The organism is Pseudomonas sp. AC016 (genome assembly GCF_979253365.1).
The window spans coordinates 1,725,298-1,838,361 of sequence record NZ_CEEDCC010000001.1 but is presented as its reverse complement, the minus strand read 5'-3'; the positions used below and the strand labels follow the sequence as shown (position 1 = coordinate 1,838,361).

Genomic DNA, 113,064 nt, shown 5'->3' with positions numbered 1-113,064 from the left:
TCTCGGCCAGGCTTTTGCTGTCGGCAGGACTGGACGCGAGAATTTCGTTGGTTCTGGCAAAGTCCGCACCGAACCAGACCCGCAACCCCTCGGCCAGCCCGTGTACCTCGCCATGCCCGGGCACGGCCGACAGCGGCACGCTGTTGAGGTAATCCCGGACCACATGCTGGCGCGCCTCCAGCGTCTGCGCGCCCGGCTGGTAGGCCCGGACACTGGCAGAGATCATCTGCCGGATCTTCTCCGAGCCCGACTGCGTCAGTCCGTCCGGCGAGTGACGGTACTTTTCCAGCTGCGTGGCCAGCGTACTGCCGCCTGCCGACTGACCGGGCAGTGACAGCATTCTCGCGACCTGCGACCACGCCGCCTTGGCAAAGCGCGGCCAGTCCACTGCCGGGTTGGCCTGCGGCTGCTGCGGGTCGAGCAGGTCGCGGTTTTCGATGAACAGCAGACTGTGCACCACCACTGGAGGAATGTCGGCGAAGGCTGGGTAAAACTGTTGTGGATAGCGGAACTCATACAGTGGCGCGCCCCGACAGTCGGTGATCGACAGCCCCGCCTGAATCTTTTCCTGATAGGGCACAAAGAAACCGCGCTGGCTGTAACGCATCAACTCGGGGGAAAAGCGCGCCTGTCGGGTGATCACGTAATCGCGCTTCAGCAGACGCGGCAGGAAGTCGTCCAGCGAGGAATACCCCAGACGTTTGTCGAAAGGCCCGTCACCCGGGTACACGACATCCGTGCTCGGTCCAGGCTGCACCGAGTAACTGAGGTTGGCGGCAAAACGGCTGAACTCCCGGGCCTGAAGCCTGGAACTGCGGCTCTCGACCGCCACCGCTGCACCCAGCGCTACACCTCCCAATGCCACGACCACCCAGAACACCCGCCATCCGTAACGTTTACGAGGGGGATGCTTCGGCGCGCGTGGGTCATCCTGACGGTCAGCGGAAATCACATCTTGCCTGCTATCGGAATGCCTGAATACGCCCATAGTCGATGGCCCGTCACCCTGTTAACGCACCTGAGACAAGCTTAGACGCTGGGCGGGATTGCAGGAGAAATTGTCAGGAGGAATTTAGAGAGCGTTGCAGGCGTTAAGGGGTAGTCAGCCAGATTCGAGTCAGTGGAAATCAGAAACGGTCGATGTGCGGTATATATATAAAGCTTGCGAGTTATTAATGTGTAGGATGTTTCCGTAAAGTTGTTTCTGGTATTGACCTTCAGCGACTCAACTGATTACGTCCAGGCAGTCAGTGGCAATGATGCCTGACATAAATTAACGGATTAAAGTTGAGGATTTAAGATGGATAATAATAAAAGCGCTACAGGCCGCCTGCTCTTGTCTGGACTGTTTCTGGCGATGTCCTGCCATGCATTTGCACAGGGCGAAAGCGGTGTTGAGGGTGTTGCGCCGGATGCTCAGCAGGAAACGCCGACACTGCGTGCGGAAACTCCAGGCGTGGTCGTACTCTCCGACAAGATTCACGAGATTACCCAGACACTGGAGAGTACTTCGGCGGTCCATCAGTACAGCTTTACTGCGATTCGCGGTCAGAATGTTTTGTTGGCAACGCCCGGCAGTCAATACGACAAACTCTGGAAAGTTGAATATCAAGTTGATGGCGGCGAATGGAAGCGTAAGCCCTATGCAGGCGCTTATAAGATATCTGACTTGAACCCCGGTTCTCAGGTCAACGTCCGCGTCCTTGCCGTTGAAGGGGGCGTATTTGAAAACGCGGAATACAGGATCGTGTTTGGGTCGTTTCCTCACATGAATTACGACCTGCTCGACGAGCAAGGCATTTTGCCGATTTCAGCTTTTCAGGAGAACGTGGAAGCATTTCTTGCGACTCAGGCGTTCAAAGAGGTAACGCTGGAGGCGACGTTTACGGACAGTAAGGCGTATCCGTTGGAGGGCGGTCTGCTAGACCTTTCACTCGCTACGGGTATTGGGGAGGGCGCTGGTAAAACGTTTTCATCCGATAATAACGGAAAAATATCACAGTTGATAGAGTTGGGGCGCTGTGAAGGAGGCTGGCTGGCAAAAGATATCTATGAGCACACCGGTAAAACCCGGCTTACGTGGAGTACGCGCTACCAGAAGAGAAACTATAGTGCTAGAAATATTTTGGCGGGGCGACTGGAAGACAAACCTCATACATTTACGCTAGGACATTTGTGTAAACGCTGGCTAACCAATTTGCACACAAGGCCGTAAAATTTAGAATGGGCGTCTCCTCCTCGCCGTGGAGCGCCCTTTTTTGGGACGCCTAAGCGTAGGTGTCTATCAGGGAATCACGGTTCTTCTTATCATGCTCCTTCACTTGGTTCATCCATCCTTCCGTTATGTCGATTGGGCATGAGAATACCTTCCCGAGGTCGACAATATCCTGAAAGTTTAAAAGGGTAAGGTTGGTTTTCCCCGAAAAATTTTTCGGGTCGTGGTCAACGAGGCTCATGATAAGCTTCGCACCTTGTCTGACCGAGCTTTTGAAGTCGACGTCGGAGTTGATGGCTCTGGTCAACCACTTCAAGTCGTCATCGCTCAGACTTTTTCCGGAGTCCAGTATTTTGATCTCCGCGTCGTCGCCAAGAGTGAAGCTGAAGCTTTTCTCTGCCAAATCGGGCCTTGTATCTGAAACCTGCGCTTTAAAGAGATTAAAAAATGCGTATTGGTTGCCTAGTTCATTACAAACCTCGAGCTCTGTAAAAATTAAATATCGATCTTTCGTCATCTCGCGCATTTCATTTTTTACGGTGTCATCGCTATATCTGAAGAACTTCCCCTTCCATGGCTCTTCCTCTCTCGTGTAAAACTCTTTTGCAAAAGCTTCTTTCTTTTGCTGATCCGTCAGTACGTCGGATGGTGCCGGTTCGTTCGCCTGAGGCACACGGTCAGGCGCTGGCATGTAAGGTTTCAATGGCATTACAATAGCGCTGTTGATATTCATGTCTCGCTCCTTGTTGAATGGATGACGCTTCCTTGATAACGGCAGTGAATTAAAAACCTTGGCCTGATAACCCTGTAGGGCATTTCCGAGAGTGCGCTGTGGTGTGACCGTTTTCTCAAGTTAAGCGTGACTATCTATCAATGATTGCTTTTTGAGTTTTTTGACGGCAAAGCACCCTTTCTCGGATACCTAAGCGTAGGTATCGATCAGGGAATCACGGTTCTTCTTATCATGCTCCTTCACTTGGTTCATCCATCCTTCAGTCATGTCGATTGGGTCTGAAAGCACCTTCCCGAGGTCGACAATATCCTGAAAGTTTAAAAGGGTAAGGTTGGTTTTCCCCGAAAAATTTTTCGGGTCGTGGTCAACGAGGCTCATGATAAGCTTCGCACCTTGTCTGACCGAGCTTTTGAAGTCGACGTCGGAGTTGATGGCTCTGGTCAACCACTTCAAGTCGTCATCGCTCAGACTTTTTCCGGAGTCCAGTATTTTGATCTCCGCGTCGTCGCCAAGAGTGAAGCTGAAGCTTTTTTCTGCCAGGTCAGGCCGCGCATCTAAAATCTGTTCTTTGAAGTAGCAAAAAAATGAATATTGGTTGCTGAGTTCGATGCTAGCCTCCATGCTCGCAAAAGTTAAATACTGCTCTTTCGTCATCTCGCGCAGTTCGTTTTTTATTGTGTTGTCCCCGCAATTGACAAATTGTCCCTTCCAAGGCTCTTCCTCCTTGGTGTAAAACTCTTTTGCAAAAGCTTCTTTCTTTTGCTGATCCGTCATTACGTCGGATGGCACCTGTTTGGTCGTCTGAGGTATACGGTCAGGCGCAGGCAGGTAAGGTGTCATGGTCATTGGAATAGCGCTGTTGATATTCATGTCTCGCTCCTTGCTGAATGGATGACGCTTCCTTGATAACGGCACTGAATTCAAAACCTTGGCCTGATAACCCTGTAGGGCATTTCCGAGAGTGCGCTGTGGTGTGACCGTTTTCTCAAGTTAAGCGTGCTATCTATCAATGGTCGCTCTACGAGCTTCTCGCTTTCGGAGAGCGTTTTGGAACTCCTACGCGTAGGTATCGATCAGGGAGTCCCGGTTTTTCTCGTCATGTTCCTTTACTTGTTTCATCCATCCTTCCATCAGGCTGTGTGGGTCGGTAAGTGCCTTCCCGAGATCAATAATGTGCTGAAAGTTCAAAAGACTGAGGTTGGTTTTTCCTGAGAAATTTTTGGGGTCGTGGTCAATGATGCTCATTATGAGCTTCGCGCCTTGTCTGACCGAGCTTTTTAAGTCGACGTCGGAATTTATGACTCTGGTCAACCAATTCAAGTCGTCATCGCTCAGACTTTTTTCGGAGTCCAGTATTTTGATCTCCGCGTCGTCGCCAAGGGTAAAACTAAAGTTTTTATCTGCCAAATCAGGTCGCATATCTGAAATCTGATCTTTTAATTTATAAAAAAATAATATTGCTTGCTGAATTCATTGCTGGCTTCCAGTTCCGCAAAGCCTAAATAGTTATCCTTCGTCATCTCGCGCAGTTCGCTTTTTATTATGTCATCCCCGTAATAAAAAAACTTTCCCTTCCAAGGCTTTTCCTCCTTTGTGTAAAACTCTTTCGCCAAGGCTTCTTTTTTTTTCTGATCCGTCAGTACGTCGGACAGCGCCGGTTCGGTCGTCTGAATCGCACGGTCAGGCGCTTGCATGTAAAATTTCAATGGCATTGCAATAGTGCTGTTGATATTCATGTCTCGCTCCTTGCTGAATGGATGACGCTTCCTTGATAACGGCAGTGAATTCAAAACCTTGGCCTGATAACCCTGTAGGGCATTTCCGAGAGTGCGCTGTGGTGTGACCGTTTTCTCAAGTTAAGCGTGCTACCTAGCAATGGTTGCTCTACGAGCTTCTCGCTTGCGGAGAACGTTTTGGAACTCCTACGCATAGGTATCGATCAGGGAATCACGGTTCTTCTTATCATGCTCCTTCACTTGGTTCATCCATCCTTCCGTTATGTCGATTGGGTGTGAAAGCACCTTCCCGAGGTCGACAATATCCTGAAAATTTAAAAGGGTGAGGTTCGTTTTTCCTGAGAAGTTTTTGGGGTCGTGGTCAACCAGGATCATGATAAGCCTCGCACCTTCTCTTACCGAAATTTTAAAGTCGCCGTCTGAATTAATGGCTCTGGTTAACCATTGCAAATCATCGTCGTTCAGTTTTTTTTCCGGATCCAGTATTTTGATCTCCGCGTCATCGCCTAGGGTAAAGCTGAAGTTCTTTTCTACCAGGTCAGGTCGTGTTTCTAGAACCTGTTCTTTAAAGTGATGAAAAAATGCGTATTGGTTGCCCAGCTCTCTGCTAGCCGATAAGCTCATGGACATTAAATAAATTTCCTTTGCATAATGCTGCAATGATACGAGTACACCGTTCTGCATATAGTCGTGAGATATTTTGTTCCAAGGCTCTTCCTCCTTTGTGTAAAACTCTTTCGCCAGGGCTTCTTTTTTTTGCTGATCCGTCAGTACGTCGGATGGTGCCGGTTCGGTCGTCTGAGGCACACGGTCAGGCGCAGGCAGGTAAGGTTTCATGGTCATTGGAGTGGCGCTGTTGATATTCATGTCTCGCTCCTTGCTGAATGGATGACGCTTCCTTGATAACGGCAGTAAATTTAAAACCTTGGCCTGAGAACCCTGTAGGGCATTTCCGAGAGTGCGCTGTGGTGTGACCGTTTTCTCAAGTTAAGCGTGCTATCTATCAATGATTGCTTTACGAGCTTCTCGCTTGCGGAGAGCGTTTTGGAACTCCTACGCGTAGGTGTCTATCAAAGAGTTCCCGTTTTTCTCATCCTGTTCTTTTACTTGCTTCATCCATCCTTCAGTCATGTCGATTGGATGTGAGAGTACTTTGCCGAGATCGATAATGTGCTGAAAGTTCAAAAGGCTGAGATTGGTTTTTCCTGAAAAATTTTTGGGGTCGTGGTCAACAAGGCTCATGATAAGCTTCGCACCTTGTCTGACCGAGCTTTTGAAGTCGACGTCGGAGTTGATGGCTCTGGTCAACCATTTCAAGTCGTCATCGCTCAGACTTTTTCCGGAGTCCAGTATTTTGATCTCCGCGTCGTCGCCAAGAGTGAAGCTGAAGTTTTTCTCTGCCAAGTCAGGCCGCGTATCTAAGATCTGTTCTTTGAAGTAGCAAAAAAATGAATATTGGTTGCTGAGTTCAATGCTAGCCTCCATGCTCGCAAAAGTTAAATACTGCTCTTTAGTCATCTCGCGCATTTCGTTTTTTACGGTGTCATCGCTATATCTGACGAGCCTTCCCTTCCAAGGTTCTTCCTCCCTCGTGTAAAACTCTTTTGCAAAAGCTTCTTTCTTTTGCTGATCCGTCATTACGTCGGATGGCACCTGTTCGGTCGTCTGAGGTACACGATCAGGCGCAGGCAGGTAAGGTTTCATGGTCATTGGAATAGCGCTGTTGATATTCATGTCTCGCTCCTTGCTGAATGGATGACGCTTCCTTGATAACGGCAGTGAATTCAAAACCTTGGCCTGATAACCCTGTAGGGCATTTCCGAAACGATTTTTCGTTGTGAAGCCTTTCTCAATTCAAACGTGAACATCCACCTGTGCGCCCTCCACGACCTCGCGTTTAGGGGCATTACGTTCGATCTGGTAGATGATGGTGTCCATGAAGTTGCCGATGGTGTTGCGGCTGAATACCTGGCCGTAATCGATAACCTTGCTGAAGCTTTCAAGATTGAGTGTGTGCTCGGTGCCGAATTTTTCCGGGTAATGGTCCAGCAGCGTCATGATGCTCTTGGCATTGTTGACCAGCGCATCCTTGAGCGGCTGACGCTTGTTAAGCTCCTCGGTAAGGTAAGTATGCTCAGAGGGCGTCAATACACCGTCCGGGTCGGTTACCTTGATGTGCTCATCGAAGCCGAGTGTGAATCCGTAGTGTTTTTTGGCAAGCTCCGGGTTCAGGTAGGAAAGCTGCTGCTTGAAATCGTGAAAGTCGTCGAACATTCTGCAGGCGGATTCTTGAAACCTCCCGATTTCCTCCTTCAGAAATTCTTGTCGGCTAAATTCGAAAAATTCACTGGAAATATGCGTGAGGTAGTTGTCCATATCGCCTTGGGCGTGTTCGGTCAGCCAAGGCGCTTTTTCGTAATGGTAAAACTCCTCATTCGGATCGCGGACAGCTTTGAATGGCAGCATCAGATTTTCTGGGGGAATCGACAGGGCGACGATATCCCGACTAATATTTCCTACCTCCCTATTCTGGAACGGTCTTTCAGACGTTAGTGTGCTTACATAGCTTGTCACGGTATTGATATTCAAGGCATTGCCCTCCCATTGAGTTCATACCGGATAACGGCCATGTGCAGAAAAACTTGGCCTGATAAAGCAGTAGGAAACTTCCGAGAGGGCTGTCGAGTGTGAGGCTGTTCTCAGGTGGGTAACAGGCGGGGCGCTTTGTCGAAGCGTTTGTTCAGCTCGAGTCCGTTGGCCATGAGCATCATCAGTCCCAACCCGATCACTGCGGTGGTCACTTGCATCGGCCAGGTGTCACCCGCCAGGGCATTGGCCATGTCGGCCAGCGGCGCCAACAGTACGCCCAGGCAGAAGACTTCCAGTGAGTAGCGGCCCATGCGGCAGGTCTGGCGGGCGGGCCAGTTGTCGAGCCAGGTACTGGTGGTGGGCAGCAGGCGGGCAACCACGTAGACCAGCGCCAGGAAGTGCAGCAGGCGAACCGGTGCGAGGTCGGTCTTGCTGATGGGGTAGAAGGCTTCCAGTTGCAGCGTCGACACCAGTGCTGTGTGCAGGCCCGGCCATTTTTCGCTGAAGGTCAGTGCGCCTGCGATCAGCACATAAACGGCAGATACGATGAATAACGGTTGCCGATGCAACGGGCGGCGTTCGTTGGCGACATGCGTTTCAGCCCGCAGCGCACAGGCGCCACCGAGCACGAACAGCAGTTGCCAGGCGACCGGATTGAAGTACCAGACACCGCCGCCTTCGTAAGCGCGCAGGTTCCAGCCCAATAACGGCACCATCATGTAGAGCGCAATCGACAGTCCTACCGCCAGTTCCAGCTTGCGCAGCATCAACGGCAGAATAAGGGGCAGGGTCAGCAGCAGGACGATGTAGAGCGGCAACGGGTCGGTCAGGTTGGGTTTGAAGCGCAGCAGGAGTTCATCGGCCAGCGCTTGCTGTGGGTTGCCGACGAAATACTCGAGGCCCATCTGCTGCACCATGTCGCGTGTTTCGACGTGGTTGTTGGCGACGAAAACAATGCCCATCAGCAAGGTCAGCAAAAAGATGTGTACCACATACAACACCCAAGTGCGCCTCAGGATCCGCACGCCTGCAACCAGCAGGCCTTCGCGTCGGGCAATACGCCCGTAGGCCAGGATGGCCGCATAGCCCGCGAGAAACACAAAGATTTCGGCCGCGTCGCTGAAGCCGAAGTTACGCACGGTCAGTTGGGCCAGAGGGTTGTCCGGCACGTGATCCCAGAAGATGAAGATCAGCGCCAGGCCTCGAAAGAAGTCGATTCGATGATCGCGTCCGTTAGTCATAACGGTGGACTCTTGAAAGTTGCTAATAAGATGAGCCGCACAGGGCTGAGGTTCCGCGCCGCCAGTCTGTCTCTCTCGGCGGCGCGGCAGGGTGGCGTTAAATCATGGCAATTGCAAAATCAGGCTATTACAGAATGTCTCCAGATGCAGTCCTACGCCACTTCATCGGCCGGTTCGAAACTGTCGGCGCGGGCCATCCGCCACATCCTTGAATAGAAGCTGTCGTCTTGCACGCCGTTCAGCAACTGCCCCGGTTGCAGGAAGACGTGAGTTTGCGAGAACAGTTTGATTTCTGTGGCTGACATGCGTCGTACCAGGTGTTTGGCTTCCAGCTGCGATGGGTTATCGAGGCCTGCGGCCGCAAGCATTTCGGCCAGCCCCTTGAGGGTGTTGCGATGGAAGTTGTACACCCGCTCGGCCTTGTCCGGCACCACCAGCGCCCGCTGACGTAGCGCGTCCTGAGTCGCAACGCCGGTCGGGCATTTGTTGGTGTGGCAACTTTGTGACTGGATGCAACCGATGGCGAACATGAAGCCGCGTGCGGAGTTCGCCCAGTCGGCGCCAATTGCCAACACGCTGGCAATGTCGAAAGCACTGACGATCTTGCCGCTGGCACCCAGACGAATCTGGCTGCGCAGGTTCAGGCCAACCAGCGTGTTATGCACGAACAGCAGTGCCTCACGCATCGGTGTGCCCATGTGATCGGTGAATTCGACTGGCGCGGCACCGGTCCCGCCCTCGGTACCGTCGACGACGATGAAGTCCGGGTAGATTCCGGTGTCGAGCATGGCCTTGGCGATGCCCATGAATTCCCATGGATGACCCAGACAGAACTTGAAGCCGACCGGCTTGCCGCCCGACAACTCACGCAACTGTGCAATGAACTGCATCAGCTCGAAAGGTGTGGAGAACGCGCTGTGTCGGGACGGCGAAATGCAGTCCTCGCCCATCGGAATGCCGCGGGTATCGGCGATTTCCTGAGTCACTTTATGTTTGGGCAGGATGCCGCCATGACCGGGTTTCGCGCCCTGGCTCATCTTGATTTCGATCATGCGCACCTGCGGGTTAGTAGCCTGTGCTGCGAACTTCTCGGGGTCGAAGCGGCCATCCGCCGTGCGACAACCGAAATAGCCGCTGCCCAGTTCCCAGGTCAGGTCGCCGCCGTGCTCGCGGTGATAAGGGCTGATGCTGCCTTCGCCGGTGTCGTGGGCGAAGTTGCCCAGTTTGGCACCCTTGTTGAGCGCACGGATGGCGTTGGCGCTGAGCGAGCCGAAGCTCATGGCCGAGATATTGAAGATCGATGCCGAATAGGGCTGCGAGCACTGAGGACCGCCGATCGACACACGGAAGCTGTTGGGGTCGCTCAACGGAGCAGGGCGCATGGAGTGGCCGATGAATTCGAAACCGGTCTGATACACATCGATCAGTGTGCCGAAGGGCTTGTCCGCCGATTCGTTCTTGGCGCGCGAGTACACCAGCGAGCGCTGGGCCCGCGAGAAGGGCAAGGCGTCGCTGTCGGACTCGAGCAGGTACTGGCGGATTTCGGGACGTATCGCTTCAACGGCGTAGCGGATGTTACCCAGGATCGGGTAATTGCGACGAACTGAGTGCCGTGACTGCAGCAGGTCGATGATGCCCACGACGCTCAGGACGGCGGTCAGCAGCGTGAACGGCCACAGCCACTCGTGGTGCCAGAGCGGCAGGCTGAACAGCGTGAAAAGTACGCATCCGACGAAAACGGCATAACGACTGAGTAGCGAGAGGCTCATACGACATCCTTGGACTAATGGCGGTTTTCTGCGCTGGGCGCCCCGTCTTCGCCTGCCTGTGACGACTTGCAGGACTGCGGGGCTGCCGGAGTGTCTGCGCCCACGGCCTGCTCGCACGAGCGGGTCGAACAGGGCGCACCCTTGGAATGTAGCGGATTGCCGCTACCGGTGTGAGCAGTAAATGACCTGCCGGTGATGGCTTTTGCCTGTGCCGCAGCTTTCGTTCAGCTTTCCAGCACTCGGGGTTTGAGATGCCGCAGGCGTGCGGTGGCGGCATACACCTCTTCACGACCTTCCAGGCTGGTCCAGCGTGGAGCTGGATAAGGGCCTGTTCCTTCATGTTGAGCGCTACGAAACCGAGCTCGTCTGCCTTGTGCATGAAGCGGTTGTGGGGTCAGGCGGAGTGCTGGCCCTGATCACATCCTGCAAGGCGTTCTGCAGCATCGAGACGTAACCACCAGCATCGGAGGGTTGCACAGGACGTCAGTCCTGTTGACGTACCCAGCAAGCAATCGCAGTGAAACACGGGCCTTGATCAAGCCCGCCGATGCAGCCTATCGACAGGAATCATTATCATCTAGAAAGAGCATTATGTTACTGTGTAACACTTAAATTACCTGCTGCCTGGAGGCATCCATGAAACCCGACATCCATCCCGCATACCGTACCGTGCTGTTCCACGACACTGCAGCCGACGCCTACTTTCTGATCGGTTCCACCGTCGACACAGAGCGCACGCAGCAGCACACCGATGGCAATACGTACCCCTACGTCGCTCTCGACGTGTCCAGTGCATCGCACCCGATGTACACCGGCCAGCAACGCAAGACCACCAGCGAAGGCCGGATCGCAGGCTTCAACAAGCGTTTTGCCACCTTTGGTTCCGGCAGCAAGAAAGACGCTTCGGCAGGTCAATGATCCATCACCCGTCCCGGTCAGGGGCCATCCGCTCAGGATTGCCCTCGACCGGGATTTTTTTTGCCGGGAATGCGGGTTGCGACCACTCGTCCTCTGGACTATTGGCGGGAATTGCTTTTATCTTCGCGGCCTGAAAAACAGGAGTACCCGCTTTGAAAAAGTCAGTGGCCATCATTTTCGGTGGGCAATCCAGCGAGCACGAAGTTTCGTTGCAGTCCGCGCGCAACGTGATCAACGCAATTGATCGTGAAAGCTACGCGCTGACCCTGATCGGCGTCGACAAACTGGGCAACTGGTTGCGGTTCGACGAAGGCGATTACCTGCTCAACGCGGGCGACCCGGCAAAGATCAGCCTGAGCACTGCCGGCAAGCGTCTGGCACTTCTGCCGGGAAGCACCGACGGGCAGTTCGTCGAGGTTGAATCCGGTGAGCAACTGGCGCGTATCGACGTGGTGTTTCCGCTGATTCATGGCGCTTTTGGCGAAGATGGTTCGCTGCAAGGCCTGCTGCGCCTGTTGGCGATTCCGTTTGTAGGCCCTGACGTGCTCGGCTCGGCTGCCTGCATGGACAAGGACGTGACCAAGCGTCTGCTGCGCGATGCCGGGATTGCCGTCGCGCCGTTCGTGGTGCTGACCCGCGGTCAGACGATTCAGTTTGCTGAGGTAGCCGGTCAGTTGGGTCTGCCGATGTTCGTCAAACCGGCCAGCCAGGGCTCTTCGGTCGGTGTCAGCAAGGTCATGGACCAAGCCGGTTTCGAGGCCGCGCTGGCGCTGGGCTTCCAGTTCGATCACAAACTGTTGATCGAGCAGGGCATCGTGGGTCGTGAAGTGGAATGTGCGGTGCTGGGCAACCGCGACCCGCAGGTCAGCGTGTGCGGTGAAGTGGTCGCCAACGACGAGTTCTATGCCTACGACACCAAGTACCTCAACGGCGATCAGGCACGCATCGCGATTCCGGCAGAGCTGGCCGTCGATCTGAGCGACGAGGTGCGCAATGTCGCGCTGACCGCTTACAAGGTGCTTGGTTGCGCGGGGCTTTCCCGGGTCGATTTCTTCGTTACCGAGGCGCGCGACATCATCATCAACGAGGTCAACACCATTCCAGGTTTCACCTCCATCAGCATGTACCCCAAGTTGTGGCAGGCCAGCGGTCTTTCCTACGCCGGGCTGATCGATCGCCTGATCACGCTGGCCCTGGAACGCGCCGACGAGTCGCGACTGCTGAAGACGGATATCTTTGCATGAAGATCATTACTATCGCGGCAGCCTTGCTGATCGCCCCGGATGGCAAGACCCTGCTGGTGCGCAAGCGCGGCACCCAGGCGTTCATGCGGCCGGGCGGCAAGATCGAGCCAGGCGAAGCTGCAGCCGTGGCATTGGCCAGAGAACTGGAGGAAGAGCTGGGGTTGATCATTGATCCGCAACAGGCCGCGTTCCTCGGCGAGTTCACTGCGCCTGCCGCCAATGAGCCTGGCTTCGAGGTCCATTGCCATTTATTCGAGGTGATGACCGATGCGCCGGCCATACCTGCTGCCGAGATCGAGGAAGTGATCTGGGTCGGCACGCAGACTGACGTGGAGCTGCATCTGGCGCCGCTGACCCGCGACCTGATTCTGCCGCTCTACAGGCAGCGCCAGGCCCAGGTCGTCTGAGTTGCAGGCAAGGTGTCAGCGAACCGCGCTGACACCATCCAGCGTCGAGAATGACGTGTCCTTGGCGGTCAGCAGAAAATCGCGCATGTAGGGCGCGTCCAGCATGTCTGCGCGAATACCGGCATAAAGCGTTGCGAACAATCCCTTCTCCCCCAGCCGCTTGCCTTTGACGTAGCCGCGCGAGCTGTACTCGTGCAGCGCCCAGTGCGGCATGCCGCATACGCCACGGCCGCTGGCGACCAGTTGCATCATCATCACGGTCAGTTCCGACGTCCTCACTTGCGCGGGCTCGATGTCGGCTGGCTCCAGAAAGCGCGTGAAGATATCCAGCCGGTCGCGCTCCACTGGGTAAGTGATCAACGTTTCAGTCAGCAGGTCGTCAGGGACCACGTAGGGGCGGCTCGCCAGTGCGTGCTGATTGGCCACCGCGAGCATTGCTTCGTAGGTGAACAGCGGCACGTAAGTGATGCCGGGCAACTCCAGCGGGTCCGAAGTCACCACCAGATCCAGATCGCCACGGGCGAGCGCTGGCAGCGGGGCGAACGAGAAACCCGAGGACAGATCCAACTCCACCTCCGGCCAGGCATCACGGAACTGGTCGATGGTCGGCATCAGCCACTGAAAACAGCTGTGGCATTCGATGGCCATGTGCAGGCGACCCGCCGTGCCGCCCGCCAGCCGCGCGATGTCCCGCTCGGCAGCGCGAAGCTGAGGCAGCAGCGAGTCGGCCAGTTGCAACAGGCGCAGACCGGCACTGGTGAACCGAACGGGTTTGGTCTTGCGCACGAACAGCGGCATGGCCATGCGCTCTTCCAGTTCCTTGAACTGGTGCGAGAGCGCCGACTGGGTCAGATGCAGACGTTCCGCCGCCTCTACGAGGCTGTCGGCTTCACGCAAGGCGTGGAGGGTTTTGAGGTGGCGTATCTCAAGCACGGTCAGTGCTCCATGAATAGTATTTGTGATCAACACGAAAAAAATGAGTTTGTCTCATGATGCTTCGGCTGTCGACAATGGCGCCATCTTTTATGGAGGACGCCTCATGGCTCTGGCACACACACCTGACTCCCTGCGCATCGGCGCCGACCGTGAATTGCAACAGGCTCTGCAGGCGTGCTGGCAGCGTGATGAATCCTGTTCACACACGCCAGTCCAGTGGCTGGCCGAGCAGTTTTCTTCGCTGATTCCCCACCTGATTCAGGACCAGCGTTTCCAGCCGGACTGGGAACTGCTGCTCAAGGATGCCCATGACGCCGAAGCACAGGGGCACAAACCCTCTGTGATCGGCCCGCTGACGTATCTGTGGTTCGCTCAGGCAGAACAGGGCTTCGACAAGCTCGACCTGCTGGAACGACTGCTGCCTGCCTATGGCGAGATTTTCGGTCGACTGGCTGCCAGAGGCGTCGAGTGGGTGCAGATCGATGAGCCGATCCTGACCCTGGACCTGCCGCTGGAGTGGCGCAACGCGTTCGAGCGCGCGTACCACATCCTTCAGTACTCGCCGCTGAAGAAGCTGGTCGCGACCTACCGTGGTGACCTGAAGGACAACCTTGGCGTAGCGGCCTTGTTGCCGGTCACCGGCCTTCACATCGACAGCGTCAGCGTGCCTGAGCAACTGGCGCCCGTGTTCGATCGTCTGCCCATCTACAAGGTCCTGTCTCTTGGCAGCGCCAGCGATCAGCTCGAACTTGTTCAGGAGGCGCGCGCCCGTTTTGGTGACAACCTGCTGCTCGCCTGTGCCTGATCAGGTTCTGTTCAGGTCCGTAAACGACCGTTGAGCACCCTTCATCAAATTGTCACGTAACTGTGGCAGCGCGCTTTGCAAAACATCATCAGACTCGTTGCCTACTGGGGATCTGTTTTTTGGTGTTTTTCATGCGGGTTTTAATATTTCTGGCCGCGCTTTTGTGCGGCCTGCAGTCCTTTGCGGCTGATCGATGTGATGTCAATGTTCCTGTGCACGTGGCCGACCTCAAGGAAGTCCGGATTGCCTACCAGAGTATCGGCAGTGAATCCGACCCTGCCTTGCTGCTGGTCATGGGTTTGGGCGGGCAACTGATTCACTGGCCTGATGAAGTCGTGGTTGCGCTCTGTCAGCAGGGTTACCGCGTAATTCGTTACGACAACCGTGATGTCGGTCTGTCGACCTGGGTGCAACAGCCTGCCGATGCCAACCTCACGTATGAAGTGCTGCGCTACAAGCTGGGCCTGCCGGTGTCCGCGCCTTATTCGCTGACCGACATGGCCGATGACGCGCTGGGTCTGATGGATGCGTTGCAGATTCGTCAGTTCCACGTGCTCGGTGCCAGCATGGGTGGGATGATTGCCCAGCATCTGGCAGATCTTGCCCCTTCGCGGGTCGAGAGTATGACGTTGATCATGACCAGTTCTGGCGCCCAGGGGCTGCCGATGCCGAGCCCCGCGCTGATGCAGCTTCTGGCCCGCCGTGGTGCGCCGAATCGCGAGGTGGCTATCGAACAACAGGCCGATCTGCTGGCTGCGCTGGGCAGTCCGGAGGTCAAGGACGATCGTGCGCAACTGCTGCATCAGGCAGCGGTGTCCTATGACCGGGCGTTCAACCCGGAAGGGGTCAAGCGTCAGATCATGGCGATTCTGGCCGAGCCCAGCCGGGTGGAACTGCTCAACCGGCTGCGCTTGCCAGTGCTGGTCGTACACGGCACGGCCGACCCGCTGTTGCCGGTGATGCACGGTGTGCATGTCGCGGCGCATATTCAAGGCAGTCAGCTACGTTTGATTCCGGGACTTGCTCACCGTTTTCAGGAAGCGTTCAAGGCCCCGTTGCTCGGTGCAGTGCTGCCTTACCTGAAGGCGCAGCACGAAGATGGTCGCAGCCTGGCGCAGTTGTAAAACCCGGCACGGTTGAAAGGGATGGGCAGAGGTGTATCGTGTGGCTTTTGCCGATTGAGCGAGGGCCAGCATGAGCACTGTACTGAAAATCGATTTCGTTTCCGACGTTTCCTGCCCCTGGTGCGTCATCGGCCTGCGGGCGCTGGACAAGGCGCTGGCTGAACTGGGCGATGAAGTACAGGCGCAGATCCATTTCCAGCCGTTCGAGCTGAACCCGAACATGCCGGCCGAAGGGCAGGACATCAAGGAACACATCGCCGAAAAGTACGGTTCGACACCGGAACAGATCGAAGGCATTCACGACACCATCCGTGAGCGCGGCGCCGAGCAGGGCTTTGTCTTTGCTCAGGGCGAACGGCGTATCTACAACACGTTCGACGCCCACCGCCTGCTGCACTGGGCCGAGCTTGAAGGCAGGCAGCATGCCTTGAAAGACGCGCTGTTCGAAGCGTATTTCAGCGATCTGAAAGACCCTTCCAATCACCAGACCCTGGCGGATGTAGCTCAGAGAGTGGGCCTTGACCGCGTGCGTGCCCAGGCCGTTCTGGACAACAACGAATACGCCAACGAAGTACGCGAGACCGAACAGCTCTGGACCTCTCGCGGCGTCAGCTCGGTGCCGACCATCGTGTTCAACGACCAATACGCCGTCTCGGGCGGTCAGCCGGTTGACGTGTTCGTCAGCGCAATCCGGCAGATTCTCAGCGAGGCGAAGTGAGGTAAAGCCTTACGCCGTCACCCATGAACCCTGATCCACACCGTCACCAGCAGCGTCGCAGCGATCAGCCAGGCGACGGCGGCCAGCGCCAGTGAGGCTTCCAGGCGCAGGCGGTCGACCAGCAGGTAGAGCGCCGCGAGGTAGACGAAGTAAGGGATGATCGACCACATGCCGAACAGGATCGTGGTTTTCAGATCGTCCAGCGAGCGGCCCTTGCCGACGATGTAGTGGGCGATGAGTGCGAAGGTCGGAAACAGCGGCACCAGGCCCGCAATGTAGTAATTGCGGGTCTTGGCCAGTGCCGCGAGTATCACCACCACCGCGCCGCCCAACAGGGCCTTGAGTACCAGATCCAATGGATTCTCCTGCTTGAAAGGCGTCATCGCGCCGCTATGGAAAGGGCTCAGAGCCCGTATTTCTTGACCTTGTCGAACAGCGTGGTCTTGGCCATGCCCAGTTCCTGACTGGCCTGGCTGAGATTGCCGCCGCTGCGTTGCAGGGCCTCGCTGAGCAGGTTGCGCTCAAAGGCCTCCACCGCTTCGGCAAAGCCCAGGCTCTGATTCTCGATCACGGTGCCGGTCTGTTTGAAGGCCGGCAAACCCAGCGAAAAGCGTTCGGCAACGTTGCGCAACTCCCGCACATTGCCCGGCCAGTCATGGCTCATCAGGCTGGACACGGTCTGGCGGTCCAGCTCCGGCGGCTCGCGGTCGAAGCGCAGCGAGGACAGCTGCAGAAAGTGCTCGAACAGTTGCAGAATGTCTTCACGGCGTTCGCGTAGCGGTGGAAGCTCAAGCGTCACGACGTTCAGGCGGTAATACAGGTCGCTGCGAAACTGGTTGGTCCGGCCCAGCGCATTCAGATCGGACTTGGTGGCGGCAATGACCCGGCAATCCACCGCCACACTCTGGTTTGAACCCAGACGTTCCAGCGTGCGCTCCTGCAGGACCCGCAACAGTTTGATCTGCAGGTTGACTGGCATGCTTTCCACTTCATCGAGAAACAGCGTGCCGTTGTCGGCGTGCTCGATCTTGCCGATCCGGCGTTTGCCTGCGCCGGTAAAGGCGTTGGCCTCATGGCCAAAAATTTCCGACTCGAACAGGCTTTCCGCCAGTCCTCCGCAATTGAGCGCCACGAACTGACTGGCTTTGCGCCTGCTGAAATCATGCAGGCAGCGGGCGACCAGTTCCTTGCCGGTGCCGGTCTCACCTTCGATCAGCACGTTGGCCGAGGTATCAGCCACGTTGGCAATCAGGGCGCGCAGGTTCTGCATGGCCGGTGAGCGGCCGATGATCTTGCCTTCCAGTGAATCGCGTTCGGCCAGTTGCCTGCGCAGCGACCACACTTCCCGCGCCAGTCCGCGTTGCTCCAGTGCGCGGCGCGTGACGTCCACCAGACGCTCGGGCGAGAAGGGCTTTTCCATGAAGTCATAAGCACCGTCGCGCATGGCGTTGACGGCCATCGAAATGTCGCCATGCCCGGTAATCAGCACCACGGGCAAACTGCTGTCACGCGCCTTGAGGCGGGTCAGCAATTCCAGCCCGTCGATGCCTGGCAAGCGGATATCGCTGATGACGATACCCGCAAAATTATCGCCAATGCGCAGCAAGGCTTCCTCGGCGCTCGAAACGCCTTCGCTGACGATATCTTCCAGCGCCAGTGCCTGCTGACAACCCAGCAGCACGTGCGGATCGTCTTCAACGATCAGGACGGTCAGGTCGTTGTTGATGTTCATGGGTGTTGCCTCATGTCGGCTCGCCCTGGCGAGGTTCGGTTGGAGCGCTTTCGATGAATGGCAGGCAGAGGACAAAGCAGGTGCCGCCATCGCCCGGATGCTCGGCACTCAGACTGCCGCCCGCCGCAGCCGCCAGACTTGCCGACAGGGTCAGGCCAAGCCCGAGGCCTTGCTCGCCGGGTTTGGTGGTAAAGAAGGGTTCGAAGAGATGTTTGCGCGCTTCCATGTCGATTCCGTGGCCGTTGTCGCGCACCAGCAGGCGATAGCGACCCTCGGCAATCGCCCCTTCGATCCACAGTTCCGGGCTGGGCTGTGCATGCATGGCGTCGAGCGCATTGCCGATCAGGTTGACGAGGATCTGTTCCAGACGGGTCTGGTCGATGGCGAGCGTGGCATCGGCAAAACCCTGGTGCAGCCGCAGCGCGGATTGTTCGATCCGTACGGCAAGTAACTGCAGCGCGGCGTCCAGAGCCTTGCACAGTTGAGCCTGGCCCTTGTCGTCGCCGCGTCGGGCGAAGGCGCGCAGACTGGCGGTGATGCGACCCATGCGGTCCACCAGATCGTTGATGGTGCGCAGGTTGGCGCTTGCAGTTTCCAGCGCGCCGCGCTCCAGAAAGCGCACCGTGTTACCGGACAGCGTACGCAACGCCGCCAGCGGCTGGTTCAACTCATGGGCGATACTGGTAGACATCTGGCCGATGGCGGCGAGTTTGCCGGCCTGCACCAGTTCATCCTGGGCTTTGCGCAGTGTGTCCTCGGCCTGTCGTCGCTCACGAATCTGCGCCTTCAAGCGTTCGTTGCTGGCGCGCAGGTGCTCGGTGCGCTCGGCAATCTTGCGCTCCAACTCATTGTTGGCGGCTTCCAGCGCCTCGCGTGCGGCCAGTCGAGTCGCGATCACCTTGCGGCGTTCGTTCCAGGCAATCAGCAAAAACGTCACCAGCGCACAGGCCACGGCCACTAGCATGCCCTGGCTGGCGGCTTCCCGGCGCAGGTCTTCAAGCGGGGTGAGCAGCGTCAGGTGCCAGGGGCTATCGTTCAATGGCCGTGTCTGCGCCAGATAACTGACCTGCGTGTGCTCGCGGTCAACCGTGGCGTTGGCAGGAAAGGTGAGCTTTTCGACGCTTTCGGACAGTGACTCGCGTTCCAATGGCACCAGTTCGTTCAGCGGCCACCAGTAATATTGCAGGCTGCGCGCCAGTCGTTCCTTGATGTCCGGTGTCAGCGGACGCACCGATTTCAATCGGCGGGCCGGATCGCTCGACAGGATGATGATGCCGTTTTCATCGCTGACGAAGGCTTCCAGGCGTGCCCGCTGCCAGCGTTCTTCAAGCGCTTCGAGTCGGACCTTGATCACCGCGACACCGATTATCCGGCCTTTCTCTTCCAGACCGTGGGCCAGGTAATAGCCGGATTCGCCGGTGGTGGTGCCGATTCCGTAGAAGCGTCCGGGCAGGCCGCGCACTGCATCCTGGAAGTAGGCACGAAAGGACAGGTCTTCGCCCTGATAACTGTCGCTGTCGCGCCAGTTGCTGGTAGCCAGAACGCGGCCGGTGGTGTCGAGCACGTAGATAGCGCGGCTGCGACTGCGGCGGTTCAGGCCTTCAAGGTAGCGATTGACCTCTTGCTGCAGTTCGGGACTTGGCTCGTTAAGCAACTGCGAAACGCTGGATTCCAGTTCCAGAACGCTGGGGAGGTAGGTGTATTTGCTGATCTCGCTTTCGACGGTGCGAGCATGCAGTTCCAACTGACGTTCGCCGCTTTCGCTCAGGCTCTTGATACCGTTGTTTTCGCTGACCAGATACGCAGCGTAGCCGAGCCCGATCATCAGCACGAAGATCAGGGGCGGGAGGAACAGCTGGCGAATCAGGCGGGGTTTCACGGCGAGTGATGGCGGCGCGGCGCGATAAAGAGTGGGGTCGCATTTCATCACAGTCGTCCTGAGCCGAACAGCGGCCCGTGTACCACGGGCCGCTGTCAGCCTAATGCTTAGTGCTGGAGGATCTTGGCGAGGAATTGCTGGGCGCGTTCGGAACGTGCAGACACGTCACCGAAGAACTCTTCCTTGGCGCAGTCTTCGACGATCTGTCCCTTGTCCATGAAGATCACGCGATTGGCGACCTTGCGGGCGAAGCCCATTTCGTGGGTCACGCACATCATGGTCATGCCTTCGTGAGCCAGTTGCACCATCACGTCGAGCACTTCGTTGACCATTTCCGGGTCGAGTGCCGAAGTCGGTTCATCGAACAGCATGACCACCGGGTCCATCGCCAGCGCACGAGCAATCGCCACACGCTGCTGCTGACCACCGGAAAGCTGGCCCGGGTGCTTGTGGGCATGCTCGGACAGGCCGACACGGTCCAGTAGTTTCAGGCCTTTTTCAGTCGCTTCGGCCTTGCTGCGGCCCAGCACCTTGATCTGGGCGATGGTCAGGTTTTCGACGATGGTCAGGTGCGGGAACAGCTCGAAGTGCTGGAACACCATGCCGACGCGCGAGCGCAGTTTCGGCAGGTTGGTTCTGGAGTCGGAGATCGACGTGCCATCGACCACGATGTCGCCTTTCTGGAATGGCTCCAGAGCGTTCACGCACTTGATCAGGGTCGATTTGCCGGAACCGGAAGGACCGCAGACCACGACCACTTCGCCCTTGCTGACCTCGGTGCTGCAATCGGTCAGTACCTGGAAGTCCCCATACCACTTGTTGACGTTCTTGATGGAAATCATACGGCGAACCTTTTTTGCAAACGCTTCACCAGCAACGAGGCGGCAAAGCTGATCGTGAAATACACCAGACCGGCAATGATCAGGAACTCGTTGGCGCGACCGATGATGTCGCCGCTGGCACGCGAGGCGTTGAGGAAGTCCACAAGGCCGACGGTGTAAACCAGAGAGGTGTCCTGAAACAGAATGATGCTCTGTTGCAGCAGCAGGGGCGTCATCTTGCGAAACGCCTGAGGCAGGATGATCAGGCGCATCATCTGGCCGTAGTTCATGCCCAGCGCCTGGGCCGCGCCCATTTGTCCCTTGGAAATGGATTGCACACCGGCACGCACGATTTCGCAGAAGTAGGCGGCCTCGAACATCATGAATGCGACGACGCAGGAGGTGAACGCACCGATTGGCGTGTCCTCACCGGTGATCCAGCGCAGCACGAACGGCACCGCCAGGTAGAACCAGGTGATCACCAGCAGCAGCGGGATTGAGCGAAAGTAGTTCACGTAAGCGCCTGCCACATTGGCCAGCAGCTTGTTCGAAGACAGACGCATCAAGGCCAGCACAGTGCCGAGCAGCAGACCGCCGACCACACCCATCGCCATCAGCTTCAGGGTCATGACCATGCCGTTCCACAGGCCCGGCAGGGCTGGAACGATTCCAGTGAAGTCCATCATTTACCTCCCACGGAAATCAGGCCGGGCACGGCGACTTTCTTCTCGATCACACGCATCAACAGCATCAGGCTCATGTTCAGCGTGAAGTAGATGAGGGTGGCCAGCGTGAAGGCTTCGAACAGGTTCGCGGAAAACTCGGCGGTCTGCTTGGTCTGCGCGAGCAGTTCCATCAGGCCGATCAGCGAGGCCACCGAAGAGTTCTTGAACACGTTCAGGAATTCGGAGGTAAGTGGCGGAATGATGATGCGGTAGGCTTGAGGCAGCAGCACGTTCCAGTAGATCTGCGGCAGCTTGAAGCCCATGGCGCGGGCGGCTGATTCCTGGCCCTTTGGCAGCGCCTGGATGCCGGTACGGACCTGTTCGCAGACCCGTGCAGCAGTAAACAGGCCCAGACAGACCACAACGCTCAGAAATGCCGAGGTGGTGGGGTTGAGGTCTTGCTTGTACCACTCCTGCAGGTTTTCAGGCAGCAGATCGGGTACCAGGAAGTACCAGATGAACAGCTGCACCAGCAGTGGCACATTACGGAAGATTTCCACGTAGGTCGTGGCAATACCTGATACCAGGCGGTTCGGTACAGTGCGCATGACGCCCAGTATCGAACCCAGTATCAAGGCGATGATCCAGGCGACGACTGCAATGGCGATAGTCCAGCCCAGACCGGATATGAACCAGTCCAGATAGGTTTCGCTGCCGACGCCGGTGGACTTGAAGAACACGCCCCAGTCCCAGTTGTAATTCATCAGGGTCTCCCCCTCTTGTTCTATTGCTATCGAGATGCACGCAGTGTCGGTTCCCGAGCGGGTGATTCAGCCCGCTCGGGGTGCAGTCAGTTCAGCGAGGCTGAACCGGTTGCTCAGGCTTTCTTTTCTTCGAGTGCTTTAGCGGTTTCGGCTGCCTGGTCGGTCGGATTCTTGATCAGCTCTTTGATTTTTTCGCTCATCGGGAATTCGAGGTTCAGGCCTTTTGGCGGGACCGGGGACTGGAACCACTTGTTGTAGATGGTGTTGATTTCGCCCGACTTGTAGGTTGCAACGATGGCGTCGTCCACGGCCTTCTTGAAAGGAGCATCTCCTTTGCGAACCATGCAGCCGTAGATTTCGTAGGACTGTGCGGTACCGGTCACTGCCCAGTCATCCGGCTTCTTGGCCTTGGCCATTTCGCCTGCCAGCAGGGCGTCGTCCATCATGAACGCGACGGCGCGGCCCGATTCCAGCATCTGGAAGGACTCACCGTGGTCCTTGGCGGAGATAACGTTCATGCCCATCTGCTTGTCGGCGTTCATGGCCTTCAGGATGCGCTCGGACGTGGTGCCGGCGGTGGTCACGACGTTCTTGCCTTTCAGGTCATCGAAGTCCTTGTAGCTGGAGTCTTTCTTGGACAGCAGACGGGTGCCGACCTCGAAGATGCCGACCGAGAAATCAACCTGCTGCTGACGCTCGACGTTGTTGGTGGTCGAGCCACATTCCACGTCGACGGTGCCGTTCTGAACCAGCGGGATTCGGGTCTGGGACGTCACCAGGTTGTACTTGACCTTCAGGTCAGGCATGTCCAGTTCTTTCTTGATGCCTTCGACGATCTTCAGCTGGATGTCGTGGGAGTAGCCCATCGGCACGCCGGAAGCGTCAGCAATGTAGGAGAACGGGATGGAGGCGTCGCGGTGGCCAAGGGTGATGGTGCCGGACTCTTTGATCTTCTTCAGAGTGCCAGTCAGTTCTGCTGCGAAAACCGGAGTGCTGATCAGAGTGGCAGCGATTGCTGCGCCCAGCAGATGGGGAACGATGCGCATCGATGAATCCTCGATTTCATTTTTATTGATAGGACGCCTTGAGGGACATCCACTTCTTTGACGATGGCTTCAACGGCGTCCATGGTAGACACACGCTAATGTCGAAGCGGTCGATGCAAAGTGTAGAGCATGAGTCGTGCCAGGCTTTCGAGGATGGTCAACTGACTGAAATTAAAGGGTTTTTATCTGGAGGCAATGTGTTGAACGGCAGACGTTCGTCCGGGAAGCCGAATTTCGCAGCAATGGCTGTTCGGAAAACCGAATGAGTAGGGAAGGGGGCGGGTGAGTGACGGTTGGAAAGGTGTTGCGCGTAACAACAGGCGCACCGTTAGTATCGGATACGCGGTTGCAGCAAAGAACCGAACCGTATGAGGCGTCACTTGGCGGCTAGTCCGACGCGATAGCCGCCTTACACAGGGTTTTCAGTTGCGTGGTCTCACTAGAGGCGGGCGTTACACCCGATCAGGCCGCTTCGATCGCCGCCTTGTTGCGCGCAACCGTTTCCAGATAATTGCTCACCGCTGCCTGTTCTTCCGGCGTAGTGAACAGACCCAGCTTGGTACGGCGCCACAGGATGTCATCGATACTGGTGGCCCATTCCTGATCGCACAGGTAATCAACTTCTCGGGCATACAAGCCGCCACCCAGATGTTGACCCATGTCTTCAAGACTCTGCACACCTTCCAGCAGGCGCCAGCTGCGGCTGCCGTAGGTGATCGCCCAACGCTTGGCGATCGGCGTCGGCAACCAGGTGTGACGACGGGTCAGTTCGCTGGCCAGCGCTTCGGGCGTCGTCATGTCTTCCCCACCCGGCAGTGCAGATGTGGCGGTCCAGCTTGGCTTCATCTGCTTGAAGAACGGTGCCAGTTGCGCCATGGCCGATTCGGCGAGTTTGCGGTAGGTGGTCAGCTTGCCGCCGAACACCGACAGGATCGGCGCCTCGTCGGCACCACCGGACAGCGAAAGGGTGTAGTCACGGGTAATCGCAGACGGGTTGTCGGATTCGTCGTTGCACAGCGGGCGGACACCGGAGTATGTGTGCAGCACGTCGGCACGGGTCAGTTGCTTCTTGAAGTGATCGTTGGCCACTTTCAGCACGTAGTCCATCTCGCCGTCGGTGATCTCCACCTTGTTCGGATCGCCCTGATACTCACGGTCGGTGGTGCCGACAATGGTGAAGTGATCCATATACGGTATGGTGAACACGATGCGCTTGTCTTCGTTCTGCAGAATGAACGCATGTTCGCCCTCGTACAGCTTCGGCACGATCAGGTGGCTGCCCTGGATCAGGCGAATACCGTAGGCCGATTCAAGCTTCAGGTCTTCACGGATGAACTTGGCCACCCACGGACCGGCCGCGTTGACCAGCGCCTTGGCATGAATTGAAAACAGGCTGCCGTCGCTGCGTTCCAGATGCAGATGCCACAGACCTTTGATGCGACGGGCACTGACACAGCGCGTCTGGGTGTGGATGTGCGCACCGTTCTCACGAGCTGCCATGGCGTTTAGCACCACCAGGCGGGCGTCGTCTACCCAGCAGTCGGAGTATTCGAAACCACGGGTGATGCTGGAATTCAATGGGCTGTCGGCGCCGAAACGAATCGTGCGCGAAGCAGGCAACTTCTCACGCTTGCCCAAGTGATCGTAAAGGAACATGCCAGCACGAATCATCCACGCCGGGCGCAGGTGCGGACGGTGCGGGAGTACAAAACGCATGGGCTTGACGATGTGCGGTGCCTTGGCCAGCAGCACTTCGCGCTCTGCCAGTGCTTCACGTACCAGACGGAATTCGTAGTGTTCCAGATAGCGCAGCCCACCGTGGATCAGCTTGCTGCTGGCCGACGAGGTGTGGCTGGCGAGGTCGTCTTTTTCGCACAGGAAGACCGACAGGCCACGCCCGGAGGCGTCTGCCGCAATACCGACGCCATTGATGCCACCACCGATTACGGCGATGTCGTAGACCTCGGAAAGAGGGGCGGCGGATGTCGCGTGGGTCTGGGGCATTGTTGGCCTCCTGAAGGATGCTTGAGCTGTGCTCGAAAGGCGAATCTGAACATTAATGTTCACTTTCGAAAATCATAGCTCAATAAAAATCCCCTCGCCAGCGACGATTGATTGAAATTACTGATGACGAACGTAAAAAAGAACAAATATGAACATTGTAGGACGGGATGAGTGGCGGTCATGGATCGGCGATCATCGCTGCGAGCGGCGGGGTAGAGGGTTCGCGAAACAGTCACCCAAGGGCGAAAAGGTGACTTGAGGTATGCGCTCGGCTCACTGAGCGACACTGATCGTTCCGCACGCTCCGCGTGGGAATGCCTCTAAGGACGCTCCGCGTCACAAATCGCACAGACTGAGGATTCAGTGAGCCGAGCGCATGATGTGGATAACGCTGGAGCTTGGGCACGCATCTGCGCCACATTCAAGAGCGGACGCGGAGCATCCTGGGAACGATCATCATCGTATTCCTCCAGGAGGACTTGTGTATAACGATGAGCGCGGAGCGATGGGCACGATCAGTCATCGTGATCAAACCACCTCAAGCCGAATCTTGTGCTGGTTCAGCAGCTGCTGCAGCGCTGGCACAGGTGGCTCATCAGTGACCAGGCAGTCGATCAGGGTGATCGGCCCGAGCCTGACCATCGCGTTGCGTCCGAACTTGCTGGAGTCGGCTGCCAGCAACACCTTGCGTGCATTGGCGATGATCGCCTGCGACACGCGGACTTCCTGATAATCGAAATCCAGCAGACTGCCGTCCTCGTCGATACCGCTGATGCCGACCAGCGCGAAATCGACCTTGAACTGCGAGATGAAGTCGACACTGGCCTGACCCACCACGCCGCCGTCACGGCGCACATTGCCGCCTGCCAGCAGCACTTCGAAATCATCCTTGGCGCTCAGGATCGATGCGACATGCAGGTTGTTGGTGATGATTTTCAGGTTGTTGTGATTGAGCAGGGCACGAGCGATGGATTCGGTGGTGGTACCGATATTGATGAACAGCGAGGCGTTGTCGGGGATTTGTGCTGCGATGGCTTCAGCAATCCGCTGTTTTTCATCGCGCATCTGATCCGCACGCATGGCGTAGGCGGTGTTTTCGATGCTGGAGTCATAGGCCGCGCCGCCATGGTAGCGACGCAGCAGGTTCATTTCCGCAAGCTGGTTGATGTCTCGACGGATGGTTTGCGGGGTCACGACGAACAGCGTCGCCATTTCATCGATGCTGACGTAGCCGCGATCACGGACCAGTTCGAGGATCTGTTGTTGGCGGGGAGGCAGGTTCATTGTTTTTCCTTGGGCGCCCACTGCAAATGGCGCCCATCATGCCGCAGGGACATGGGCTCTGTCAGCCGGAAATCCTGCTCCTCGCCAGACCGGCAGGCTTACTCCTCGTTTTCGTGCGGTTCCCAGTCACGGGTACGGGCCACAGCTTTTTTCCAGCCCGCATACAACTTTTCTTTATGCGCTTCTTCGCACAGGGGCTCGAAAACGCGCTCGATCACAGCCTTGTTGCGCAACTCGTCCAGGCTGCTCCAGAAGCCGATGGCCAGACCCGCCAGGAACGCCGCGCCCAGTGCCGTCGTTTCGCGCATCTGCGGACGTTCTACATGAGTACCCAGGATGTCTGCCTGGAACTGCATGAGGAAATTGTTGGCCACCGCGCCGCCGTCCACACGCAGGGATTTGAGGCGTTCGCCGGAATCCTGCTGCATGGCGTCCAGCACGTCACGGGTCTGATAGGCGATGGATTCCAGCGCCGCACGGATGATGTGATCGACTTTCACGCCGCGGGTCAGGCCGAACAGCGCGCCACGTGCATACGGGTCCCAGTAGGGTGCGCCCAGACCGGTAAAGGCTGGCACCAGGTAAACGCCGTTGCTGTCCTTGACCTTGCTCGCGAAGTATTCGGTGTCCAGCGCGTCGTTGATGATCTTCAATTCGTCACGCAGCCACTGCACGGTCGAACCGCCGTTGAACACGGCACCTTCAAGCGCATAAGCCACTTCGCCACGCGGGCCGCAGCCGATGGTGGTGAGCATGCCATGAGCTGATTTCACCGCTTTCTTGCCGGTGTTCATCAGCAGGAAGCAACCGGTGCCGTAGGTGTTTTTCGCCTGACCCGGCTCGACGCACATCTGGCCGAACAGTGCTGCCTGCTGGTCGCCCGCGATGCCGGCAATCGGGATGCCGCTCTTGCTGTGGCCATAGACCTCGGACGAGGCTTTGACCTCGGGCAGGATCTCGCGCGGGATATCCAGCACGTCGAGCATGCGCTGATCCCATTCCAGGGTATGAATGTTGAACAGCATGGTGCGCGAAGCGTTGGTGTAGTCGGTGACGTGAACCTTGCCGCCGGTGAATTTCCAGATCAGCCAGGTATCGATGGTGCCGAACATCAGCTCACCCTTGCGGGCGCGCTCGCGGCTGCCTTCGACGTTGTCCAGGATCCACTTGACCTTGGAGCCGGAGAAGTACGGGTCGATGACCAGACCAGTAGTGTCCTTGATGTATTCCTCAAGGCCGTCGCGCTTGAGCTGCTGGCAGATTTCAGTGCTGCGGCGGCATTGCCAGACGATTGCGTTATAGATCGGGCGGCCAGTGTCACGCTCCCAGATCACGGTGGTTTCGCGCTGGTTGGTGATACCGATGGCGGCAATCTGGTTGTGGTGCAGATCGGCCTGGGCCAGCGCTTTGGTCATGCACGCGGTCTGGGTGGCGAAGATTTCCATCGGGTCGTGCTCGACCCAGCCAGCCTGCGGATAATGCTGGACGAATTCGCTTTGGGCAGTGCTCACCACATTGGCATCGCGGTCGAAGATGATGGCCCGCGAGCTGGTTGTGCCCTGATCAAGGGCAATGATGTAGTTCTTGTTCTGTGTGTCAGTCATGTCGATTGCCTTGCGTTATTGGGGTGGAATTCAAGATGACGCTTGAGCCTTGCCGCGAACCGCGCTGGTGTCTTTTTTGAGGTCTTTTTCGTTTGCAACAGGATCGGCGCCGGGCAGATGGCGCGCAATCAACATGCGGTAGCCGGCGGCGCCGAGGCAGGCACCCAGAATGGGCGCAAAAATCGGAACCAGGAAATAAGGTATGTCACGACCGCCGGTGAATGCTATCTCACCCCAGCCAGCAATGAACGTCATCATTTTCGGGCCGAAGTCGCGAGCAGGATTCATCGCAAACCCGGTCAGCGGACCCATGGCGCTGCCGATCACGGCTACCAGCAGACCGATCAGCAGAGGAGCCAGTGCGCCGCGTGGCAGACCGTTATTATCGTCGCCCAGCGCCATGATCACGCCCATCAGGATGGTGGTGATGACCATCTCGACCAGAAAGGCCTGGCCAACGGAAATGGCAGGGTTGGGATAGGTGGAGAACACCGATGCCAGTTCAAGACTCTGCTCGGTACCACGAATGATGTGGTGCGCATGTTCGAAGTCGAAAAAGAGGCTGACGTACAGAAGGTACACAAGGCCTGCGCCGCAGAACGCACCGGCGATCTGGGAAGCGATGTAAAAAGGCAGTTTTCGTTTTTCGAAACCGGCAAACAGACTCAGCGCGATGCTGACCGCCGGGTTGAGGTGTGCGCCGGAAATACCTGCGCTGAGGTAGATGCCCATGCTGACGGCCATCCCCCAGATGATGCAGATTTCCCAAAGTCCGAAAGAAGCACCCGCGACCTTGAGCGCTGCAACGCATCCGGTCCCGAAAAAAATCATCAGGGCTGTGCCCAGGAATTCAGCAGTACATTGTGCGGAAAGCGTCGGTTGTCGGGTTGCAATGGTCATGAATACCTCATTTTTGTTTTTGTCGCGGCACCGTATGCAGACACGGATGCTCGTTATTGCGGCGTGTCAGGATTCGTCAGAATACTGGTCACTGATGCGAGTTATACCGAAAAACAGCGTTCGTTAATATTCGTAAACGAAAAAATATAGACAATAAAGAACCCTGTCAAAGGTCGGAACTGAACGGTCACTGAAAAATATCACGGTCAGGTCTTAGTTTGTTTCTGCATGTTTTGTAGGAAAAGTCTTGATGGTTTTAAATAGCCATCAAGGTTGCAGCCTTTATGGATCAAGGCGCTTCCCGATAATTTGGCTTAAAGTAGCGCCCACCTTGATCTGTCCGGAGTGATGAATGACCCCCGCGTTGGATTTATTGAAAAAAGTTCGGGCCGAACACCGCGTCCACAGTTATGAACACGATCCCAAGGCGGCATCGTATGGTCTGGAGGCGGCAGAGAAGCTGGGTCTGGAACCGGCCCGCGTATTCAAGACGCTGCTGGCCAGTACCGAAAAGGGCGAGCTGCTGGTCGCGGTGGTGCCGGTCGTCGGAACCCTGGATCTGAAGGCGCTGGCTCACGCCGCTGGCGCCAAGAAGACTGAAATGGCCGACCCGGCCGCAGCGCAACGCTCGACCGGTTATCTGTTGGGCGGTATCAGTCCGCTGGGTCAGAAAAAGCGCCTGCGCACGTTCATCGACGAAACGGCCAGGCCATTCGAGACCATTTTTGTCAGTGCGGGCAGGAGAGGGCTGGAAGTGGAGCTGTCAGCGCAGGTGCTGGCGGCTCACACCAGCGCGACCTTCGCCGCCATCGGTCGTGAGTGAGTCGACGACTCAGCCATTGACCGCATGTGCGGCGACACTGCCGGGCGCTGCAAACAGCACCAGATGATCGGCGGCGACCTGAATGCCGACCTGCTCGCCGGTCAGGTGATCGGCGTGGCTGGGGAATATGGCTTCGAGCTGGCTGCCGGTCGGCAATTGCAGGCGATACAGGGTTGATGCGCCTTGAAAGGTTCGACCGATGACCCGCGCCTTCAGCGCGCTTTGCGGTGCATGAACAATGTCGTCCGGGCGCAACAGCACGTCTACCGCGCTGCCACTGACACCCGGATATGCCCGGTTGCCGCGCAGAACGCCCAGTTCGGTCTGTACCGATTCGTGGTCGATCATCTGACCGCGAATGAAATACCCCTGACCGATGAAGCTGGCGACAAAAGGCGTCTGCGGCTCGTGGTACAGGTTGTAGGGCGTGTCCCACTGCTCCAGTCGGCCTTCCTTGAACACGCCGACGTGATCGCTGACCGCGAACGCTTCTTCCTGATCGTGGGTCACCAGGATTGCGCTGGTGCCACGAGCCTTGAGGATGTCGCGTACCTCGTGACTCAAGCGCCTGCGCAACTCGCCGTCCAGATTGGAAAACGGCTCATCGAGCAGCAACAACTGCGGCTCCGGTGCCAGCGCCCTGGCGAGCGCTACGCGCTGCTGTTGCCCGCCAGACAGTTCGTGCGGATAGCGTCTGCCCAGTCCGGCGAGATTGACCAGTTCCAGGAGCTCAGTCGTCACCTGTTCACGGCGCGGGTGCTTGCGGATGCCGAAGGCGATATTTTCAGCGACACTCAGGTGCGGGAACAGGGCGTAGTCCTGAAACACCATGCCGATACGACGCTTTTCCGGTGCCCGCGTCCAGCCTGGACGGGAGATCACTTCGCCCGCCAGCGTGATTTCGCCCGCATGGATCGGTTCGAAACCGGCAATGGCGCGCAATGTCGTGGTCTTGCCGCAGCCTGAAGAGCCCAGCAGGCAGCCGATTTCACCGGCGTTGAGGTGCAGATTCAGATCCTGCACCACACGCTGGTTGTCATAGCCGCACGCCAGATTGCGCAGGTTCAGCAGCAAGGCCTGAGTCATGCTGGCTGACAGGATGGCGCGACGAGAAATTCCAGCAGCGCCTTCTGCGCATGCAGACGGTTTTCCGCCTGATCCCACGCCACAGAGCGCTGATCGTCCAGCAGATCGACGCTGATTTCCTCACCCCGATGGGCTGGCAGGCAATGCATGAACAGCACGTCTTTATCAGCGAGGTCGAGCAGCGCGCGCGTCACCTGGAACGGTGCAAACAGGGCCATGCGCTTGGCGGTTTCCTCTTCCTGGCCCATCGAGGTCCAGACATCGGTGCTCACCAGATGCGCGCCTTCGACCGCTGCCTTCGGGTCACGAACAATCGTCACGCGATCCCCGGCCAGGGCCATGAATTCGGGATTGGGCTCGTAACCCAGCGGGCAGGCAACGCGCAAATGGAAGTCGAACCGGATCGCCGCTTCTATATAGCTGTTGCACATGTTGTTGCCGTCACCGATCCACGCCACGGTCTTGCCCTTGATCGAGCCACGATGCTCGAGAAAGGTCTGCATGTCGGCCAGCAGCTGGCACGGGTGCAGGTCATCCGACAGACCGTTGATCACCGGCACACGGGAATTGGCCGCGAACTCGACCAGATTGCTGTGGGCATAGGTACGGATCATGACCGCGTCGAGCATGCGGGACATGACCTTGGCGCTGTCGGCAATCGGCTCACCACGGCCCAGTTGCGTGTCGCGATGCGACAAAAAGATGGCCTGGCCGCCCAACTGGATCATGCCGGCTTCAAAGGAAAGACGGGTACGTGTCGAGGATTTTTCAAAAATCATCCCCAGTACCCGGTTCTTCAGGGGTTCAAAAAGCACGCCGCGATTTCGCAGGTCTTTGAGCTCTACGCCACGACGGATCAAGCCCAGCAGTTCGTCTGGGGTGTAATCCATCATCGAGAGAAAGTGCCTGGCGTTCATGATTAACTACCTTTTTTGCAACAGACCGCAGTGTTTCAAAGCCGGGTTTTATCGAGAAAACGGGCGAACACTGCGGCGAAAGCCGCGCGAGGCGACGAATAAGAGAGGCGCGATAGTATAAAAAAATGTCGCGTCTTACCAATAGCATGCTTTATTTTGGATAGCTGTGTGAATCGGGGTGCCGTGCTTCAGGCTTTATATTAAATCCTGCATCGCGCTGAAAACGGACTACTCTGGAGCAGGCCTTTAGCCATCTCTTCGCTTTCCAAAGGCAGCATTTGTACACTGCCCAAAGCGGGATTGGCAATTAGTACCAATCCTGCAACAGTCCGGCAGCGAATGCGACGTGCTTCACGCGCCTTGAATAATGACCGTTTCCTAAACAACGGCCTTAGGTTATAAAGCCTCGTTGGTATCATCATTGATTGGGAGATCGGGAATGGACTCTAAAGAGCGTCAACTAACGGAATTGCTCGGGCTGACTGCCCGTACCTTGACCCACCTCACCGCATCCATGACCTCCATGTCCTTTGAATTGCTGCGTAGCGAAGACGAAGTCACGCGCACCGCCGGACGCCGCATGATTGATCGCATGGCGACCATCAGCTCGGGGCTCGATGAGCACTGGCGTCTGATCGGCGACCTGACTGGCGTGCACTTGGCCCAGGAACAGATCGAAACCGTGACCGAAATCCAGCTGCAGCGCAAGGTTGTCACACCGATCGGCGGTTGACCGACGAAGCATCCGTCGGCCTGATGGCCCCTGATTCATGATGCGAAGCCGAGTGGCGAAGGCCGTCTACACGCACCATAGTGATTGTTCCGCAATCGAACGGATTGCCACGACACCACTATGAGGCTGCGATGACCCGGACCGAACACCACCGTGCCTGTCATCTGTGTGAGGCCATTTGCGGCCTGACCATCGAAACCACGCTTGAGCCTGACGCGACGCGAAGAATCACCTCGATCAAGGGGGATCCGCTCGACAGTTTCAGCCGCGGCCATATTTGCCCCAAGGCCGTCGCGCTGCAGGACATCCAGAATGACCCTGATCGCCTGCGCCAGCCCATGCTGCGTTCAGGCGATCAATGGCAGCCGATTGCCTGGCAGGATGCGTTCGAGCGGGTAGCCGAGCGACTGGCGGCCATTCAGCAGCGCGATGGCCAGAACGCCGTGGCGGTCTATCAGGGCAACCCCAGCGTTCACAACTATGGGTTGATGACCCACAGTAATTACTTTCTCGGTCTGCTCAAGACGCGCAATCGCTTCTCCGCAACGTCTGTGGATCAGTTGCCTCATCACCTGACCAGTTTTCTGATGTACGGCCACGGCATGCTGCTGCCGATTCCGGACATTGATCACACGGATTTCATGCTGATTCTGGGCGGCAATCCGTTGGCTTCGAATGGCAGCATCATGACCGTCCCCGATGTTGAAAAACGTTTGAAAGCCATACAGAAGCGCGGCGGAAAGGTCGTGGTCGTCGACCCGCGACGCAGCGAGACTGCCGCCATTGCCGATCAGCACCTGTTCGTACGCCCCGGTGGCGACGCTGCGTTGCTGTTCGGGGTGCTTCATACCCTGTTCGAAGAAGGGCTGGCCCGCGGCAGCCATTTGCCTGTCGATGGACTCGATCAGGTGCGGGAGGCCATTTCCGATTTCAGTGCCGAGGCCATGAGTCTGCGCTGTGGCATCGACGCGCAACAGATCCGTCAGTTGGCCAGGGATTTCGCCGCCGCCGAGACAGCTGTCTGCTACGGACGCATGGGTGTTTCGACCCAGGCGTTCGGGACCCTGTGCCATTGGCTGGTGCAGCTCATCAACCTGGTAACCGGCAACCTCGACCGTGTCGGTGGGGTGCTCTGCACCCAGCCTGCGGTGGACATCGTGGGCTCTACGTCTGGCGGTCACTTCAATCGCTGGCAGAGCCGCGTGTCCGGTTTGCCTGAATACGGCGGCGAGCTGCCGGTCTCGGCGCTGGCCGAGGAGATGCTGCATGAAGGGGAGGGGCAGGTGCGTGCGCTGGTGACGGTTGCAGGCAACCCAGTGTTGTCGACGCCGAACGGACGCCAACTCGAAAGAGCCCTTGAAGGGCTGGAGTTCATGGTCAGCATCGACCTGTATATCAATGAAACCACTCGCTATGCCGACCTGATTCTGCCGTCTACTTCCGCCCTGGAGAATGACCACTACGACACGACCTTCAATACTCTCGCGGTGCGTAACGTCACCCGCTTCAATCGAGCGATCTTCGACAAGCCCGAAGGCGCACTGCATGACTGGGAAATCTTCGTCGGCCTGGCCAGGGCATTTGCTGCCAAAACGCAAAAAGACCTGAAGTCGACCCTGCCGCCCGCGCAGATGATCGATCATGGCCTGCGCAGCGGGCGTTATGGCGATGCATCGGTTCACAAGCTTTCGCTGGCGACGCTGGACAATCATCCTCACGGTCTTGATCTGGGAGCGCTGCAACCGAACCTCAGCGAGCGCCTGAAGACCGCCAACGGCCATGTTCAGGCAGCGCCCGACGTCATCATGGCCGACCTGGCCCGCTTCAGAGCCGCACCCGTGCCGCAGCCGGACCAACTGTTGTTGATTGGACGTCGCCACGTGCGCAGCAACAATTCCTGGATGCACAATTATCATCGGCTGGTGAAGGGCAAGCCGCGTCATCAGTTACTGATGCATCCCGACGACTTGAGCCGTCGAGGTCTGAACGACGGGCAGCAGGTGCGCGTCAGCTCGCGGGTCGGCATGATCGAGGTCGAGGTCGTGGGCAGTCTGGACATGATGCCTGGCGTGGTCAGCCTGCCTCACGGCTGGGGCCACGCACGTGCCGGTGTGCGCATGGAGATTGCGCAGAATCAGCCCGGTGTCAGCGCCAATGACTTGACCGACGAACGTCAGCTGGATGTGCTGTCGGGCAATGCCGCCTTGAACGGCGTGCCGGTACAAGTCGCTGCCTGTTGAGGTTCAAGACAGAGCGTCTGACTCGGGATTCCGTTACAATGCGCCACCGTGCCGACAACTGAGTCGGGAAAAATTCAGCCGAGGTGCTTCATGGATATCATCGAAACGATCAAAGAGCAGATTGCCAACAACACCATTCTGCTTTACATGAAAGGCGCTCCAAACGCGCCACAGTGTGGCTTTTCGGCCAAGGCTTCCCAGGCGTTGATGGCGTGCGGCGAAAAATTCGCTTACGTCGACATCCTGCAGAACCCCGAAATCCGCGCCAATCTACCCAAGTACGCCAACTGGCCGACCTTCCCACAGCTGTGGGTTGCCGGTGAACTGGTTGGCGGCAGCGACATCATCACCGAGATGATGGCTGACGGCTCGCTTCAAGAGCTGGTCAAGACAGCATCGGCCGCCAAGGCCGAGTAAGACGGTGATTTGATGGATCGGTAGCACTACGCGCCGGTTCATCAAGCCGTTCTACAGACAAGAAAAAGCCCGCTCTCCAATGGAGGCGGGCTTTTTTCGTATCAGCGGATCGACGTATCAGTCGCCCATCTGCGATTGCAGGTAGTTTTCGATACCTACTTTGTCGATCAGACCCAGCTGGGTTTCCAGCCAGTCGATGTGCTCTTCCTTGGGCTCGAGGATGTCTTCCAGCAGCTCACGGCTGCCAAAGTCGCCAACGGTTTCAAAGTGAGCGATGGCGGCTTTCAGATCAGCCAGGCCTTTCTGTTCGATCTTGAGGTCACACTCCAGCATTTCCTTGGTGTGCTCGCCGATCAGGATCTTGCCCAGGTCCTGCAGGTTAGGCAGGCCTTCCAGAAACAGGATGCGCTTGATGACCTTGTCAGCATGCTTCATCGCGTCGATGGACTCGTGATACTCATGCGCACCGAGCTTTTTCAGACCCCAGTCTTCATACATGCGTGCATGCAGAAAGTACTGGTTGATGGCGACCAGCTCGTTTCCGAGGATCTTGTTGAGATGCTGGATGACTGTAATGTCGCCTTTCATGTTCGTGGTCCTGCCGATGGCTTGTGTATATAAGCCGCGAGTGTGAGCCGCACGCGAATGTCTGTCAAACCTAAGTTATTGAATAATAAGTGAATTTAAATAGGAATAAGAATGTTTGAGTTCCGCATCTTGACGCTAAGCGCTTGAATTACAGGCATAAAAAAACCGGACATCAAGTCCGGTTCTTTGAAATTGGGTAATCAGGCCGCGGTAAATTCTGTCGAATAGGCCAGTGCAGCGTGGCTGCTTTGAAGCTCGGTCAGGGTGTCACGTACCACTTCCTTCGCCAGGCAGGCACATTTCCCACATTTACTTGCAACACCCAGCGTCTCGCGAACTTCGCGATAACTGCAGCAGCCCTCCAGAATTGCTTCCCGGATTTGACCGTCAGTAACACCTTGGCAGAGACAAACATACATAAGCTATGGACCATCGCTGGTTTATGGCTGGGTGATCCGGAGCTTAATGGTAATGAGAATGCTTGTCAAAACTGTTTTAGGTTCGATTCAGGTAGGGCGATGAGTGGTAAATCCCGCAAGCTTATCGCCTGGTTTTCTGCACGACAGGCATGAAAAAACCGGCACTGGGCCGGTCTGTTCATTGGCGGGGGGACTCAGTCGTCGAAGTCTTCCCAGCCGCCCATTTCCTTCCAGCGGTTGACGATGCCGCAGAACAGCTCTGCCGTCTTTTCCGTGTCGTAGCGGGCCGAGTGGGCTTCGCGGCCGTCGAAGTCGATACCGGCAGCCTGACAGGCTTTGGCCAGTACGGTCTGACCGTAGGCCAGGCCTGCGAGCGTTGCCGTGTCGAAGCTTGAGAACGGGTGAAACGGGTTGCGTTTCATGTCCAGGCGCGCGACGGCTGCGTTGAGGAAGCCCAGATCGAAGCTGGCGTTGTGGCCGACCAGCACCGCGCGCTTGCAGCCGTTGGCCTTGAGGGCCTTGCGCACGCCGCGGAAGATATCGTTCAGGGCGGTTTCTTCGCTGACTGCCATGCGCAACGGGTGATCGAGCTTGATCCCGGTGAACTCCAGCGCAGCTGCTTCGATGTTGGCGCCTTCGAAGGGCTCTACGCGGAAGAAATGAGTGTGCTCCGGGAACACGAATCCTCTTTCATCCATGCCGATGGTGACTGCCGCAATTTCCAGCAGCGCATCGGTTGCCGAATTGAAGCCGCCGGTTTCTACGTCGATGACGACCGGCAGGTAGCCGCGAAAGCGGGCCGCCATCGGGTGACGCGATCCAACACCGCCACCACCATGACCTTCCGGTTCGTCGTCGAAATGATCTTCACTCACGCGTTTTCCTCCAGGCGCCAGTGCAGTTTTTCACCTGCACGCAGCGGTATTACGGACAACTCGCCAAACGGCAGGCTGGCAGGGGCGGTCCACTCTTCACGCACCAGCGTGATGGTGTCCTGGTTGGCAGGCAGGCCGTAGAACGCCGGACCGTGAAGGCTGGCGAAGCCCTCCAGTTTGTCCAGCGCGTTACGTTGCTCGAAGGCTTCTGCGTACATTTCTATAGCGGCGTAAGCGGTGTAGCAGCCGGCGCAGCCACATGCCGCTTCCTTGGCGTGTTGCGCATGCGGGGCGGAATCGGTGCCCAGAAAGAACTTCCCGTTGCCACTGGTGGCAGCATCCAGCAGGGACGTCTGGTGAGTGTTGCGCTTGAGGATCGGCAGGCAATAGAAGTGCGGGCGAATACCACCGACCAGCATGTGATTGCGGTTATAAAGCAGGTGATGCGCGGTGATGGTCGCCGCGACATTGGCCGATGCTTCGTTGACGAACTGCACGGCCTCGCCGGTGGTTATGTGTTCGAACACCACTTTCAGTGTCGGGAAACGCTCGACGACGCGACGCAGGTGCTCGTCGATAAAGACTTTTTCGCGATCGAATACGTCGATCTCGCCACGTGTGACCTCGCCGTGCACCAGCAGCAGCATGCCGACTTCGGCCATGGCTTCAAGAGCAGGGAAGATCCTGTCGATGCTGGTCACGCCCGAATCGGAGTTGGTCGTGGCACCAGCCGGATACAGCTTGGCGGCGTGGACGAAACCGCTGGCCTTGGCCGTGCGAATGTCTTCGGGCGTCGTCTGGTCGGTGAGATAAAGCACCATCAACGGCTCGAAGCGGCTGCCGGCCGGGCGTGCAGCGAGAATGCGCTGGCGATAGGCATCGGCCTGCTGCGCATTGCGAACAGGCGGCACGAGGTTGGGCATGATGATTGCGCGGCCAAAGGTGCGCGCTACGTCAGCGACGGTATGGGGCAAAACAGCTCCGTCACGGAGATGGATGTGCCAGTCGTCGGGACGCAGAAGGGTCAGGCGGTCAGACATTGGGGATTCCAGGCGGGTCAAACTCGCAGGGAATGCTACCGGAAAAGACTCTCTCAGGCACTCGCTATCAAGTTTTGTAGGAAGTTACCGATAGCCCGACATAGAAACCGTATTTCGTTTCGCGATCATTTCAAGTGGAGCCTCCCGTGCGCCAGCGATATCTAGCCCTGCTCAGCGTGTTCGCCAGCCTTCCAGCGATGGCTATCAATTTCCAGACGCGTCTGGAAAGCATCGAATGGAAAGTCGAAGGCGATCAGTTCGAGTGCCGTCTGACTCAACCCATCACCGACTTCGGTGTGGGTGAGTTCGTGCGCCGCGCGGGTGAGCAGGCCACATTCCGGCTCAAGGCTTCCTACAACATGCTGGGCAACGGTTCCGCCACGCTGCTGGCCGCTGCGGCACCGTGGCAGCCAGGCCGTGGCGATATCAACCTGGGCTCGGTGCGCGTCAGCAACGGCGAAATACCGTTCAACACCTCTCACGCTCAGGCCGGACGTCTTATTAACGGCCTGATGGAAGGGCGCACGCCACTGATTCGTCATTATTCCCGTGACGGCGGACAGATGGAGGTACGTCTGCTGCCGGTCAAGTTCAGCAAGGCCTTCACTGAATATCAGGCCTGCACTGCCAAGCTGCTGCCGATGAATTTCGATCAGGTCAAACAGGCCGAAGTCGGTTTCCCTGGCGGTGGTATCGAACTGGACAAAGCTGCAAAGGCACGGCTCGACAACATGGTCGCCTATCTGAAGGCAGACCCGACGGTCAACCACGTCGAACTGGACGGGCATTCTGACAACAGCGGCAATCGCCTGACCAACCGCGACCTGTCACGTCGTCGCGCACTGGCGGTCATGGATTACCTGAAAGCCCAGGGCATTCCAGAGCAACAGATCACCCTGCGCTTTCATGGCGAGCGCTATCCACTCGCGCCCAACACCAACAACGCCAACCGCGCCCGCAACCGTCGTGTGAACGTGCACCTTGAACGCGTAGCGCCTGAAGAACGACCGGTTCCAGTGGCCTCGGCGAGCGCTGCGCATACCTCCTGAGACACCTCTCCTTTCTGTCGCGAGGCTGACAAAACCTGTCGCCTCGTCGTCAGAAGCTGTCGCGCCCCTGTAAATTTCCTGCTTTGAACGGTAGAATCGTCGGTTTTCCGTACAACGCGGTGGAGTGATGGCATGGCGGACGTAAACAAGGTAGTTCTCGCGTATTCCGGTGGTCTGGATACTTCGGTAATCCTCAAGTGGCTGCAGGACACGTACAACTGCGAAGTGGTGACTTTCACGGCTGACCTGGGTCAGGGCGAGGAAGTCGAGCCTGCACGCGCCAAGGCGCAGGCCATGGGCGTCAAGGAAATCTACATCGACGACCTGCGCGAAGAATTCGTTCGCGACTTCGTGTTCCCGATGTTCCGTGCCAACACTGTCTATGAAGGTGAGTACCTGCTGGGTACTTCCATCGCCCGTCCGCTGATCGCCAAGCGTTTGATCGAAATCGCCAACGAAACCGGCGCTGACGCCATTTCCCACGGCGCAACCGGCAAAGGCAACGACCAGGTGCGTTTCGAACTGGGTGCCTACGCACTCAAGCCAGGCGTGAAAGTGATCGCTCCATGGCGCGAATGGGATCTGCTGTCGCGCGAGAAACTGATGGACTACGCCGAGAAGCATGGCATTCCGATCGAGCGTCACGGCAAGAAGAAGTCTCCGTACTCCATGGATGCCAACCTGCTGCACATCTCCTATGAAGGCGGCGTGCTGGAAGACACCTGGACCGAGCACGAAGAAGACATGTGGCGCTGGACCAAGTCTCCAGAGGACGCGCCGAACGTCGCGACCTATCTGGAACTGACCTACCGCAACGGCGACATCGTCGCGCTGGACGGCGTTGAAATGACCCCGGCGACCGTACTGGCCACTCTGAACCGCATCGGCGGCGAAAACGGTATCGGTCGTCTGGACATCGTGGAAAACCGTTACGTGGGCATGAAGTCCCGTGGCTGCTACGAGACGCCTGGCGGCACCATCATGCTGCGCGCCCACCGTGCGATCGAGTCGATCACCCTGGACCGCGAAGTCGCTCACCTCAAGGATGAGCTGATGGCCAAATACGCCAGCCTGATCTACACCGGCTACTGGTGGAGCCCTGAGCGTCTGATGTTGCAACAGATGATCGATGCGTCCCAGGCTCACGTGAACGGTGTCGTGCGCCTGAAGCTGTACAAGGGCAACGTGATCGTTACCGGCCGCAAGTCCGACGATTCCCTGTTCGACGCCAATATCGCGACGTTTGAAGACGACGCCGGTGCCTACGATCAGGCTGATGCTGCAGGCTTCATCAAGCTCAACGCCCTGCGGATGCGTATCGCCGCAAACAAGGGCCGCAAGCTGTTCTGATGCGGTCTCTCGCTTGAGAATGCAGCCCTTTCGAGGGCTGCATTCTGATATGTCTACCAAACCTTCAGCCGGTGCAGGCGTTCAATGCCTGGCTTCTCCTGCCTTGTGCGATTTCCCACCTTTGGTTCCATTGGACGCTTTTTGTTTACCCCCGCGGCTTTCCGAAAGCACATAAGGCGAGCTCAAAAAGTTGATCAACTCCTTTTTCTTCAGGCTGTAACGATTAAGCAATAGGGAAAGCTTTCTTTCCAATGCCAATTCGTCTGCCAGTCGATCGTCTTTTCTGAAGCGCTCACGTTTTTGCAGTTGCTGGTCGAGTTGTTTTTCGATGTCTCGATACTCTTTTAATTTCGACATGGTCTATGCCTCATAAGTGTTAATTTGAAATCGCTTCCAGTGCCTGACGAATGGGGTCCACTGTCACGTATAGCCTTTCAGTTAACAGCGCCGTTTTCAGGCAGACGAGATATTACTTTTTTGAACAAGCCTGGCAGCAATGCGAAACCTGTCTGAAGTCCGTTGTCCGTTTTGCCTTTTCTGCGATTTGCTGTGCGGTCTGTCAAGCAGTGTCATCAATAGGGTCGTACGGTGTACACGAAGTGCCGGCAGGTTCGTTACAACGCCTGCAGAACAGCACTCCAACAATGGGGAAGTCTGGATTGACTGAGCGGGAGGGAGGATAAAGCGCCTTGCGGTTGAAGTTGATGGTCAGAAAGAACATGACAACCAATGACGACGGAAAGACAATCAAAAACCAGACATAAACGTGTCGGTCCTCATTATTCAAATAGGGCAGTATGGCAGTGGCCGATGCTTCCGATAGCCCGGCAAACAATGCGATGATGCTGATAGGGTTCATGATTCGGGCAAGGTGGGGCATGGACAGTCTCCTGTAAAAAGAGGTGTACGCAAATGGATAATTGCATCATGGCAATCACTTTCTTTTCGGGGATGAGCGATCGGATTTTGCGCCATTCAAATTGATGCACTTCAAGTGTTTTCTACTCGGTTCGGCCCGTCGGGTGCGTTACCTATGTATTGTTATTGCCCACGTCCACTATCACCCGAGAGAGGGTGTTGATAGATTCCCTGACAATGACGGCGTCTCAATCCACAGCGGGCAGGGCCTGTCGCGTGGCCGGCGGCGTCTAGGGAATGTCCGGGTTTCGCTCCTGCCTCAATTCAAGTCGATAGGCTCTACCGATGTTCAAGACCTGGCACAGACTCAAATCAAGAACCTGCGCAATTTCGGACACGGTATAGCCCAAGCTGTAATAGTGCATGACATGACCGGCTACCACGTCGTCAATGTCGATTGCTTCATGTCGCCTTTCACGTTCCCTGTGTTCGACGGGGCGGCTGCAGTTTATTTTCACGCCATGATCAATGGCCAACTTGCGTATGTCTTTTCTGTTCATCCTGAGTGAGTACTGAAGAGAAGAAAAACCAGCGCCTTTGGCGACCAGACTTTTCAACAGTTCCACTTTGGGCATGACGTCTGCTTCAGTCTCTACGACGGGAGGATTGTCAGGCTTCACGCCGCCCGTGGTTTCTGCAGTTTCGTTGTCGGGTATCATCGCGATCACACCGCCGTTGGCAACGAAGGCCTCCACTGCCGCAATCAAGTCGAGACCGGTCGGGTCTTTTGACGTGGAGCGTGAAAATTTCTTGTTCATGGCACATCCTTTTTGAACATGGTTATACACATGACCGCACTCAGCGAGTTACAAGACGCATGTGGGTATCGTCAAGGTGCTGATGTTGCGGGTAGGCCCTATCCATGTCGCTCAGTTGTCTTCAACTTTCAATAAACGAAATTTATATAGGTAGGGTGAAGTGTCATTAATGAAGGATTGTGCGACGTCTGCAGTAGTAGTGCAGGGGCTTCATCATCCTTTTAATGAGTTTGCTCTTAAAAAAGTAACGACTGGTAATAAGATTTGCAAGTGAAAAAGCGGCGCTTTACATGAATCCAATTGGGCATTCAGTCAGTGTCTTACATGCGTTCTGATGCCGTCTGTGAGTTTTGTAGTATTTTTCCTCTTCGATGCTTTTGCTATGGCGTTGAGCAAAAATATAGTATTAGCTTTCTGTCGAATGAGCCATTTTCGATGTGAAAGGCAAGAGAAGTACTAAAGTTTTTGTAAGAAATGGCGATGGCATCTGTTTATGTGATTTACTGTCGGCTATCGGTAAAGGCATGTGACGTTAGAGGAGACGGGTCAGGGAGGCCTGGGTAGAGGTAGTAGGAGTGTGTAGGACGTTTCTGGATTTAATGTAGGCTCTCTCTCTAAACATATATATATACAAAAAGATCATTTTTTTGTGTGATTTTCAACAGAGTCAGGACATTGGCCTGGAGATGAGGGTAGGCCTGGCGGAGCAGGGTTCGAAGAGTAGTGTTTTGTTACATCCAGTCTCACTGCTTTCAACCGAAAGACACTCTGGCTCGGAAGCCGGGAACAGATGCTATCGTCATGCTTGAAATCAACGGCCGTAAAAGGGTTCGGCACGTTGCAAACGCAAGCGTTTTCAGAAGACAACGATCTAAGGAGAAATGCATCTGCCCCTGGATGATGGCACTGCGCTTGTTCGGGGGAATCTTACGGCGACCCGTACGGATTGGTTTTAATTGAAGTGACGCTAAAATCAGTCAGGAATCGATTAATGGTCGGGTTCGCTATACATCCTGTCCGGTACGCAGGTGCTCTATTCCGCTGCTCCGGCTAGTCATACTGTTATCGAATTCCGATAAGGAAGGCTCTGTGAAAAAGATAAGAAAGAGCTCGTTCGTCTCGAGTTTTGTAGGAATATTCCGCAGTAAATGTATGAACGGTCTTTGGGTGTTGGTACTCGGGGGGGAGCGCCATGCAAAGCACTAAACGACTAAGCTATTGTGCTGACTCTGAAAATTCGAATAGCGAAAATTGGACTGCCCATGAATAAAGTGCTGATCGTGGATGATCATCCTGTCATTCGCCTTGCTGTACGCATGCTGATGGAGCGTCATGGCTATGAGGTCATTGCGGAGACAGACAATGGAGTGGACGCACTGCAACTGGCCCGTGAGCATCTGCCTGATATTGTCATCCTCGACATAGGTATCCCCAAACTCGACGGCCTTGAAGTCATCGCTCGGCTGTCTGCCATGACCTTGCCATTCAAGGTACTGATCCTGACGTCACAGGCTCCTGGTCACTTTTCCATGCGTTGCATGCAGGCGGGTGCCGCCGGCTATGTCTGCAAGCAGCAGGATCTGACCGAGTTGTTGAGTGCCATCAAGGCGGTGTTGTCGGGCTACAGCTATTTTCCCAACCAGGCGCTGCACACGGTTCGATCCAGCATGGGTAATGCCAGTGAGTCGGAAATGGTTGATCGCCTGTCCGGGCGCGAAATGATGGTTCTGCAGCAACTGGCGAGAGGCAAGACCAACAAGGAAATTGCCGATGGCATGTTTCTGAGCAACAAGACTGTGAGTACCTACAAGACTCGACTGCTGCTCAAGCTCAATGCGCACTCGCTTGTCGATCTGATTGAACTGGCGCAGCGGAATGGGCTGGTATGAGGTGGTGCAGGGTGGGTATCCAGCCGATAATTCCGGCGGAAATCGAGCGTTGACATCTATCGGGAATTCCCGAAGATAAAGCCTCTCTTCGCGAGGGGCTTTCACGCCGTCACGTTAACCCGGTGGGCTGCCTTGCCCGCTGCGAGCGCTACAGATCGAAATCGTAGTCCGCCAACTGTTTTTGCAGGCGACGTTCTTCCAGAAGATTATCGATGGTGCGCCGTTTGCTCAAATTGGTCTTTGCTGGCTCCACGACCACCTGCTCGACTTCGTCCGTATCAACAGGGACGAAATCATCCTCGACGTCTAATTGCTCTTTGCCAGTACTCATGAAGTGACTCCAGGCTTCGGCTCTATTGGCGCCTCTTATATCGACAAAGCTGTGGCGGGTAAAAAAGATTTTTTCAATCGATTCACTCTCTGGAATCTATCTGGATCAATCGTCAGAGGTTTTGAATTTGTAGTCGCAAAGGTCTTCAATGCGGCAGCTCCCGCAGCGGGGCTTGCGCGCCTGGCATACGTAACGGCCGTGCAGGATGAGCCAGTGGTGCGCATCCAGCAGATAATGCCTGGGCACGAACTTCATCAGCTGCTTTTCGACCTCGACGACGTTCTTGCCGGGCGCGATGCCGGTGCGGTTGCTGACCCGAAAGATGTGGGTGTCTACGGCCATCGCCACCTGACGGAATGCGGTGTTGAGCACCACGTTCGCGGTCTTGCGTCCTACACCGGGCAGCGCTTCAAGGGCTTCGCGGGTCTCGGGGACTTCACCGTTGTGCCGTTCCATGAGCAATCGGCAGGTTTCGATGACGTTTTTGGCCTTGCTGTTATACAGGCCGATGGTCTTGATGTACTCGGACAGTCCCTCGACACCGAGTGCATGAATTGCCTCGGGTGTGTTGGCGACGGGGTACAACCGTGCGGTCGCCTTGTTGACGCTCACGTCGGTTGCCTGTGCCGACAGAATCACCGATATCAGCAGTTCGAACGGCGTGGTGTAGGCCAGCTCGGTTTTGGGGTCCGGATTGTCCTCGTGAAGCCTGCGGAAAATTTCCAGGCGTTTTGCGGCATTCATGGGCGAAGCGTTTCCTTGGGGCAGGTCATGAGGTAAGCACGGGTGTCGGCAGTAATGTGCCACTGTATTGCTCAAGTTGCCAAACCTGAGCATGGCTGTTATTTCAGGTTGATGGGTCCTGAGACCGTGCGAGTGCCTGTTCTGCTGACGCAAGCGCTTGAGCCGCCAGCGTCAAGGCTTGCTCCAGGCTTGCCAGTTGTTCTGGCAGAGCGTGGGCCGCCTGCGCTTTCTTTAGGTTTGCGTGCGCCATCGCCTGTTGGATCTTGGCACGCTTCACTGCACTTGCATCAAGCTTCACGATCGGGCGGGTCGGTTCCACATTCTGTGTCGACAAAAGCTTTTCCAGTGTCCGCTCTGCGGCTTCATATTCGTGCTGTAGCACCACGAGGCGTGCGGCTTGTTCGGCGATAGGCGGGTGACCAAACGCCCTGAGGGATTTATTCAATTGAGCACGGCTCATGGCAACGGCGGCTCGCGCCTTTTTGAGTGCTTCATCGCCCGTACCCGTTTTGGCCGTCTGCACCCGCAGCATTGCGGCTGAGGATGCCTCTGATCCAGACGCAGACTTTTGCGAGCGCGCGAGCCGCTCTGCATGTCGTCGCTCCTGCTCGCGCTGCAACCTTGCATTGCGCGATTCGAATCGCTGACGGGCGTGATCGCGCTTGCGCAAACGAGCCTGTTGCTGCTGCGCATCAAGTGTCACGTCGCCCACAATCGGAATGACAGCCATAGGGATGATCTGCGCCAAAGGCAATGGATGCATGTCAATGCAGTCCACAGGGCAGGGCGCCACGCATAAATCGCAGCCTGTGCATTCGTCGATAATCACCGTGTGCATCAGTTTGGCGGCCCCGACTATGGCATCGACCGGGCAGGCCTGAATGCATTTCGTGCAGCCAATGCATTCGGCTTCGCGGATGAAGGCGACTTGGGCGGGTGCCGATCCGCGTTCGGTGTCCAGCGGTAAAGCCGGAACCGCCAGCAGGCTGGCCAGCTGAGCAATGGTCTCATCACCACCGGGTGGGCATTTATTGATTGCCTCGCCACTGGCGATACCCTGTGCATAAGGCTTGCAACCGGGGTGCCCGCACTTGCCGCACTGTGTCTGCGGAAGAAGGGCGTCAATGTGCTGGATCAGGTTCATGCGCTTGCCGATAGGACCAGGCTGTAGCCAGTAGGGGTCAGGAGATCATTCTTGCGGATATGCAAAAGCCCGGCATCCGTAAACGATCAACGGATACCGGGCTTTGCGGTGTGTTACTTGATGCGCTGGCCGGGCTTGGCGCCGCTGTCCGGGCTGAGCAGGTAGATTTCTTCGCCGCCGGGACCGGCTGCCATCACCATGCCTTCCGAAATGCCGAAGCGCATTTTGCGGGGCTTGAGGTTGGCGATCATCATGGTCAGGCGACCTTCCAGCTCGCTCGGGTTCGGGTAGGCGCTCTTGATGCCGGAGAACACATTGCGCTGCTCATCACCGATATCGAGGGTCAGGCGCAGCAGTTTGTCCGCGCCTTCCACGTGTTCGGCCTTGAGGATCAATGCGACGCGAAGGTCCACTGCCGCGAACGCATCGAAGTCGATTTCCGCGCAAAGAGGATCCTTGGCCAGTTCGCCGTTACCCTGGGGCGCTGTATCAGTCGCGCTCGCAGTCAGATCTTCCTTGGATGCAGCTGTCATGGCCTCCACCTTGACCGGATCGATCCGGGTCATCAGGGCCGAGAACGGGTTGAGCTGATGGTCGACCAGCAGTGTCTTGTGATCATCCCAGGTCAACGGTGCGACGTTGAGGAACGCCTCGGCGTCGGCAGCCAGCTTCGGCAGTACCGGTTTGAGAAAGATCACCAGCTGGCGGAACAGGTTGATGCCCAATGCGCAGACGGCCTGCACTTCGTCCTGCTTGCCTTCCTGCTTGGCCAGCGCCCAGGGCGCCTTTTCTGCAATGTAGGCATTGGCGCGGTCGGCCAGGGCCATGGTCTCGCGCATGGCACGGGCGAAATCGCGGGCTTCGTAAGCATCAGCGATGCTCGGCGCGGCAGCCAGGAAGGCGTCAGTCAGTTCGGGCGCAGCATTGGCAGACACCATGACACCGGCATTGCCCTTGTGAATGAAGCCGGCGCAACGGCTGGCGATGTTCACGACCTTGCCGATCAGGTCCGAATTGACCTTCTGGATGAAGTCTTCAAGGTTGAGGTCCAGGTCATCTACGCCACGGCCCAGTTTCGAGGCGTAGTAATAGCGCAGGTACTCAGGGGACAGGTGATCAAGGTAGGTGCGTGCCTTGATGAATGTGCCACGGGATTTGGACATCTTCTGACCATTGACGGTCAGGTAGCCGTGGACATTGATGGCGGTCGGCTTGCGCAGGCCTGCGCCTTCCAGCATGGCGGGCCAGAACAGGGCGTGGAAATTGACGATGTCCTTGCCGATGAAATGGTACAACTCGGTGGTCGCGTCCTTGGCCCAATAGGCATCGAAGTCCAGATCCGGACGGCGTGCGCACAGGTTCTTGAAGCTGGCCATGTAGCCGATCGGTGCGTCCAGCCAGACATAGAAATATTTGCCCGGCTCGTCAGGAATCTCGAAACCGAAGTACGGCGCATCGCGTGAGATGTCCCACTGTTGCAGGCCGCTGTCCAGCCATTCGGCGATTTTGTTGGCGACGGCGTCCTGCAGTGTTCCGCTGCGTGTCCAGTCTTTGAGCATGGCGTCGAAGGCGGGCAGGTCGAAGAAGAAGTGCTTGGAATCCTTGAGCACGGGCGTCGCGCCGGAAATCGCCGATTTCGGGTCTTTCAGGTCGGTGGGTGCATAGGTGGCACCGCACTTTTCGCAATTGTCGCCGTACTGATCTTCGGTGCCACATTTCGGACAGGTGCCCTTGATGAAGCGGTCGGCCAGGAACATCTTCTTTTCAGGATCGAAGTACTGCGTGATCGAGCGCGTAGCGATATGCCCGGCATCGCGCAGACGGGTGTAGATCATGCTCGACAGCTCGCGGTTTTCGTCCGAGTGCGTCGAGTGGAAGTTATCGAAATCCACCAGAAAGTCGGCGAAATCGGCGCTGTGCTCGGCCTTGACGTTGGCGATCAGCTGTTCAGGCGTGATGCCTTCCTTTTCAGCGCGCAGCATGATTGCCGAGCCGTGGGCATCGTCTGCGCAAACATAGGTGCACTGGTTGCCGCGGTGCTTCTGGAACCGCACCCACATGTCGGTCTGGATGTACTCGAGCATGTGGCCAAGGTGGATGGAACCATTGGCATAGGGCAGGGCGCTGGTAACGAGAATCTTGCGTGGCTCGGACATTGGGCTCGGCTACTTGAATTGGAACGGAGGTCGGCCACTATAAAGGTCTGAGCAATTTTTTTCACCTCGTGCCGCTGTGGGAATGCGCCCGGATGTGCAGCGAAACCATGTCGGCACACGACAGAACAGGTAGGATAGCCGCCTGTTTTAGTCAGTCTTTTTTCGGAGCGAGCCCATGAGCGCTGTCAATCGCGCGACGGTGGAGACGATTCTTCGCCAGTACACCGACCCTTATCTGAATAAGGACCCGCTCAGCGCCGGTTGCGTGCGGGCCATCGACATCGACGGATCGCACGTCACCCTGCGGCTTGAGCTGGGCTATGCCGCTGACCTGTTCAAGAACGGCTGGGCGCATGTGTTGAAGACCGCGATCGAGAATATCGACGGGGTTTCGGCAGCGAAAGTCGAAATCGATACCGTGATCAGCGCCCACAAGGCCCAGAGCCAGATCCCGGGTCTGGCCAATGTGAAGAATATTGTGGCTGTTGCCTCGGGCAAGGGCGGTGTCGGTAAATCCACCACGGCAGCCAATCTGGCGCTGGCGCTGTCTCGCGAGGGTGCGCGGGTGGGCATTCTCGATGCGGACATCTATGGCCCGAGCCAGGGCGTGATGTTCGGCATTCCCGAAGGTACGCGGCCGAAGATCAAGGACCAGAAATGGTTCGTGCCGATTGAGGCGCACGGTATCGAAGTGATGTCGATGGCCTTCCTGACAGACGACAACACGCCGATGGTCTGGCGCGGTCCGATGGTTTCGGGCGCCTTGCTGCAGCTCGTTACCCAGACTGCCTGGAATGATCTGGATTATCTGATTATCGACATGCCGCCAGGCACTGGTGATATCCAGCTGACGCTGGCACAGAAAGTCCCGGTGGCCGGTGCCGTCATCGTTACCACCCCGCAGGACCTCGCCTTGCTGGATGCGCGCAAGGGGGTCGAGATGTTCCGCAAGGTCAATATTCCGGTGTTGGGCGTCGTGGAAAACATGGCCGTGCATATCTGCTCGAATTGCGGACACGCCGAGCATCTGTTCGGTGAAGGCGGTGGCGAGAAGCTGGCGTCGCAGTACGACGTCGAGTTGCTGGCCTCATTGCCGCTGTCGATGTTGATTCGCGAGCAGGCCGATGGTGGCAAGCCGACAGCGATTGCCGAGCCGGAGAGTCAGATTGCGATGGTGTATCAGGAATTGGCTCGCCATGTTGGCGCGCGGATCGTTCTGCAGGAAGCGGCCAGTCCGGCCATGCCGACGATCTCTGTCAGTGACGACTGATCGGTAAGAAAATATCGAGTGTGGGTCGGCTCGTTCGGCCCCATTCGAATCGACAGCCAAGCCTTGGCTTGAATCGCAGGCAATAAAAAACCCCGCTTTTGAGGGCGGGGTTTTTAAGCGAATCAGTACAAGTTAGATAACTTGAACTTCTTCAGCTTGCATGCCTTTCTGACCGCGGGTAGCGATGAAAGAAACCTGTTGGCCTTCTTTCAGGCTTTTGAAGCCGTCGGATTGGATAGCTTTGAAGTGCACGAACAGGTCGTCACCGGATTGTGGAGTGATGAAGCCGAAGCCTTTTTCATCGTTGAACCACTTAACGGTACCAGTTTGGCGATTGGACATAGTATATCTCCTTGGACAAAGTTAACTGCGGCGTAGGAAGAGCCCTGGCCGAGACTGAGTGCAAAGAGCTGGAAAATTCATGGAGATGGTTGGATCGAAATTCAACATCGTGTAGAGATTCTCAGTGACACAAGCAACACAGTGACGCCACCTTAACCCTTTTTGTCGGACGTGCCAATGGTCTATTGATGATTATTTCCATTCGCTTCGAAACGGCGGCTCAGGTCTCGCCAGCTATACATATGTTGCCTTTGAACACGTGGCGCAGGCCCGGTAAGATGCCCAACATCTTTTTCACCTCGCAAATCAGGACATCGCCATGAGCATCAAATCGGACAAGTGGATTCGCCGCATGGCGCAGGAACACGGCATGATCGAGCCCTTCGTCGAGCGTCAGATGCGTGGCGAAGGTGCCAACCGGCTGATCTCCTTTGGTGTGTCGAGCTACGGCTACGATGTGCGTTGCGCCGACGAATTCAAGGTCTTCACCAACATCAATTCGGCCACTGTCGATCCGAAAAACTTCGATGAAAAAAGTTTTGTCGACATCAAGAGTGACGTCTGCATCATTCCGCCCAACTCGTTCGCGCTGGCTCGCACCGTCGAATATTTCCGGATTCCGCGCAACGTCCTGACCATCTGTCTGGGAAAAAGCACCTACGCGCGCTGCGGGATTATCGTCAACGTGACGCCGCTCGAGCCTGAGTGGGAAGGCCACGTGACGCTGGAGTTCTCCAACACCACGACATTGCCGGCGAAGATCTACGCCAACGAAGGCGTGGCACAGATGTTGTTTCTGGAATCGGACGAAGAGTGTGAGGTTTCCTACAAGGACCGTGGCGGCAAGTATCAGGGCCAGCGTGGCGTCACACTGCCACGGACCTGATTTTGCGGTTGTTTCCTGTCCTTGGATGGAATTAATGTTCGTTTTCGCACTCTATTGCCTCACATGCATTCGTTTACAGTTGTAGGCGAAGGCCATTGATCAGGAGTGACCTATGAAGACAACGTTCAAAACCTCTGAACAGGAAACATCTCCTCCGCTCAACGAGATTGGCCTGCTGGCCTGGTCTCTGATGGCTCACACAGAATTGAACATGGTGGGAGGTGGTGTTCCGGGGCAACCGGATCCTGACACTCCGTTCCCGCAACCTACGGAGCCCGGTGAACCTACTTTGCCGGATGAGCCGCCACCTGCGCCTGTAGCCTGATTCCTCAACGCCCGCTGCCTTTCGACAGGCAGCGGGCGTTTTTCGTTTTCAAGCCATTTGACTCGTCTCAGGCCACACGCCAGATCGCGCCGTCTCCGGTCACATAAATGGTCGTGCCGATGGCTGGCTGAATATTGAAGCCCCCTGTGAACTCCCCGAACGCTGGCAGCAGACTGATTCGCTCGCCCAGGTAGAAACACGCCAGCCGCAGGCTCTGGCGCCCCCGTCCGTGCAGCCGGTAGACCGGGTGAACATGCCCGGCCAGAACGTGGTGGGTCGGATGCGGGTCCGGTTCATGCTGCAAGGCGAACGGGCCGAGCAGCAGCGGTTCCGGTACTACATCGATGTTCAGGCTGGATGGCGGATCTCCCGCGCGCCTGTCGTGGTTGCCGCGGATAAGGGTGATCTTCAGCCCTGACCTGCGTTCTCTCCACTCGTGCAGCGTATTGAGCGTACTCAGCGCGTGGGATTCGGGGGCGTGCAGAAAATCGCCAAGAAAGATCAGGTGCTCGCAGCGATACTCATCCAGTAACTGATCCAGACGCCGCAGGTTCTCCTGGGTCGTGCCATGCGGCACAGGCTGGCCGAGCTTGCGGTAGGCCGCCGCTTTGCCAAAGTGGGCGTCGGCGATCAGCAGGGCGTGCTCGGCCGGGTAATAGATGGCCTTGTCTGCCAGCAACCACAACGCTTCGTCTGCCAGTGTGATGGCCATGCAGGGTTTCATCGTTCAGGCTCCGGCCCTGCGGCTTTTTCGAGATCACGCACCATGCGAGCAATGCGGTCGGCCAGTTTTTCCGAGCTGAGGCTTTCGCGAAAGCGCTCCACCAGCAACGGAAACGCCAGCGGGGTGGCGCGCTTGATCGTATGTAGATCGAGCCTGCGGCTGTTGATCTGGCGCAGGGTCTGTTCCAGTCGGACCAGATCCAGCTCCTGGCGCAGCACTTCCTGCTCCGCCTGAGTCAGCAGCATGTTGCCGGCGTCGTACTGTTTGAAGACCTCGAAAAACAGCCCGCTGGAAGCCTGCAGTTGACGGTTGCTCTTGGCCGCGCCGGGATAGCCTGAAAACACCAGCCCCGAGATGCGAGCGATTTCACGAAAACGTCTCAGCGCCAGTTCGCCTGCGTTGAGGCTGGCGATGATGTCAGCCATCAGATCGACTTCCGAAAACAGATCGTCATCAAGCACCTGCGTCCAATCAAGCTCGCTGGCGCTCAGCAGTTCCAGGCCGTAATCATTGACGGCTATCGAAAACGTCAGCGGCTGGTGTCGGCTCAGACGCCAGGCCAGCAGGCTCGCCAGCCCCAGGTGCACGTGGCGCCCGGCGAACGGATAGAGAAACAGATGCCAGCCCTCGCGGGACTTGAGCGTCTCGGCCAGCAGCGTGTCGCGCTGCGGCAATCCGGACCATTGGCGCTGCACTTCAAGCAACGGTTTGACGGCCTGCATCTCGGGGCTTTCAAAGTGGCCATGCGCCGCAGCGTCGAATTTCTCGACCACAGCGTCCGCCAGCTCGCTGGACAGCGGCATACGCCCGCCATTCCAGCGCGGCACGGCGGCTTTCTTGCCGGTGGCGCGTTTTACGTAGGCGGTCATGTTCTCGACCCTGACCAGCTCCAGCAGTCGACCGGCGAACAGAAAGCCATCGCCGGGCTTGAGGCGGGCGATGAAGCCTTCTTCGACGCTGCCAAGCGAACCGCCACCGCCACCTTTCTTCCAGTATTTGAGGTTGATCGTGGCATCGCTGACGATGGTGCCGACGCTCATTCGATGGCGACGTGCGAGTCGCGCATCGGGCACGCGCCAGATGCCGTGTTCGTCCGGCTCGGCGCGGCGGTAGTCGGGGTAGGCGGTGAGTGAGTGGCCGCCATTGCGCACGAAGGCCAGCGCCCACTGCCACTGCTCGTCGTTCAGGTCCCGGTACGCCCAGGCTGTGCGCACTTCCGCCAACAGCTCATCCGGCACAAAGCCTCCGCCCAGCGCCACGCTGACCAGATGCTGCACCAGCACATCCAACGGTTGGTGAGGCGATTCTCTGGGTTCGATCATTCGCGCCGCTACGGCGTCATGGGCGGCGGCCGCTTCCACCAGCTCAAGGCTGTGGGTCGGCACCAGCGTAACGCGTGAAGGGCGGCCAGGTGCGTGACCCGAGCGACCGGCACGTTGCATCAGACGTGCGACGCCCTTGGGGGAACCGATCTGCAGCACGCGCTCCACGGGCAGGAAATCCACACCCAGATCCAGACTGGAGGTGCAGACCACGGCCTTGAGCGAGCCTTCTTTCAATGCCCGCTCTACCCAGTCGCGTACTTCGCGGGCCAATGAGCCATGATGCAGGGCGATCAGTCCTGCCCAGTCCGGGCGCGCTTCGAGCAACGCCTGATACCAGATTTCCGACTGTGCGCGAGTGTTGGTGAACAGCAGGCAACTGGCGCTTTTCTCTACTTCTGCAACTACCTGCGGCAGCATGCGAAGGCCCATGTGCCCGGCCCACGGAAAGCGTTCAATGGACGGTGGCAGGAGCGTATCGACCTGCAGCTGTTTGATGACCTTGCCTTGAACCGTGACGCCGCCTTCGCCCAGCAGCACCTCCTGCGCGTGCTGCTGGTTACCCAGCGTAGCGGAGATGCCCCACACGATCAGTTGCGGATTCCATTGGCGCAAACGAGCCAATGCCAGTTGCAACTGGACGCCGCGCTTGTTGCCGATGAGCTCATGCCACTCGTCCACTACGACCATGCGCAACGTGGAAAGCGTCGGCTGGGCGTCGGCGCGGGTCAGCAGCAGGGTCAGGCTTTCAGGCGTGGTGATCAGGGCTGATGGCAGGCGACGTCCTTGCCTGGCTCGCTCGCTGCTGCTGGTATCGCCGGTGCGCAGGCCCACAGACCAGTTGATGTCCAGCTCGGCCAACGGAGCTTCCAGTGCGCGTGCGGTGTCCGCAGCCAGTGCGCGCATGGGCGTGATCCACATGACGCTCAATGGCGCGGCGGGCGGCTTTTTCTTGCGGGGTTTGTCTTCGGGCGGGGTTTTGGTAGTGGCGAAGCGGTTAAGGGCTGCAAACCACACCGCGTAGGTTTTACCCGAGCCGGTGCTGGCATGCAGCAGGCCGGACTCGCCCTGTTTCACGGCTGCCCAGACTTCCTTTTGAAACGCGAACGCCTTCCAGCCTCGGGCCCGAAACCATCGTTGAGCGAAATCGTTGGGTCTGCTCATGCGATTGAAAATGCTCTGAAGGGCGATAGTTCAGAGACAGCGGGAAAAGGGTAATAGTTTTAAACGGTTATGTATGGCGTGACGCACCTGGACGCGGAGCGTCCTGGGCGGCGTTACCATGCCGAGCGCTCATCGTTATACACAAGTCCGAAAGACGCGCACAACGGCGGGCAAAACGAAAGTGACTGACATGACGCAATCGCGGGCAAGCGCGCTCCTACAAAAAATCGCATTCCTTCAGTGGCTTACAGGTTGTTTGATAAGAGGGGGCAAGACTCGGGTATAACACTGAGCACAAGCATGGGCATGATCGGCGTGCTTGAGATCACGCTGATCGTTCCTACGCTCCGCGTGGGAATGCCGCTCAGGACGCTCCGCGTCCGCTCTCGAATGTGGCGCAGATGTGTGCCCAAGCTCCAGCGTTATCCACGTCATGCGTTCGGCTCACTGAATCCGCAGTCTATGCCATTTGTGACGCGGAGCGTCACGGGATGCATGCCCACGCGGAGCGATGGGCACGATCAGTGTTGAGGCGTACTTGTGTATAACGCTGAGCGTGGGAGCGATCATCGCATCGCAGCGCGTCACCTGCGCAGCTACTTCAGGTTTCCGCTCAGGAACTGCTGCAGCCGCTCGCTCTTCGGGTTGTTCAGCACTTCATCCGGGTGACCGGACTCCTCGATCTGGCCCTGGTGCAGAAACACCACCTGGCTGGCGACCTTGCGGGCGAAGCCCATTTCGTGGGTCACCAGGATCATGGTGCGGCCTTCATCGGCCAGGCCCTGAATCACTTTCAGCACTTCACCGACCAGCTCCGGGTCGAGCGCCGAGGTCGGTTCATCGAACAGCATGATCTCCGGTTCCATCGCCAGCGCACGGGCAATCGCCACGCGCTGTTGCTGGCCGCCGGACAGGAACGCCGGATACTGATCGGCCACGCGCTCAGGCAGGCCGACCTTGTCCAGGTATTTGCGTGCGCGGGCTTCGGCTTCGGCCTTGGGCACGCCCAGCACCCGGCGTGGCGCTATGGTGATGTTTTCCAGCACGGTCATGTGCGCCCACAGGTTGAAATGCTGAAACACCATCGCCAGTCGGGTGCGGATTCGCTGCAATTCGTCCGGGTCGGCAACGCGCATGCCGTCCTTGTCGCTGACCATGCGCACCTGCTGGCCGTCCAGACTCATAGCGCCGTCGTTGGGTTGTTCCAGAAAGTTGATGCACCGCAGGAACGTGCTCTTGCCCGAACCGCTGGCGCCTATCAGGCAGATCACATCACCGCTGCTGGCCTTGAGCGATACGCCTTTGAGCACCTCGTTGTCGCCATAGCGCTTGTGCAGGCCATCGATGGTCAGTTTGTACATGAGAGGTCCTCAAGGAGAAAGTAGGTAGCCGCTGCGGTAGGCCTGCGTGCCCGCGATATGGGCGATGACCATGCCAGCGGTGGCCATTCGGCGCAACGAGCGCGCATACAGCAGGCCGGCGTTGAGCGCATGAATGCTGGTCACGGCGTCGCTGATCGGGTCGATGATTTCGGCGATCAGTTGCCCTGCATCGACGTGCTCGCCCGGTATCGCACAGAACACCAGCAAGCCGCCGACCGGGGTCGCGACCGGTTCGACTGCAGCCAGAGGCGTGGCGGGGTACAGCAGTTCGGGCGGCATCTGCCGTTCGCCGTCGATCAGGCCGAAGTCGATCAGGTAATTGATGATTGCCTGGCAATCGCGGCTCGCCAGTGAATGATTGACGTCGCCTTGCCCGCGCAACTCAAGGGTCACCGAGAAGCTGCCCATCGGGATCGGAAAGCGTTCACCGAAGCGCTGCTGCAATTGCCACCAGACCAGCGTGAAGCATTCGTCGAACGACTGACCGCCAGAGTCGGTGGCCAGCAGACTGGCCTGCGCGCCGAGATAACGCGACAGCGGCTCGACCTTCGGCCAGGCCTCGGGCGTGGTGTACAGGTGCTCGACCGACTCGAAGTCACAGTGCAGGTCCAGCACCATGTCGGCGTCGCAGGCCAGCCGCTGAAGCGTCAGGCGCAACGAGTGCAACTGGGTCGTGGCAGTCTGAGCGTTGAGGGCTGCACGCAGGCTGTCGCGCGCCAGCGTACGGTTCTGAATTGCGTCCTGGGTCAGCCGCGCTTCGATCTCGTCACCCACATGCTGCCCGAGGTCGACGAACCCGCGATTGAAATTCTGTCCGCTCTCCAGTTCATAGCGGCCCAGTGGCGTGTCCATCAACACCTGTTCCAGGCCGATGGGGTTGGCCACCGGCACCACGACGATTTCGCCCAGCAGGCGACCGGCGTTTTCCAGTTCGGCCAGACGCTGCTTCAGGTACCAGGCGACCAGCATGCCGGGCAGTTCGTCAGCGTGCAGTGAAGCCTGAATGTAGACCTTGCCCGCGCCGCTCTGCGGCCCGTAATGAAAACTGTGAACGCAGCGCCCGGTGCCGGGCACCGGCGACAGCAAATCATGGGTGTGATGCTGCATCGGTTCTGTCCTGATTAGTGAGCGGGGCCGAGGAAGGCCAGCCAGCGACGTTCGGCAAGACGGAACAACCCGACCAGAATGAAGGTGACGGTCAGGTACATGACGGCAGCGATTCCGAAGGACTGGAAAGTCATGAAGGTCGCCGAGTTGGCATCCCGTGCGACTTTCAGAATGTCCGGCACCGTGGCAGTGAAGGCCACGGTGGTCGAGTGCAGCATCAGAATCACTTCGTTGCTGTAATAAGGCAGCGAGCGGCGCAGCACCGACGGCATGATCACATAGGCGTACAGCTTCCAGCCGCTCAAACCATAAGCCTTGGCCGCTTCGACCTCGCCGTGGGCCATGCTGCGGATCGCACCGGCAAAAATCTCGGTGGTGTACGCGCAGGTGTTCAGCGTGAACGCCAGGATGGTGCAGTTCATCGCGTCGCGAAAGAACGCATCCAGCAACGGCTGCTCACGCACTGCTGCAATGCTGTAAATGCCGGTGTAGCAGATCAGCAACTGTATATAGAGCGGGGTGCCGCGAAACAGGTAGGTGTAGAACTGCACCGGCCAGCGGACCCAGCGGTTCTTCGACACGCGGGCGATGGACAGCGGAATCGACAGGCAGAAACCGATGGCAATGGACGCGCTGAGCAGCCACATGGTCATGGCCAGGCCGGTCACGTTCACGCCGTCTGTATAAAGGAAGGGTTTCCAGTATTCCTGAAGTAACTCAATCATCGCTGCGCCTCCCGGCTGCCTGCGGCGTAATGCCGTTCAGCCCAGCGCAAGGCGAAATTCGACGCACTGGTGATCGCCAGGTAGATCAGCGCCGCCAGCACCAGAAAGTAGAACAGTTGATAGGTGCTCTTGCCTGCGTCCTGCGAAGCCTTGACCAGATCGGCGAGGCCGATGATCGACACCAGCGCGGTCGCCTTGAGCAGCACTTGCCAGTTGTTGCCGATACCTGGCAGGGCATAACGCATCATTTGCGGAAACACCACATAGCGAAACCGCTGGCCGCGTTTGAGGCCGTAGGCGGTGGCCGCTTCGATCTGACCCCGTGGCACGGACAGAATCGCGCCCCGGAAGGTCTCGGTGAAATATGCGCCGTAAATGAAACCCAGCGTGATGACGCCCGCACTGAACGGGTTGATCTCGATGTATTCCCATTCCATGGCATCGGTCAGGCTGGTCAGCCAGGTTTGCAGGCTGTAGAAAATCAGCAGCATCAACACCAGATCCGGGACGCCGCGAATCAAGGTGGTGTAGACCTGTGCCGGCACGCGCAGCAGCGCTGAGCTCGACAGTTTGGCGCTGGCCCCTATCAGCCCGAGCACGATGCTCAGAAACAGGGACAGTACCGAAAGTTTGATGGTCATCCATGTGCCTTGCAGCAACAGAGGGCCGAAGCCCTTCAGGCTGAAAGCCGAAAGTCCGAGGGTGTGCATCAGTGAGTCGAGCATGGATAAAGCCTTGAGCGGTCACGAACAGAAACGCCCATCGAAGCGGGCGACGAATCATCGCCGAAATCGATGGGCGTCGGGGTGTTATTTACCGCTGTACAGATTCAGGTCGCCGAAGTGCTTCTTCTGGATTTCGGCGTAGGTGCCGTCATCGTGCAAGGCTTTGATGCCTTTATCGAGCAGTGCTTTCAGCTCTTTGTTGCCTTTGGCGATGCCGACGGCAGTCTTGGCTGGCAGCAGTTCGCTGTCGATTGGCTTGCTGACTTCATAGTCGGCGCCAGCTGGCGACTTCAGGAAGCCCAGTTCGGCCTGCAGCATGTCCTGGATGGAGGCGTCCAGACGGCCGGAGGTCAGGTCAGCGTAAACCTGATCCTGGTTGGCGTAGGCCTGGGTTTTCACGCCAGCCTTGTCGAGTACGGCCTTGGCGTAGGCTTCCTGGATGGTGCCTTGCTCGTAGCCTACGGTCTTGCCTTTCAGGCTGGCCGGATCAGCGGTCAGGCCTGCACCTTTCTTGAACACCAGCGAGGTCGGGCCGGAGAACAGTTCGTTGGAGAAGTCGATGACTTTCTCGCGAGCCGGGGTCACGGTCATGGACGAGATCACGCCGTCGAACTTGCGAGCCTTGAGGCCAGGGATCATGCCGTCGAAATCGCTTTCGACCCACTTGCATGTCACTTTCAGCTCTTTGCAGATGGCGTTGCCCAGGTCGATATCGAAGCCCACCAGGCTGCCGTCGGCGGCTTTGGATTCGAACGGTGCGTAAGAAGGATCGACGCCAAAGCGCAGTTCCTTGTACTCCTTGGCCATTGTGTTACCAGCGGCCAGGCACAAAGCCAATGCGGAAAGGGTCAGCCATGCTTTTTTCATTATTCAGTCCTTAAAACCTGATGGGGGTGTTGGGAACACGCGAGGCTTGTTGCTACCGGCGTAGGCCAGATGTTCTAAAAGTAGCAATTTCCGAACCAGAGAGACGAACGTGCGTTTGAAGTGTAAGCGGTTGTCGCTATTTCATATAAATGCATGGCGTTCTGCCTGCTCATCGCGGCTGAGGTCTGCGGGCAGGTCAGTTTTACAGGAAGCGAGTCGCTGAATGCCGGACGGGTGAAGCAGATTCGTAACGAACCGGCTGCACGAGTGGCGACAGAGTGGGTAGGAATGATCATATTTGGTGCGCTTAATTTCGAGCGCACCCTTGAGGTGCGTCAGCTCAACAGGTCTTGCAATGTGGCCAGACTGTCGGCCTCAGCGACCGGTTTGTCTTGCCGCCAGCGCAGCATGCGCGGGAAACGCACGGCAATCCCGCTCTTGTGCCGCTTGGACAGGGCGATGCCTTCAAAGCCCAACTCGAACACCAGCGTCGGGGTCACGCTGGAGACCGGGCCGAATTTCTCGACCGTGGTCTTGCGCACGATGGCATCGACCTTGCGCATCTCTTCATCGGTCAGTCCGGAGTAGGCTTTGGCGAACGGCACGAGCGTGCGTTCGCTCGACTCAGGCGGACCGTCCCACACCGCGAAGGTGTAATCGCTGTACAGGCTGGCACGCCGTCCGTGGCCGCGTTGTGCATAAATCAGCACCGCATCCACGCTGAAAGGGTCGACCTTCCATTTCCACCACACGCCCATGTCCTTGGTGCGCCCGACGCCGTATAGCGAATCACGCGCCTTGAGCATCATGCCCTCGACGCCCAGGCTGCGGGAGGCTTCGCGCTGGTCGGCCAGGTCCAGCCAGTCCTTGCCGGTCAACACCGGAGAGGGCAGGAGCACATCGCTGCGAGCCTCGCCGATCAGGATTTCCAGTTGCGCCCGGCGCTCATGTTGCGGACGGCTGCGCCAGTCGTGGCCTTCCCATTCGAGGAGGTCGTAAGCCAGGATCACGACCGGCACATCGGCGAGAATCTTTTTGCCCAGTGTCTTGCGGCCAATGCGCTGTTGCAGCAAGGCGAACGGTTGAACCGAGGGGCTGGCCTGCGACGCATCGCTGTCCAGCGCAAATTCCGCTTCGCTGTCAGGTGCGGCTTGCGGGGCTTTCCAGACCACGATTTCGCCGTCGATCACGGCCCCGTCGGGCAGACACTGAACCAGGCTGTGCAGTTCGGGGAAGCGATCGGTGACCAGTTCTTCGCCGCGCGACCAGATCCATAGTCGCCCGTCGCGTTTGACGAGCTGCGCTCGAATGCCATCCCACTTCCATTCCACCTGCCAGTTCTCGGCCGGGCCCAGCAGTTCTTCGAACTGGTCGGCAGGCTGCTGCAGCGAGTGGGCGAGAAAGAACGGGTAGGGCTGACCACCACGCTGTGCGTGTTCATCTTCCGATTCGGCCGCGATCAGTTTCAGATAACCCTCGGCGCTCGGCCGGTGGGACAGGTCGGTGTAACCCACCAGACGTTGCGCGACCCGCTTGCTGTCAATGTCTGCCAGCGCCGCGAGGGCGCGTGTGACCAGCAGTTTCGAGACGCCGACCCGGAAGCTGCCGGTGATCAGCTTGATGCAGACCATCAGGCTGCTGCGATCCAGTTGCGACCAGAACGCAGGCAAGCGTTCGGCCAATTCTTCAGGCGGCAGGCCGCGCAGGGGCAAGAGCTTTTCTTCCATCCAGAGCGCCAGGCCTTCGTCGTTGCTGTGCTCGGCCTGTGGCAGCAGCAGTGACAGGGTTTCCGCCAGATCACCTACGGCCTGATAGCTTTCCTCGAACAGCCATTCCGGCAGATTGCCCAGCGTCATGGCCTGTTCGCGCAGGATGCGGGTCGGCACCAGCTGCCGGGGGCGTCCGCCGGACAGGAAATAAACGGCCCAAGCGGCGTCCTGTGGTTCAGCCTGTTCGAAATACTCGCGCATGGCCGCGAGCTTGGCGTTGCTCGAAGTGGTGGCGTCCAGCCGGGTGTAAAGCTCGGCAAAGGCTTTCATGACTGTGCCTCGCCTGTGCTTTCCGGCTCTGCTTGCGCAGGGGTGTTTGAGTCGTCCTCATCGCCGTATTCGGTGGTGAAGCCTTGCGCGTCCAGCCCCAGTTCGCGCAGGTAACGCACCAGTACGCCGACCGAACCGTGGGTGACCATCACCCGTTCCGCGCCGGTCTGTTCGATGGCCCACAACAGGCCTGGCCAGTCGGCATGATCGGACAGCACAAAGCCTCGATCCACGCCGCGCCGACGTCGGGTCCCGCGCAGCATCATCCAGCCGCTGGCGAACGCGTCGCTGTACTCGCCGAAGCGCTTCATCCAACTGCTGCCGCCTGCCGACGGTGGCGCCAGAATCAGTGCCTGGCGCAGCGCCGGGTCGGTCTTTTTGAAATCGCCTGCGTATTGGGTTTCCGGGATTCGAATGCCGCCTTCTCGGTATACCCGGTTCAACGGTTCGACTGCGCCGTGCACCAGAATCGGGCCGATGCTGGAGTCGATGCCGTGCAGGATGCGTTGCGCCTTGCCGAAGGAGTAGGCGAACAGCACGCTCGCCTTGCCCTGCTCGGCATTGGCGCGCCACCATTCATTGATTCCTTCGAAAATCTGCGATTGCGGCGCCCACCGATAGATCGGCAGGCCGAAGGTCGATTCGGTGATGAAGGTGTGGCAACGCACCGGTTCGAAGGCTGCGCACGTGCCATCGGGTTCGACCTTATAGTCGCCCGAGGCAACCCAGACTTCGCCCTCGTATTCCAGCCGCACCTGCGCCGAGCCCAGCACATGACCGGCCGGATGCAGGCTGAGCTTCACGCCGTGATGGGTGATCTGCTCGCCGTATTCGAGGGTCTGCAGATTGATGTCCTGACCCAGACGCGAACGCAGAATCCCCTCGCCACTGGCGGCTGACAGGTAACGCTCGTTGCCGGTGCGGGCGTGGTCGCCATGCGCATGAGTGATCACCGCCCGCTCGACCGGACGCCAGGGATCGATGTAGAAATCACCGGGTGGACAATACAAACCTTCGGGGCGCGCTACGACAAGATCCATGGGACAACCGTATGGATGGGCTTGTTAGCTATGAGCCGGGGCAGGGCGGGAAGTTCGTGGAGTTTTGGGGCGCGCTGATTCACAACTCCGCCTCACCACTGATCGTGCCTATCGTTCCGCGTGGGCATGCCTCCCGGGACGCTCCGCGTCCCAGCGTACGATCAGGGGCGAGGGCGTTACTTGCCGGGCGTCAATGTCAGGCGTTGCTTGCCATAACCCTTTTCATAGTTCGACTGCTGCAGCGGTATCGACATGTACTGCGCCTTGAGCCAGGGCTCGATGCTGTTGGCGTAGTACGGGCTGGCCGGGTTGCCGGACTGGCCGGTGCTGATCAGGCCTGTCATGGGTTCTACCAGGCTGAAGTCCACGATCATGCGCAGGCCCGGTGCCATGCGCGCATCGAAGCCTTTGCCCCATTCGTAGCCGGACACGTTGATGGTCGTGTGGTCGCCGCCTGCCGGAACGGCGCTGCGGTTGTACTCGACACCGCCCATCTGCCTGACCAGCGGATTACTCGTGGTCCAGTTGTCGTGATGCAGCTTGCCCCATTGCCAGGCCTTGTGGTCGCTGCCCAACAGGCTGTCGCCGCTGGTGACGGCTGCGGCCAGGCTGCGCGCCAGAATCGCGGGCTTATCTTCTTTCTGCGGGGTTTTGACGTCGTCCCAATAAGGGCTGTCGTCACGGCCCAGCAGGTGATCGGCCTGCGGCGAGTAAGAGGAACCCGCATTGGCGACCAGTGCCTGCCACGCCGGGCTGGTTTCAGGACCCAGTTCATCCAGGAAGATCTGCTTGGCGCTTTCCTGCAGAAACAGCTCGTACAGTGCGGCATCAGCCGAGGTGGCGCTCAGCTTGCCGTCGAACGCCATCAAGCGCGTATACGCCTCGCGTGCCTTGTTGCGTTCGGCCTCGGGCAGCGCGTCGATGGCCTGTTTCAACGGCTTGGTCATGCCTGGCGCTTCGAACATGGTCTTGAGCTTGGCGGCGAACGTCGTGGTCTGGTCGTACTGCATGGCGACGGTGCTACGCAGGTCCTGTTTGCCGCCGTTGGCCAGTTCGGCGATCCGCTCGGCGCGCTCCGGGTTGCCCCACGAATTGGAAAGCTGCATGCCGTAGCCTTTCGGGATCGTGCGCTGGTTGGCTGTGGCGATCCAGCCCTGACGAGGATCCTGGTCGTAAGGGTGCAGCATCGAATCGGCGAAACCGTCCCAGTCGTACTTGCCTTCCCAGCCCGGCGAAGGCAGCAGGCCCTGGCCTTCACGACGGTTCGGGAAACGCCCCGTGACCTGCCAGCCGATGTTGGAAGCGTCGGCAAACACCATGTTCAGGGTGATCGCCCGAATCTCGCGGCTGGTGTCGAACGCTTTCTCCACGTTGGGCGCGCGGGACAGATCGAAGAAGGCGTCCAGCGTCTTGTCGTCCTTGAAGCTCGGCGTTTGCAGCGCCAGGCTCAGGCCATTGCCGGGCGGTGTGGCGCTGGCGTTGAGCAATGCGCCGTGACGGGTCGCGTAGACCGTTTCGCGAACGGCGCGGTTGCCTTTGACCAGAAACGTCTCATCGTGGGCGATGGCGGGCACCCATTTGCCGTCGGCCATGTAGGAAACACGATTGCCTTCACGCTTGATCTTTTCCAGGAACAGGTCCTGATTGTCGCCCTTGACGTTGCTCATGCTCCACGCCAGCTTGCCGTTGAAGCCGCTGAGCACCAGCGGCAGGCCTGCGATGGAGACGCCGGACACCTGATATTTCGGCGCACGGATCTGCACGAAGCTCCAGGCTGAGTTCAGACCACCCGGAAACTGCATGTCGCTGGCCAATAGGCTTTTGCCGCTGCGGCTGCGCTGCGGCGCGATGGCCCAGTTGCTCGATGCAGCAACACCCAGCATGTTCAGGTCGGAGAGTTGCAGGGCAACCTTGTTCAGGTCGCTCAGGTCATTGACCTGATTGTTGAGGTTCAGGCCCTTGAGCTTGTCAGCCTCGGCGAATGGCAGCTCTTCATCGGGATAGGTGGGCAGCAGCCAGGCCAGTTTGTCAGCCCCTACTTTCTGCGCCAGTACCAGTCCGGACAGCTCTTCCTGCAGGTTCACCGACTGGCTGAAGTTGAGCAGGGCGAAAATCAGCGCCGAGTCTTCGGGTTTCCAGTATTCAGGCTTGTAGCCCGAGTTGGCGACGTCGGCCGGCAGCTTGTCGCGATAGCGGAACAGATAGGCGTTCACGCCGCGTGCATAAACGTCGAAGAAACGCTTGAGGCGTGGCGACGACGCATTATAAAGATCGCTCGCGTTCTGCTTCAGGTTGACTGACCGCATCAGGCGGTCCACTTCCAGCGCGTCAGGCCCCGCCATTTCCGACAGACGGCCCTGCGCCAACAGGCGCATGCCGAGCATCTGGCTGATGCGGTCTCCAGCATGCACATAGCCCAGCGTAAACAGCGCGTCGTGGTAAGTACTGCTTTCAATCAGCGGCATGCCCATGCTGTTGCGCCGCACCGACACATTCTGCGCCAGGCCTTTGAGCGCGAAAGTCCCGGAGGCAGGGAGCAGCGTGTCGTTATCACCACCGCCCAACTGGCAACCCGCCAGGCTCAGGAAACTCACCGCAGCGGCGGCAGCGCCAAAACGAGGCAGAAAATGTAGAAAGGCTGGCGAGGCCATGGGCAAGCTCCTGGAGGGGATATGTACAAAAGCCGCTACGTTAGTGAGCCGTCAGCCGGCACGCAAGCAGGCAGGGCGAGTTATTTCAGGATTTTACAAAGAACCGCGTGCCAGCCTCGCCGGTGGCACGCTCGCAGGGCATCAGGCCTTGGAAGGATTGATCCGTTCGGCCAGCGCGTAAGCCCGTTTTGTCGCATCACGATTGGCGATGCTTTCGAACCAGCGCTTGAGGTGCGGGAAGTCGTTCAGGTCCTGCTGCTGGTAGGTGTGCGGCACGATCCACGGGTAGATTGCCATGTCCGCGATGCTGTAGTCGCTGCCCGCCACGAAGTCACGGTCAGCCAGACGCTTGTCCAGCACGCCATAGAGGCGGGCGGTTTCGTTGACGTAGCGCTCGATGGCGTAGGGGATCTTCTCTTTGGCGAAGCGATTGAAGTGATGATTCTGTCCGGCCATCGGCCCCAGTCCGCCCATCTGCCAGAACAGCCATTGCGAGACTTCCTGACGACCGCGCAGATCGCTCGGAATGAAGCGTCCGGTCTTTTCGGCCAGGTACAGCAGAATGGCGCCTGACTCGAACAGGCTCAGCGGCGCGCCGCCGTCAGCCGGGTCGTGATCGACAATGGCCGGGATGCGATTGTTGGGGGAGATTTTCAGGAAGTCGGGCTCGAACTGCTCGTTCTTGCCAATGTTCACCGGAAACACTTTATAAGCCAGGCCGGACTCTTCCAGAAACAGGCTGATTTTGTGGCCGTTGGGCGTGGTCCAGTAGTGCAGGTCGATCATTGAGCGCTCCTTGTGGGTGACCGTGGTCCTTCGTTTTACGCTTTCGCTGGCGCTCCGTACATATGAAAACGGCCTGCAAGGCAGGCCGTTGGCAGAAAAGCCGGCGTGTTATGCGCCGTGGCATTTCTTGAATTTCTTGTCGCTGCCGCATGGGCAAGGATCGTTGCGACCTACGTCTTTCAACGTGTTACGCACTGGCTCCTGATGGGCATGACCGCAGTTCGGGCCATGGACGTGGCCGTGCTGGTGGTCGTGATGATCATGATCGTGGTTGCAATCAGGACCATGAACATGGGCTTGCTGGTTCATCGGGTTTACTCCGCAATTAAATCGACGCGCATTATCCCGCAAATGGTCGCTGGCTGTATCGCCGTGTTTTTTTCTGGAAATAGTTGTGTTTTTTAAGCATGCTTACATTCGCGGCGTCAAACGTTCGCTTTTATTTCCTCAAGCGGTGTGAGGTAGAGCTTATGAACAGACACGAACGTATCGCCCGAGCCATCGCCCTGAGCGGCAAGAAGAAGGGTGAAATTGCCGCCGCGTGTGGCGTGGCCAATTCGGCTGTCACGCAATGGGTGAGTGGCGAGAGCAAGAGCCTGCGCCCTGAAAACCTCTACGCGCTGGCCAGGGCCACAGGTTTTCGCGCCGAATGGCTGGCGATCGGTGAAGGGCCGGAACGCGATTCGCCCCATGACGCCAACGTCGCGTTGATCGATCAGCCGAAGATGTCCTTCCGCTATCCGGTGATCAGCTGGGTCTCGGCGGGTTCTTGGGAAGAGGCCGTCGAGCCTTACCCGGAAGGTTTTTCCGACCGTTATGAGATTTCCGACTACGACTCCAAGGGACCGGCGTTCTGGCTGGAAGTCAAAGGCGATTCCATGACTGCGCCAACCGGTGTCAGCGTGCCTGAGGGGATGATGATCCTCGTGGACACCGAGGCCGATGTGCAGCCAGGCAGGCTGGTCATTGCCAAGTTGCCGGCCAGTAATGAGGCCACGTTCAAGAAACTGGTCGAAGACGGCGGCGTTCGCTATCTCAAACCGCTGAACCCTGCCTATCGAATGATCGAGTGTGGTGCCGACTGTCGCATAATCGGCGTGGCGGTGCGGATGACCGGCAGGCTCTGAGCCTTGTCCGGCAAGGCTGGCGAGTGTTTTCTAGCCAACGCCGCGTCGATACTTTTCCTACTTGCATCTTGCCGACTTCCTACGGCTGGAATACTGTATATAAATACAGTTATGCCAAGGAGGTTGTCATGGCTAGCGATCTGTATTCAGCAACAAACGCGTCCTTTTCCTACGAGCAGATCGGAAGACGCATTCAGCGCATGGTGGCGTCGCCGGATGTGCAGAAGGTCCAGTTCATCACCGTTAGCCGTCTTGATGGCGAGCCTTCCGAGATCTGGGACACCGTGCTCCAGGAAATCGAAGAAACCGACGGCATTCAAGTCGATCGCCGGGAAGACGGCTCGGTGTGGATTGGCTGGAAACGCTATATCGATGGCTGAAGGTGGCCTGATGCGCCCATCTGAATGGGGCTGAGCTGTCGATCGGTCCCAGGCTGTGCCTATCCTTTGCGTCCTGAGCACTCTGAGTCTGCCGCAGCGTTCTCGGGAAGTTGCCAGACAGGTCCCGCTTCAGATGCTTTATGTTCAGCAAGCTTGACGATTTATTTAAGTATGCTTAAATTTCGATCTCGATCATGAAACTCGGCAGTGCGTGAATCTCATCATCTTTTGTACGGAGTCAGGCTCATGGAGCTCTTGAATGGCTTGGTAGACAGATTCGAATGGCTGGTGGCTGGCCTTGTCGGCGCCATCATTTCCGGCTGGTGGCACAAGGCGAGTCTCATCGACGTGCGCGGCTGGCTGGTGTTTTTGATCACAGGAGTTGCCTGCGCAGTGTTCCTGACCGGCATCGCCAGCAATTACCTGGGGGTGGATGAGCCTCGCAACATCACCGGTGTGGGCTTTCTGCTGGGTTCGTTCGGGGGCTCGCTGATCGCGGCCATCAACCGCGCACTGTGGGCGGCAGACATCTGGAAGTTTCTGATGGAACTGGTCAAGGGACGGCTGGGAGGTTAGGCAGAGGTATCAGCGCCTGTGGATCAACGCTTCAGGCGCGACATCACCCGAGCGGCCTATTCGAACGGTATTCCTGAACAGCAGGCCTGTCTTGAGTTTGCCTTCGAGCCTGTAGTGAATGCTCTCGTCGGGCTTCTTCAACAACTGGGCAAGGTACTTCGCGTGCCGCCAGAGGTTGGTACGGATAGGCACCACAAAAGTCCTGCGGCTGTGGGCATCGACAAAAAACCAGTCGTTGGACCTGTCGTCGACCAGCACCACGTCATTGAGACTGATCTTGTATTGCAGCGCCCGGACCAGAACACGCGAGTCGTTGGGGTTATCAATCTCGAAGTGCAGCTTGAAATCCTGCTGTGTCAGCCTGGCCTTGACGACCTGAACCTTCAGCAAATGCACTTCCGGGTCCTGAAAGCTGTCAAAACTCCAGACCGAGCATCCTGTTAGCCCAAGCATGAGCAGCGCAAGGCTTAGCGTTCTTGTAATGTGCGCCTGAGAAAACATGAGGTTGCTCCGTAAGTGGCCCGAGTTTAGCAACTTGGCGGGCAGGGGTAACCTGCTTGTTCCGATGTTCGGGGCTGCGCCATACTTTGTTCACGTTCCAACGGGTGTACCGAATGAGTCGTTATGAGATCGTCTTCGACGGCCGTTTGGTCGAAGGTGCCCAGCTTGAGAGGGTCAAAGCCAACCTGGGAAAGCTGTTCCAGGCGGATGAGTCGCGCCTGGAGTTATTGTTTTCGGGGCGACGATTGGTCCTCAAGAACAACCTGGATGAGCAAACCGCCGAGAAGTACCGCGCAACGCTGGAGCGCGCGGGCGCTGTCGCCAGGGTGGTCATGATGAAACGCCCTGTGCCGCAACCGGAGCAAGCTGCGCAGCCGTTGGAAACGGTGCCGGCTGCCGAGGCGCAAGAGATGGAAGAGGTCGAACTGGCTCGTCCGCCCGACGAGCCTACCTGGCTGCGCAAGATGCCAGTGCGCCCCGGTCGTCTGCAGATCAAGCCGCGAGACGCCTACATGGCCGCGTTCTCCGATGTCGATGCGCCGGACTATTCCGTGGCCGAGGCGGGCAGCAACATGCAGGACCCGAAGCCCGAGCCGGTCGTCCCGAAACTGGATCTTTCCCGGCTCAGCGTTGCGCCAGTGGGCAGCGACATGGGACAGGTCCCACGCGCCAGTACCCGGCCCGCGCCAGACACCTCGCACTTGAAACTGGATTGACGCAGCCGCGCGACTTAAGTCTTCGGCCATCGGGTCGATGCCCTGAAACGGAATTGTTTTCAATCAGCCCTGTCACTTTCGGCGTTTCGCCCGGCTAACAGGCATTGAGAATATTCCAGCCAGGAGTTGCCCGATGTCCCGTTCGTTAGACACCCTTTTGCGCCCCAGCATGTTGGCGATGGCCATTGCTGTCTGTGCACCGTTGGCCAGCCCCTTGCTGATGGCCGCGCAACAGGCTGCCAGCGTTCAGTCCTACGACCTGCCGGCCGCGCCTCTGGCGACCACCTTGAACCAGATCGCCAGTCAGAGTGGTCTGGCGCTGAGCCTCGATCCTGTACTGGCTGCCGGAAAATCCAGCGCTCCGGTCAAGGGCCAGTTCGATGCAACCGGTGCCTTGCGTGAAGCGTTGCGCGGCAGCGGCCTGCAACTGGTGCAGAGCAGTGCCGGAACCTACACACTGATGGCGATGGAAGAGGGCACGCTGAACCTGTCGGACGTGACCATCAATGCGCGCGCTACGGCTGCCGAGGGTTCTGAAGCCGCCGGTTATCGCAGCGAGAACGTCAGCAGTGTCGGTGCGTTGGGCGGTATGAAGCTTCAGGATGCGCCGTACTCCATTAGCGTGACGCCGCAGGCCCTGCTGAAGAACATTCAGGCGACGTCGCTGGACGATGTCATCAAGCACAACCCTTTCACCCAGATGTACTCCCCGACCAGCGCGGGTTACGCCAGTGCGGTCAATATCCGTGGCTTCAGCAGTGCGGGCAGCCTGAACATTGCCAACGACGGTCTGCGCTTTACCAACGGCGCGGACGGCAGCAACTATCTGGAAGAAATGGAACAACTGGAAGTCATCACCGGCCTGACCGGCTTCCTTTATGGTCCGGCGTCGCCAGGCGGTCTGGTCAACTATGTGATCAAGCGCCCGACTTATGATCGCTACAACAGCGTGACCCTGGGTAATGCCGGTGGTGAGAACTACTATCTGCACGGCGACTTCGGTGGTCCGATCGACAGCGAAGGCCAGTTCGCCTATCGCCTCAACGTGCTGACTCAGGATGGCGAGACCGCCGTCGACCTGAACAAGCGCCGCCGGGAAATGATCTCGCTGGCACTGGACTGGAACGTGTCCGACGATCTGCTGGTGCAGTTTGACGCTTCGCACAAGAAGACCCAGATTCGAGGCCTGACCAGCTACTGGTTTTTCGGCGACCAGTCTCTTCGTCCGAGCGCTGCGTCGCTGGACAACGACACGTTGTACAGCCAGAAGTGGTCGTTCTCGGACTATGAGTCGGACAAGGCCGGCGTACGGGCCAATTGGCGCCTGGATGACACCTTTACGCTGCGCGCTGCTTTCGCTGCTCAGCAGTACACCAGCGAAAACACCTACACCGGCCCTACGGTCTACAGCGCCGGGTTGTATTCGCAGCCGCTCTACGCCTTCGCGCCTATCGACACCGAAGAGAAGACCGGCTCGCTGTTTCTCGACGCGGCGTTCGATACCGGTTTCCTTGAGCACAAGGTCACGATGGGCTATCAGGGCAACACATCCCGTCAGAAACAGTATGAAGACCACATCCCGTACACGCCCGCCCAGCCTGGCCCGCAGTACACCTCGCCGGTGGGCACCATCCCGTTCGACCAGACGCCGCAGGTCGGAAAACCGGCTTATTCCATCGGTCATGGCAATCAGCGGCTGGCCAACAGCACCGAGAGCAATAACTTCCTGATCGGTGACGTCATCACCTTCAACGAGCAGTGGTCGACCATCCTCGGCGTGACCCACACCCAGATCAAGACCTATGCCAACGAGTTCGTCTACGCCAGAGCTTTTGGCTCGGCGGAAACCGAAACGACGTACAACGAGAGCAAGACCTCGCCCAACATCTCGCTGGTCTACAAGCCAGTGCCGTGGCTGACCACTTACGCAACGTACATCGAAGGGCTGCAGTCGGGCGGTATCGCGCCGAGCGGTACGGCCAACGCGGGTCAGGCGTTTGCGCCGGAAGTCAGTGAACAGTACGAAATCGGCGCCAAGGCGACACTGGGCGAAACCCTGTTGACCCTCGCGCTGTTCAACATCGAAAAGCCCAACGGCTACACCACTGCCTCGAACATCTACGTGGTGGACGGGCGACAGGAAAACAACGGCCTGGAGTTCAGCGTGACCGGCAAGGTCATTCCAGAGCTGACGCTGGTGGGCGGCTTCACGCTCCTGGACCCGAAAATCAAGAAAACCGGCGTCGCGGCGGATGAAGGCAACGCGCCGACCAACGTCGCCAAGCAACTGGCCAAGGTCTACGCCGAGTACGATATCAATCAGGTGCCGGGCCTGGCCATGACCGGCGGCGCGTTCTACACCGGCAAGCAGTACACCGACCAAAGCAACGAAAACGACCTGCCGTCATTCACCACCTTCGATGCCGGTGCCCGCTACCGCATGCGCGTTTCGGAAAACGACCTGACCTTGCGGGTCAACGTCAGCAACCTGGCCAACAAGGAGTACTGGCTGAACAGCAGCTACCTGGGCGATCCACGGACCGTCGCGTTCTCGGCGCAGCTGGAGTTTTGAGGGGGCTGTATCCCGGGAGATCTGCGTAAGGGACGCGGAGCGTCCCGGGATGCATGCCGACGCGGAGCATCGGCACGATCAGTGTGCTTGAGATCCCTGATCGTCCCCAGGCTCCAGCGCTCATCGTTATATGTGTGACGCGGAGCGTCACGGGAGGCATGCCCACGCGGAGCGATGGGCACGATCAGTGTCGGGGCGGACTTGCGTATGATGATCGTTCCCAAGCTCTGCGCGGCAACACCGCCCAGCACGCCTCGCGTCCGCTCGCAGATGTCACGTAAGTAATCAGTTAGCCGACATATGCCGAGCAGCACTTCTTGAACTTCTGCTCGCTGCCGCAAGGACAGGCATCGTTGCGCCCGGCCTTGAGCGGGACGGTGGAGTCGATGAAGTACCAGCGGCCCTGGTTCTGCACGAACGATGAGCGTTCCTTGTGGCTGTGCTCGCCGTTGCCGTCGTGCCATCGCGCGGTGAAAGTCACGAAGGCGTGTTCGGGCTTGCCGCCGAATACCTCGGCGCTTTCCACTTCAAGCCCCAGCCAGGTGCTTTGCGCGCTCCACTGGGCAATCGCTTCGCGGTCCAGCCCGCTCTGTTGTGCAGGCAGTGTGGTCTGCACCAGATAATCGGTCAGGCCCAGCACGTAAGCGCTGTAACGCGAACGCATCAGCTTTTCCGCGCACGGTGCAGGCTGCCCCGCGTGGTAATGCCCACAGCAGGCCAGCAACAGATCGCCGCTGCCGCACGGGCAAATGGCACTACTCATGATTCACCACCAATACTTTCCAAAATTTTCAGGGTTCGCCCAGTATTTCGCATTCAGCCAGTCCGGCACCTGCTTGTATTCGCGCAGGTCGTAGGTAAAGAGGTTCAGGACCTGCTCGTCGCGGGCGAAGCGTTCGCTGGCTTGCAGGGCCAGCGAGAAGAAGTCGGTTTCCTGCCAGCCACAGGCTTTAAGGTCCGCCAGCACGGCGATGCGACTGGCGTTGAGGTTGCGGATGCCGCCCAGCAGTTCCAGTCCGGTGCGTTTGGGCATGTGCTCCAGGCAATCGACCATCAGCGCCAGGTCAAATCGCTGCGCAGCCAGGTGCGGAGGCAGAAGGCCGGGCTCGGCCAGCGACACTTCGGTTTGCGGGTGCGCGTCCTGAAAGGCTTGCAAGGCAGGAAACGCCTGCGCGCCGATCAGCAGCAGGCGCGCTGGCGCGTAGCGGTCGAGCAGGGCGGCCAGCGCCTGTTGGGGCGTGCGGGTGGAAAAACCGACGGTCATCGAAAATCCTCTGATTGACTGACAAGACTAGCCTGCCCGAAGAGTGCTGAAAAGCACCGTTCCTGTCGTGTGAAATGCGGTGTGTGCGACAAAAGCGTGATGATTTGAAACAGGTTTGAGGCTATATGTGTCAGGACCGCATGTTTTTTCACGCACCGCTGGCATATTCAGTGGACAGGACGTCTACTGTGCGGCGACGAAAAGCGTGCGAAGAATTCGCTTTCGTCATCAGGATCATGATCAAGGGGCATGCGATGAAGTTGTTTTGGGGTTTGGGAAAGCTGTTGATGCTGGGCTTCTGGCTGGTGGTGCTGGCCAATGCGCTGGTTGAAGCGCCCAGCCCGTTCGGTGTGATGATCGATATGGCGGGCAGTCTGGTGCTGCTCACCCATCTGCTGGAGCTGATCCTGTTCAACGGCAGCCTGCGCGGTCGCAAGCACCCTTGGCGTGACAGAGGCAAAATCATTCTGTTCGGCATCTTTCATGTCCAATCCATCGGCCGTTCGGCTTCGGGGCACACCCATGCGTAATCTCGTTCTACTGGCAGCATTGTTCAGCCCGCTGGCCATGGCCCAGGCCATCATCGTTGCACCGCATTCCCTGATGCGCCTGCCCGGCAACAGCAGTGTGCTGCAGGTCGAGCGGCTGGAAGTGTCCGATTACGGCACCCTGCTGATCCCGGCTGGCATCGATGACGTCAAGATCGGTCAACTGGTGCTCGGTCACGAAGCGCGCATCGCCATCGTGCCCGGCGCGCAGACGTTCAAGCTGGTGGTGGATCAGGGTGAGTTCGGCGACGGCAGCCAGATCACGGCACGCGGCGCGCCCGGTACGTTCGAAAAACCTGCATCGCCGGGCCGCAATCTGACGCTGCGGGTGAACAAGCTGAACGCCGGGCAGCTGTCGATCGATGCACGCGGCGGCGCAGGTGGTCCAGGCTATTTCGGCCTGGACGGCGGTACGGGCGAAGAGCCGGGCTGCACGTGGGGTCAGGCCGGACGCGGTCACAACGGTGACAACGGCGGCAATGGCCACGACGGCGCAGCGGGCGCACAGGTTCGCCTCGAGGTGCCGTACAGCGTTGCGGCGGATCGGATCAAGGTCAACGTCGAAGGCGGGGCGCCGGGCAAAGGCGGTGAGGGCGGCAAGGCGGGCAAAGGCGGCGCGTCCAAGGGCTGCATCGTCTATCGCGCCGACGGCGGCAAGGCAGGCAGACCGGGCGAGCCCGGCCAGCCAGGCGTCGCGGGACCGGCCGGTGCACTGATCCTGCAACGCTTATAAGCCATTCCCAGCAGGTCACGGATCGGCTTCTGACGATCCGTGGCCTGCCCTGAAGATCGCTTACTGCGGCACGCCGTTTTCCCAGCTTTTCCAGTCCTTGAGGATCGCCTGAACCAGCGGATTGCCGGTGCGGTACAGGTTTTCCAGCGCCGGTACGAAGGCGCCCTGATCGGCGTACTTCAAGAGATTGTCCACTTCGCTGTAGCCCGGATAAGGGCGGTCGAAGTCAGAGCCTGCGCGCACCACGGCAACACGATTGACGTCGACCTTGCCGGCCTTGCTTGCTCTGAGCAGCGCTTCGTACGTGGAGTTGTCTTCCTGCTGAGTCGTGCAATACACGCCCTTGTTGTCGGTCAAAAGGCGCGTCCAGACTTCCGCCCGCTCGCTCAAACGTGTTCCCGAGAACCACGTGTTGCCTGCCAGTGTGTCGCACTGCGTGACCTGCGGTGGCTGGTTGGCAGGCGCGTAGGGATATTTCACCCGCCACGCAGCTGACTCCTTGCTCTCACTGAGCGCGACCTTCTGCGACAGCGCAAAGGCCTTGGCTTGCAGCTTGGGGTTGAGTTCGAAGACTTCGGTTTTGTAGTCCAGCGGCGGTTTCTCGTTCGGCCCTTTGGTGTTGATGCCCAGATATCCGGTCGGCCATTCCTTGGGCACATCACGTGAATCGATTTCCCACTGGGTGCCGAACTCGACCAGATAATGAGCCCAGGCCGTGGTGCCGAGCGTGCCGTGGTGCGGGTTGATCCCGGCAATGCCCGCGACGATGAAGTAGGTTTTGCGCAGGTCGAATTGGGGCGACAGGGCCAGTGCCAGCGTCGAAGCCGCGGCGTTGGTCTGGCCCATGCCGGTGATCATCAGGCAGGTGTCCTGATCGTTGCAACGGATGGTCGGGTACTCGGCGGACAGGCCCGGCACCTCGATCTCCCTGGTCAGGTGCAGGCGGTCGATCCAGTTCTGCGCCTCGGGGGCGAACATGGCGATCAGCATGACCTTGGGCGTAACCGGGGCGGTGGACGCCCAGATGCCCGGGCTGAGCAGGGCAAGCGAGGCGCAGAGGGCGTTGCGAGTGATGCTTTTCATGAGAACTCCTGTAGTCAAAGTCATGGTCAGAACTGATAACCGACGCCGGCGTAGTAACCCCAGCCGTCCGAGCGGGCGCGGAAGTTGCCTTCGCCGAAATTCAGCTCACTGCCGTCCTGCCAGTTGCCGCCGTTATGAAAGTAACGACCGACGAGCGTGAAGCGCAGGTGAGTGAAGGCGTACAGCAAGACGTTGGTGGCGACCGTTGAGTTGGCGGTACGCGCCGGATCGTCCTTGAGGTCCGAGCCGAAGTCGAAATTGGTGAAGCCGATGTAGGTCAGCGATGCGCCGTTGTCGAATTTGGTGATCGGCACGATGTACTTGAGCTGGGCGCGATAGCCGTCCCACGAGTATTCGTTGCTGGCGCCGTAGTTTTCCCACTGGTAGCGGCCATAGAAGTTGGCCGACAGATTGACCCGCGATTTTGTGTCGATGTCGGTGCCGATACCGCTGTAAAGGGTATTGGCACGGTTGGCGGAGTTGCTGCCGTGGTCGTAGATCCAGTCGAAGGCGACGTACCATTCCTTGAAAGGCCCCACGGCCAGGCTGCGTCCCGCCAGATAATCAATGGAGATGCGCGGCTCGTGCTCCATGAACACCGGCGAGCCATGGTCCCAGACGCCCTTGTCGTTGCGGTTGCCGATGTCGAGAATCTTCGGCACGTCAATATAGCCGTACAGCTCGAACGGGCCTTTGCGGCCGAAGTATTCGTATTCCAGATACACGTCATCGACCGGCTGCGGACCGAAGCTGATGTCCTTGCTGCCGATCAGCGTGAGGTCCTGATTGAACCAGTCTGACAAATACGCGCCTTTGCCTTCCTTGGGTGAAGCAGGCGGGCTGAGGGTCTCGCCTTGCGCGGAGTCGTCGGCTGCGGCAGGTTGCGCCTGCGCCACGGCGCAAGGCAGTGCCAGCGAGGCTGTGAACAGAAGAGGGATCAGAAATCCGGGTGACGCGGCAGACTGCTTTGAGGACTGCATCGGTATTGAAACTCCTTTTAACGGCACGTACTACGATTCGCAAACGTTTGCACAGGGCGTGCCAAAGGAACTCAACTGGCTGAAATCCAAGGAAATTCAGGGAATAACGTGACTGATCGGGCAGGATTCTGCCCGCCTGCTGTGCGCGGTGACACGCTGAGTGCCCTGTGATGTTTCGTTTCGCACAGCCAGAGGGTTCGCCCGGTCAGAAACCTGGACGTGCTGCTGCGATCACTACCACCGCGAGCCCGATAATCAGATTGATGCCGACCAGTCGTCGGATTCTACCCAGCGCCGCGGCGCCTTCCGACCACTGCTCGGTTTCCACTGCACGTTGCAGTTCCGGCAACTGCAACGAATGGATACGAAGAAACAGCGCCACCATCACCACGTACAGCCCCATCATGATCTGCACGTAGCGGGGCGCGGTTTCAAAGCTGGTGAAGTTCAGCTGAATCATCCCGATACCGGTGATCGGCAGCACAATGACGGCCGCCCAGACCCAGACGAAGAACCTTGGAAACACCTGGACCCACACTTTCAAGCGAGACGGCCCTTCAAGTGCTGCAATGATGGCTGGGCGCAATACCATCCAGGCGAAAAACATCCCGCCAACCCAGACCAGAGCAGCCAGCAGATGAAACGTATAGACAGTGGAAAATGCGGTCATCGGGTACTCCGTTCTGCGCGGATGGATTTAGCGCGCTATGATAGCGCCCACTCAGAACCACTGAAAATTTATCCAGCCTTTTTTGCCGTGCCCCCGAACCGAAGCCAATGATCAGTACCGAACTCAAATCCCAGATCCAGGGCGCTTACTCGCGTTTCCTCGAAGCCAAGAGCCTCAAGCCACGTTATGGCCAGCGATTGATGATCGCCGAAGTCGCCAAGGTACTGGGGGATATCGATACCGATGAGGAAGGACGGCGCTCGGGCGATCCGGCCGTGGTCGCCGTCGAAGCGGGCACCGGTACAGGCAAGACCGTAGCCTACGCCATTGCGTCGATCCCGACTGCCAAGGCGGCGGGTAAACGTCTGGTGATCGCCACCGCAACCGTCGCGCTGCAGGAACAGATCGTCTACAAGGACCTGCCGGACCTGATGCGCAACAGCGGCCTGAATTTCACCTTCGCGCTGGCCAAGGGGCGTGGCCGCTACATGTGCCTGTCCAAGCTCGACATGCTGCTGCAGGAAAGCGACGCCACCAACGCGACCGCGCAACTGTTCGAGGAAGAAGGCTTCAAGATCGAAGTCGACGAAGCCAGCCAGAAACTGTTCACCAGCATGTTGCAGAAGCTGGCGGGCAACAAATGGGACGGCGACCGCGACAGCTGGCCGCAGGAACTGGCCGATCAGGACTGGGCGCGTCTCACTACCGATCACAGCCAGTGCACCAACCGCCATTGCCCCAATTTTCAGCAGTGCGCTTTCTATAAGGCGCGTGAGGGCATGGGCAAGGTCGATGTGATCGTCACCAACCACGACATGGTGCTGGCCGACCTTGCCTTGGGCGGCGGCGCGGTATTGCCGGACCCGCGTGACACGCTCTACGTGTTCGACGAAGGCCATCACCTGCCGGACAAGGCCATCGGCCATTTCGCGCACTACACCCGGCTGCGCTCCACTGCCGACTGGCTGGAGCAAACCGCCAAGAACCTTGCCAAGCTGCTCGCCCAGCATCCGTTGCCGGGCGACCTGGGCAAGTTGATCGAGCAGGTGCCGGAACTGGCCCGCGAGATCAAGGGCCACCAGCAATTCATGTTCGGTGCCTGCGAGCAACTGGCCGATTTCCGCGCCGGTGAAGACATGCAGGGCCGCGAGCGTCCGCGTCATCGCTTTGTCGGCGGCGTCATTCCCGAGCACATCCGCGAGATGGGCATCGAACTCAAGAAAGGCTTCGCCCGCCTGGACGATCTGTTTACCCGTTTGACCGATCTGCTCAAGGAAGGCATGGACGGCGAGGTCAACATCGGCATCGCCAGCCATCAGGCCGAAGAGTGGTATCCGCTGTTCGGCAGCCTGCTGGCCCGCGCCCATGGCAACTGGGAGTTGTGGACAGCCTTTACCGCCGAAGACCCGGAAGACAGCCCGCCGATGGCCCGCTGGCTGACGCTGGCCGACAGTGGTGCGTTGTTCGACATCGAGGTTAATGCCAGCCCGATCCTGGCGGCGGAGATGCTGCGTCGTAACCTGTGGAACATCGCCTACGGTGCGCTCGTCACCTCGGCCACCCTGACCGCGCTGGGCAAGTTCGATCGTTACCGTATGCGTGCCGGCCTGCCGAAAGGCGCGGTTACGGCGGTTGTACCGAGCCCGTTTCACCATGCCGATGCCGGTGTGCTGCGCGTGCCGGACCTCAAGGCCGACCCGCGTGATGCTGTCGCTCACACCGCAGCGATCATCCGAGACCTGCCGGGTCTGGTCGAAGGCTCGCGCGGCACGCTGGTGCTGTTCTCTTCGCGCAAACAGATGCAGGACGTGTTCGACGGACTGGATCGCGACTGGCGCAAGCAGGTGTTCATCCAGGGCAATTTGTCCAAGCAGGAAACCCTGAACAAGCATAAGGCGCGGGTCGACAGTGGCGAATCCAGCGTGCTGTTCGGGCTGGCCAGCTTTGCCGAGGGCGTGGACTTGCCCGGCGCGTATTGCGAGCACGTGGTCATCGCCAAGATTCCGTTCGCGGTCCCCGATGATCCGGTTGAAGCAGCGCTGGCCGAATGGATCGAGGCGCGTGGCGGCAATCCGTTCATGGAGATTGCCGTGCCGGATGCGTCCCTGCGTTTGGTCCAGGCCTGCGGCCGCCTGCTGCGCACTGAAGAGGACCGCGGCACCATCACACTACTGGACCGCCGCGTCGTGACTCAGCGTTACGGCAAGGCGATTCTCAATGCGTTGCCGCCGTTTCATCGGGAAATCTCCTGAACCCAGGCTCACCGGCGGCTGGCAGCAGTTCCCAAAACGGTCAATCGCTGGAACAATATGCGCCCACTCGGGTGGCCGTATTCAAGGCCTCCAGCGACATTCAGGAGTCAGCGGTTTTGCAGATCCAGGGTCATTTCGAACTTGAATTCGAAGCAGTGCGTGAAGCCTTTGCGGCGCTTTTTGATGATCCTCAGGAGCGCGGCGCTGCCTTGTGCATTCAGGTCGGCGGGCAGACGGTCGTCGATCTCTGGGCAGGCACCGCCGACAAGGACGGCGCCGAAGCCTGGCACACCGATACCATCGCCAACCTGTTCTCCTGCACCAAGACCTTTGCCAGTGTTGCTGTGCTGCAGCTCGTGGAAGAGGGCAAGCTGAAGCTGGATGAGCCTGTCTCCCGGCTCTGGCCCGAGTTCGCTGCGGCAGGCAAGGGCTCGATCACCTTGCGCCAGTTGCTCTGTCATCAGGCAGCACTGCCTGCGATTCGCGGGCAACTCCCGGCAGAAGCCCTTTACGAATGGGACACCATGACTTCGGCCTTGGCGGCGGAAGAGCCCTGGTGGACGCCCGGTCAGGGCCACGGCTACGCCGCCATCACCTATGGCTGGCTGATCGGCGAGATGTTGCGCCGCGCCGATGGTCGCGGTCCTGGCGAATCCATTGTGGCGCGGGTAGCGCGTCCTTTGGGGCTGGATTTTCATGTGGGGCTGGCCGATGACCAGTTCCATCGCGTGGCGCACATCGCCCGCGGCAAAGGCAATTTCGGAGACGATGCGGCCCAGCGTGTGCTGCAGGCGACAATGCGTGAGCCTGCCTCGATCACGGCAAAGGCTTTCACCAACCCACCATCGATCCTGACCAGCACCAACAAACCGGAATGGCGTCGCATGCAGCAACCTGCCGCCAACGGCCATGGCAACGCCCGCAGTCTGGCGGGCTTTTATAACGGTTTGCTGGACGGAAGCCTGTTGGAGGCCGAGTTGCTCAATGAGCTGACGCGTGAACACAGCCTCGGCCAGGACAAGACCCTGCTGACCTCGACCCGATTCGGTCTGGGTTGCATGCTGGACCAGCCGACCGTGGCCAACGCCACCTTCGCTCTGGGCCCGAAAGCATTCGGCCATTCGGGCGCGGGCGGTTCGGTGGGCTTTGCCGACCCGGATTACGAGGTGGCGTTTGGCTTCGTTACCAACATGCTCGGGCCCTACATTCTCATGGATCCCCGCGCCCAGAAACTGGTCAGGGCGTTACGTGAGTGTTTGCAGTAAGTTTCGTCTATAAGTGTTTGTTTCATACCGACTGTCAGTTAAACGGGGTATAACGGGTCCGTATGACGGTTTCTCTTTCCACCTGTAACTTCATGCGTGTTATACGGACGTAACAACGTTCCTTCTGTCTGATCAAAAACTGTTGTGGGTCATCCATGTCGTCCAATAAAAGCCTCGTTCTCGCTCTGTGCATCGCCGTCACCGGCTGTGCTCAAACTCCTCAATCCGATTCTGCTGCAACTGACGGCCATTGGTGGCAGTTCGGTTCGGGCGCAACCGACGATGGTGCTGCGAAGGCACCCGCTCCGGCACCTGCTGCTGCCCCGGTTGCCAAGGCACCCGACGCGTCTGCACCGGTCGACGGAACGAAGGGTAAAAAATTGTGGTACTGGCCGTTTGGCTCCGACGATGACACGGCCGTAAAGCCTGATGCCGTCGCTGGCAAGCCTGCCCCTTCTCTGGTGGCGAAGAGCGAAGCAGACCAGAAGAGCTCGTGGTGGCCATTCGGTAGTTCTGCGAGCAAGGCAGACGAGCCGAAAGCCGCCCCCATGCCTGATCCGAAAGTGACCAAGGCCTGGCTGGACGAATACGAGCCTCGCGTCCGTGCGGCCATCAAGGACACCCCGTTCGAAGTGGAGCGTCGCGAAGACCTGCTGGCAATCACTGCGCCGGTAGACAGCTCGTTCAACCCGGATCGCCCGGCCATGCTGCTGCCGGTCACACTGGGTCCGATCACGCGTCTGGCCAAGGCCGTTGAAGGCGACAAGAAAACGGCCGTGCTGATTCTGGGTCACGCTGACACTTCGGGTCCTACCGAAGCCAACCAGAAAATCAGCCAGGAGCGCGCTCAGTCGGTTGCCGCGATCTTCCGCCTCAGCGGTCTCGAGCGTCAGCGCCTGAGCCAGCGTGGCATGGGTGCCGTGATGCCGCGTGCGGCCAATGACAGCGCGCAGGGTCGTGCACTGAACCGTCGCGTTGAGATCCTGATGACGCCGCAGGACACCATGGTCGCCCTGATGAGCCGTTACGCACTGCCGCCGGTTGCTCCGACCATGGTCGCAACCCAGGACGTCAAGCCTGTCGTGCCTGCTCCAGCCCCGGCCAAGAAAGCGGCTGTGGCGAAGAAAGACACGGCCAAGAAAGCTGCACCGGCCAAGGCGAAAGCCACCACAGCCAAAAAAGCCGCTCCGGCGAAGTCCACCGCAGCAGCCAAAAAGCCTGCCGCCAAGACCCCGGCCAAGGACGCAGCAGCCAAGAAGACTGACTCCCAGGCCAGCAACTGATTGCAGGTAACTCCTGAGCGTTCCCACGTTCGCGTGGGAACGCTTCTCCAGACGCATCGCGTTTGATCTGACTCAGGGCATTCGCTCACCATTCAGTGGTCAGATAATCCAGCCGCAACAACAGGAATCACACCATGACCCAGACTCTGGCTGACATGCGCCGTGACTACACCCGTGACGGTCTGACCGAAGCGCAGTCACCGGACGAGCCGTTTGCGTTGTTTCACCAATGGTTCGCCGAGGCCGTGAAAACCGAGCAGGCTCCGGTCGAGGCCAACGCCATGACCCTGGCGACGGTTGACGAGGAGGGGCGTCCGCATTGCCGGGTGCTGCTGCTCAAAGGGCTGGACACACAAGGTTTCACATTCTTCACCAACTACGACAGCGCCAAGGGCCAGCAGCTCGCTGCACGTCCGTTCGCGGCAATGACCTTTTTCTGGCCAACGCTGGAGCGTCAGGTGCGTATCGAAGGTCGAGTGGTGAAGGTCACTGCGCAGGAATCGGACGCCTATTATCAGGTCCGGCCTCTGGGCAGCCGTCTAGGGGCCTGGGCGTCGCCGCAAAGCCGGGTGATCGCCGACCGTGAAGAGCTTGAAGGTCTGATCAAACAGACTGAGCAACGATTTCTCGATAGCGCGCCTCACTGCCCCGAGCATTGGGGCGGCTATCGTCTTCTGCCGGAGCGAATCGAGTTCTGGCAGGGACGTTCGAGTCGCCTCCACGACCGTTTGAACTATCGTTCAGTTGACGGGCAATGGACACGTGAGCGTCTCGCGCCCTGATTGAATTATTTGCCTGTCGGGTCGTCTGAGCGTTACATGGGTTGTCGCTGTATGGCGCCTGAATGAATATAAATTGCGGAACCTGGGCCGTGACAGCGTCGATGTCGGGTAGTCTAATGGCCACTAGTTCCTCTGGAGATACCTTTTATGCGCAAGTCTGCTCTTCTGGTCGCTTCGTTCACTGCCATGGCGTTGACGATGGGCGGCTGTACCTCAAACCTCACCGGTGATTCCTATTCCCGTGACGAGGCGCGTACCGTACAGAACGTTCGTCTGGGCACCGTTGAATCCCTGCGTCCGGTGAAAATCGAAGGTACCAAGACCCCGATCGGCGCAGGTGCCGGTGCGATCGTTGGTGGTGTGGGCGGCAGCGCGATTGGTGGTGGGCGCGGCAGCGTGGTGGCCGCCGTGATCGGTGCGGTTGCCGGTGGTCTGCTCGGTTCCGCTACCGAGGAAGGTCTGACACGTACTCAGGGTGTCGAGATAACGGTTCGTGAAGACGACGGCAGCATGCGTGCCTATGTGCAGCAGGTCGAGGAAAACGAGATTTTCCGGGTCGGCGAGCGTGTACGCATCATGACCGTCAACGGCACGAGCCGCGTGACACACTGATCCGCGATGCGAATCAAACGAAACCCCGGGCCGAAATGCTCGGGGTTTTTCGTTTCAGAACGACTGTTTTTCAGCGCTTCGGTGTCGCCCTGCAGGCGAGGACCATCACGCCATAGCCAATGATGGCCGACAGTATCGAGCCGGTCAGAATCCCCATGCGATCTTCTCCCGCATACGCGCTGACCCCTGGCTCGAACGCCAGTGAGCCGACGAACAGGCTCATGGTGAAGCCGATACCGCACAGGATCGAAACGCCCAGCACGTGACCCCAGTTGGCTTCCTTGGGCAGCGATGCCATGCGTGTCTTGACCGCCAGCCAGGTGAGCCCGAACACCCCCAGCGTCTTGCCCAGCAGCAGGCCTGCGGCGATGCCCAGCGGGACCGGGTGGGTAAAGCTTTCCATGGTCACACCGGCCAGCGACACACCGGCGTTGGCGAATGCAAACAACGGCAGGATGCCGTACGCAACCCACGGATGCAGGCCGTGCTCCAGGGTCAGCAACGGAGATACCTTGCTGCTCGTGCGCAGTGGAATGCAGAACGCCAGCACCACACCTGCAAGCGTCGCGTGAACACCGCTCTTCAGGACACAGACCCAGAGCACCAGTCCAACCAGCAGATAAGGCGCAAGCCTGCTCACGCCTGCTCGGTTCATGGCTATCAGGGCAACGATCGAGATGGCCGCCAGTATCAACGACAGTTGTGACAGCTCGCCGGAGTACACCAGCGCGATGACGATAATTGCGCCCAGGTCATCGATGATCGCCAACGTCATCAGAAACAGCTTCAGCGAAACCGGTACACGCTTGCCGAGCAGTGCGAGCACACCCAGTGCAAACGCAATATCGGTTGCCATCGGAATGGCCCAGCCATTGAGGGCTTCGGCGTTGCCTGTATTCAGTGCGACATAAATCAGCGCCGGAACCAACATGCCTCCGATGGCAGCAGCACCGGGCAATACGATCTGCGAGGGTTTGGAAAGATGCCCCTCCAGCACTTCGCGTTTGACCTCAAGGCCGATGACCAGAAAAAACAGGGCCATCAGCCCGTCGTTGATCCACAGCAACAGGGGCTTGGCAATTTGCAGAGCGCCGATCCGGGCTTCTACCGGTGTTTCGAGAAAGGCGTTATACAGCCAGGAAAGCGGCGAGTTATTGATAATGAGCGCAAGGGCAGCGGCTGCAATCAACAGCAAGCCTCCCGCTGCTTCGAGCTGGAAAAAGCGTGTGATGGTATTCCGCATGGGCGCGACCATTCTCCGTCTACGGTAAAAAGGACCGACACCCTAACCCGTTGATTGGAGAGTTAAAACAAAAGTTATATTCTTTTTTGTTATAAATAAGATGGTTTGTGGCGTTATAAAAATAAAGCGAAAGTTGTGTTGCGAATTAATTCGGAAGTGCGGGTTTATTGCGTAGGAAATTTCTGAAAGCTAATGTTTTGACTGTCAAATTGTAACTTTATAAGTTGTTGGAATTGACTGATCACGGACGCTTGCATGGCAAGGCGTCCGTCATCAAGTGAGGACAAATCAGCCCTCGATTCCCAACATGTCTCGCACCAGCGCTTCGGCGATGCGGATGCCGTCCACCCCAGCGGACAGAATGCCACCGGCGTAACCTGCGCCTTCACCGGCCGGATAAAGGCCCTTGGTGTTGAGGCTCTGCATGTTCGGACCCCGCGTGATACGCAGCGGTGCCGATGTGCGGGTTTCGATGCCGGTCAGTACCGCGTCGTGCAGCGAGAAGCCTTTGATCTGCTTGTCGAAGGCGGGCAGCGCTTCACGAATGGCTTCAATGGCAAAGGCGGGCAGCGCCTCGGCCAGATCGACCAGCTTCACGCCCGGCTTATAGGAGGGCTCGACGCTGCCCAGCGCTGTGGACGCCTTGCCTGCGATGAAGTCGCCTACCAGTTGCGCAGGGGCTTCGTAAGTGCTGCCGCCCAACAGATAAGCGTGAGATTCCAGACGCTCCTGCAGCTCGATACCGGCGAGCGGGCTGCCCGGGAAATCCTGTTCCGGCGTGATGCCGACCACGATGCCCGAGTTGGCGTTACGCTCGTTGCGCGAGTACTGGCTCATGCCGTTGGTGACCACACGGTTCGGCTCGGACGTCGCCGCGACCACCGTACCGCCAGGGCACATGCAGAAACTGTAAACCGAGCGGCCGTTGCTGGCGTGGTGCACCAGCTTGTAGTCGGCGGCGCCCAGTTTCGGGTGACCGGCGTACTTACCCAGGCGGGCGCGGTCGATCAGCGACTGAGGGTGCTCGATACGGAAGCCTACCGAAAACGGCTTGGCCTCCATGAACACGTTACGGCTATGCAGCATGCGGAACGTGTCGCGGGCGCTGTGGCCCAGGGCGAGAATCACGTGACGCGACGCGATCTGCTCGCCACCGTCCAGCACAACGCCATTCAACTGGCCGTCTTCGATCATCAGATCAGTAACGCGCTGCTGGAAGCGTACTTCGCCGCCCAGCGCCTCGATCTGATGACGCATGTGTTCAACCACGCCGGTCAGGCGGAAGGTGCCGATGTGCGGTTTGCTGACGTAGAGAATCTCTTCCGGCGCGCCAGCCTTCACGAACTCGTGCAGCACCTTGCGGCCATGAAAGTACGGATCCTTGATCTGGCTGTAGAGCTTGCCGTCGGAGAACGTACCTGCGCCACCTTCACCAAACTGAACGTTGGACTCCGGGTTCAGGACATTCTTGCGCCACAGTCCCCAGGTGTCCTTGGTGCGCTGACGCACTTCCTTGCCGCGCTCGAGAATGATCGGCTTGAAGCCCATCTGCGCCAGCAACAGGCCTGCGAAAATCCCGCAAGGACCGAAGCCGACGACGATCGGACGTTCGCTGAGGCCTTCCGGCGCATGGCCGACCACCTTGTAACTGACGTCAGGCGCCGGGCCCACGTGGCGGTCGTTGGCCAGTTTGCGCAGCAGCGCTTCTTCGTCACTGACCTGAAAGTCGATGGTGTAGATGAAGCACAGTTCGGAGGACTTCTTGCGCGCATCGTAGCTGCGCTTGAAGAGGGTGAAGTCCAGCAATTCGCTGCTGTCGATACCCAGGCGCTGCAGCAGGGCAGGGCGCAGGTCTTCGTCCGGGTGATCGATCGGCAGTTTGAGTTCGGTGATTCGTAACATTAAGGGGTCCAGTTTTCGGGCCGCAGGTTCAGCCCGACAGCACTACAAGAACCGGCGATTATAAGCGCTGAACCCCGTTGGCGGCGAGTCGAGGTATGCAGTCCTGGCGACGACGGGTGCCATCGGTCGCCAAAACCCTGCCTCGGAATGGATCAGTCGTCCCGCGAGCCGCCGTAATAGCCGCAGCCACGTTGGGCTTGACCGTTGAGACGCAGCTCGGCGGTGAGGTGTTGCACCGAGCCGTTGACGCTGTCGACGCAGCGCTGAGGGGCGACCCACAGTTCGATGCGCTGATTGTTGGCTTCGCTGCTGACACTGAAGCTGCCATCCGGCAATTGTTCTTCAAGGTAAGGCACGGCAAGCGGCGGCTGGCCTTCGCGTTCCAGAACCATGCCCTTGCCGCTGACGTTGACGTTCCACGCAGGCTTGTTGCCATTGACGTGCAGCGTCAGGCGTTTGAAGTTCAGGTCTTCGCAGGACTGGCCCGGCCGTTCGACACGATAGACCTGATGCAGGTCCAGCTGGCCGTCACTGTTGGCGGCCTTGCTGGCAGCGAACGAGCCGCGAAGGTCCGCAAAGACACGCCCCTTGCTGTCGGCCAGACTCGCGGCTTCCTGCAGGATGCCCGTGTTGTTGCGGTCCTTGACCACGTAGCGACGCTGCTCGTTGCACGGCTTGAACATCAGCTGCCCGTTCTCGCCAGTCAGGTCGCCCTGCATGCGGATCATGCCCGCCGTCGAGACTTTCGGTGTGTCGGTCTTGATGCCAAGCATCTGACAGCCGGCGAACAACGGCAGAAGGGCGAATACAAGGACGGAACGAGCAGCGAACATTGGGCGGGTCTCCAGACAGGTGCCGCCACGTTACGCAGACTGCTGCCGCATCACAAGACCTGATGCGTCTGTCCGGTGCGCAGGCCTTTTACGTTTTTGGCATAGGCCATTGCCACATCAGCGGCGGGCACAGATTTGAAGCCTCTGAAGTAAGCGCCGTTCTCTTGTTAAACAACATGTAAGTCACTGAAGAAAAGCGATTTTTTGTAGGAGCGTGTTTGCTGCGCGACAGCGCTACGTCGAAGACGTGGTGGCGCCTCCCACAGTAGTCCGTGGTTGCAGCAAGACGTGGGTGCATGGGCATGATCGGCGTGCTTGATATCACGCTGATGTTCCCACGCTCTGCGCTCATCGTTATACACAAGTCATCTGGCGATCCAGTGAGACAGCGCACTGCCGTGCTTTTTTGCGCGATAGTGCGGACACCGCCGATTGCGACGTGGGTGAAGGCTGAGTCCTGGCGCTGATTCGGGGGGCAATCGGCATGGATGCCGATTGAGCTGCACTGGGCCATGGATGGCCCATTTGCAGCGACCTCCGAATCAGTGTCAGGACGAAGGAACCCCGGCGAAGCCGGGGCCGGAACCGGAGCGAAGGAGTTTGCTCACTTTGCTCCGTCAAAGTGAGTCGCCGAGGGGCGAAAAGGTGACCTGAGCCGGGCGCTCGGCTCACTGAGTCCACAGTCTGTGCCATTTGTGACGCGGAGCGTCACGGGAGGCATGCCCACGCGGAGCGATGGGCACGATCAGTGTCGAGATGGCGTATCTCGCTAGCCGCCCAGATAGGCATCCCGTACTTTCGGATCGACCAGCAGTTCTTCACCGGTGCCCTGCATCACCACGCGACCGTTTTCCAGCACATAGGCGCGGTCGGCGATTTTCAGGGCCTGGTTGGCGTTCTGCTCGACCAGAAACACGGTCACGCCATCACGTCGCAGTTGTTCGACGATCTCGAAGATCTGCTGAATGATGATCGGCGCCAGACCCAGCGATGGCTCGTCCAGCAACAGCAGCTTGGGCTTGCTCATCAGCGCACGGCCGATGGCGAGCATTTGCTGTTCGCCGCCGGACATGGTGCCGCCGCGCTGCGTGAAGCGTTCCTTGAGGCGCGGGAACAGGTGCAGGACCTTGTCCATCTGTTCCTGATAATCACCCTTCTCGGTGAAGAAACCGCCCATGGCCAGATTTTCTTCGACGGTGAGGCGGGCGAACACCCGGCGGCCTTCAGGCACCACCGCGATGCTCTTGCGCATGATCACCGACGATTCCTGGCCGACCAGTTCCTCGCCCATGTAACGGATGCTGCCGCTGTGCGCGCGCGGCGAGCCGCACAAGGTCATCAGCAGGGTGGATTTGCCAGCGCCGTTGGCGCCGATCAGGGTAACGATCTCGCCCTGACGGACTTCCACGTTGACGCTGTGCAGCGCCTGGATCTTGCCATAGAAGGTGGAAACGTTTTCGAACTGCAGCATTTACGCTTCCCCCAGGTAGGCTTTGATCACTTCAGGATTGTCACGAATCTGTTCCGGCGTACCGTCGGCCAGTGGCGTGCCCTGATTGATCACCACGATGTGGTCGGAAATGCTCATCACCAGCTTCATGTCGTGCTCGATCAGCAGCACTGTGGCGTTGTGCTCATTGCGCAACACGCCGATCAGCGCTTTCAGGTCTTCGGTTTCCCGCGGGTTCAGACCCGCTGCCGGTTCGTCCAGCATGAGAATGCGCGGTCGCGTCATCATGCAGCGGGCAATTTCCAGGCGGCGTTGCTGACCGTAGGCCAGTGTCCCGGCCGGGCGGTTGGCGAATTCCTTGAGGTTGACGGCTTCCAGCCAGTGCTCGGCGTAGTCCATGGCTTCGCGTTCGCTGCGGCGGAAGGCCGGTGTCTTGAACAGGCCGGACAGGAAGTTGGTGTTCAAGTGACGATGCTGGGCGACCAGCAGGTTCTCGACGGCGGTCATTTCCTTGAACAGACGCACGTTTTGAAAAGTCCGCACCACACCCTTGCGCGCGATCTGGTGACCGGCCAGGCCCTGGATCGGCTCGCCGTCCAGCAGGATGGTTCCGCCGCTGGGTTTGTAGAAACCGGTCAGGCAGTTGAAGACGGTGGTCTTGCCCGCGCCGTTGGGGCCGATCATCGACACGACCTGCTTTTCATGAACAGTCAGGGCGACACCATTGACCGCCAGCAGACCGCCGAAGCGCATGCTCAGGTTTGTGGCTTGCAGAAGAGGCTGTTTCATTTGGCCGCCTCCGCTTTCAACTTCATGACAGGTCGTTGCATCGGCAGGAAACCTTGAGGACGCCAGATCATCATCAGCACCATCAGGGCACCGAACATCAACATGCGGTAATCGCTGAACTCACGCATCAGTTCAGGCAGCAGAATCATCACGATGGCGGCGAGAATAACGCCCAGCTGGGAACCCATGCCGCCGAGCACTACGATGGCAAGAATGATTGCCGACTCGATGAAGGTGAAGGACTCCGGCGTCACCAGACCCTGACGGGCGGCGAAGAAACTGCCTGCGAAGCCGGCGAACGCGGCACCCAGGGTAAAGGCCGAGAGCTTGATCACGGTCGGATTCAGGCCCAGAGCACGGCAGGCGATTTCGTCTTCGCGCAAGGCTTCCCAGGCACGGCCGATCGGCATGCGCAGCAGGCGGTTGATGACGAACAGTGCCGCCAGCGCGAGCAGCAGGGCGATCAGGTACAGAAAGATCACCTTGCTGATCGGGTTGTAGTCCAGGCCGAAATACTGGTGGAACGTCTGCGCACCTTCGGCGGCACGGCGTTCGAAGCTCAGGCCGAACAGGGTCGGCTTCTCGATGTTGCTGATGCCGTTGGGGCCGCCGGTGATGTCTGTCAGGTTGCGCAGGAAGATCCGGATGATTTCACCGAACCCGAGCGTCACGATGGCCAGATAGTCGCCTCTCAGCCGCAGAACCGGGAAGCCCAGCAGGAAGCCGAACAGTGCCGCCAGCAGACCGGCCAGCGGCAGGCACTCCCAGAAGCTCAGGCCGAAGTAGTGCGACAGCAACGCATAACCGTAGGCGCCGACTGCGTAGAAGCCGACATAACCCAGGTCCAGCAGGCCGGCGAGGCCGACCACGATGTTCAGGCCCAGGCCCAGCATCACGTAGATCAGGATCAGCGTCGCGATATCCACGGCGCCGCGCGAACCGAAGAACGGCCAGACGAACGCCAGCACGATCAGGGCGGCAAGGCCCCAGCGCTGGGTGCTCGGTTGGGTCATGAAGTCGCTGGTTTTCTTCGAGATCAGCGGAGCGCGTTCACCGCGGCGCAGGCCGCTGATTTTCTCGGCGAACAGTACGCGCAGAAACAGCAGGACCGAGCAGATCGCGATGATGGTCAGCGTCATGGGGCTGGCGTTCTGCACTTGCAGGGTTACGCCGGAAAAGGCCAGCTTCAGACCGAATACCGGGTAGGCAACGGCCCACACCAGCGCAGCGCTGAACAGCGCCTGTTTGAAGGACTTGCTCATACTTTTTCAACCTCCGGACGACCCAGAATGCCGGTCGGGCGGAATAGCAGCACCAGGACCAGCAGGCCGAAGGCCACGACGTCCTTGTACTGATCACCAAATATGTCGGCACCGAAGGCTTCGGCGACGCCCAGCACCAGACCGCCGAGCACGGCGCCGGGAATCGAACCGATGCCGCCCAGAACTGCGGCCGTGAACGCCTTGAGGCCTACCAGGAAGCCTGCGCTCGGGTTGATCACGCCGTATTGCATGCTCAGCAACATGGCGGCAACGGCAGCCAGTGCGGCACCGACCACGAAGGTCAGGGCAATGATGGTATTGGTGTTGATCCCCAGCAGGTTGGCCATTTTCATGTCCTCGGCGCAGGCGCGGCAGGCGCGGCCCATTCGCGAGCGGGAAATGAACAGAGTGAGGCCGGTCATGGCCAGCAGCGTGACCACGAACACCACGATCTGCATGTAGGAAATCAACACTTCCTGCGCGCCGCCGGGGCCGAAGGACAGGCTGCCGGGCAGCAGGTTGGGAATGGCAAAGTTGCCGGAACCCTGGGAAAGCTGAACCGAGTTCTGCAGAAAGATCGACATGCCGATCGCAGAAATCAGTGGAATCAGACGGTTGCTGTTGCGCAGCGGACGGTAGGCGACCCGTTCGATGCTGTAGCCGTAGGCGCTGGTCACGATAATGGAGGCGGCGAAGCCTGCGATCATCAACAGCGGCAGGCTGTCGATACCCATCATTGCAAGACCGGCAAGCGCCATGAAAGCAACATAGGAACCGATCATGTACACCTCGCCGTGGGCGAAGTTGATCATTCCGATGATGCCGTAAACCATCGTGTAGCCGATGGCGATCAATGCATACGTGCTGCCAATGGTCAGACCATTGACCAGCTGTTGCATGTAGTGGAATAACTCGGGCATTTACCGCGCTCCTAAAAACCTGATCTGCATTTCTCCGGCCTGCGTCGGGTACGCATTCTGTCGATGCGTTGCCTGTGACGCCGCCAGCGAACCGCTGGTAACGGTTTTAAGATTTTCAGGTGGCCTCTACCGGATCTCGGCAGGCGGGCCATGATTCGTAAAACAAAGCCCACTGCGGTGGCAGTGGGCTTCGGTTGTCAACGCAAGCTGCTTATTTGGCGGCTTCGGTCTTCGGCTTGCCGAAGTGCCATTCGTAGACCACGAACTGGAAGTTCTTCAGGTCGCCCTTGGCGTCGTAGCTCAGTTCGCCCATTGGGGTCTTGAACGTACCGGCGTGGATGGCAGCAGCCACCTTGTCGGTGTCTTCGGACTTGGCGGCGGTGATGCCGTCGGCAATGACCTGAACAGCGGAGTAGGACGGGTACACGAACGGACCGCTCGGATCCTGTTTCTTGTCCTGGAATGCCTTGGTCAGTGCCTGGTTGGCAGGGTCCTGATCAAAGGATTTCGGCAGGGTGACCAGCAGGCCTTCGGAGGCTTCGCCAGCAATCTGCGAGATGGACTCGTTGCCCACGCCTTCAGGGCCCATGAATTTGGCGTTCAGGCCCTTTTCCTTGGACTGGCGCAGGATCTGGCCCAGCTCAGGGTGGTAGCCGCCGTAGTAGACGAAGTCGACGTTGGCTTGCTTGAGCTTGGCGATCAGCGAGGAGAAGTCCTTGTCACCGGCATTGATGCCTTCGAACAGGGCAACCTTGACGCCTTTGTCTTCCAGCGTCTTTTTCACCGCAGAGGCAATGCCTTCGCCGTATTGCTGTTTGTCATGGATGACAGCAACGATTTTTGGCTTGGCGACGTCGGCAATGTAGTTACCGGCTGCAGGACCCTGGGCGCTGTCCAGACCGATGGTGCGGAACACCAGTTTGTAGCCACGGCTGGTGATGTCGGGGCTGGTGGCTGCCGGGGTCACCATGATGATGCCTTCGTCTTCATAGACGTCGGAAGCGGGTTGAGCGGAGCTGGAGCACAGGTGACCGATCACGTATTTCACGCCATCGTTGACGACCTTGTTAGCCACTGCCACGGCCTGTTTCGGGTCGCAGGCATCATCGTATTCGACGGCTTCGAGTTTCTTGCCATCGACGCCGCCCTTGGCGTTGATCTGCTCGATGGCCATCTTGGCACCGTTGAACTGCATGGTGCCATACTCGGCGACCGGGCCAGTCTTGGGGCCGGCGATGCCGATCTTGATGGTGTCGGCTGCGAACGAATGGCTGGCAACCCCGGCCATAACCAGTGCGGCGAACAGCTTGGAAAGCTTCTTGGTACCCTTAGTCATGATGCTCCACTCTTGCGTTGTAGTTTTTATAATCCTGCTGGCCAAGGCTACAGGACCGGCTTCGACACCGATCTTCCCCCGCTCCGCCAACTGTACCGGAACAGTTTAGAGTGCCGGTGAATCGCTTGGAAAGCACGGGGCAATGGGGTGAACCGATGTATGTCGCTTAATCGAAAGAAAGTTACAGAATCTCACCGCCCCGCCGTCGTGAAGACCGAGCGGATCATGGTGGGTTTCGCGGTTTTCCTGCAATCAATCACTTGCTTCCGGGTTTTTCTACGAGAAAGGCGGCGGTATCATTGCGCCGATTTCCTTTCTGGTGAAAACCCATGACGCAAGAACCTAGCACCCTCTATGCCAAACTGCTCGGGGAGACCGCCTCAATTCGCTGGAAAGAATTGCAACCATTCTTTGCCAAGGGTGCCCTGTTGTGGGTCGAACCACCGTTGGATCTGATCGAAGTTGCCGAGGCAGTAGCTGAAAACGACGCTGCCAAAGTGTCTGCGTGGATGGACGCGACAAAGGTCGGCAAGGTGTCTGAATCAAAGGCAATCGAGCTTGTCGAGAGCGATCCTCCGCTCTGGGCCGTGGTAGTGGCACCTTGGGTGTTGATCCAAAACAGGGCGTCTGATTGATCTGTGCGCTATAGAGGTGCTTATCGCGGCACCTTTGTGGGTGCCACGGTAACTTCGCCATTTCCTGCGTAGCAAAAAGCTACACCGCACCGCCCGACATCGGGCACCCCATTGCAGTCTTTTCAGTCCGACCAGCGCGACCTTTGTGTGCGAGAAGGACTGCGGGTGGCCAGTGCATGTTCAGCGCCCGGCAGGTCGTCAAACAGATCCAGTGAACGCGGTATGTCCACATCGCGATCCTTGACGTCCAGCATGAGCGATGCGGGCCACAGACTGGCCGGCTCTCGCCCGTTCATTTCCTTGACCAGCGGCAGAATCCGCTCCAGCGGCTGGGGCTTGCTGAACAGGTAGCCCTGCACATAATCACTGCCGAACTGACTCAGGAATTCCAGCTGTGCGGGCGTTTCGACACCTTCAGTTACCACCTTGAGGTGCAGCGTGTGGGCCATGACGATGATCGCCTGGACAATCTCCATGTCCTGGGGCGACTTAGGAATGTCGATGATGAAGGACCGGTCGATTTTCAGTGTGTCCAGCGGTAGTCGCTTCAGGTAGGCAAGCGACGAATAGCCGGTGCCGAAGTCGTCGATGGACAGCGATACGCCGAGGCTGCGAATGTGCTTGAGCATCAGGATCGTATTGCTGATGTTGCCCATCAACGCGTTCTCGGTCACTTCCAGCTCCAGACGTCCGGGAGGCACATTGGCTTCGGTCAGCGCCTGCTCAACTTCCTCGGCCAACTCGTCGCGGCCCAGATTCAGCGCCGAACAGTTCACGGTGATGATCAGCTTTTCCAGACCGTCGAGGTGCAACTCGCCCAGATCGCGGCAGGCGCGGCGCAGTACCCAGTTGTCCAGCTCGGCAATCAGCCCGTTGGCCTCAGCGATGCTGATGAAGCGGTCCGGCACCAGCAGCCCGTGCTGCGGATGGTTCCAGCGCACCAGCGCCTCCAGCTTGGCGACATGCCCGGTGCGCAGATCGACAATCGGCTGGTAGTAGACCTCAAGGCCAGTCTCTTCGCGCAGGGCGTTGCGCAGCTCTTCTTCCAGATGCAGTTCCAGACTGGCTTTAGTCTTGAGCGCGGGACTGAAAAAATTCACCCGGTTACGTCCGTTGCCCTTGGACTGGTAAAGAGCGAGGTCGGCGTGTTTGAGCAATTCGTCGCAGGTTGAACCGTCCCGTGGAAACACGGCGATACCAATGCTGGTGGTCATGACCATGCGCCTTCCGGCCAGCGCGATGGTCTCTTTCATCTTGTGCATGACGCGGTGTGCCAGGTGTCGGGCTTCTTCGTAGTTGGGGATGCTCAGCAGAATGCAGAACTCGTCACCGCCAAACCTCGCCACCACGTCCTGTACGCGCGTTGCACTGCGGATACGCTCGGCGATCACCTTGAGCAACTCGTCACCTGCATCGTGACCCAGGCTGTCATTGATGCGTTTGAAATGGTCGATGTCCAGGAACATCACCGCCAGCATGCCTTGACCAATTGTGTGTTCGATCAGCTTTTCGGCAAATATCTGGTTGAATCCGCGACGGTTGATCAGGTTGGTCAACGGATCGTAATGCGCTACCTGCTGAAGTGATACCCGCGCCTGATCCAGTTGGCTGAGCAGCGCATTGACGCGCTGAAGGTCATGCTCCTTGCCTTGCAGTTTCTTGTCGGCCATCGCCGCACTGATGCTGCCCGCAATGATCAGCAGGGTGATGATCGCAACGGTCAGGCCCAGTTGCTGGCTGTTTGCAGTGCTGGGGACGTGCAGCTCTGCACCCTGCGGAATGACCAGTTGCAGGGCGCGCATGCCCATCAGGTGCATGGTCAGCAGGCCTGCACCCAGAAAAGCGCTCAATCCGTAACGAAACATTTGGTGAAACATGCCGCTGTACTGCCGCAAATGGCGGGGCAGGGTGAGCAGGGCCACGCTGGCAAGAATGGCCACGACTACGGACAGTGCAAAGGTTTTGGGCTCGTAATACTGCACGGCGTCGGACCGCATGGCCCCCATGCCCAGGTAGTGCATGACGCTGATACCAATGCCCATGACCACCGCGCTCGTCAGGCAACGCCTCAGGGTCAATGTCTGGATGGTCAACGCCTTGATGGCGAACAGCGCGGTCATCAGCACGATCAGCAGCGACGCCAGCGTGATGCCCAGATCGTAGGTGATGGTCAGCGGTGCCTGAAAAGCCAGCATGCTGATGAAGTGCATGGCCCATACACCGCCCGCCAGACACAGCGCGCCCAGCGCTTTCCAGATGCGTCGGTTTTTGAGCGCTTCGACCTGAATGACCCGGTCGGCGATGTCCAGTGTCGCGAAGCATGCGGCACAGGCGACTCCATAAGCCAGCGCAACCAGAAACAGATTATGACTGCAGTCGATCAACAATTGCCCGTCCGCCGGGACCCCGGCGAACACGTTCAAACCCAGCCACTCCATAGCAAGCCCTATATCTTCACTGCCAGGGCGCCAAGGCTAAAGGCCTGGCGATTCGGAGTGAGTATAGAAGCTGTCGTCAGTTTGCCAGTACGCAGGTCCAAGAAATCTGAAAGCGATCAATAACGAATAGTTATAAGAATTCTTCATCAAAGGTGCGGTTTACGAATGTTTACAGACAGGCCACCCTTGGCCTTCTAGATTGTTACCACTAATAAGAAGGGACGATCGCTCATGACCACGCTTCGGACGGAAACCCCCACTCAGGCCGCCAACGCATGGCGCGTCCTCTTCCTGTTGTTCCTCGCCAACCTGTTCAACTTCTTCGATCGCACCATTCCGGCCATTATCGTTGAGCCCATTCGTATGGAATGGCACCTGAGCGATTTTCAACTCGGGCTTCTGGGAACAGCGTTCACGCTGGTATATGCCATCGCCGGTCTGCCCCTGGGCCGCATGGCCGACAATGGGTCGCGCAAGAAGCTTATGGGCTGCGGCCTCGCCGTGTGGAGCGGCCTGACGGCGGTCAATGGAATGGTAGGCAGCTTCTGGACCTTTTTGTTGGTGCGCATGGGCGTCGGCATCGGCGAAGCCAGCTATGCGCCTGCGGCCAATTCGCTGATCGGTGATCTGTTTCCGGCCCATAAACGGTCCCGTGCGATGGGTATCTTCATGCTGGGCCTGCCGCTGGGCCTGCTGCTGGCGTTCTTCACCATCGGCGCCATGGTCAAGGCGTTTGACACCTGGCGCGCGCCGTTCTTCATCGCTGCGGTGCCTGGGCTGCTGCTGGCGGTGTTCATTTTTTTCATCAAGGAACCCAAGCGTGGCGCGGCTGAAAGCGTGCGCATGTCGGAAGTCAAAATCGAGAAGCCGATCCGCCGTGTGTTGTCGATCCCGACCTTTCGCTGGCTGGTACTTGGCGGCCTGACCTTCAACTTCGCTACCTACGCCTGCAACTCGTTCATGGTGCCGATGCTGCAACGCTATTTCCTGTTGCCCTTGCAGGAAGCGGCGGTTGCGACGGGCGTGATTGTGGGTGTGACCGGGCTGATCGGCCTGACGGCAGGCGGCTGGATCGCCGACAAACTGCATCAGCGCTCGCCCAACGGACGGCTGTTGTTCGCGGCGTTCAGTATGCTGGTGGCGACGATTGCCACGGGGTATGCCTTGCACGCCGGACGCATCGAAATCGGGGTGTTCGTCGCGGTGTTCAGCGTGGGCTGGTTGTTTGCCTACAACTTCTATACCTGCGTTTATACAGCGATTCAGGACGTGGTCGAACCGCGCCTCAGGGCGACGGCGATGGCGTTGTTCTTCGCCGGGCTGTACCTGTTGGGCGGTGGCGCGGGGCCGGTGGTGGTGGGTCTACTGTCCGACCATTTCGCAAAGGCGGCGATGGCGGTCGCGGGTGCAGACGTAATGAACGAAAGCTTCAAGGCCATCGGCCTGCACGATGCCATGTACCTGATTCCTGCAGCATTGCTCATGACGCTGGTGTTTCTGTATCTGGCATCACGCTGCTTCAGCAAAGACGCCGAGCGGATGAAGGCAAGGATGGTGGCCGAGGAGCCAGCAGAAGGTGTGTCGGACCCTGCAGTGGTGTGACGCGGAGCGTGAGGAACGATCATGAAACCCCGATCGTTCCTCACGCTCCGCGTGGGAATGCCTCTCGGGACGCTCTGCGTCCAGCGTCAGCAGTAACGCCGATCAGCCCGCCACCAGCACCCGAATCGCTTCCAGACGCAGTGCGGCTTTTTCCAGCATGGCCAGACCCTGTTCACGCTGGCTGCGCAAGGCGACCAGTTCGCTGTCGCGCACGGTCGGGTTGACTGCCTGCAAGGCTGTCAGACGCGCCAGTTCTTCTTCAGTGTCAGCGGCCAGGCGACGTTGCGCCTCAGCCACGCGCTCGGCGTGTTTCGGCGTGATCTTTTCCTCGCCCGCGTTGATCCGCGGGGTCAGCACATCGCGCTGGGCCTGGATGAACTTGTTGGCGCTGGCCCGTGGCACGCTTTCGAGCTGGTCGTTCAGGGTATTGAACGACACACGGCTCGACAGATCATTGCCGTTGGGATCGAGCAGGCAGCGCAGTGCGGCCGGTGGCAGGTAGCGGCCCAGTTGCAGCGAGCGCGGTGCAACCACTTCGCTGACGTAGATCAGCTCCAGCAGCACAGTGCCCGGCTTGAGCGCCTTGTTCTTGATCAGCGCCACGGCGGTGTTGCCCATCGAACCGGACAGCACCAGATCCATGCCGCCCTGCACCATCGGGTGCTCCCAGGTGATGAACTGCATGTCTTCGCGAGACAGCGCCTGGTTGCGGTCGTAGGTAATGGTCACGCCTTCGTCGTCGCCCAGCGGGAAGCTGGCGTCGAGCATCTTCTCGCTCGGCTTGAGGATCAGTGCGTTTTCCGAATGGTCTTCGCTGTCGATGCCGAACGCGTCGAACAGGGTTTCCATGTAAATCGGCAGGCTGAACTGATCATCCTGTTCCAGAATCGCTTCGACCAGCGCCTCGCCTTCACCCGCGCCGCCGGAGTTGAGCTCCAGCAAGCGGTCGCGGCCTGTGTGCAGTTCGCTCTCCAGACGCTCGCGCTCGGCACGGGCCTCATCGATCAGGGCCTGCCATTCGTCATCATCACCGCTTTCCAGCAACGGCAGCAGACGAGGGCCGAACTGATGCTGCAGCGCGTTACCGGTCGGGCAGGTATTGAGGAACGCGTTCAGCGCTTCGTGATACCACTGGAACAGTCGTGCCTGCGGGCTGGTTTCCAGGAACGGCACATGCAGTTCGATGGTGTGCTTCTGGCCGATACGGTCCAGACGGCCGATACGCTGCTCCAGCAGGTCCGGGTGCGACGGCAGATCGAACAGCACCAGATGGTGGGCGAACTGGAAGTTGCGGCCTTCACTGCCGATTTCCGAGCAGATCAGCACCTGTGCACCGAACTCTTCGTCGGCAAAATAGGCAGCAGCGCGGTCACGCTCAAGGATGTTCATGCCCTCGTGGAAGACCGTGGCCGGGATGCCGGAACGCACGCGCAGCGCGTCTTCCAGGTCCATGGCGGTTTCGGCGTGGGCGCAGATGACCAGCACCTTGACGCGCTTGAGCATCTTGAGTGTGTCGATCAGCCAGTCGACGCGAGGGTCGAAACGCCACCAGCGTTCTTCTTCGCTGACCTCGGAATGAGCCTGGAAGCTGACTTCCGGATACAGGTCGGCGTGCTCGCCCAGCGGCAGTTCCAGGTATTCGGCCGGGCAGGGCAGTGGGTATTCGTGAAGCTTGCGCTCCGGAAAACCTTGTACGGCGGCGCGGGTATTACGGAACAGCACGCGGCCTGTGCCATGACGGTCCAGCAATTCGCGAATCAGACGGGCCTTGGCTTCGTCGTCGCCTGCATTGACGGCCGTCAGCAAGGTCTCGCCTTCGGCACCCAGGAAGCCGTGAATGGTTTTCTGGGCTTCTGCTGACAGTACGCCCTTGTCGAGCAGTTCCTGCACTGCCTGGGCGACCGGGCGATAGTTTTCGCTCTCGGCGCGGAAGGCTTTCAAATCGTGGAAACGGTTCGGGTCGAGCAGACGCAGGCGCGCGAAGTGACTGTCCTGACCCAACTGTTCCGGGGTTGCCGTCAGCAGCAGTACGCCGGGGATGACCTCAGCCAGTTGCTCGATCAATGAGTATTCGCGGCTGGCCTTGTCTTCATGCCAGACCAGGTGGTGTGCTTCATCGACGACCATCAGGTCCCAGCCCGCTGCAAACAGCGCGTCCTGAGCCTTTTCATCGCAGACCAGCCACTCCAGCGCAACCAGCGCCAGTTGGGTGTCTTCGAACGGGTTGCCCGCATCGCTTTCCATGAAACGTTCGGCGTCGAACAGCGCGACCTGCAGGTTGAAACGGCGGCGCATTTCGACCAGCCATTGGTGCTGGAGGTTTTCAGGCACCAGAATCAGCACGCGATTGGCGCGACCGGACAGCAACTGGCGATGAATCACCAGACCGGCTTCGATGGTCTTGCCCAGGCCCACTTCGTCGGCCAGCAGAACGCGCGGCGCAATGCGGTCAGCCACTTCACGGGCGATGTGCAACTGGTGGGCGATCGGTTGAGCACGCACACCGCCCAGACCCCAGAGCGAGGACTGCAGTTGGCGGCTGGTGTGTTCAAGCGTGTTGTAGCGCAGCGAGAACCAGGACAACTGGTCGATCTGGCCGGCGAACAGACGGTCGGTCGCCAGACGGAACTGGATGAAGTTCGACAGCTGGGTTTCCGGCAGCGTGACCATTTCGTTGCGGGCATTCAGGCCGTGATACACCAGTAGCCCGTCGACATCGTCCACTTCGCGGACGGTCATCTTCCAGTTTTCGAAGTGAGTGATCACATCGCCCGGAGAGAAACGCACGCGGGTCAGCGGTGCATTACGCAGTGAGTACTGGCGCGTTTCGCCAGTGGCCGGATAGAGCACGGTCAATAAGCGGCCATCCTGTGCCAGAACGGTGCCCAAACCCAGCTCGGCTTCGCTGTCGCTAATCCAGCGTTGCCCCGGTTGATACTGCTGCGCCATGCTGCCTGTCTCCCGACGTGAAAAAGCCGACTATGTTAACGGAACGCGCCCTGAAGGCCAAAGGTGGCGTTGAAAAACCTGCGGATTCGCTGCGAACCGGCGAATTTTTCCTTTCATGGCACTTATTTCATTAAACCCAGTCAAAAAAGCCTTATAAATTATTGCAGTCTATTACAGGGCTGTTCAAGTTGCGTAGCGGACGGCCGAAAGCCCGGTAAGAGGAGAAAAACCATGCTGCAACCCATGCTCCCGTTAAGTGTTGTGCCGGTGACCTCCCAGATGGACCCGGCCAAGCGTGTCCCCGACATTCCGCCGGTGGCGCCTGTGCAGCCGAGCTCCAGCGAGACGTCGATCGACTTGCGTCACGAAGACTCCGAGCGCAGCGCCCTGCTGTTGCGTGAAGAGCAGCAGCGTCAGCAACAGGGTCGTCACAGCGAGGAAGAAAGCGGTGAATACCAGGGTCTGGTCATTCCCGGAGACTCGTTAAACGCTGACAACACCGTCCCGGTCGTGCCGTTGATCGATGACGAGCCGCGCCAGGGGTTGTGGGTCGATATCCAGATTTGAGGTCGAGCGTCCCGCAAGAGGGCGCGGCCTGCGCACGCTGCCGATTGATTCACACCTGACTTCACGTTTCCGACTGGTCATCCCCGATGCTATTGAGCATTATTGGCGCTGATTCCATGTGTCCGGGAACTGCACCACCATGAGCGACGATGACAAATTGATCGATCTTGGCGCCGAGCGCGCCAGACGCGTTCATGATCTGAACGACAAGCGCCTGAACGAAGTACGCAACGCGTTCGAGCAGGCGATGCCGTTGAGCGGCAAGAAAAAGCCAAAGAAAAAACCCAAGAAACGTTGACCCTTCCTCGTTGCGGATCTGACCGAATCAATTACCCGCAGCTGCGAGGTTCAGGACGACGTTGATCTGCGTCAACTCCCTCCCGCGCCTGTGTGGTTAATCTGGTCTCGTCCAGAACGCCCAGGCACCGTTGAACCTCTGCTACAGCGTTCTCTCGCGACGACAACTTTTAACGTGCTGAACAGATACGGGTTTTTTGAATCTGCAGGCGCTGCACGATGAGCACGCAAGGCACTTGAGGCGACTTCGGTCGCCTTTTTTTTGCGGCTGGCGGGCAGGCCCGCACATCAAGCGTCGGTGCCGAGCCGTTGAACAGGATCAACTCACGGATTGGCACCCGCATTGGCCAGGTCATAAGCCTTCGCTGCTTCTGCCGTTTTTACATCCCGCTGGTAGGGTGGGGTCCAGACGGTGACGGCTGATTTCTGTTTGAAACTGACGTTACTGCCGATGTCTTTGAAGTGCGCATCGCCATAATCATCAAGCACGCCTTGAGTGCTCGGTTTGTTGCCCACGTCTACGCCTTTGTCGAAGTTGTTTGCCTGGGAGAGGATGGTGGCGTCGCCCGTTGCGGTGAACCCGAGGTGGAAGTTGCTGATGTTGTTGTTGAACACATCGAAGTAACCATGACGCATCAAGCCGGGGGCGCGAACGTCCAGGTTATCGAAAGAGTTGTTGGCGATGGTCATGCGCGGATAGCCCTTGTATTCGGCCTTGGCCGCTGCCGAGTCATCTGGCTGGCCGAGAATCACGCCATATTCGTTGTTCTGGAATTTGGAGTTGGTCAGACTGACGTTATCAGCCGTTCCGCCGACGTAAAGCAGTTTGTCCAGCCCTTTGGGATTCTGGTCCTTGGTGCCGGTAAAGGTGTTGTGGTCTATCCAGTAGCGTTGCCCGCTCGAGATAAACATCTGCATGTCGCCGTTTTCACGATAGCGACTGTCGTGGGTGAAATTCAGGTTCTGGAAAATGTCGTTGCTGGCGGTTTTGTCGCTCGCCAGATAGATATTGTGCAGCGCGTTGCCCTTGTCTGTGCCCAGCAAGGTTTTATTGGCACCAAATTTCACCGTCACCTTGCTGTCGGCAGACAGATCGGCACCCAGCTTGACAGTGCGGGCCGTGTCGTCAGCCATGCTCTTCTGCAGTTCTTCCACGGTATTGACCGTGACGACCTCGCCCCCATTGCCGCCGGTGGTTTTGGCTGCCTTGGCGAAGCCCACCATCCCAGACATGTCCGCGCCGGTGCCCTGGCCCACAGGTGTGCGGGTGGCCGGTTTCGTCGGTTTTTCCGCTTCCGGGTTCGTCCGGTTGGTGGTTTCGGGCTTGGTTTCGGGTTTGGTTTTGAGTGAAACCGGGTTATTGATGACCGGGGTTTTGGCATCCTGCGCAGGGTTCAAGGCCTTATGGCTCGTCGTGCCCGTGGGTTCGACCGTTGTGGGCGGTGTCGTTGTCTTCGGCGAGACGGCAGGTGTCTGTGTAGACGGATCGTTGCGTACCACAAAAGGCTTTTGCGCAGGAGCGGTCCCGGTGCCGGGTGATGTCGAGGGCGATTCGGGCGAGGACATCAGCGAAGTGGAGGAAGGCTGAGTACGGTGAGTGGGCGTTTCACTTTGCGGCTGAGGGGCGGAGTCTGGTTGCTCTCGTTGATTGCCACGCAGCAGGGTCAACAGTTCGTTGATGAAGCTGCGGATCGCTTCCACCAGCTTGTTCAGCGTCAACTCGCCATCGGCGCCCTGCGGACGGGAAGAGTACGTACTGGCCTCGTGCGCGTGTGCTCCGGCTCGCAGATTGCCTGGCGCAGACGTCTGCTGCAGTGAACCAAAGTCGATCAGATTACTGTTGTGCGCGGGCTTCAATCCGGCGGGTTGAACCGCTGTTTCGGATTGCGGACTGAGGACCTGTACAGACGATCCGGAAACGGGCGTGTAGTTTCTGTTGATGATGTTCATGCGTGCGGTCCCCGCCTGCGGGAGTAGGCCATTCGTGATTCCAGAGAATGCTGGTTGCCACTGAGTGGGCCTTGCACGAAAAGCGGTTCCACTCAGATGCAAGTCGCCAGTACGGGAGGCATGAACGGACCTCGCCCCAATATCCTGAGGCCTGACCGGTATACGCCCCGGCAACACCGTCGCCGCCGGGTAAAGTGAAGCAGGGTAGTGCGTCGCGACGCACACCCAAGCGGCGTCAGCCGAAGGTGATTTCAGGCAACACGGTCAAATCGACCGTCTGCTGTTTGCGTGGAGCGAGGATTTCCGCTTCGCCGTCCACCACCAGTTCATCATTCTGGTTGAAGACGCGGGTCGCGATGCGCACGCGGAATTTCGGCAGTTTTTCGAGAATTTCCAGACGCACAGTCAGGGTGTCGCCCAGCTTTACCGGCTTCTGAAAGGTCATCTGCTGGCCGATGTAAATCGTGCCGGGGCCTGGCAGCTCACACGCCACTGCCGCGCTGATCAGTGCACCGCTGAACATGCCGTGAGCGATGCGCTCCTTGAACATGGTTTTGGAAGCGTATTCGGCGTCCAGGTGGACCGGGTTGTGATCGCCGGACATGGCCGCGAACAACTGGATGTCACGTTCCTGGACTGTCTTGCTGTAGCTGGCTTTCTGACCGACTTCAAGGGCTTCGTAAGGCGTGTTGGTGACTTGAGTCATGTGTCTGTCCTGGACAAAATATGAAAAAGATAAAAGGTGCGTGATCACTCCGCGCGACGCGGTCCTGGTTGATCGAGGGCGTATTTCAGCCAGTCGAGCAGGTCCTGGGTCACTTCATCGCGATTGATGTCATTGAGCAGTTCGTGCCGCGCCTGCGGGTAAACATTGAGTTGTAACACTTGATGACCCGCTCCTGCCAATGCATCGGCAAGATCCTTCAGACGCTTGCCGGCACTCACCGGATCACATTCGCCGCCAATAATCAGCAAAGGAAGGTTCGAATCGATCTGCGCCATGTTCGACGGCTCACTGATTTTCTGCAGCCCGCCCAGCATATCCGCCCACAATTGGTTGGTGCAGCGAAAGCCACAGAGCGGGTCCTGTATGTACTTTTCCACCTCGTCCGGGTCGCGGCTGAGCCAGTCGAAACAGGTCCGGGACGGCTTGAATGCCTTGTTGAACGAGCCGAACGACAGCCACTCGATCAACGCGCTGCGCCCCTTGCGGCCCTGGCGCAGGCGTTCGAATCGGGCGACCAGCCTTGCATTTCGGTAGAACGATGCCGGACGAAAGTTCGAGCCGCTGAGAATGGCCCCGTGCAAGCTGGCGCCGTGGTGCATCAGATAAGTCTGAGCGATGTAGCTGCCCATGCTGTGGCCCAGCAGAAACAGGGCCGCTCCCGCGTGTCGCTGGCCGATCGACTGGCTGAGGGTCGCCAGATCGTCCACGACCTTGCTCCAGCCATCTTCGTTGGCGAAATGCCCGAGCCGACCCTGCAGGGCGGTTCTGCCATGGCCCCGCTGATCATGCGCATACAGGGCGATACCCGCTGCATTCAGCGCTGCGCCGAGTCTCCCGTAGCGGCCGCTGTGTTCGGCCATGCCGTGGGCAAGCATTACGACGGCAAGGGGCGTCGTGTCCGGCAGCCATGCATTGACGTAAAGTCGGCAGTGGTCGCTGGCGTCAAGCCAGAATGTCTCGTGCTTCATGGCGATGTCCCGATCTGGAGCGGCTGCCCGGAGGATGTGTGTTTCAGTTTATAACTCGAAGGTGATTGCATCCTGAATAGCAGAAAGATTCACAGTGTTGATGACGCCAACTGGCATATTTGCCTTCCGGTCGTTAGCTGCTAACGTCGGGCCAGTCCCGATTCTGAGTAACGGGCCAGCCATGAGCAGGGAAGAGGATAAAAATAATGCAACCTGAATTCTGGAATGACAAACGCCCTGCCGGGGTGATCTCTGAGCTGGATCTGCATACCTATCAGTCGGTCCTCGAAGTTTTCGAAAGCGCCTGCAAAAAATTTGCAGACAAACCTGCTTTCAGCAACATGGGGGTCACGCTGACCTACGCAGACCTGGACCGTCATTCGGCAGCGTTTGCCAGTTATCTGCAACACCATTCGGATCTGGTGCCCGGCGACCGCATTGCCGTGCAGATGCCCAACCTGTTGCAGTACCCCATCGCAGTGTTCGGTGCGATGCGGGCCGGTCTGATCGTGGTCAATACCAATCCGCTGTACACCGCACGCGAGATGCGCCATCAGTTCAAGGATTCCGGTGCCAAGGCGCTGGTCTACCTGAACCTGTTCGGCAAGCTGGTGCAGGAAGTGCTGCCTGATACCGAGCTTCGTTACCTGATTGAAGTGAAGATGGGCGACATGCAGTCAGCCGCCAAGGGGTGGTTGATCAATACTATCGTCGCCAGGGTCAAGAAAATGGTTCCGGCCTATGACCTGCCCCAGGCCGCAGGCTTCAAGGACGTGCTGCGCATGGGCCGTGGTGGTTCTGTCAAACCTGTTGCGGTGGGGCTGGATGACGTGGCGGTGCTGCAATACACCGGCGGTACTACCGGAATGGCCAAGGGCGCGATGCTGACCCACGGCAATCTGGTCGCCAATATGCAGCAGGTTTACGCCTGCATGCGCCAGCACTGTCCCGAGCGTGGCGTGATGTTCGGCGAGGCCCGGGAAGTGATGATCGCGCCGCTGCCGCTTTATCACATCTACGCATTTACGGCGCACTGCATGTGCATGGTCATTAGTGGCAATCACAACATTTTGATCACCAATCCGAGGGATATCGGCGGATTCATCAAGGAGCTTGGCAAGTGGAAGTTCACTGCCATGGTCGGGCTCAATACCCTGTTCGTGGCGCTGATGAATCATCCTGATTTCAGGAAGCTGGATTTCTCCACACTGAAGAGCACCAACTCTGGCGGCACCGCGCTGGTCAAGGCGACCGCCGAGCGTTGGGCCGAGATGACAGGGTGCACAATCGTCGAGGGTTACGGGCTGACCGAAACGTCCCCGGTGGCCAGTGCCAACCCTTACGGCACGCTGGCGCGGCTCGGCACAGTGGGCATTCCGGTGCCGGGCACCGGCATGAAGGTGATTGATGACGAAGGCGCGGAGTTGCCGTTCGGCGAGCGCGGCGAGCTGTGCATCAAAGGCCCGCAGGTCATGAAAGGCTACTGGAATCTGCCTGAGGCCACCGCCGAAACGCTGGACGCAGAGGGATGGTTCAAAACGGGTGATATCGCCGTGATCGGTGCCGACGGTTTCGTCAGCATCGTGGACCGCAAGAAAGACCTGATCATCGTGTCCGGTTTCAACGTCTACCCCAATGAAATCGAAGACGTGGTCATGTCGCACCCGAAAGTCGCCAGCTGCGCCTGCATCGGAGTGCCGGACGAGCGTTCAGGCGAAGCGGTGAAGCTGTTTGTGGTCCCGCGCGAGCCGGGTCTTACGGTCGAAGAACTCAAAAGCTTCTGCAAGCAGAACTTCACGGGCTACAAGGTTCCGAAACAGATCGTGCTGCGTGAATCGCTGCCGATGACCCCGGTCGGCAAGATTCTGCGCCGGGAGCTTCGCGATATTGCCTGAGTAGAGTAATTGTCTCTTTTTGCGTCGCTGGCCCCGCTTGTACTGAAGTGCAAGCGGGGCCTGTTTTTTTGGCTAAGCTCACTACGCCTGGTCTGAGCGCTCTGGCTCAATGCTTTCAGAGATTTCGGTAATTCTCGCAATTAAGTCAGGGTCGTGACTGGCGAGCCATGGCTGGTCACTTTTATGACCGTAGAGGCCCGGTTTGCCTCTAGTCGGCTTTTGGCAAAGCTGCTACTCTCGGCGCGCTTTTTGACCTGTCATGAAGCGAATGAGCGTCTACTGCACAATTCCAAAACACAAAAAAATCATCGCCCAAAGCGATGTGAAGAATTCGCGATCGCTATGGAGCCGGCTGAATGATTGAAAACTTCTGGAAGGATAAATACCCGTCTGGCATCTCCCCTGATGTCGATCCTGATGAGTATCCCAACGTCCAGGCGGTCCTGAAGCAGTCCTGCCAGCGTTTCGCCGATAAACCCGCGTTCAGCAATCTGGGCAAGACACTTACCTACGGCGAGTTGTATGAATTGTCAGGCGCATTCGCCGCCTGGATTCAGCAGCACACCGACCTTGTGCCGGGTGACCGCATCGCGGTTCAGTTGCCCAATGTGTTGCAGTACCCGGTTGCTGTCTTCGGCGCCATCCGCGCCGGCCTGATCGTGGTCAACACCAACCCGCTGTACACCGCGCGGGAAATGGAACACCAGTTCAACGACTCGGGCGCCAAGGCGCTGGTCTGTCTGGCGAACATGGCGCATCTGGCCGAGAAGGTCGTCCCCAAGACCCAGGTCAAGCATGTCATCGTGACTGAAGTGGCCGACCTGCTGCCACCGCTCAAGCGCCTGCTGGTCAACAGCGTCATCAAGTACGTCAAGAAAATGGTTCCGGCCTACCACCTGCCTGATGCGGTCAGATTCAATGACGTGCTGAAAAAAGGTCACGGCCGGCCGGTTGCCGAGGTGTCGCCCGATAGAGCCGACGTTGCCGTATTGCAGTACACCGGTGGTACTACCGGCGTGGCCAAGGGCGCGATGCTCACCCATCGCAACCTGATCGCCAACATGCTGCAGTGCAGGGCGCTGATGGCTTCCAACCTCAATGAAGGCAGCGAAATCCTCATCACGCCGTTGCCGCTTTACCACATCTATGCCTTCACCTTTCACTGCATGGCGATGATGCTGATCGGCAACCACAACGTGCTCATCAGCAACCCGCGTGACCTGCCTGCCATGGTCAAGGAGCTGTCGAAGTGGAAGTTCAGCGGCTTTGTCGGTCTCAACACCCTGTTCGTTGCACTGTGCAACAACGAAGCGTTTCGCAACCTTGATTTTTCGGCACTGAAAGTCACCCTGTCCGGCGGCATGGCCCTGCAACTGGCTGCCGCCGAGCGCTGGAAACAGGTCACCAACTGCCCGATCTGCGAAGGCTACGGCATGACCGAAACCAGTCCGGTGGCGACGGTGAACCCTATCCAGAAGATCCAGATGGGCACCATCGGCATCCCGGTGCCCTCGACGCTGTGCAGGGTCATCGACGACGCTGGCAATGAGCTGGCGTTCGGTGAAACCGGCGAGCTGTGTGTCAAGGGACCTCAGGTCATGAAAGGCTACTGGCAGCGTCAGGAAGCCACGGATGAAATGATCGACGCCGATGGCTGGCTCAAGACTGGCGACATCGCGATCATTCAGCCCGACGGCTACCTGCGTATTGTTGATCGCAAGAAAGACATGATTCTGATCTCCGGTTTCAACGTTTACCCCAACGAACTGGAAGACGTGCTGGTCACGCTTCCCGGCGTCCTGCAGTGCGCCGCCATCGGCATCCCGGACGAGAAATCGGGCGAGGCCATCAAGGTGTTCGTCGTTGCTAAACCAGGTGTGACGCTCACCAAGGATCAGGTCATGGAGCACATGCGCGCCAACCTGACCGGCTACAAGGTCCCGCGTAGCGTGGAGTTCCGCGATTCACTGCCAACCACCAACGTTGGCAAGATCCTGCGCCGTGAACTGCGTGATGAAGAGCTGAAGAAGCTGGGCATCAAGAAGTAACCGCAAGCCTGCGTGACAGACAACGCCGTGTCCCCTGACACGGCGTTGTTGTATCAGCTCAGCCCAATCCACCCTCGACAGTCGTCCTGCTTCCCGCAATCTGCGACAATCGCACCCCTGTATCCTTCAAGAAAAGACTCTGCGCACCTGATGACCGACGAATCGCCTTCCATCGACCAACTCCTGAAAAACCTCGATCAAGCGATGATCGGCGACCGCCATCGTCTGCGTCGGCAGTTGCATGAACTGCGCAAGAAGCCTGACGAGGCGAAGCTGGCGCAATGGGTGGCGCGGGTTCAGGCGTCCTGTGCGCAGGTCACGTCTCGGCGCGAGAGCGTGCCGACGGTTCGCTATGACGACAACCTGCCCATCGCCGCCAAGCGCGACGAAATCAAGGACGCGCTGCTCAAGCATCAGGTGCTGATCATCGCGGGCGAGACCGGTTCGGGTAAAACCACCCAGTTGCCGAAAATCTGCCTGGAAATCGGTCGTGGTCAGCATGGCCTGATCGGTCACACACAGCCGCGTCGAATTGCAGCGCGCAGTGTCGCCAGCCGGGTTGCCGACGAATTGGGCACACCGCTGGGTGCGCTGGTCGGCTATCAGGTGCGTTTCGAAGACCAGAGCGACAGCAACACCCTGATCAAACTGATGACCGACGGCATCCTGCTGGCCGAAACCCAGCACGACCGTTTCCTTGAGCGCTACGACACGATCATCGTCGACGAAGCCCACGAACGCAGCCTGAACATCGACTTCCTGCTCGGTTACCTGAAAACCCTGCTGCCGCGTCGTCCCGATCTGAAAGTCATCATCACCTCGGCGACCATCGACCTGCAGCGCTTTTCCGAGCACTTCAACGACGCGCCGATCATCGAAGTGTCGGGCCGGACCTTTCCGGTCGACACCTGGTACCGCCCGCTGACCAGCGAGCATGACGAGGAGGGCAACAGCGTCGAGGATGACCTGACCGTCGATCAGGCGATTCTGGCCACACTCGAGGAGCTGGCGGACTTTGAGCGCAGCGAGCGCAAGAGTCCGGGCGATGTACTGGTGTTCCTGCCCGGCGAACGGGAGATTCGTGACGCGGCTGAAATGCTGCGCAAGGCCCAACTCAGGCACACCGAAATCCTGCCGTTGTACGCACGTCTGTCACCTGCCGAACAACAGCGCATCTTCCAGTCTCATTCGGGACGTCGTGTCGTGCTGGCCACTAACGTTGCCGAGACCTCGCTGACCGTGCCGGGCATCCGCTACGTGATCGACACCGGTACTGCGCGCATCAGTCGCTACAGCTACCGCGCCAAGGTTCAGCGGCTGCCGATCGAAGCAGTGTCCCAGGCCAGCGCCAATCAGCGTAAAGGCCGTTGCGGTCGTGTCGAGCCGGGCCTGTGTGTGCGCCTGTACAGCGAAGAGGATTTCAACGCCCGACCTGAATTCACCGACCCCGAGATCCTGCGCACCAACCTGGCGGCGGTGATCCTGCAGATGCTGCACCTGCGTCTGGGCGAGATCACTGACTTTCCGTTCATCGAGCCGCCGGACGGCAAGGCCATCAGTGACGGCTTCAACCTGTTGCAGGAACTGTCGGCGGTCAATCGCGAGAACCAATTGACCCCGTTGGGTCGTCAATTGGCACGCTTGCCGGTGGACCCGCGCATGGGACGCATGCTGCTGGAAGCCGCCAAACAAGGCAGTCTGCAGGAAGTATTGATCGTGGCCAGTGCCATGTCGGTGCAGGACGTACGCGAGCGTCCGCCCGAGCGACAGCAGGCGGCCGATCAGGCGCATGCGCAGTGGAAGGACGCCGACTCGGACTTCGCCGGGCTGGTCAATCTGTGGCGCGGTTTCGAAGAGCAGCGCCAGGCACTGACTGCCAGCCCGTTGCGCAACTGGTGCCGCCGCAATTTCCTCAATTACCTGCGGCTGCGCGAGTGGCGCGACTCCCATCGGCAACTGAGCCTGATCTGTCGTGACCTGCAATTGACGGTCAACAAGGAACCTGCGGATTACCCGAAATTTCACAAGGCGATTCTGTCCGGCCTGCTGAGCCAGATTGGCCAGAAAGCCGACGAAGGCGACTACCTCGGTGCGCGGCAGCGGCGGTTCTGGATACATCCGTCCTCCGGGCTGGGCAAGAAGCGTCCGCAATGGCTGATGACCGCCGAACTGGTGGAAACCACAAAGCTATATGCACGCATGGTCGCCAAGATCGATGCCGACTGGATCGAGCCACTGGCAGGGCACTTGATCAAGAAAAACCACTTCGAGCCGCATTGGGAGAAGAAGCGCGGACAGGTCGTGGCCTTCGAACAGATCACGCTGTTCGGCCTGATCGTGGTCGGTCGCCGCCCCGTGCATTTCGGTCCTGTCGATCCTGTGGTGTCGCGTGAGCTGTTCATCCGCGAAGGTCTGGTGCGCGGTGATATTCAGTCCCGCGCCAAATGCCTGAGCGCCAACACCCGTCTGCTGGAACAGCTGGACGAGCTGGAAGCCAAGGCCCGGCGCCGCGACATTCTGGCTGACGAAGACACGCTGTATGCATTCTACGAAGCGCGTGTCCCGGCCGAGATTCATCAGACGGCCACGTTCGACAGCTGGTACAAGACCGAGAGTCAGAAGAACCCGCAGTTGCTGATCATGCGCGAAGAAGACGTGCTGGCCCGCGAGGCCAGCGAAGTCACCGCTGCGCAGTACCCGGATACCCTGCGACTGGGCGAACTGAGCCTGTCGCTGACCTACCACTTCGAGCCCAATCATCCCCGTGACGGTGTGACCCTGCGTGTGCCAGCGCCGTTGCTGCTGTCGCTGCCCGCCGAACGTCTGGAATGGCTGGTGCCGGGGCTGCTGGAAACCAAGTGCATCGCGTTGGTCCGCAGTCTGCCCAAGGCGGTGCGCAAGAACTTTGTACCGGTGCCGGACTTCATCAAGGCGGCGCTGCAACGCATCACGTTTGGCGAGGGCTCGCTGACCGAAGCGCTGGGCCGCGAACTGCTGCGCATGACCGGGGCGCGAGTGACCGACGAGGCGTGGGCGGAAGCGACCCAGCAACTCGAAAGCCACCTGAAGATGAATCTGGAAATCGTCGATGGTGACGGCAAGTTCCTGGGCGAAGGTCGCGACCTTGATGCGCTGACGGCACGTTTCGCCGAAGCGAGCCAGGCCGCGCTCGCCGTCCCGCAGACCGCGAAAAGCCAGCAGCCTGTCGAGGCCAAGGTCTTCGCACCGGTGGCGCAAAAGACTCAGCAGAACATTGCCGGTCTGTCGATGACGGTGTATCCGGCGCTGGTGGAAGAGGGCGGCACGGTCAAGGAAGGTCGCTTCTCGACCCAGGCCGAGGCCGAGTATCAGCATCGCCGTGCGCTGCAGCGCCTGTTGCTGCAACAACTGGCCGAGCCTGCGAAGTTTCTGCGCAGCAAGCTGCCGGGGCAGACCGAGCTGGCGCTGTTGTACCGCGAGCTGGGGCGCATTGATGCACTGATCGAAGACATCCTGCTGGCCAGCCTCGACAGCTGTGTGCTGGACGGCGAAGCCGAATTGCCGCGCGACGGGGCCGGGCTGCTGTCACTGGCTGAACGCAAACGCGCCGACTGGACCGAGCATGCCGAGCGTCTGGCGAAGCTGACGCTGGAAATCCTCAAGCTGTGGCATGGTTTGCAGAAGCGTTTCAAAGGCAAGATCGACCTGGCTCAGGCAGTCGCGCTCAACGACATCAAGGCGCAACTGGGCAAGCTGGTGTATCCGGGCTTCGTGCGCGAAACACCCGCGCAGTGGCTCAAGGAAATGCCGCGCTACCTGAAAGCCATCGAGATGCGCCTGGAAAAACTGCCGGGTCAGGTGCAGAAGGACCGGGTCTGGAGCATCGAGCTGGCAGGCCTGTGGGCCCAATATCAGGCGCGAGCCGACAAACACCGCCAGGAAGGCAAGCGCGATCCTGAACTTG

103 protein-coding genes and 1 pseudogene (2 of these 104 cut by a window edge) are annotated in these 113,064 nt (G+C 58.6%); 36 read left to right on the top strand and 68 right to left on the bottom strand.

The features are described from left to right. Positions 1-988, bottom strand: partial view of a transglycosylase domain-containing protein gene (locus AC0IXS_RS08160; RefSeq protein WP_471824329.1) — the start only. Its footprint begins 2,132 nt before the window's first position; only the first 988 of its 3,120 coding nucleotides appear in the window; it begins with the start codon at positions 986-988; its stop codon lies beyond the left edge, outside the window. Positions 989-1,300: 312 nt separating this feature from the next. On the opposite strand from AC0IXS_RS08160, the gene AC0IXS_RS08155 reads away from it, so the two are divergent. Then, the gene (locus tag AC0IXS_RS08155) at positions 1,301-2,215 is read left to right on the top strand and encodes a fibronectin type III domain-containing protein (RefSeq protein WP_471824327.1); all 915 of its coding nucleotides are present in this window, start codon (positions 1,301-1,303) and stop codon (positions 2,213-2,215) included. A gap of 52 nt (positions 2,216-2,267) precedes the next feature. Here the strand turns inward: AC0IXS_RS08155 and AC0IXS_RS08150 are convergent, their stop codons facing one another. From AC0IXS_RS08150 to AC0IXS_RS08110, 9 genes are all read right to left on the bottom strand, one after another. Next, positions 2,268-2,948, bottom strand: a complete 681-nt coding sequence (locus tag AC0IXS_RS08150) for a hypothetical protein (protein WP_191953771.1) — start codon at positions 2,946-2,948, stop codon at positions 2,268-2,270. Positions 2,949-3,137: 189 nt separating this feature from the next. Continuing rightward, the gene (locus tag AC0IXS_RS08145; RefSeq protein WP_471824325.1) at positions 3,138-3,818 is read right to left on the bottom strand and encodes a hypothetical protein; all 681 of its coding nucleotides are present in this window, start codon (positions 3,816-3,818) and stop codon (positions 3,138-3,140) included. Between the two features lie 186 nt (positions 3,819-4,004). Continuing rightward, complete coding sequence (locus AC0IXS_RS08140) at positions 4,005-4,367, bottom strand: hypothetical protein (RefSeq protein ID WP_471824323.1); 363 nt, start codon at positions 4,365-4,367, stop codon at positions 4,005-4,007. A 17-nt stretch (positions 4,368-4,384) separates the two neighbouring features. Continuing rightward, the gene (locus AC0IXS_RS08135) at positions 4,385-4,684 is read right to left on the bottom strand and encodes a hypothetical protein (RefSeq protein WP_471824321.1); all 300 of its coding nucleotides are present in this window, start codon (positions 4,682-4,684) and stop codon (positions 4,385-4,387) included. Between the two features lie 186 nt (positions 4,685-4,870). Continuing rightward, a complete protein-coding gene (locus AC0IXS_RS08130) occupies positions 4,871-5,551 on the bottom strand; it encodes a hypothetical protein (protein ID WP_471824319.1) in 681 nt (226 codons plus the stop codon). Positions 5,552-5,737: 186 nt separating this feature from the next. Continuing rightward, positions 5,738-6,418: a hypothetical protein gene (locus AC0IXS_RS08125; protein ID WP_320517797.1), complete on the bottom strand. Its 681-nt coding sequence runs from the start codon at positions 6,416-6,418 to the stop codon at positions 5,738-5,740. A 120-nt stretch (positions 6,419-6,538) separates the two neighbouring features. After that, positions 6,539-7,150 carry a hypothetical protein gene (locus tag AC0IXS_RS08120; protein WP_471826203.1) on the bottom strand — a complete coding sequence of 204 codons (612 nt, stop codon included), beginning with the start codon at positions 7,148-7,150 and terminating at the stop codon, positions 6,539-6,541. A 233-nt stretch (positions 7,151-7,383) separates the two neighbouring features. Then, the gene (locus AC0IXS_RS08115; protein ID WP_471824318.1) at positions 7,384-8,514 is read right to left on the bottom strand and encodes an OpgC domain-containing protein; all 1,131 of its coding nucleotides are present in this window, start codon (positions 8,512-8,514) and stop codon (positions 7,384-7,386) included. Between the two features lie 152 nt (positions 8,515-8,666). Further along, complete coding sequence (locus AC0IXS_RS08110; protein WP_004881842.1) at positions 8,667-10,283, bottom strand: FMN-binding glutamate synthase family protein; 1,617 nt, start codon at positions 10,281-10,283, stop codon at positions 8,667-8,669. Positions 10,284-10,919: 636 nt separating this feature from the next. Here AC0IXS_RS08110 and AC0IXS_RS08105 point away from each other — a divergent pair. The 3 genes from AC0IXS_RS08105 (at position 10,920) to AC0IXS_RS08095 (ending at position 12,852) form a co-directional block, all read left to right on the top strand. Beyond that, a complete protein-coding gene (locus AC0IXS_RS08105; RefSeq protein WP_004881843.1) occupies positions 10,920-11,201 on the top strand; it encodes a type B 50S ribosomal protein L31 in 282 nt (93 codons plus the stop codon). 152 nt (positions 11,202-11,353) lie between these two features. After that, positions 11,354-12,445, top strand: a complete 1,092-nt coding sequence (gene ddlA / locus AC0IXS_RS08100) for a D-alanine--D-alanine ligase (protein WP_320471377.1) — start codon at positions 11,354-11,356, stop codon at positions 12,443-12,445. Beyond that, positions 12,442-12,852, top strand: coding sequence for an NUDIX hydrolase (locus AC0IXS_RS08095; RefSeq protein ID WP_471824315.1), 411 nt, complete (start codon positions 12,442-12,444; stop codon positions 12,850-12,852). The genes ddlA and AC0IXS_RS08095 overlap by 4 nt, the downstream gene beginning before the upstream one ends. Positions 12,853-12,867: 15 nt before the next feature. Here AC0IXS_RS08095 and metR read toward each other — a convergent pair whose 3' ends face one another. Further along, positions 12,868-13,785: a transcriptional regulator MetR gene (gene metR / locus AC0IXS_RS08090; protein ID WP_025993876.1), complete on the bottom strand. Its 918-nt coding sequence runs from the start codon at positions 13,783-13,785 to the stop codon at positions 12,868-12,870. Between the two features lie 106 nt (positions 13,786-13,891). On the opposite strand from metR, the gene AC0IXS_RS08085 reads away from it, so the two are divergent. From AC0IXS_RS08085 to AC0IXS_RS08075, 3 genes are all read left to right on the top strand, one after another. Next, positions 13,892-14,593, top strand: a complete 702-nt coding sequence (locus AC0IXS_RS08085; protein ID WP_057409531.1) for a uroporphyrinogen decarboxylase/cobalamine-independent methonine synthase family protein — start codon at positions 13,892-13,894, stop codon at positions 14,591-14,593. Positions 14,594-14,724: 131 nt separating this feature from the next. Further along, positions 14,725-15,717: an alpha/beta fold hydrolase gene (locus tag AC0IXS_RS08080; protein WP_057409542.1), complete on the top strand. Its 993-nt coding sequence runs from the start codon at positions 14,725-14,727 to the stop codon at positions 15,715-15,717. 70 nt (positions 15,718-15,787) lie between these two features. Continuing rightward, entirely contained in the window at positions 15,788-16,435 is a 648-nt protein-coding gene (locus AC0IXS_RS08075; RefSeq protein ID WP_057409530.1) for a DsbA family oxidoreductase, read from the top strand. 17 nt (positions 16,436-16,452) lie between these two features. Here the strand turns inward: AC0IXS_RS08075 and AC0IXS_RS08070 are convergent, their stop codons facing one another. The 11 genes from AC0IXS_RS08070 to AC0IXS_RS08020 all read right to left on the bottom strand — a co-directional run bounded on the left by AC0IXS_RS08070 (position 16,453) and on the right by AC0IXS_RS08020 (position 29,134). Continuing rightward, positions 16,453-16,818: a GlpM family protein gene (locus AC0IXS_RS08070; protein ID WP_161987334.1), complete on the bottom strand. Its 366-nt coding sequence runs from the start codon at positions 16,816-16,818 to the stop codon at positions 16,453-16,455. Positions 16,819-16,838: 20 nt separating this feature from the next. Beyond that, positions 16,839-18,167 carry a two-component response regulator AauR gene (gene aauR, locus AC0IXS_RS08065; RefSeq protein WP_004881851.1) on the bottom strand — a complete coding sequence of 443 codons (1,329 nt, stop codon included), beginning with the start codon at positions 18,165-18,167 and terminating at the stop codon, positions 16,839-16,841. Positions 18,168-18,177: 10 nt separating this feature from the next. Next, complete coding sequence (aauS, locus tag AC0IXS_RS08060; protein ID WP_137202353.1) at positions 18,178-20,094, bottom strand: two-component sensor histidine kinase AauS; 1,917 nt, start codon at positions 20,092-20,094, stop codon at positions 18,178-18,180. Between the two features lie 59 nt (positions 20,095-20,153). Further along, the gene (locus AC0IXS_RS08055; RefSeq protein WP_025993871.1) at positions 20,154-20,888 is read right to left on the bottom strand and encodes an amino acid ABC transporter ATP-binding protein; all 735 of its coding nucleotides are present in this window, start codon (positions 20,886-20,888) and stop codon (positions 20,154-20,156) included. Further along, entirely contained in the window at positions 20,885-21,553 is a 669-nt protein-coding gene (locus AC0IXS_RS08050) for an amino acid ABC transporter permease (protein WP_032632644.1), read from the bottom strand. The genes AC0IXS_RS08055 and AC0IXS_RS08050 overlap by 4 nt, the downstream gene beginning before the upstream one ends. Further along, a complete protein-coding gene (locus AC0IXS_RS08045; protein WP_449117716.1) occupies positions 21,550-22,296 on the bottom strand; it encodes an amino acid ABC transporter permease in 747 nt (248 codons plus the stop codon). The genes AC0IXS_RS08050 and AC0IXS_RS08045 overlap by 4 nt, the downstream gene beginning before the upstream one ends. Before the next feature lie 113 nt (positions 22,297-22,409). Next, positions 22,410-23,342, bottom strand: coding sequence for a glutamate/aspartate ABC transporter substrate-binding protein (locus tag AC0IXS_RS08040; RefSeq protein WP_057409524.1), 933 nt, complete (start codon positions 23,340-23,342; stop codon positions 22,410-22,412). 462 nt (positions 23,343-23,804) lie between these two features. Then, positions 23,805-25,346 carry a glycerol-3-phosphate dehydrogenase gene (glpD, locus tag AC0IXS_RS08035; RefSeq protein ID WP_439922227.1) on the bottom strand — a complete coding sequence of 514 codons (1,542 nt, stop codon included), beginning with the start codon at positions 25,344-25,346 and terminating at the stop codon, positions 23,805-23,807. A gap of 528 nt (positions 25,347-25,874) precedes the next feature. Then, positions 25,875-26,630: a DeoR/GlpR family transcriptional regulator gene (locus AC0IXS_RS08030; RefSeq protein WP_004881858.1), complete on the bottom strand. Its 756-nt coding sequence runs from the start codon at positions 26,628-26,630 to the stop codon at positions 25,875-25,877. Positions 26,631-26,728: 98 nt separating this feature from the next. Beyond that, positions 26,729-28,234 carry a glycerol kinase GlpK gene (gene glpK, locus AC0IXS_RS08025; protein WP_057409523.1) on the bottom strand — a complete coding sequence of 502 codons (1,506 nt, stop codon included), beginning with the start codon at positions 28,232-28,234 and terminating at the stop codon, positions 26,729-26,731. 30 nt (positions 28,235-28,264) lie between these two features. Next, entirely contained in the window at positions 28,265-29,134 is an 870-nt protein-coding gene (locus AC0IXS_RS08020; RefSeq protein ID WP_058431772.1) for an MIP/aquaporin family protein, read from the bottom strand. Between the two features lie 352 nt (positions 29,135-29,486). Between AC0IXS_RS08020 and ybaK the strand changes: the two genes are divergently transcribed. Continuing rightward, the gene (ybaK, locus tag AC0IXS_RS08015; RefSeq protein WP_057409521.1) at positions 29,487-29,957 is read left to right on the top strand and encodes a Cys-tRNA(Pro) deacylase; all 471 of its coding nucleotides are present in this window, start codon (positions 29,487-29,489) and stop codon (positions 29,955-29,957) included. A 9-nt stretch (positions 29,958-29,966) separates the two neighbouring features. Here ybaK and AC0IXS_RS08010 read toward each other — a convergent pair whose 3' ends face one another. Beyond that, positions 29,967-31,043 (bottom strand): ABC transporter ATP-binding protein, encoded by a 1,077-nt coding sequence (locus AC0IXS_RS08010; RefSeq protein ID WP_471824309.1) that lies wholly within the window; start codon positions 31,041-31,043, stop codon positions 29,967-29,969. Then, positions 31,040-31,960 carry an ornithine carbamoyltransferase gene (gene argF / locus AC0IXS_RS08005; RefSeq protein WP_025993862.1) on the bottom strand — a complete coding sequence of 307 codons (921 nt, stop codon included), beginning with the start codon at positions 31,958-31,960 and terminating at the stop codon, positions 31,040-31,042. Before argF ends, AC0IXS_RS08010 begins: the two co-directional genes overlap by 4 nt. 439 nt (positions 31,961-32,399) lie before the next feature. On the opposite strand from argF, the gene AC0IXS_RS08000 reads away from it, so the two are divergent. The 3 genes from AC0IXS_RS08000 (at position 32,400) to grxD (ending at position 35,350) form a co-directional block, all read left to right on the top strand. Continuing rightward, positions 32,400-32,693, top strand: a complete 294-nt coding sequence (locus AC0IXS_RS08000; protein WP_025993861.1) for a hypothetical protein — start codon at positions 32,400-32,402, stop codon at positions 32,691-32,693. A 131-nt stretch (positions 32,694-32,824) separates the two neighbouring features. After that, positions 32,825-34,933, top strand: a complete 2,109-nt coding sequence (locus tag AC0IXS_RS07995) for a molybdopterin oxidoreductase family protein (RefSeq protein WP_122668390.1) — start codon at positions 32,825-32,827, stop codon at positions 34,931-34,933. 90 nt (positions 34,934-35,023) lie between these two features. Then, positions 35,024-35,350, top strand: a complete 327-nt coding sequence (grxD, locus tag AC0IXS_RS07990) for a Grx4 family monothiol glutaredoxin (protein WP_004881866.1) — start codon at positions 35,024-35,026, stop codon at positions 35,348-35,350. A gap of 117 nt (positions 35,351-35,467) precedes the next feature. On the opposite strand, the gene bfr is transcribed toward grxD, so the two are convergent. From bfr to pyrC, 4 genes are all read right to left on the bottom strand, one after another. Then, positions 35,468-35,938, bottom strand: coding sequence for a bacterioferritin (gene bfr, locus AC0IXS_RS07985; RefSeq protein ID WP_004881867.1), 471 nt, complete (start codon positions 35,936-35,938; stop codon positions 35,468-35,470). A gap of 200 nt (positions 35,939-36,138) precedes the next feature. Then, positions 36,139-36,357, bottom strand: coding sequence for a bacterioferritin-associated ferredoxin (locus tag AC0IXS_RS07980; protein WP_122668389.1), 219 nt, complete (start codon positions 36,355-36,357; stop codon positions 36,139-36,141). Between the two features lie 194 nt (positions 36,358-36,551). Next, a complete protein-coding gene (rnt, locus tag AC0IXS_RS07975) occupies positions 36,552-37,232 on the bottom strand; it encodes a ribonuclease T (RefSeq protein WP_004881869.1) in 681 nt (226 codons plus the stop codon). After that, on the bottom strand, positions 37,229-38,272 hold the full coding sequence (pyrC, locus tag AC0IXS_RS07970; protein WP_025993858.1) for a dihydroorotase: 1,044 nt from the start codon (positions 38,270-38,272) through the stop codon (positions 37,229-37,231). The genes rnt and pyrC overlap by 4 nt, the downstream gene beginning before the upstream one ends. Positions 38,273-38,418: 146 nt before the next feature. On the opposite strand from pyrC, the gene AC0IXS_RS07965 reads away from it, so the two are divergent. Together AC0IXS_RS07965 and AC0IXS_RS07960 are read left to right on the top strand one after the other, a co-directional pair. After that, the gene (locus AC0IXS_RS07965) at positions 38,419-39,321 is read left to right on the top strand and encodes an OmpA family protein (protein ID WP_122668387.1); all 903 of its coding nucleotides are present in this window, start codon (positions 38,419-38,421) and stop codon (positions 39,319-39,321) included. 132 nt (positions 39,322-39,453) lie between these two features. Then, positions 39,454-40,671 carry an argininosuccinate synthase gene (locus tag AC0IXS_RS07960; protein ID WP_004881872.1) on the top strand — a complete coding sequence of 406 codons (1,218 nt, stop codon included), beginning with the start codon at positions 39,454-39,456 and terminating at the stop codon, positions 40,669-40,671. 81 nt (positions 40,672-40,752) lie between these two features. Here the strand turns inward: AC0IXS_RS07960 and AC0IXS_RS07955 are convergent, their stop codons facing one another. The 3 genes from AC0IXS_RS07955 to AC0IXS_RS07945 all read right to left on the bottom strand — a co-directional run bounded on the left by AC0IXS_RS07955 (position 40,753) and on the right by AC0IXS_RS07945 (position 42,347). Beyond that, positions 40,753-41,028 (bottom strand): hypothetical protein, encoded by a 276-nt coding sequence (locus AC0IXS_RS07955; RefSeq protein WP_122668386.1) that lies wholly within the window; start codon positions 41,026-41,028, stop codon positions 40,753-40,755. Between the two features lie 202 nt (positions 41,029-41,230). Next, entirely contained in the window at positions 41,231-41,551 is a 321-nt protein-coding gene (locus AC0IXS_RS07950; RefSeq protein ID WP_122668385.1) for a hypothetical protein, read from the bottom strand. Positions 41,552-41,819: 268 nt separating this feature from the next. Continuing rightward, positions 41,820-42,347 carry a hypothetical protein gene (locus AC0IXS_RS07945; RefSeq protein ID WP_122668384.1) on the bottom strand — a complete coding sequence of 176 codons (528 nt, stop codon included), beginning with the start codon at positions 42,345-42,347 and terminating at the stop codon, positions 41,820-41,822. Positions 42,348-43,609: 1,262 nt separating this feature from the next. Between AC0IXS_RS07945 and AC0IXS_RS07940 the strand changes: the two genes are divergently transcribed. Beyond that, entirely contained in the window at positions 43,610-44,236 is a 627-nt protein-coding gene (locus AC0IXS_RS07940; protein ID WP_004881876.1) for a response regulator transcription factor, read from the top strand. A gap of 148 nt (positions 44,237-44,384) precedes the next feature. On the opposite strand, the gene AC0IXS_RS07935 is transcribed toward AC0IXS_RS07940, so the two are convergent. From AC0IXS_RS07935 to metG, 4 genes are all read right to left on the bottom strand, one after another. Further along, positions 44,385-44,567 carry a PA3496 family putative envelope integrity protein gene (locus AC0IXS_RS07935; RefSeq protein WP_057409516.1) on the bottom strand — a complete coding sequence of 61 codons (183 nt, stop codon included), beginning with the start codon at positions 44,565-44,567 and terminating at the stop codon, positions 44,385-44,387. A gap of 105 nt (positions 44,568-44,672) precedes the next feature. Beyond that, positions 44,673-45,311 carry an endonuclease III gene (gene nth, locus AC0IXS_RS07930; RefSeq protein ID WP_025996581.1) on the bottom strand — a complete coding sequence of 213 codons (639 nt, stop codon included), beginning with the start codon at positions 45,309-45,311 and terminating at the stop codon, positions 44,673-44,675. Between the two features lie 103 nt (positions 45,312-45,414). Next, positions 45,415-46,455, bottom strand: a complete 1,041-nt coding sequence (gene rsxB, locus AC0IXS_RS07925) for an electron transport complex subunit RsxB (protein ID WP_122668383.1) — start codon at positions 46,453-46,455, stop codon at positions 45,415-45,417. Between the two features lie 113 nt (positions 46,456-46,568). Next, positions 46,569-48,611 (bottom strand): methionine--tRNA ligase, encoded by a 2,043-nt coding sequence (gene metG, locus AC0IXS_RS07920; RefSeq protein WP_122668382.1) that lies wholly within the window; start codon positions 48,609-48,611, stop codon positions 46,569-46,571. Between the two features lie 175 nt (positions 48,612-48,786). Here metG and apbC point away from each other — a divergent pair, with 175 nt between their 5' ends. Then, positions 48,787-49,881 (top strand): iron-sulfur cluster carrier protein ApbC, encoded by a 1,095-nt coding sequence (apbC, locus tag AC0IXS_RS07915; protein ID WP_057409513.1) that lies wholly within the window; start codon positions 48,787-48,789, stop codon positions 49,879-49,881. 132 nt (positions 49,882-50,013) lie between these two features. Here apbC and AC0IXS_RS07910 read toward each other — a convergent pair whose 3' ends face one another. After that, positions 50,014-50,223 (bottom strand): cold-shock protein, encoded by a 210-nt coding sequence (locus tag AC0IXS_RS07910; RefSeq protein ID WP_002554837.1) that lies wholly within the window; start codon positions 50,221-50,223, stop codon positions 50,014-50,016. Between the two features lie 319 nt (positions 50,224-50,542). Here AC0IXS_RS07910 and dcd point away from each other — a divergent pair, with 319 nt between their 5' ends. Both dcd and AC0IXS_RS07900 read left to right on the top strand, forming a co-directional pair. Then, entirely contained in the window at positions 50,543-51,109 is a 567-nt protein-coding gene (gene dcd / locus AC0IXS_RS07905; protein WP_004881882.1) for a dCTP deaminase, read from the top strand. Between the two features lie 112 nt (positions 51,110-51,221). Then, a complete protein-coding gene (locus AC0IXS_RS07900) occupies positions 51,222-51,434 on the top strand; it encodes a hypothetical protein (protein ID WP_025996578.1) in 213 nt (70 codons plus the stop codon). 67 nt (positions 51,435-51,501) lie between these two features. On the opposite strand, the gene pdeM is transcribed toward AC0IXS_RS07900, so the two are convergent. The 12 genes from pdeM to AC0IXS_RS07840 form a co-directional block, all read right to left on the bottom strand. Next, positions 51,502-52,158 (bottom strand): ligase-associated DNA damage response endonuclease PdeM, encoded by a 657-nt coding sequence (gene pdeM / locus AC0IXS_RS07895; protein ID WP_057409512.1) that lies wholly within the window; start codon positions 52,156-52,158, stop codon positions 51,502-51,504. Further along, positions 52,155-54,644, bottom strand: a complete 2,490-nt coding sequence (locus AC0IXS_RS07890; RefSeq protein ID WP_122668381.1) for a ligase-associated DNA damage response DEXH box helicase — start codon at positions 54,642-54,644, stop codon at positions 52,155-52,157. Before AC0IXS_RS07890 ends, pdeM begins: the two co-directional genes overlap by 4 nt. 596 nt (positions 54,645-55,240) lie before the next feature. Then, entirely contained in the window at positions 55,241-56,005 is a 765-nt protein-coding gene (locus tag AC0IXS_RS07885; protein ID WP_122668380.1) for an ABC transporter ATP-binding protein, read from the bottom strand. A 9-nt stretch (positions 56,006-56,014) separates the two neighbouring features. After that, positions 56,015-57,133: a succinylglutamate desuccinylase/aspartoacylase family protein gene (locus AC0IXS_RS07880; protein WP_471824302.1), complete on the bottom strand. Its 1,119-nt coding sequence runs from the start codon at positions 57,131-57,133 to the stop codon at positions 56,015-56,017. A gap of 14 nt (positions 57,134-57,147) precedes the next feature. Next, the gene (locus AC0IXS_RS07875) at positions 57,148-57,858 is read right to left on the bottom strand and encodes an ABC transporter permease (RefSeq protein ID WP_025996574.1); all 711 of its coding nucleotides are present in this window, start codon (positions 57,856-57,858) and stop codon (positions 57,148-57,150) included. Next, entirely contained in the window at positions 57,855-58,583 is a 729-nt protein-coding gene (locus AC0IXS_RS07870; protein ID WP_004888169.1) for an ABC transporter permease, read from the bottom strand. Before AC0IXS_RS07870 ends, AC0IXS_RS07875 begins: the two co-directional genes overlap by 4 nt. 84 nt (positions 58,584-58,667) lie before the next feature. Next, positions 58,668-59,450 carry a transporter substrate-binding domain-containing protein gene (locus AC0IXS_RS07865; RefSeq protein ID WP_004888172.1) on the bottom strand — a complete coding sequence of 261 codons (783 nt, stop codon included), beginning with the start codon at positions 59,448-59,450 and terminating at the stop codon, positions 58,668-58,670. 335 nt (positions 59,451-59,785) lie between these two features. Further along, positions 59,786-61,489, bottom strand: coding sequence for an ATP-dependent DNA ligase (locus tag AC0IXS_RS07860; protein WP_122668378.1), 1,704 nt, complete (start codon positions 61,487-61,489; stop codon positions 59,786-59,788). Further along, the gene (locus AC0IXS_RS07855) at positions 61,486-62,529 is read right to left on the bottom strand and encodes a ligase-associated DNA damage response exonuclease (RefSeq protein WP_029243723.1); all 1,044 of its coding nucleotides are present in this window, start codon (positions 62,527-62,529) and stop codon (positions 61,486-61,488) included. Before AC0IXS_RS07855 ends, AC0IXS_RS07860 begins: the two co-directional genes overlap by 4 nt. A 176-nt stretch (positions 62,530-62,705) precedes the next feature. Continuing rightward, positions 62,706-65,180, bottom strand: coding sequence for a penicillin acylase family protein (locus AC0IXS_RS07850; protein WP_320471386.1), 2,475 nt, complete (start codon positions 65,178-65,180; stop codon positions 62,706-62,708). Between the two features lie 141 nt (positions 65,181-65,321). Continuing rightward, positions 65,322-65,966, bottom strand: a complete 645-nt coding sequence (locus AC0IXS_RS07845; RefSeq protein ID WP_057408496.1) for a glutathione binding-like protein — start codon at positions 65,964-65,966, stop codon at positions 65,322-65,324. Positions 65,967-66,074: 108 nt separating this feature from the next. Next, on the bottom strand, positions 66,075-66,275 hold the full coding sequence (locus AC0IXS_RS07840) for an SEC-C metal-binding domain-containing protein (protein WP_005764888.1): 201 nt from the start codon (positions 66,273-66,275) through the stop codon (positions 66,075-66,077). A 161-nt stretch (positions 66,276-66,436) separates the two neighbouring features. Here AC0IXS_RS07840 and AC0IXS_RS07835 point away from each other — a divergent pair, with 161 nt between their 5' ends. From AC0IXS_RS07835 to AC0IXS_RS07825, 3 genes are all read left to right on the top strand, one after another. After that, positions 66,437-67,093 carry a LexA family protein gene (locus tag AC0IXS_RS07835; protein ID WP_057408495.1) on the top strand — a complete coding sequence of 219 codons (657 nt, stop codon included), beginning with the start codon at positions 66,437-66,439 and terminating at the stop codon, positions 67,091-67,093. Positions 67,094-67,221: 128 nt separating this feature from the next. Then, positions 67,222-67,473 (top strand): DUF1654 domain-containing protein, encoded by a 252-nt coding sequence (locus AC0IXS_RS07830; protein ID WP_057408494.1) that lies wholly within the window; start codon positions 67,222-67,224, stop codon positions 67,471-67,473. A gap of 246 nt (positions 67,474-67,719) precedes the next feature. Then, complete coding sequence (locus AC0IXS_RS07825) at positions 67,720-68,049, top strand: hypothetical protein (protein ID WP_004888184.1); 330 nt, start codon at positions 67,720-67,722, stop codon at positions 68,047-68,049. Between the two features lie 9 nt (positions 68,050-68,058). On the opposite strand, the gene AC0IXS_RS07820 is transcribed toward AC0IXS_RS07825, so the two are convergent. After that, entirely contained in the window at positions 68,059-68,550 is a 492-nt protein-coding gene (locus AC0IXS_RS07820) for an LEA/WHy family protein (RefSeq protein ID WP_057408493.1), read from the bottom strand. A 113-nt stretch (positions 68,551-68,663) separates the two neighbouring features. Here AC0IXS_RS07820 and AC0IXS_RS07815 point away from each other — a divergent pair, with 113 nt between their 5' ends. Next, positions 68,664-69,266: a hypothetical protein gene (locus AC0IXS_RS07815; protein WP_057408492.1), complete on the top strand. Its 603-nt coding sequence runs from the start codon at positions 68,664-68,666 to the stop codon at positions 69,264-69,266. 133 nt (positions 69,267-69,399) lie between these two features. Continuing rightward, positions 69,400-71,838, top strand: coding sequence for a TonB-dependent receptor (locus tag AC0IXS_RS07810; RefSeq protein ID WP_122689334.1), 2,439 nt, complete (start codon positions 69,400-69,402; stop codon positions 71,836-71,838). A gap of 289 nt (positions 71,839-72,127) precedes the next feature. Here the strand turns inward: AC0IXS_RS07810 and AC0IXS_RS07805 are convergent, their stop codons facing one another. Together AC0IXS_RS07805 and AC0IXS_RS07800 are read right to left on the bottom strand one after the other, a co-directional pair. Next, positions 72,128-72,601, bottom strand: coding sequence for a YchJ family protein (locus AC0IXS_RS07805; protein WP_004887814.1), 474 nt, complete (start codon positions 72,599-72,601; stop codon positions 72,128-72,130). Between the two features lie 3 nt (positions 72,602-72,604). Next, the gene (locus tag AC0IXS_RS07800) at positions 72,605-73,102 is read right to left on the bottom strand and encodes a DUF6231 family protein (RefSeq protein ID WP_471824300.1); all 498 of its coding nucleotides are present in this window, start codon (positions 73,100-73,102) and stop codon (positions 72,605-72,607) included. 254 nt (positions 73,103-73,356) lie between these two features. Here AC0IXS_RS07800 and AC0IXS_RS07795 point away from each other — a divergent pair, with 254 nt between their 5' ends. Both AC0IXS_RS07795 and AC0IXS_RS07790 read left to right on the top strand, forming a co-directional pair. Then, on the top strand, positions 73,357-73,632 hold the full coding sequence (locus AC0IXS_RS07795) for a DUF1145 domain-containing protein (protein WP_025996563.1): 276 nt from the start codon (positions 73,357-73,359) through the stop codon (positions 73,630-73,632). Further along, positions 73,625-74,383 carry a hypothetical protein gene (locus AC0IXS_RS07790; RefSeq protein ID WP_057410102.1) on the top strand — a complete coding sequence of 253 codons (759 nt, stop codon included), beginning with the start codon at positions 73,625-73,627 and terminating at the stop codon, positions 74,381-74,383. The genes AC0IXS_RS07795 and AC0IXS_RS07790 overlap by 8 nt, the downstream gene beginning before the upstream one ends. 60 nt (positions 74,384-74,443) lie before the next feature. Here AC0IXS_RS07790 and AC0IXS_RS07785 read toward each other — a convergent pair whose 3' ends face one another. The 3 genes from AC0IXS_RS07785 to AC0IXS_RS07775 form a co-directional block, all read right to left on the bottom strand. Continuing rightward, positions 74,444-75,466, bottom strand: a complete 1,023-nt coding sequence (locus AC0IXS_RS07785; RefSeq protein ID WP_471824297.1) for a purine-nucleoside phosphorylase — start codon at positions 75,464-75,466, stop codon at positions 74,444-74,446. Between the two features lie 26 nt (positions 75,467-75,492). Next, positions 75,493-76,446 (bottom strand): nucleoside-specific channel-forming protein Tsx, encoded by a 954-nt coding sequence (locus AC0IXS_RS07780; RefSeq protein ID WP_471824295.1) that lies wholly within the window; start codon positions 76,444-76,446, stop codon positions 75,493-75,495. Positions 76,447-76,651: 205 nt separating this feature from the next. Continuing rightward, positions 76,652-77,116, bottom strand: coding sequence for a CopD family protein (locus tag AC0IXS_RS07775; protein WP_057410104.1), 465 nt, complete (start codon positions 77,114-77,116; stop codon positions 76,652-76,654). A 107-nt stretch (positions 77,117-77,223) separates the two neighbouring features. Here AC0IXS_RS07775 and dinG point away from each other — a divergent pair, with 107 nt between their 5' ends. From dinG to AC0IXS_RS07750, 5 genes are all read left to right on the top strand, one after another. Next, on the top strand, positions 77,224-79,368 hold the full coding sequence (gene dinG, locus AC0IXS_RS07770; protein ID WP_004887825.1) for an ATP-dependent DNA helicase DinG: 2,145 nt from the start codon (positions 77,224-77,226) through the stop codon (positions 79,366-79,368). 116 nt (positions 79,369-79,484) lie between these two features. After that, the gene (locus tag AC0IXS_RS07765; RefSeq protein WP_471824293.1) at positions 79,485-80,633 is read left to right on the top strand and encodes a serine hydrolase domain-containing protein; all 1,149 of its coding nucleotides are present in this window, start codon (positions 79,485-79,487) and stop codon (positions 80,631-80,633) included. A 155-nt stretch (positions 80,634-80,788) separates the two neighbouring features. Beyond that, positions 80,789-81,916, top strand: coding sequence for an OmpA family protein (locus AC0IXS_RS07760; RefSeq protein ID WP_471824291.1), 1,128 nt, complete (start codon positions 80,789-80,791; stop codon positions 81,914-81,916). 134 nt (positions 81,917-82,050) lie between these two features. Further along, positions 82,051-82,698 carry a pyridoxamine 5'-phosphate oxidase gene (gene pdxH / locus AC0IXS_RS07755; RefSeq protein ID WP_057410107.1) on the top strand — a complete coding sequence of 216 codons (648 nt, stop codon included), beginning with the start codon at positions 82,051-82,053 and terminating at the stop codon, positions 82,696-82,698. A gap of 147 nt (positions 82,699-82,845) precedes the next feature. Continuing rightward, complete coding sequence (locus tag AC0IXS_RS07750) at positions 82,846-83,310, top strand: outer membrane lipoprotein (RefSeq protein ID WP_004887833.1); 465 nt, start codon at positions 82,846-82,848, stop codon at positions 83,308-83,310. A 70-nt stretch (positions 83,311-83,380) separates the two neighbouring features. Here AC0IXS_RS07750 and nhaA read toward each other — a convergent pair whose 3' ends face one another. From nhaA to AC0IXS_RS07705, 9 genes and pseudogenes are all read right to left on the bottom strand, one after another. Further along, on the bottom strand, positions 83,381-84,565 hold the full coding sequence (gene nhaA, locus AC0IXS_RS07745) for a Na+/H+ antiporter NhaA (RefSeq protein WP_057410108.1): 1,185 nt from the start codon (positions 84,563-84,565) through the stop codon (positions 83,381-83,383). A 276-nt stretch (positions 84,566-84,841) separates the two neighbouring features. After that, positions 84,842-86,455 (bottom strand): NAD(P)/FAD-dependent oxidoreductase, encoded by a 1,614-nt coding sequence (locus tag AC0IXS_RS07740; RefSeq protein WP_057410109.1) that lies wholly within the window; start codon positions 86,453-86,455, stop codon positions 84,842-84,844. Between the two features lie 152 nt (positions 86,456-86,607). After that, a complete protein-coding gene (locus AC0IXS_RS07735; protein WP_029241299.1) occupies positions 86,608-87,288 on the bottom strand; it encodes a COG3650 family protein in 681 nt (226 codons plus the stop codon). Between the two features lie 50 nt (positions 87,289-87,338). Next, positions 87,339-87,440, bottom strand: a pseudogene (locus AC0IXS_RS07730) (short chain dehydrogenase); the annotation flags it as partial. A 617-nt stretch (positions 87,441-88,057) separates the two neighbouring features. Next, entirely contained in the window at positions 88,058-88,759 is a 702-nt protein-coding gene (locus AC0IXS_RS07725; protein ID WP_025996550.1) for an ABC transporter ATP-binding protein, read from the bottom strand. Continuing rightward, the gene (livG, locus tag AC0IXS_RS07720) at positions 88,760-89,527 is read right to left on the bottom strand and encodes a high-affinity branched-chain amino acid ABC transporter ATP-binding protein LivG (protein WP_004887846.1); all 768 of its coding nucleotides are present in this window, start codon (positions 89,525-89,527) and stop codon (positions 88,760-88,762) included. It abuts the gene before it with no gap. Further along, positions 89,524-90,789, bottom strand: coding sequence for a high-affinity branched-chain amino acid ABC transporter permease LivM (locus AC0IXS_RS07715; protein ID WP_057411003.1), 1,266 nt, complete (start codon positions 90,787-90,789; stop codon positions 89,524-89,526). Before AC0IXS_RS07715 ends, livG begins: the two co-directional genes overlap by 4 nt. Continuing rightward, positions 90,786-91,709 (bottom strand): high-affinity branched-chain amino acid ABC transporter permease LivH, encoded by a 924-nt coding sequence (gene livH / locus AC0IXS_RS07710; protein ID WP_024688524.1) that lies wholly within the window; start codon positions 91,707-91,709, stop codon positions 90,786-90,788. The genes AC0IXS_RS07715 and livH overlap by 4 nt, the downstream gene beginning before the upstream one ends. Before the next feature lie 211 nt (positions 91,710-91,920). Continuing rightward, the gene (locus AC0IXS_RS07705) at positions 91,921-93,045 is read right to left on the bottom strand and encodes a branched-chain amino acid ABC transporter substrate-binding protein (RefSeq protein WP_057411002.1); all 1,125 of its coding nucleotides are present in this window, start codon (positions 93,043-93,045) and stop codon (positions 91,921-91,923) included. A 329-nt stretch (positions 93,046-93,374) separates the two neighbouring features. Between AC0IXS_RS07705 and AC0IXS_RS07700 the strand changes: the two genes are divergently transcribed. After that, the gene (locus tag AC0IXS_RS07700; protein WP_471824286.1) at positions 93,375-93,680 is read left to right on the top strand and encodes a DUF2288 domain-containing protein; all 306 of its coding nucleotides are present in this window, start codon (positions 93,375-93,377) and stop codon (positions 93,678-93,680) included. Positions 93,681-93,802: 122 nt separating this feature from the next. On the opposite strand, the gene AC0IXS_RS07695 is transcribed toward AC0IXS_RS07700, so the two are convergent. Then, complete coding sequence (locus AC0IXS_RS07695) at positions 93,803-96,118, bottom strand: putative bifunctional diguanylate cyclase/phosphodiesterase (RefSeq protein ID WP_057411001.1); 2,316 nt, start codon at positions 96,116-96,118, stop codon at positions 93,803-93,805. 231 nt (positions 96,119-96,349) lie between these two features. Here AC0IXS_RS07695 and AC0IXS_RS07690 point away from each other — a divergent pair, with 231 nt between their 5' ends. Further along, the gene (locus AC0IXS_RS07690) at positions 96,350-97,720 is read left to right on the top strand and encodes a spinster family MFS transporter (protein ID WP_057411000.1); all 1,371 of its coding nucleotides are present in this window, start codon (positions 96,350-96,352) and stop codon (positions 97,718-97,720) included. A 102-nt stretch (positions 97,721-97,822) separates the two neighbouring features. On the opposite strand, the gene rapA is transcribed toward AC0IXS_RS07690, so the two are convergent. After that, entirely contained in the window at positions 97,823-100,669 is a 2,847-nt protein-coding gene (gene rapA, locus AC0IXS_RS07685; RefSeq protein ID WP_471824283.1) for an RNA polymerase-associated protein RapA, read from the bottom strand. A 231-nt stretch (positions 100,670-100,900) separates the two neighbouring features. Here rapA and AC0IXS_RS07680 point away from each other — a divergent pair, with 231 nt between their 5' ends. After that, positions 100,901-101,236, top strand: coding sequence for a hypothetical protein (locus tag AC0IXS_RS07680; protein WP_025996544.1), 336 nt, complete (start codon positions 100,901-100,903; stop codon positions 101,234-101,236). A gap of 139 nt (positions 101,237-101,375) precedes the next feature. Further along, positions 101,376-101,534: a hypothetical protein gene (locus AC0IXS_RS07675; protein WP_137202366.1), complete on the top strand. Its 159-nt coding sequence runs from the start codon at positions 101,376-101,378 to the stop codon at positions 101,532-101,534. 323 nt (positions 101,535-101,857) lie between these two features. On the opposite strand, the gene AC0IXS_RS07670 is transcribed toward AC0IXS_RS07675, so the two are convergent. The 3 genes from AC0IXS_RS07670 to AC0IXS_RS07660 all read right to left on the bottom strand — a co-directional run bounded on the left by AC0IXS_RS07670 (position 101,858) and on the right by AC0IXS_RS07660 (position 105,178). Beyond that, complete coding sequence (locus AC0IXS_RS07670; RefSeq protein ID WP_191953754.1) at positions 101,858-103,483, bottom strand: pectate lyase family protein; 1,626 nt, start codon at positions 103,481-103,483, stop codon at positions 101,858-101,860. A gap of 235 nt (positions 103,484-103,718) precedes the next feature. After that, the gene (locus tag AC0IXS_RS07665) at positions 103,719-104,189 is read right to left on the bottom strand and encodes a MaoC family dehydratase (protein WP_057410997.1); all 471 of its coding nucleotides are present in this window, start codon (positions 104,187-104,189) and stop codon (positions 103,719-103,721) included. A gap of 44 nt (positions 104,190-104,233) precedes the next feature. Beyond that, positions 104,234-105,178 (bottom strand): alpha/beta hydrolase, encoded by a 945-nt coding sequence (locus AC0IXS_RS07660; protein ID WP_122668369.1) that lies wholly within the window; start codon positions 105,176-105,178, stop codon positions 104,234-104,236. Positions 105,179-105,384: 206 nt separating this feature from the next. On the opposite strand from AC0IXS_RS07660, the gene fadD2 reads away from it, so the two are divergent. The 3 genes from fadD2 to hrpA form a co-directional block, all read left to right on the top strand. Next, positions 105,385-107,073 carry a long-chain-fatty-acid--CoA ligase FadD2 gene (gene fadD2, locus AC0IXS_RS07655; protein ID WP_471824280.1) on the top strand — a complete coding sequence of 563 codons (1,689 nt, stop codon included), beginning with the start codon at positions 105,385-105,387 and terminating at the stop codon, positions 107,071-107,073. A gap of 356 nt (positions 107,074-107,429) precedes the next feature. Next, on the top strand, positions 107,430-109,121 hold the full coding sequence (fadD1, locus tag AC0IXS_RS07650) for a long-chain-fatty-acid--CoA ligase FadD1 (protein ID WP_471824279.1): 1,692 nt from the start codon (positions 107,430-107,432) through the stop codon (positions 109,119-109,121). Positions 109,122-109,271: 150 nt separating this feature from the next. Then, a protein-coding gene (hrpA, locus tag AC0IXS_RS07645; RefSeq protein ID WP_471824278.1) for an ATP-dependent RNA helicase HrpA crosses the window boundary here: on the top strand, positions 109,272-113,064 show its 5' portion. Its footprint extends 119 nt past the window's final position; only the first 3,793 of its 3,912 coding nucleotides appear in the window; its start codon is at positions 109,272-109,274; its stop codon lies off the right edge, out of view.

Excerpts from the sequence above, each read along its gene's own strand:
- AC0IXS_RS08135 (WP_471824321.1), bottom strand. The coding sequence starts at position 4,684 with ATGAATATCAACAGCACTATTGCAATGCCATTGAAATTTTACATGCAA.
- grxD (WP_004881866.1), top strand. The coding sequence starts at position 35,024 with ATGGATATCATCGAAACGATCAAAGAGCAGATTGCCAACAACACCATT.
- AC0IXS_RS07760 (WP_471824291.1), top strand. The coding sequence starts at position 80,789 with ATGTCGTCCAATAAAAGCCTCGTTCTCGCTCTGTGCATCGCCGTCACC.
- pyrC (WP_025993858.1), bottom strand. The coding sequence starts at position 38,272 with ATGTCTGACCGCCTGACCCTTCTGCGTCCCGACGACTGGCACATCCAT.
- AC0IXS_RS07820 (WP_057408493.1), bottom strand. The coding sequence starts at position 68,550 with ATGTTTTCTCAGGCGCACATTACAAGAACGCTAAGCCTTGCGCTGCTC.
- AC0IXS_RS08020 (WP_058431772.1), bottom strand. The coding sequence starts at position 29,134 with ATGACCATTGCAACCCGACAACCGACGCTTTCCGCACAATGTACTGCT.
- AC0IXS_RS08105 (WP_004881843.1), top strand. The coding sequence starts at position 10,920 with ATGAAACCCGACATCCATCCCGCATACCGTACCGTGCTGTTCCACGAC.
- AC0IXS_RS08125 (WP_320517797.1), bottom strand. The coding sequence starts at position 6,418 with ATGAATATCAACAGCGCTATTCCAATGACCATGAAACCTTACCTGCCT.
- AC0IXS_RS08045 (WP_449117716.1), bottom strand. The coding sequence starts at position 22,296 with ATGAATTACAACTGGGACTGGGGCGTGTTCTTCAAGTCCACCGGCGTC.
- AC0IXS_RS07780 (WP_471824295.1), bottom strand. The coding sequence starts at position 76,446 with ATGCAGTCCTCAAAGCAGTCTGCCGCGTCACCCGGATTTCTGATCCCT.
- aauS (WP_137202353.1), bottom strand. The coding sequence starts at position 20,094 with ATGAAATGCGACCCCACTCTTTATCGCGCCGCGCCGCCATCACTCGCC.
- AC0IXS_RS07700 (WP_471824286.1), top strand. The coding sequence starts at position 93,375 with ATGACGCAAGAACCTAGCACCCTCTATGCCAAACTGCTCGGGGAGACC.
- AC0IXS_RS07890 (WP_122668381.1), bottom strand. The coding sequence starts at position 54,644 with ATGAGCAGACCCAACGATTTCGCTCAACGATGGTTTCGGGCCCGAGGC.
- AC0IXS_RS07800 (WP_471824300.1), bottom strand. The coding sequence starts at position 73,102 with ATGACCGTCGGTTTTTCCACCCGCACGCCCCAACAGGCGCTGGCCGCC.
- AC0IXS_RS07945 (WP_122668384.1), bottom strand. The coding sequence starts at position 42,347 with ATGAACAAGAAATTTTCACGCTCCACGTCAAAAGACCCGACCGGTCTC.
- fadD2 (WP_471824280.1), top strand. The coding sequence starts at position 105,385 with ATGCAACCTGAATTCTGGAATGACAAACGCCCTGCCGGGGTGATCTCT.
- AC0IXS_RS07705 (WP_057411002.1), bottom strand. The coding sequence starts at position 93,045 with ATGACTAAGGGTACCAAGAAGCTTTCCAAGCTGTTCGCCGCACTGGTT.
- AC0IXS_RS08010 (WP_471824309.1), bottom strand. The coding sequence starts at position 31,043 with ATGACTCAGGCCTTGCTGCTGAACCTGCGCAATCTGGCGTGCGGCTAT.
- glpD (WP_439922227.1), bottom strand. The coding sequence starts at position 25,346 with ATGCCCCAGACCCACGCGACATCCGCCGCCCCTCTTTCCGAGGTCTAC.
- AC0IXS_RS07670 (WP_191953754.1), bottom strand. The coding sequence starts at position 103,483 with ATGAACATCATCAACAGAAACTACACGCCCGTTTCCGGATCGTCTGTA.
- AC0IXS_RS07885 (WP_122668380.1), bottom strand. The coding sequence starts at position 56,005 with ATGTACAAACTGACCATCGATGGCCTGCACAAGCGCTATGGCGACAAC.
- metG (WP_122668382.1), bottom strand. The coding sequence starts at position 48,611 with ATGTCCGAGCCACGCAAGATTCTCGTTACCAGCGCCCTGCCCTATGCC.
- AC0IXS_RS07935 (WP_057409516.1), bottom strand. The coding sequence starts at position 44,567 with ATGAGTACTGGCAAAGAGCAATTAGACGTCGAGGATGATTTCGTCCCT.
- AC0IXS_RS08040 (WP_057409524.1), bottom strand. The coding sequence starts at position 23,342 with ATGCGCATCGTTCCCCATCTGCTGGGCGCAGCAATCGCTGCCACTCTG.
- rapA (WP_471824283.1), bottom strand. The coding sequence starts at position 100,669 with ATGGCGCAGCAGTATCAACCGGGGCAACGCTGGATTAGCGACAGCGAA.
- AC0IXS_RS08075 (WP_057409530.1), top strand. The coding sequence starts at position 15,788 with ATGAGCACTGTACTGAAAATCGATTTCGTTTCCGACGTTTCCTGCCCC.
- pdxH (WP_057410107.1), top strand. The coding sequence starts at position 82,051 with ATGACCCAGACTCTGGCTGACATGCGCCGTGACTACACCCGTGACGGT.
- AC0IXS_RS08055 (WP_025993871.1), bottom strand. The coding sequence starts at position 20,888 with ATGATTTCCATCAAGAACGTCAACAAGTGGTATGGGGACTTCCAGGTA.
- AC0IXS_RS08115 (WP_471824318.1), bottom strand. The coding sequence starts at position 8,514 with ATGACTAACGGACGCGATCATCGAATCGACTTCTTTCGAGGCCTGGCG.
- AC0IXS_RS07665 (WP_057410997.1), bottom strand. The coding sequence starts at position 104,189 with ATGACTCAAGTCACCAACACGCCTTACGAAGCCCTTGAAGTCGGTCAG.
- AC0IXS_RS07795 (WP_025996563.1), top strand. The coding sequence starts at position 73,357 with ATGAAGTTGTTTTGGGGTTTGGGAAAGCTGTTGATGCTGGGCTTCTGG.
- glpK (WP_057409523.1), bottom strand. The coding sequence starts at position 28,234 with ATGACTGACACACAGAACAAGAACTACATCATTGCCCTTGATCAGGGC.
- AC0IXS_RS07725 (WP_025996550.1), bottom strand. The coding sequence starts at position 88,759 with ATGCTGCAGTTCGAAAACGTTTCCACCTTCTATGGCAAGATCCAGGCG.
- AC0IXS_RS07875 (WP_025996574.1), bottom strand. The coding sequence starts at position 57,858 with ATGATTGAGTTACTTCAGGAATACTGGAAACCCTTCCTTTATACAGAC.
- AC0IXS_RS07830 (WP_057408494.1), top strand. The coding sequence starts at position 67,222 with ATGGCTAGCGATCTGTATTCAGCAACAAACGCGTCCTTTTCCTACGAG.
- AC0IXS_RS07850 (WP_320471386.1), bottom strand. The coding sequence starts at position 65,180 with ATGGCCTCGCCAGCCTTTCTACATTTTCTGCCTCGTTTTGGCGCTGCC.
- argF (WP_025993862.1), bottom strand. The coding sequence starts at position 31,960 with ATGAACGCCAGGCACTTTCTCTCGATGATGGATTACACCCCAGACGAA.
- AC0IXS_RS08095 (WP_471824315.1), top strand. The coding sequence starts at position 12,442 with ATGAAGATCATTACTATCGCGGCAGCCTTGCTGATCGCCCCGGATGGC.
- AC0IXS_RS07695 (WP_057411001.1), bottom strand. The coding sequence starts at position 96,118 with ATGGAGTGGCTGGGTTTGAACGTGTTCGCCGGGGTCCCGGCGGACGGG.
- fadD1 (WP_471824279.1), top strand. The coding sequence starts at position 107,430 with ATGATTGAAAACTTCTGGAAGGATAAATACCCGTCTGGCATCTCCCCT.
- AC0IXS_RS07860 (WP_122668378.1), bottom strand. The coding sequence starts at position 61,489 with ATGAAAGCCTTTGCCGAGCTTTACACCCGGCTGGACGCCACCACTTCG.
- AC0IXS_RS07815 (WP_057408492.1), top strand. The coding sequence starts at position 68,664 with ATGAGTCGTTATGAGATCGTCTTCGACGGCCGTTTGGTCGAAGGTGCC.
- nth (WP_025996581.1), bottom strand. The coding sequence starts at position 45,311 with ATGAATGCCGCAAAACGCCTGGAAATTTTCCGCAGGCTTCACGAGGAC.
- nhaA (WP_057410108.1), bottom strand. The coding sequence starts at position 84,565 with ATGGTCGCGCCCATGCGGAATACCATCACACGCTTTTTCCAGCTCGAA.
- livH (WP_024688524.1), bottom strand. The coding sequence starts at position 91,709 with ATGCCCGAGTTATTCCACTACATGCAACAGCTGGTCAATGGTCTGACC.
- AC0IXS_RS07740 (WP_057410109.1), bottom strand. The coding sequence starts at position 86,455 with ATGTTACGAATCACCGAACTCAAACTGCCGATCGATCACCCGGACGAA.
- AC0IXS_RS08085 (WP_057409531.1), top strand. The coding sequence starts at position 13,892 with ATGGCTCTGGCACACACACCTGACTCCCTGCGCATCGGCGCCGACCGT.
- AC0IXS_RS08140 (WP_471824323.1), bottom strand. The coding sequence starts at position 4,367 with ATGCGACCTGATTTGGCAGATAAAAACTTTAGTTTTACCCTTGGCGAC.
- AC0IXS_RS07835 (WP_057408495.1), top strand. The coding sequence starts at position 66,437 with ATGAACAGACACGAACGTATCGCCCGAGCCATCGCCCTGAGCGGCAAG.
- AC0IXS_RS08070 (WP_161987334.1), bottom strand. The coding sequence starts at position 16,818 with ATGACGCCTTTCAAGCAGGAGAATCCATTGGATCTGGTACTCAAGGCC.
- dcd (WP_004881882.1), top strand. The coding sequence starts at position 50,543 with ATGAGCATCAAATCGGACAAGTGGATTCGCCGCATGGCGCAGGAACAC.
- AC0IXS_RS07715 (WP_057411003.1), bottom strand. The coding sequence starts at position 90,789 with ATGAGCAAGTCCTTCAAACAGGCGCTGTTCAGCGCTGCGCTGGTGTGG.
- AC0IXS_RS07750 (WP_004887833.1), top strand. The coding sequence starts at position 82,846 with ATGCGCAAGTCTGCTCTTCTGGTCGCTTCGTTCACTGCCATGGCGTTG.
- AC0IXS_RS08000 (WP_025993861.1), top strand. The coding sequence starts at position 32,400 with ATGGACTCTAAAGAGCGTCAACTAACGGAATTGCTCGGGCTGACTGCC.
- livG (WP_004887846.1), bottom strand. The coding sequence starts at position 89,527 with ATGAAACAGCCTCTTCTGCAAGCCACAAACCTGAGCATGCGCTTCGGC.
- AC0IXS_RS07805 (WP_004887814.1), bottom strand. The coding sequence starts at position 72,601 with ATGAGTAGTGCCATTTGCCCGTGCGGCAGCGGCGATCTGTTGCTGGCC.
- AC0IXS_RS07870 (WP_004888169.1), bottom strand. The coding sequence starts at position 58,583 with ATGCTCGACTCACTGATGCACACCCTCGGACTTTCGGCTTTCAGCCTG.
- AC0IXS_RS07825 (WP_004888184.1), top strand. The coding sequence starts at position 67,720 with ATGGAGCTCTTGAATGGCTTGGTAGACAGATTCGAATGGCTGGTGGCT.
- AC0IXS_RS08155 (WP_471824327.1), top strand. The coding sequence starts at position 1,301 with ATGGATAATAATAAAAGCGCTACAGGCCGCCTGCTCTTGTCTGGACTG.
- AC0IXS_RS08050 (WP_032632644.1), bottom strand. The coding sequence starts at position 21,553 with ATGATGGACTTCACTGGAATCGTTCCAGCCCTGCCGGGCCTGTGGAAC.
- AC0IXS_RS07810 (WP_122689334.1), top strand. The coding sequence starts at position 69,400 with ATGTCCCGTTCGTTAGACACCCTTTTGCGCCCCAGCATGTTGGCGATG.
- bfr (WP_004881867.1), bottom strand. The coding sequence starts at position 35,938 with ATGAAAGGCGACATTACAGTCATCCAGCATCTCAACAAGATCCTCGGA.
- AC0IXS_RS07995 (WP_122668390.1), top strand. The coding sequence starts at position 32,825 with ATGACCCGGACCGAACACCACCGTGCCTGTCATCTGTGTGAGGCCATT.
- AC0IXS_RS07845 (WP_057408496.1), bottom strand. The coding sequence starts at position 65,966 with ATGATCGACCTGCACTACTGGACCACGCCCAACGGCCACAAAATCAGC.
- AC0IXS_RS08110 (WP_004881842.1), bottom strand. The coding sequence starts at position 10,283 with ATGAGCCTCTCGCTACTCAGTCGTTATGCCGTTTTCGTCGGATGCGTA.
- AC0IXS_RS08145 (WP_471824325.1), bottom strand. The coding sequence starts at position 3,818 with ATGAATATCAACAGCGCTATTCCAATGACCATGACACCTTACCTGCCT.
- AC0IXS_RS07900 (WP_025996578.1), top strand. The coding sequence starts at position 51,222 with ATGAAGACAACGTTCAAAACCTCTGAACAGGAAACATCTCCTCCGCTC.
- AC0IXS_RS07785 (WP_471824297.1), bottom strand. The coding sequence starts at position 75,466 with ATGAAAAGCATCACTCGCAACGCCCTCTGCGCCTCGCTTGCCCTGCTC.
- AC0IXS_RS07775 (WP_057410104.1), bottom strand. The coding sequence starts at position 77,116 with ATGACCGCATTTTCCACTGTCTATACGTTTCATCTGCTGGCTGCTCTG.
- AC0IXS_RS08120 (WP_471826203.1), bottom strand. The coding sequence starts at position 7,150 with ATGCTGCCATTCAAAGCTGTCCGCGATCCGAATGAGGAGTTTTACCAT.
- AC0IXS_RS07735 (WP_029241299.1), bottom strand. The coding sequence starts at position 87,288 with ATGTTCGCTGCTCGTTCCGTCCTTGTATTCGCCCTTCTGCCGTTGTTC.
- AC0IXS_RS08030 (WP_004881858.1), bottom strand. The coding sequence starts at position 26,630 with ATGAACCTGCCTCCCCGCCAACAACAGATCCTCGAACTGGTCCGTGAT.
- AC0IXS_RS07680 (WP_025996544.1), top strand. The coding sequence starts at position 100,901 with ATGCTGCAACCCATGCTCCCGTTAAGTGTTGTGCCGGTGACCTCCCAG.
- AC0IXS_RS07865 (WP_004888172.1), bottom strand. The coding sequence starts at position 59,450 with ATGAAAAAAGCATGGCTGACCCTTTCCGCATTGGCTTTGTGCCTGGCC.
- apbC (WP_057409513.1), top strand. The coding sequence starts at position 48,787 with ATGAGCGCTGTCAATCGCGCGACGGTGGAGACGATTCTTCGCCAGTAC.
- dinG (WP_004887825.1), top strand. The coding sequence starts at position 77,224 with ATGATCAGTACCGAACTCAAATCCCAGATCCAGGGCGCTTACTCGCGT.
- AC0IXS_RS07840 (WP_005764888.1), bottom strand. The coding sequence starts at position 66,275 with ATGAACCAGCAAGCCCATGTTCATGGTCCTGATTGCAACCACGATCAT.
- AC0IXS_RS07960 (WP_004881872.1), top strand. The coding sequence starts at position 39,454 with ATGGCGGACGTAAACAAGGTAGTTCTCGCGTATTCCGGTGGTCTGGAT.
- AC0IXS_RS07950 (WP_122668385.1), bottom strand. The coding sequence starts at position 41,551 with ATGCCCCACCTTGCCCGAATCATGAACCCTATCAGCATCATCGCATTG.
- AC0IXS_RS07955 (WP_122668386.1), bottom strand. The coding sequence starts at position 41,028 with ATGTCGAAATTAAAAGAGTATCGAGACATCGAAAAACAACTCGACCAG.
- AC0IXS_RS07675 (WP_137202366.1), top strand. The coding sequence starts at position 101,376 with ATGAGCGACGATGACAAATTGATCGATCTTGGCGCCGAGCGCGCCAGA.
- AC0IXS_RS07855 (WP_029243723.1), bottom strand. The coding sequence starts at position 62,529 with ATGGATCTTGTCGTAGCGCGCCCCGAAGGTTTGTATTGTCCACCCGGT.
- aauR (WP_004881851.1), bottom strand. The coding sequence starts at position 18,167 with ATGAACATCAACAACGACCTGACCGTCCTGATCGTTGAAGACGATCCG.
- AC0IXS_RS07880 (WP_471824302.1), bottom strand. The coding sequence starts at position 57,133 with ATGCAGCATCACACCCATGATTTGCTGTCGCCGGTGCCCGGCACCGGG.
- AC0IXS_RS07660 (WP_122668369.1), bottom strand. The coding sequence starts at position 105,178 with ATGAAGCACGAGACATTCTGGCTTGACGCCAGCGACCACTGCCGACTT.
- AC0IXS_RS07980 (WP_122668389.1), bottom strand. The coding sequence starts at position 36,357 with ATGTATGTTTGTCTCTGCCAAGGTGTTACTGACGGTCAAATCCGGGAA.
- ybaK (WP_057409521.1), top strand. The coding sequence starts at position 29,487 with ATGACCCCCGCGTTGGATTTATTGAAAAAAGTTCGGGCCGAACACCGC.
- AC0IXS_RS08150 (WP_191953771.1), bottom strand. The coding sequence starts at position 2,948 with ATGAATATCAACAGCGCTATTGTAATGCCATTGAAACCTTACATGCCA.
- AC0IXS_RS07690 (WP_057411000.1), top strand. The coding sequence starts at position 96,350 with ATGACCACGCTTCGGACGGAAACCCCCACTCAGGCCGCCAACGCATGG.
- AC0IXS_RS07940 (WP_004881876.1), top strand. The coding sequence starts at position 43,610 with ATGAATAAAGTGCTGATCGTGGATGATCATCCTGTCATTCGCCTTGCT.
- AC0IXS_RS08130 (WP_471824319.1), bottom strand. The coding sequence starts at position 5,551 with ATGAATATCAACAGCGCCACTCCAATGACCATGAAACCTTACCTGCCT.
- AC0IXS_RS08080 (WP_057409542.1), top strand. The coding sequence starts at position 14,725 with ATGCGGGTTTTAATATTTCTGGCCGCGCTTTTGTGCGGCCTGCAGTCC.
- rsxB (WP_122668383.1), bottom strand. The coding sequence starts at position 46,455 with ATGAACCTGATCCAGCACATTGACGCCCTTCTTCCGCAGACACAGTGC.
- pdeM (WP_057409512.1), bottom strand. The coding sequence starts at position 52,158 with ATGAAACCCTGCATGGCCATCACACTGGCAGACGAAGCGTTGTGGTTG.
- AC0IXS_RS07910 (WP_002554837.1), bottom strand. The coding sequence starts at position 50,223 with ATGTCCAATCGCCAAACTGGTACCGTTAAGTGGTTCAACGATGAAAAA.
- AC0IXS_RS07790 (WP_057410102.1), top strand. The coding sequence starts at position 73,625 with ATGCGTAATCTCGTTCTACTGGCAGCATTGTTCAGCCCGCTGGCCATG.